Annotated in this window: 70 protein-coding genes, 1 tRNA gene and 3 pseudogenes (1 of these 74 only partly in view); 17 read left to right on the top strand and 57 right to left on the bottom strand. The window is 70.3% G+C overall.

Translation table 11 applies throughout. The features are described from left to right. Together B118_RS0111400 and B118_RS28185 are read left to right on the top strand one after the other, a co-directional pair. A pseudogene (locus B118_RS0111400) lies at positions 1 to 255 on the top strand (IS701 family transposase); the annotation flags it as partial. Between the two features lie 34 nt (positions 256 to 289). Continuing rightward, a pseudogene (locus B118_RS28185) lies at positions 290 to 604 on the top strand (hypothetical protein). Here B118_RS28185 and B118_RS0111390 read toward each other — a convergent pair. The 4 genes and pseudogenes from B118_RS0111390 to B118_RS0111370 all read right to left on the bottom strand — a co-directional run bounded on the left by B118_RS0111390 (position 578) and on the right by B118_RS0111370 (position 3,554). Next, positions 578 to 1,099, bottom strand: a complete 522-nt coding sequence (locus tag B118_RS0111390; RefSeq protein WP_018813196.1) for a hypothetical protein — start codon at positions 1,097 to 1,099, stop codon at positions 578 to 580. The pseudogene B118_RS28185 and the gene B118_RS0111390 overlap by 27 nt on opposite strands. Position 1,100: 1 nt before the next feature. Further along, positions 1,101 to 1,591: pseudogene (locus tag B118_RS28180) on the bottom strand (peptidoglycan-binding domain-containing protein); the annotation flags it as partial. A 386-nt stretch (positions 1,592 to 1,977) separates the two neighbouring features. Next, positions 1,978 to 2,871 (bottom strand): hypothetical protein, encoded by an 894-nt coding sequence (locus B118_RS31680; RefSeq protein WP_155253005.1) that lies wholly within the window; start codon positions 2,869 to 2,871, stop codon positions 1,978 to 1,980. Between the two features lie 227 nt (positions 2,872 to 3,098). Next, positions 3,099 to 3,554, bottom strand: a complete 456-nt coding sequence (locus B118_RS0111370) for a MarR family transcriptional regulator (RefSeq protein WP_018727556.1) — start codon at positions 3,552 to 3,554, stop codon at positions 3,099 to 3,101. A 91-nt stretch (positions 3,555 to 3,645) separates the two neighbouring features. Here B118_RS0111370 and B118_RS0111365 point away from each other — a divergent pair, with 91 nt between their 5' ends. Together B118_RS0111365 and B118_RS0111360 are read left to right on the top strand one after the other, a co-directional pair. After that, entirely contained in the window at positions 3,646 to 4,623 is a 978-nt protein-coding gene (locus B118_RS0111365) for an ATP-binding cassette domain-containing protein (protein ID WP_018813200.1), read from the top strand. Next, positions 4,620 to 5,375: an ABC transporter permease gene (locus B118_RS0111360; RefSeq protein WP_027646564.1), complete on the top strand. Its 756-nt coding sequence runs from the start codon at positions 4,620 to 4,622 to the stop codon at positions 5,373 to 5,375. The genes B118_RS0111365 and B118_RS0111360 overlap by 4 nt, the downstream gene beginning before the upstream one ends. Before the next feature lie 230 nt (positions 5,376 to 5,605). Here B118_RS0111360 and B118_RS0111355 read toward each other — a convergent pair. Then, positions 5,606 to 5,679 (bottom strand) — tRNA-Thr (locus B118_RS0111355). Between the two features lie 152 nt (positions 5,680 to 5,831). Here B118_RS0111355 and B118_RS0111350 point away from each other — a divergent pair. Continuing rightward, entirely contained in the window at positions 5,832 to 7,685 is a 1,854-nt protein-coding gene (locus B118_RS0111350) for a metallophosphoesterase family protein (protein WP_027648951.1), read from the top strand. Between the two features lie 56 nt (positions 7,686 to 7,741). Here the strand turns inward: B118_RS0111350 and B118_RS0111345 are convergent, their stop codons facing one another. The 6 genes from B118_RS0111345 to tmk all read right to left on the bottom strand — a co-directional run bounded on the left by B118_RS0111345 (position 7,742) and on the right by tmk (position 13,599). Further along, the gene (locus B118_RS0111345) at positions 7,742 to 8,575 is read right to left on the bottom strand and encodes a PSP1 domain-containing protein (protein ID WP_018811829.1); all 834 of its coding nucleotides are present in this window, start codon (positions 8,573 to 8,575) and stop codon (positions 7,742 to 7,744) included. 64 nt (positions 8,576 to 8,639) lie between these two features. Then, a complete protein-coding gene (locus tag B118_RS0111340) occupies positions 8,640 to 9,335 on the bottom strand; it encodes a hypothetical protein (protein ID WP_027658070.1) in 696 nt (231 codons plus the stop codon). Beyond that, on the bottom strand, positions 9,335 to 9,640 hold the full coding sequence (locus tag B118_RS0111335) for a hypothetical protein (RefSeq protein ID WP_027658069.1): 306 nt from the start codon (positions 9,638 to 9,640) through the stop codon (positions 9,335 to 9,337). The genes B118_RS0111340 and B118_RS0111335 overlap by 1 nt, the downstream gene beginning before the upstream one ends. Further along, complete coding sequence (locus B118_RS0111330) at positions 9,641 to 9,970, bottom strand: YbaB/EbfC family nucleoid-associated protein (RefSeq protein ID WP_018222500.1); 330 nt, start codon at positions 9,968 to 9,970, stop codon at positions 9,641 to 9,643. 129 nt (positions 9,971 to 10,099) lie between these two features. Continuing rightward, on the bottom strand, positions 10,100 to 11,455 hold the full coding sequence (locus B118_RS0111325) for a DNA polymerase III subunit delta' (protein WP_018222499.1): 1,356 nt from the start codon (positions 11,453 to 11,455) through the stop codon (positions 10,100 to 10,102). Then, positions 11,455 to 13,599 (bottom strand): dTMP kinase, encoded by a 2,145-nt coding sequence (gene tmk, locus B118_RS0111320; RefSeq protein WP_269744936.1) that lies wholly within the window; start codon positions 13,597 to 13,599, stop codon positions 11,455 to 11,457. The genes B118_RS0111325 and tmk overlap by 1 nt, the downstream gene beginning before the upstream one ends. 317 nt (positions 13,600 to 13,916) lie before the next feature. Between tmk and B118_RS0111315 the strand changes: the two genes are divergently transcribed. Further along, the gene (locus tag B118_RS0111315; RefSeq protein ID WP_018222497.1) at positions 13,917 to 15,134 is read left to right on the top strand and encodes an amino acid deaminase/aldolase; all 1,218 of its coding nucleotides are present in this window, start codon (positions 13,917 to 13,919) and stop codon (positions 15,132 to 15,134) included. Positions 15,135 to 15,200: 66 nt separating this feature from the next. On the opposite strand, the gene B118_RS0111310 is transcribed toward B118_RS0111315, so the two are convergent. Beyond that, positions 15,201 to 15,794 (bottom strand): TetR/AcrR family transcriptional regulator, encoded by a 594-nt coding sequence (locus B118_RS0111310; RefSeq protein WP_018811833.1) that lies wholly within the window; start codon positions 15,792 to 15,794, stop codon positions 15,201 to 15,203. 222 nt (positions 15,795 to 16,016) lie between these two features. Here B118_RS0111310 and B118_RS0111305 point away from each other — a divergent pair, with 222 nt between their 5' ends. Further along, on the top strand, positions 16,017 to 17,330 hold the full coding sequence (locus B118_RS0111305; RefSeq protein ID WP_028192778.1) for a D-arabinono-1,4-lactone oxidase: 1,314 nt from the start codon (positions 16,017 to 16,019) through the stop codon (positions 17,328 to 17,330). 81 nt (positions 17,331 to 17,411) lie between these two features. On the opposite strand, the gene topA is transcribed toward B118_RS0111305, so the two are convergent. The 6 genes from topA to B118_RS0111275 all read right to left on the bottom strand — a co-directional run bounded on the left by topA (position 17,412) and on the right by B118_RS0111275 (position 25,398). After that, positions 17,412 to 20,240 carry a type I DNA topoisomerase gene (gene topA, locus B118_RS0111300; RefSeq protein WP_028192777.1) on the bottom strand — a complete coding sequence of 943 codons (2,829 nt, stop codon included), beginning with the start codon at positions 20,238 to 20,240 and terminating at the stop codon, positions 17,412 to 17,414. Positions 20,241 to 20,534: 294 nt separating this feature from the next. Continuing rightward, complete coding sequence (locus B118_RS0111295; protein ID WP_027646568.1) at positions 20,535 to 21,266, bottom strand: hypothetical protein; 732 nt, start codon at positions 21,264 to 21,266, stop codon at positions 20,535 to 20,537. After that, a complete protein-coding gene (locus B118_RS0111290; protein WP_018811836.1) occupies positions 21,257 to 21,793 on the bottom strand; it encodes a hypothetical protein in 537 nt (178 codons plus the stop codon). The genes B118_RS0111295 and B118_RS0111290 overlap by 10 nt, the downstream gene beginning before the upstream one ends. 112 nt (positions 21,794 to 21,905) lie before the next feature. After that, positions 21,906 to 24,254, bottom strand: a complete 2,349-nt coding sequence (locus B118_RS0111285; protein WP_018222491.1) for a sodium-translocating pyrophosphatase — start codon at positions 24,252 to 24,254, stop codon at positions 21,906 to 21,908. Between the two features lie 374 nt (positions 24,255 to 24,628). Then, positions 24,629 to 25,063: an ATP-binding protein gene (locus B118_RS0111280; RefSeq protein ID WP_018811837.1), complete on the bottom strand. Its 435-nt coding sequence runs from the start codon at positions 25,061 to 25,063 to the stop codon at positions 24,629 to 24,631. Continuing rightward, on the bottom strand, positions 25,063 to 25,398 hold the full coding sequence (locus B118_RS0111275) for an STAS domain-containing protein (RefSeq protein ID WP_018222489.1): 336 nt from the start codon (positions 25,396 to 25,398) through the stop codon (positions 25,063 to 25,065). The genes B118_RS0111280 and B118_RS0111275 overlap by 1 nt, the downstream gene beginning before the upstream one ends. Positions 25,399 to 25,548: 150 nt before the next feature. On the opposite strand from B118_RS0111275, the gene B118_RS0111270 reads away from it, so the two are divergent. Both B118_RS0111270 and B118_RS0111265 read left to right on the top strand, forming a co-directional pair. Further along, a complete protein-coding gene (locus B118_RS0111270; RefSeq protein WP_027646569.1) occupies positions 25,549 to 27,957 on the top strand; it encodes a DEAD/DEAH box helicase in 2,409 nt (802 codons plus the stop codon). Positions 27,958 to 28,049: 92 nt separating this feature from the next. After that, complete coding sequence (locus tag B118_RS0111265) at positions 28,050 to 28,628, top strand: LURP-one-related family protein (RefSeq protein ID WP_018222487.1); 579 nt, start codon at positions 28,050 to 28,052, stop codon at positions 28,626 to 28,628. Positions 28,629 to 28,822: 194 nt separating this feature from the next. Here the strand turns inward: B118_RS0111265 and B118_RS0111260 are convergent, their stop codons facing one another. From B118_RS0111260 to ssd, 7 genes are read right to left on the bottom strand one after another with little or no spacing between them, the layout of a single operon-like run. After that, entirely contained in the window at positions 28,823 to 29,269 is a 447-nt protein-coding gene (locus B118_RS0111260) for an Rv3654c family TadE-like protein (protein WP_018222486.1), read from the bottom strand. Next, positions 29,266 to 29,670, bottom strand: coding sequence for a TadE family type IV pilus minor pilin (locus B118_RS0111255; RefSeq protein ID WP_018222485.1), 405 nt, complete (start codon positions 29,668 to 29,670; stop codon positions 29,266 to 29,268). Before B118_RS0111255 ends, B118_RS0111260 begins: the two co-directional genes overlap by 4 nt. Then, positions 29,667 to 29,834, bottom strand: a complete 168-nt coding sequence (locus B118_RS30235; RefSeq protein ID WP_018222484.1) for a DUF4244 domain-containing protein — start codon at positions 29,832 to 29,834, stop codon at positions 29,667 to 29,669. Before B118_RS30235 ends, B118_RS0111255 begins: the two co-directional genes overlap by 4 nt. A gap of 25 nt (positions 29,835 to 29,859) precedes the next feature. Then, complete coding sequence (locus B118_RS0111245; RefSeq protein ID WP_028184937.1) at positions 29,860 to 30,621, bottom strand: type II secretion system F family protein; 762 nt, start codon at positions 30,619 to 30,621, stop codon at positions 29,860 to 29,862. After that, on the bottom strand, positions 30,618 to 31,613 hold the full coding sequence (locus B118_RS0111240; protein ID WP_028192776.1) for a type II secretion system F family protein: 996 nt from the start codon (positions 31,611 to 31,613) through the stop codon (positions 30,618 to 30,620). The genes B118_RS0111245 and B118_RS0111240 overlap by 4 nt, the downstream gene beginning before the upstream one ends. Further along, on the bottom strand, positions 31,610 to 32,815 hold the full coding sequence (locus tag B118_RS0111235) for a TadA family conjugal transfer-associated ATPase (RefSeq protein WP_018222482.1): 1,206 nt from the start codon (positions 32,813 to 32,815) through the stop codon (positions 31,610 to 31,612). Before B118_RS0111235 ends, B118_RS0111240 begins: the two co-directional genes overlap by 4 nt. Further along, positions 32,812 to 33,864: a septum site-determining protein Ssd gene (ssd, locus tag B118_RS0111230; protein WP_018222481.1), complete on the bottom strand. Its 1,053-nt coding sequence runs from the start codon at positions 33,862 to 33,864 to the stop codon at positions 32,812 to 32,814. The genes B118_RS0111235 and ssd overlap by 4 nt, the downstream gene beginning before the upstream one ends. A gap of 588 nt (positions 33,865 to 34,452) precedes the next feature. Here ssd and B118_RS0111225 point away from each other — a divergent pair. After that, positions 34,453 to 35,256, top strand: coding sequence for an HAD family hydrolase (locus B118_RS0111225; protein ID WP_018222480.1), 804 nt, complete (start codon positions 34,453 to 34,455; stop codon positions 35,254 to 35,256). A gap of 55 nt (positions 35,257 to 35,311) precedes the next feature. On the opposite strand, the gene B118_RS0111220 is transcribed toward B118_RS0111225, so the two are convergent. Then, positions 35,312 to 36,061 carry a Fic family protein gene (locus B118_RS0111220; protein WP_018222479.1) on the bottom strand — a complete coding sequence of 250 codons (750 nt, stop codon included), beginning with the start codon at positions 36,059 to 36,061 and terminating at the stop codon, positions 35,312 to 35,314. A 198-nt stretch (positions 36,062 to 36,259) separates the two neighbouring features. On the opposite strand from B118_RS0111220, the gene acs reads away from it, so the two are divergent. From acs to B118_RS0111205, 3 genes are all read left to right on the top strand, one after another. After that, complete coding sequence (gene acs / locus B118_RS0111215; protein ID WP_018222478.1) at positions 36,260 to 38,245, top strand: acetate--CoA ligase; 1,986 nt, start codon at positions 36,260 to 36,262, stop codon at positions 38,243 to 38,245. A gap of 238 nt (positions 38,246 to 38,483) precedes the next feature. Next, positions 38,484 to 40,892, top strand: a complete 2,409-nt coding sequence (locus B118_RS0111210; protein WP_018811841.1) for an immune inhibitor A domain-containing protein — start codon at positions 38,484 to 38,486, stop codon at positions 40,890 to 40,892. A gap of 143 nt (positions 40,893 to 41,035) precedes the next feature. Beyond that, the gene (locus B118_RS0111205; RefSeq protein WP_018811842.1) at positions 41,036 to 41,968 is read left to right on the top strand and encodes an alpha/beta fold hydrolase; all 933 of its coding nucleotides are present in this window, start codon (positions 41,036 to 41,038) and stop codon (positions 41,966 to 41,968) included. Positions 41,969 to 41,978: 10 nt separating this feature from the next. Here B118_RS0111205 and B118_RS0111200 read toward each other — a convergent pair whose 3' ends face one another. Both B118_RS0111200 and B118_RS0111195 read right to left on the bottom strand, forming a co-directional pair. Continuing rightward, positions 41,979 to 42,344 carry a hypothetical protein gene (locus B118_RS0111200; RefSeq protein ID WP_026270776.1) on the bottom strand — a complete coding sequence of 122 codons (366 nt, stop codon included), beginning with the start codon at positions 42,342 to 42,344 and terminating at the stop codon, positions 41,979 to 41,981. Further along, positions 42,341 to 44,776, bottom strand: a complete 2,436-nt coding sequence (locus B118_RS0111195; protein ID WP_028192775.1) for an SseB family protein — start codon at positions 44,774 to 44,776, stop codon at positions 42,341 to 42,343. Before B118_RS0111195 ends, B118_RS0111200 begins: the two co-directional genes overlap by 4 nt. Before the next feature lie 306 nt (positions 44,777 to 45,082). Between B118_RS0111195 and B118_RS0111190 the strand changes: the two genes are divergently transcribed. Then, a complete protein-coding gene (locus B118_RS0111190; protein WP_018222473.1) occupies positions 45,083 to 45,469 on the top strand; it encodes a phage holin family protein in 387 nt (128 codons plus the stop codon). On the opposite strand, the gene B118_RS0111185 is transcribed toward B118_RS0111190, so the two are convergent. Beyond that, on the bottom strand, positions 45,450 to 46,487 hold the full coding sequence (locus tag B118_RS0111185; RefSeq protein WP_027658058.1) for an FAD-dependent monooxygenase: 1,038 nt from the start codon (positions 46,485 to 46,487) through the stop codon (positions 45,450 to 45,452). The genes B118_RS0111190 and B118_RS0111185 overlap by 20 nt on opposite strands. A 253-nt stretch (positions 46,488 to 46,740) precedes the next feature. Between B118_RS0111185 and B118_RS0111180 the strand changes: the two genes are divergently transcribed. Then, positions 46,741 to 48,855, top strand: coding sequence for a PhoX family protein (locus tag B118_RS0111180; RefSeq protein ID WP_028192774.1), 2,115 nt, complete (start codon positions 46,741 to 46,743; stop codon positions 48,853 to 48,855). Between the two features lie 99 nt (positions 48,856 to 48,954). Here B118_RS0111180 and B118_RS0111175 read toward each other — a convergent pair whose 3' ends face one another. The 24 genes from B118_RS0111175 to paaA all read right to left on the bottom strand — a co-directional run bounded on the left by B118_RS0111175 (position 48,955) and on the right by paaA (position 75,264). After that, positions 48,955 to 49,737, bottom strand: coding sequence for an IclR family transcriptional regulator (locus B118_RS0111175; protein WP_018222470.1), 783 nt, complete (start codon positions 49,735 to 49,737; stop codon positions 48,955 to 48,957). Positions 49,738 to 50,011: 274 nt separating this feature from the next. Beyond that, positions 50,012 to 51,097, bottom strand: a complete 1,086-nt coding sequence (locus B118_RS0111170) for a polyprenyl synthetase family protein (RefSeq protein ID WP_018222469.1) — start codon at positions 51,095 to 51,097, stop codon at positions 50,012 to 50,014. Positions 51,098 to 51,223: 126 nt separating this feature from the next. After that, the gene (gene nuoN, locus B118_RS0111165; protein ID WP_018811848.1) at positions 51,224 to 52,777 is read right to left on the bottom strand and encodes an NADH-quinone oxidoreductase subunit NuoN; all 1,554 of its coding nucleotides are present in this window, start codon (positions 52,775 to 52,777) and stop codon (positions 51,224 to 51,226) included. Then, a complete protein-coding gene (locus tag B118_RS0111160) occupies positions 52,774 to 54,306 on the bottom strand; it encodes an NADH-quinone oxidoreductase subunit M (protein WP_018821844.1) in 1,533 nt (510 codons plus the stop codon). The genes nuoN and B118_RS0111160 overlap by 4 nt, the downstream gene beginning before the upstream one ends. Positions 54,307 to 54,388: 82 nt before the next feature. Further along, the gene (gene nuoL, locus B118_RS0111155; RefSeq protein WP_018222466.1) at positions 54,389 to 56,347 is read right to left on the bottom strand and encodes an NADH-quinone oxidoreductase subunit L; all 1,959 of its coding nucleotides are present in this window, start codon (positions 56,345 to 56,347) and stop codon (positions 54,389 to 54,391) included. 13 nt (positions 56,348 to 56,360) lie between these two features. Beyond that, positions 56,361 to 56,678, bottom strand: a complete 318-nt coding sequence (nuoK, locus tag B118_RS0111150; protein WP_018222465.1) for an NADH-quinone oxidoreductase subunit NuoK — start codon at positions 56,676 to 56,678, stop codon at positions 56,361 to 56,363. Next, a complete protein-coding gene (locus B118_RS0111145; RefSeq protein ID WP_018222464.1) occupies positions 56,675 to 57,445 on the bottom strand; it encodes an NADH-quinone oxidoreductase subunit J in 771 nt (256 codons plus the stop codon). The genes nuoK and B118_RS0111145 overlap by 4 nt, the downstream gene beginning before the upstream one ends. After that, positions 57,442 to 58,077: an NADH-quinone oxidoreductase subunit NuoI gene (gene nuoI, locus B118_RS0111140; RefSeq protein WP_018222463.1), complete on the bottom strand. Its 636-nt coding sequence runs from the start codon at positions 58,075 to 58,077 to the stop codon at positions 57,442 to 57,444. Before nuoI ends, B118_RS0111145 begins: the two co-directional genes overlap by 4 nt. A 1-nt stretch (position 58,078) precedes the next feature. Next, entirely contained in the window at positions 58,079 to 59,425 is a 1,347-nt protein-coding gene (gene nuoH, locus B118_RS0111135; RefSeq protein WP_018222462.1) for an NADH-quinone oxidoreductase subunit NuoH, read from the bottom strand. A 61-nt stretch (positions 59,426 to 59,486) separates the two neighbouring features. Next, positions 59,487 to 62,006: an NADH-quinone oxidoreductase subunit G gene (locus B118_RS0111130; protein WP_028192773.1), complete on the bottom strand. Its 2,520-nt coding sequence runs from the start codon at positions 62,004 to 62,006 to the stop codon at positions 59,487 to 59,489. Continuing rightward, positions 62,006 to 63,337: an NADH-quinone oxidoreductase subunit NuoF gene (gene nuoF, locus B118_RS0111125; RefSeq protein WP_018222460.1), complete on the bottom strand. Its 1,332-nt coding sequence runs from the start codon at positions 63,335 to 63,337 to the stop codon at positions 62,006 to 62,008. The genes B118_RS0111130 and nuoF overlap by 1 nt, the downstream gene beginning before the upstream one ends. Then, a complete protein-coding gene (nuoE, locus tag B118_RS0111120) occupies positions 63,334 to 64,242 on the bottom strand; it encodes an NADH-quinone oxidoreductase subunit NuoE (protein WP_018222459.1) in 909 nt (302 codons plus the stop codon). The genes nuoF and nuoE overlap by 4 nt, the downstream gene beginning before the upstream one ends. Before the next feature lie 32 nt (positions 64,243 to 64,274). Then, complete coding sequence (locus B118_RS0111115; RefSeq protein ID WP_018222458.1) at positions 64,275 to 65,600, bottom strand: NADH-quinone oxidoreductase subunit D; 1,326 nt, start codon at positions 65,598 to 65,600, stop codon at positions 64,275 to 64,277. A gap of 96 nt (positions 65,601 to 65,696) precedes the next feature. Continuing rightward, positions 65,697 to 66,434, bottom strand: a complete 738-nt coding sequence (locus B118_RS0111110) for an NADH-quinone oxidoreductase subunit C (RefSeq protein WP_018222457.1) — start codon at positions 66,432 to 66,434, stop codon at positions 65,697 to 65,699. 43 nt (positions 66,435 to 66,477) lie between these two features. Next, positions 66,478 to 67,158: a NuoB/complex I 20 kDa subunit family protein gene (locus tag B118_RS0111105; RefSeq protein ID WP_018222456.1), complete on the bottom strand. Its 681-nt coding sequence runs from the start codon at positions 67,156 to 67,158 to the stop codon at positions 66,478 to 66,480. Positions 67,159 to 67,172: 14 nt separating this feature from the next. Continuing rightward, positions 67,173 to 67,538, bottom strand: a complete 366-nt coding sequence (locus tag B118_RS0111100) for an NADH-quinone oxidoreductase subunit A (RefSeq protein WP_018217175.1) — start codon at positions 67,536 to 67,538, stop codon at positions 67,173 to 67,175. Between the two features lie 111 nt (positions 67,539 to 67,649). Then, positions 67,650 to 68,921: a geranylgeranyl reductase family protein gene (locus tag B118_RS0111095; RefSeq protein ID WP_018222455.1), complete on the bottom strand. Its 1,272-nt coding sequence runs from the start codon at positions 68,919 to 68,921 to the stop codon at positions 67,650 to 67,652. 204 nt (positions 68,922 to 69,125) lie between these two features. Next, on the bottom strand, positions 69,126 to 69,833 hold the full coding sequence (locus B118_RS0111090; RefSeq protein WP_027646670.1) for a demethylmenaquinone methyltransferase: 708 nt from the start codon (positions 69,831 to 69,833) through the stop codon (positions 69,126 to 69,128). A 324-nt stretch (positions 69,834 to 70,157) separates the two neighbouring features. Further along, complete coding sequence (mqnC, locus tag B118_RS0111085; RefSeq protein WP_018821833.1) at positions 70,158 to 71,348, bottom strand: cyclic dehypoxanthinyl futalosine synthase; 1,191 nt, start codon at positions 71,346 to 71,348, stop codon at positions 70,158 to 70,160. A 128-nt stretch (positions 71,349 to 71,476) separates the two neighbouring features. After that, on the bottom strand, positions 71,477 to 72,586 hold the full coding sequence (gene paaE, locus B118_RS0111080) for a 1,2-phenylacetyl-CoA epoxidase subunit PaaE (protein ID WP_028192772.1): 1,110 nt from the start codon (positions 72,584 to 72,586) through the stop codon (positions 71,477 to 71,479). Next, a complete protein-coding gene (gene paaD / locus B118_RS0111075; RefSeq protein ID WP_018222451.1) occupies positions 72,583 to 73,059 on the bottom strand; it encodes a 1,2-phenylacetyl-CoA epoxidase subunit PaaD in 477 nt (158 codons plus the stop codon). The genes paaE and paaD overlap by 4 nt, the downstream gene beginning before the upstream one ends. Then, positions 73,056 to 73,880 (bottom strand): 1,2-phenylacetyl-CoA epoxidase subunit PaaC, encoded by an 825-nt coding sequence (paaC, locus tag B118_RS0111070; protein ID WP_028192771.1) that lies wholly within the window; start codon positions 73,878 to 73,880, stop codon positions 73,056 to 73,058. The genes paaD and paaC overlap by 4 nt, the downstream gene beginning before the upstream one ends. Beyond that, positions 73,877 to 74,197 carry a 1,2-phenylacetyl-CoA epoxidase subunit PaaB gene (gene paaB / locus B118_RS0111065; RefSeq protein WP_018222449.1) on the bottom strand — a complete coding sequence of 107 codons (321 nt, stop codon included), beginning with the start codon at positions 74,195 to 74,197 and terminating at the stop codon, positions 73,877 to 73,879. The genes paaC and paaB overlap by 4 nt, the downstream gene beginning before the upstream one ends. Next, positions 74,194 to 75,264: a 1,2-phenylacetyl-CoA epoxidase subunit PaaA gene (paaA, locus tag B118_RS0111060; protein ID WP_018811856.1), complete on the bottom strand. Its 1,071-nt coding sequence runs from the start codon at positions 75,262 to 75,264 to the stop codon at positions 74,194 to 74,196. Before paaA ends, paaB begins: the two co-directional genes overlap by 4 nt. A 348-nt stretch (positions 75,265 to 75,612) precedes the next feature. On the opposite strand from paaA, the gene B118_RS0111055 reads away from it, so the two are divergent. Further along, positions 75,613 to 76,548, top strand: coding sequence for a serine hydrolase (locus tag B118_RS0111055; RefSeq protein WP_026185663.1), 936 nt, complete (start codon positions 75,613 to 75,615; stop codon positions 76,546 to 76,548). Then, positions 76,548 to 77,480 carry a serine hydrolase gene (locus B118_RS0111050; RefSeq protein ID WP_018811857.1) on the top strand — a complete coding sequence of 311 codons (933 nt, stop codon included), beginning with the start codon at positions 76,548 to 76,550 and terminating at the stop codon, positions 77,478 to 77,480. Before B118_RS0111055 ends, B118_RS0111050 begins: the two co-directional genes overlap by 1 nt. Positions 77,481 to 77,592: 112 nt before the next feature. Here the strand turns inward: B118_RS0111050 and B118_RS0111045 are convergent, their stop codons facing one another. The 4 genes from B118_RS0111045 to B118_RS0111030 all read right to left on the bottom strand — a co-directional run. Then, entirely contained in the window at positions 77,593 to 78,444 is an 852-nt protein-coding gene (locus B118_RS0111045) for a menaquinone biosynthetic enzyme MqnA/MqnD family protein (protein ID WP_018811858.1), read from the bottom strand. 133 nt (positions 78,445 to 78,577) lie between these two features. Beyond that, positions 78,578 to 80,725 carry a HelD family protein gene (locus tag B118_RS0111040; RefSeq protein ID WP_027648935.1) on the bottom strand — a complete coding sequence of 716 codons (2,148 nt, stop codon included), beginning with the start codon at positions 80,723 to 80,725 and terminating at the stop codon, positions 78,578 to 78,580. A 179-nt stretch (positions 80,726 to 80,904) separates the two neighbouring features. Next, the gene (locus B118_RS0111035) at positions 80,905 to 82,155 is read right to left on the bottom strand and encodes a peptidoglycan DD-metalloendopeptidase family protein (protein WP_028192770.1); all 1,251 of its coding nucleotides are present in this window, start codon (positions 82,153 to 82,155) and stop codon (positions 80,905 to 80,907) included. 92 nt (positions 82,156 to 82,247) lie between these two features. Next, positions 82,248 to 82,511, bottom strand: partial view of a hypothetical protein gene (locus tag B118_RS0111030; protein WP_028192769.1) — the 3' portion only. The gene runs 90 nt beyond the window's last position; 264 of the gene's 354 nt are visible here — the last part of the coding sequence; its start codon lies off the right edge, out of view — the gene reads right to left on this strand; it ends in the stop codon at positions 82,248 to 82,250.

The following is an 82,511-nucleotide window of genomic DNA, read 5'->3' as shown; positions in this document are numbered from 1 at the left end:
TCCTGGCACCGCTGGACCACCCTGGCGATCCTCGCCCACGCCTTCCTCGCCGCCGCGACCGCGCACCGCAGCCGTCCCGATCCGGCCGGGCTGATCGCGCTGACCGTCAACGAACTACGTCACCTGTTCAACGTCCTGATCATCGAACCCGCCCGCCGCCGCTGCGACCCACTGCTCTGGTCCGTACGCCGACGCCGTCACCAAGCACGAGCCACGACCAGCCACTACGCCCGGCAAGCCCTCACCGAGCCGTGATCACAATCCCCGGCTGGAGTATTAGGGTCGGGGGATGGATGTGCCGTCACTGCCGCAGCGACAGCGGCTGCTCCTGGCCGAGCTGTCCGGTGTGGCACGCCGGTACGGCGTGGGAGACCGGCTGGACGTGCCCCGGACCCAGCGGTCGCCGTGGTTTGCGCAGTCACCACCGACCCGATGCTGCTGGGTATCCAAGCCGGGGTTGCCCTGGCAGACCCATACGGGGGCCAGCGGGCCGACGGCGGAACTACTGCAGGCGGCTGGCGCGGACATGACCATCGCGCGGGAGCACGCAGCCGAACTGCGAGCCCGGTACGAGTCGTCAGGAATCAGCTATCCCGAGGCGTGACGTCTCCGGCGTCACTTGCAGCCCTGCCAGCTGTGCCTCGAGGTCGTTGATCTGGCAGGTCAATGCACTGATCGTCGCCTCACCGTCGGCGGGTTGCCCACGTAGCTGGTCCCGCTCGGCTTGGGCAGCACGTAGCTCCGCTGACAGCTGCTGCTCAGTCAGCTCCAGCTGCGCAATACGTGACTCGAGCCCGACCACTCTCAGCCGGAGTCGCTCGGCCTCGGCTGACGTCGCCGCCAGCGACTTTCGGGCGTGACGCAGCGCCGAGCGAACCTGCTGCAGCTCGGATCGCAGGTCCATGGTGAGTTCCTGGTAGATGTCCTGTCGGATTTGGCCGGTCGTGGCCTGCGCCTGCTCGGCCTGCGCGTCGGCGAGGCGCTGCTGGGCGGCACGGGTCTGCCGGCCGAGGAAGTGCGCGACGACCGGGATGACGAGGCCGCCGCCACCGATCGCACTGCCCGCGCTGATCAACGCGACCTGGACGGCAGAGTCCATTTCAGGTGATTGGGTTGCGGTAGGCGGCGTCCCACGTCTTGCGGCCCAGCAGCCCATCGCGCTTGAGGCCCTGGTCGGTCTGGAACGCGCTGATCAGATCCCGGTACTCCGGCCCGTAGAGCCCGTCGGCGCCGGCCTTGCGCAGGTACCGGCGGCCCTTGCCCGCCGGCCAGCCACGGCGGACGAGCTGCCTGGTCCAGGTGGTGAGCCACTGTCGGTCAGCCTTGCCCCGGAACCGGCGGCGGTAGTGGCCCGACACCGACCTGTCTCCGTCCTGGCGTGGGCCGAAGTAGTGCCCGGTCGGGAGCGGGAACGCCACCACCGGGCCGGGAGCCGGCCAGGGCGGCACCGGTGCCGGCGTGCCGAGCTGGTCGAGTCGCCAGTCCGTCCCCCGCACCGTGTCTGCTGCCTGGGTGAAGTCAGAGTTCACGTGACATTGGTCCGATGCCGGTTCGACCCGGTGTAGGCGTGCGTGGCGAACTGGTGCCGGCGGAAAGAGCGCCGGATAGCTGTGTGTCCTCAGAATTGTCCTCAGATAGTGATCACACGATGCACTTGATCGCCATCCGCCGAACCCAGACATGGCGAAGGGCCTGGTCAGCGGTGTGACCAGGCCCTTCGTTGTCCCGAGCCGCCTGACGGAATCGAACCGTCGACCTACGCTCCTCGAACCCTGTGATCATGGCTTCGTCATCGGCTGTCAGTATCTAGCGCTGAGCTGCGCAAACGACCAGGCAAAGTGATCAACAGTTGTCGCCATTATTCAACCGCTGGCAGGGGTTTTCGGGGGGTAAACGGGGGGCGCAACCAGGCGCGGCGCATCGCTGTCGCCAACGCCTGATTTCGAGAAGCCGGCAGGTGAGCGCCGGCATCATCAATTATTGCGGGGCGACCGGATTGGCCGTGAGCCGCTCGCGCACCTGTTCAGGCAGCAGACCCTCTTGGCTGAAGTGGTTGGCGACCAGCGCCCGGAGTTGGTTGTCATCGAGACCAGGACGCTGAGCCATCAGGTCGCCCCATGCGCGTGCCGCTGCTTCCGCGAGTCCGAGTACGACGTCCGGGTGGACAACATGGACGTGGCCCTCAGCGCCTGCCGCACCGGTGGGGTCAACGGCCGGTTTGGGAGAGACGATCACGGTGGCGCTGTCCGGCGGGGTGTCGGGGACCGCACGATCGGACTTGAGCAGACGAAGTTGATCGCCGGCCTGACGAATGTCTTTCTGTGGCACGAGACCGGACGGCTCGTGGTCACTCTTCGCGTCGATAGCCAGCCAGAGGTGATGGTCCCAGCACCACGTGGAATCGCATCGACCGGAGCCCGGCGGCTTCTGCGCATCGGCCCCCAAGAGGTAGCCGAGCTTGGTCAGGGCAGGCTCGTACACGGTCGGCTTGCGTTCCTTGAGGGCAGCGAGCATCTCCTCGGCCACCGCCGCGACCTTGGGAATGGAGGTGCTTCTCAGTCGGGTTGCGACCGACGCAACTGCGGTTGCGGAAGGGGACGAGAGTGCGGACACCCCAACGGTCGGTATCGGAGCGAGTTCCCGGATCCACATCGAGGGTCTGGCTGCGGCTTCGGCCTGGGCGACAAGAGCGACCGCGTTCTGCCGAAGTGCCTGGTTGGCCGTGGTGACTCCGGCCTGGTCGGCCCAGGTAGCCGCCAGATAGAGCCAGAACGAGCGGTAGCCGCGTAGGGCGTCGCCGCCCTTGCCCAGTTCCAATGCGGCCTCGTTGGCGCGGGCGCTGGCCTCCTGCCATTCGCCCATGCCGGCCAACGACCACGCTTCGACCTCGCATTTGACCGCGGTCGCGGGCCTGCTGCCCCAGCCGGTGCGGGTCGTCGCCGACCGCGCGCAGCAACAGCGCGTACGGGTCGCCCTTCGTTCCGATGATCCATTGCAGGCCGCGCAGGGTCAGCAGGACCCGGCCCAGCTCGCTGTCGGTGAGGTTCTGCGTGGTCGCGGCGGTCATGGCCGCACCGTAGGCGGGGTGACTCGAACCGCTATCGAGCGCCGCCGGTAGGCAGCCACGCCTCGTCGTCGGTGGCGCGGGCGAGCACCCGGCGCAGCAGCAGCCGCAGCGCCTCCCGCTCGTGGTCGCCGAGGTCGGCGGTGAGCCGCCGCTCGACGCGGCCGACCGCGGCGCTCATCCGGGAGATGAGGTGCGGCGCGTTCGGAGTGAGGTCGATGCGGCGGCTGCGCCCGTCGACGCCGGCGGTGCGGCGCAGGTATCCGGCCTGTTCCAGCTGGCCGATCATCTCGTGCGTCGACTGCCGGCTGACGCCGAGCTGGCGGGCGATTTCGGAGGTGGACAGCTCGGGTTCGCGCTGGAGCTGGGTGAGCAGCCCGAACTGTCGGGTGGTCACCCCGTACGGGCGCAGCGCCTCGTCCGCCCACCGGCTGGCGACGGTGGCGGCGCCGGCGAGCAGGTAGGGCAGCAAGGTGCCGTCGTCGTCCACGTTCCCCCTTGTCAGGCTCCCTGACAGAGACGTATGAAACTCCCCTAGCCTGATTTAGTCAAGTGCACAATCCCGATTGGGAGCCGAATCGATGATCCAAACTCGTGCCCTCACCCGGAGCTTCCGGATCAAGAAAGGAGTCGTTGAAGCCGTACGCGGCCTCGATCTGTCCGTCTCCGAGGGGGAGCTGGTGGCTTTCCTCGGACCCAACGGCGCCGGCAAGTCGACCAGCCTGCGCATGCTCACCTCGCTGCTGTCGCCGACCTCGGGAACCGCCGTCGTCGCCGGGCACGACGTGGTCCGTGAACCCGCGCAGGTGCGCCGGCACATCGGTTATCTGGGACAGGGCAACAACGCCGGGCATCTGTACGAACCCCGCGACGAGCTCTACAACCAGGGCCGCTTCTACGGTATGGACCGGCGCGCGGCCCGCCGACGCGCCGACGAGCTGCTGACCGACTTCGACCTGGCGCCGATGGCGCGCCGGCGGGTCGGTTCGCTCTCCGGTGGTCAGCGCCGCCGCCTCGACATCGCGCTGGCGCTGGTACACCGGCCGAGGCTGCTCTTTCTCGACGAGCCCTCGACCGGCCTCGACCCGCAGAGCCGGGCCCACATCTGGCAGCACATCCGGCGCCTGCACGAGTTGCACGGCACCACCATCTCCTTCTCCACCCACTACCTGGAGGAGGCCGACCAGTACGCCGGACGCGTACTGATCATCGACAACGGCCGGGTGGTCGCCGACGACCGGCCGGAGCGGCTTAAGGAGCAACAAGCCAGCGACTGCATCACGGTCACGACGGGCGACGAGGAGTCGGCTCGGCACGCGGCCACGGTCGGCGAGCAGGTGCCGGGCGCACACGGCGCGACGGTGGACGGCAAGACCGTACGTCTGCGGTTGGGAGACGGCGCGGCCGGGCTGCCGGAGTACCTGCGTGCCCTGGAGGCCGCCGGGGTCAAGGCGCTCACCGCGGAGCTGAGCCGGCCCACCCTCGACGACGTCTTCCTCAATCTGACGGGTCGCCGGCTGCGCGAGACTGCCGCCGAGCAGGAGAGTGGCGAGGCATGAAGACGGTGACGGACACCGGGATCGCATTCGCCCGGGAGATGGTGCCCGAGCTGCGGGCCCCTATCGCGCTGGCGGTCAACGCAGTCCTGCCGCTGCTGTTCCTCGCCCTGTTCGGTCCGCTGCTGACCAGCACGCCGGGCATTGGCGAGGGCTCGCCGTGGCAGTGGTTCCTGCCCGGCATCCTGGTGCTGCTCGCCCTGTCCGGCACCGCCGGCGCTGGCGCGAACCTGCTCATGGAGATCAACTCTGGTTCGTTCGAGCGGATGCTGGTCACCCCGATGAACCGCACCGCGCTGCTGGCCGGTCGCACCCTCAAGGAGGTGTTGACCCTGGCGGCACAGGGTGTGCTGCTGATCCTGGTGCTGCTGCCCACCAGCTTCGAGCTGTTCCCGCTCGGCGCGCTGGCCGGGCTGGTGCTGCTGGCCACGTTCGGGGTGGGCCTGGGCGCGCTGTCGTTCACGCTCGCGGTGCTCGCCCGCAAGCAGGAGCAGGTGTTCTACCTCGTCCAGCAGGCGTGCTTCCTGCCGCTGATGCTGCTCTCCGGAGTGCTGCTGCCGATGAGCCTGGCGCCGTCGTGGCTCTACACGGTCAGCCGGTTCAATCCGGTGGCCCACATTGTGGAGGCCGAGCGTGCGCTGTTCGCCGGCCGGTTCGCCGAGCCAGCGGTGCTGTACGGCGGCGTGTGCGCCCTGGCCATCGCCGGTCTCGGCCTGTTCTTCGGTGCCCGGGTGATGCGCGACGTGCGCGTCTGACCCACCCGCGGCGGTGCTCAGCTGGCCGCCGCGAGGAAGCGCCCGGTGGGCCCTGCGGCCTGCCGTAGGCCGCGCGGACAGCCACCAGCGACCCAAAGCCGACACATCGCCCCGCTGGCGAACCTGGTCGCGCCCGCGCGTTTCTGGGGGTTTTCGGGGGGTGATTCAAAACTACATAGATAAACATGATGCCCTGACCCAGCATTCCTGCTGGTCAGGGCATCACTTCGAGCCGCCTGACGGAATCGAACCGTCGACCTACGCATTACGAGTGCGTCGCTCTAGCCGACTGAGCTAAGGCGGCAACGATCAGCAAGTGTACGCCACCCGCCCGGACCCGCCGATCGGGATCCCCACCGGGACCGCGCGGCCATGCGCGGCACCTTCCCGAACGGGATCGCCGAAACCGACGTTCTCCGGACAGCGCCGCCGAGCCGGCCGCACTACGCTGCGCAGATGACGGACGACCATGCTGCTGGTCCCCCAGACCAGCATCCCACTTCGCACGGGTCGGCCGGCAACGGTGACCAGGGCGAGACGGACCCGGGCCACCGGGCCGCTGGTCCGGGGCCGGCAGCTCCGACGCCCGGGTCACCGCCGAGTGGCCCACACGCCAGCGAGGCGGCCGGCGGCGAGCCGGCGCGCCGCCCCCGCAGCACCGACCCGCTCGAGCTGGGCTTCACCCCACGCAAGCCGGTGCCGTGGCTGGCGCCGCTCCTGCTGATCAGCACCGGTCTCCGGACGCTGCTCGCGCTGCTGTTCGGGGCCTACCTGGACAAGCGGGAGCTACAGCACACCTTCGACGCGACGGTGACCCGGCAGGTCGGGCCGGACGGTGGGCTCTGGCTGGACTACGTCGCCGACCTTGGTGATGGCTTCGACGCCACCTACTCGGTGGCGTACCTGCTGGCCCAGCGGGAGCTGACGGTGGACGGGCACCGGCTGCCCCGGGCGCGGGTGCTGGTGCTGGGGGGTGATCAGGTCTACCCGTCGGCGGCCTTCGACACATATGAGGACCGGTGCAAGGGCCCGTACCAGGCCGCGCTGCCGGTCACCCCGCCCGAACAGCCGACGCTCTTCGCGATTCCGGGCAACCACGACTGGTACGACGGCCTCACCGCGTTCCTGCGCCTCTTCGTCCGGTCCCGGGACCGGCACTTCGGCGGCTGGAGAACCGCGCAGACCCGGTCGTACTTCGCGGTGGAGTTGCCGGCGGACTGGTGGTTGTTCGGCCTGGATGACCAGTCCGGCTCATACCTGGACGACCCGCAGCTCAGCTACTTCGACTCGGTGGCGGAGCGGCTGGGGCCGCGGAGCCGGGTGATCCTGGCCGTCCCGATGCCGACCTGGGTCAAGGCCACCACGAAAGACCCCTCGGCGTACGACTCGATCGACTACTTCATCCGCACCATCGTCGCGCCGACCGGGGCCCAGGTACGCCTGCTCATCTCCGGCGACCACCACCACTACGCCCGTTACGTGGGGCCGGACCGTCAGCTGATCACCTGTGGTGGCGGCGGCGCGTACCTCTATCCGACGCACCTGTTGCCCCAGCGCATCGAGGTCCCGCCGAAGGAGACGCTGGCGCGGCGGGCGAGCGCCCCGCACTCCTACGAGCTGGCGGGACGCTATCCGGACGCGGCGCAGTCCCGACGGTACGCCTGGGGTATCTTCCCGCGGCTGCCGCGGCGCAACCCGGGCTTCGCCACGCTGCTCGGCGCCCTGTACACGCTGCTGATCCTGTCGATGGTCGGCGTCTACACGAACCACAACGGCACCCAGCTACGGCTGTTCAGCGTTCCGTTGGTGGCGATGCTGTTGGTGACCCTGACCGCGACGGTCCTCTTCGCCGAGGCACCCGGTGCCGTGCAGCGACGACTCCGGCACTGGCTGCTCGGCCTGGGGCACGGCCTGGCCCATCTGGGATTGGCGGCCGCCGGCACCTGGGTGTGGCTGGCGCTGCCGTTCCACGACTGGCCGTGGCCGTTGTCGGTGGTCGCCGCGGTTGTCTTCTTCGGCTCGGTGGGCGGGCTGGTGGCCAGCCAGTTGGTGGCGGCGTACCTCCTGGTCGCCAGCGCCTTCGGGGTCAACGGCAATGAGCTCTTCGCCGGGCAGGGGATCGAGGACTCAAAGGGTTTCGTCCGCATGCGCATCGCCCCGGAGGGGACGTTGACGATCTACCCGATCGTGGTGGATCGGGTGGGCCGCCACTGGCAGGTCAACCCCGACCAGTCGGCCGAAGCGTCGTGGCTGGTCCCGCGGACCCCACTGGAGCCCCGCCTGGCCGAATCCCCGGTGATCCTCCGCTGAACCACGGCCGCGCCGCGGCCGTGGTTGCCGCGGTCACCGGTCAGCCGCAGCCGCGCTCAGTCGCGGTCGCGCGACTCGTACGCCTGGCGCGATCCGCAGACGTCGGAGAGCGCGCACCGTCGAATCGATCCGTCGGCGATCTGCCGGACGGTGACCGTCTCGCTCGGTGGATGCCGGGACACGACCTTCGCTGTGCCCGCTGGTGTCTCGACCCGCTGACCCGAGGCGGGGTAGGCACCGCTGCCGGAGTACAGCGGATGCTCGAACTTGAGGCAGCACATCAGCCGACCGCACGCACCGGAGATGCGCAGCGGGTTGAGGGGCAGGTCCTGGTCCTTGGCCATCCGGATGGTCACCGGCTCGAAGTCGGTGAGGAAGGTGGCGCAACACAGGTCCCGCCCGCAGGAGCCGATGCCGCCCTGTACCCGGGCCGAGTCACGGGCGGAGAGCTGACGCAGCTCAACCCGGCAGCGCAGGGTCGCGCCGAGGTCCCGAACCAGCGCCCGGAAGTCCACCCGGTGCGGGGCGGTGAAGTAGATCGTGGTTCGCTCGCCGCCCTCCGTCGCACTGCGCACGTGGTCCACGGCGACCACCTTCATCGGCAGATCGTGCTCGCGGATCAGGCGTTTCGCCGCGACCTTCGCCTCGGCTCTGCGTCGGCGCAGCAGCTCGTCGCGGCGCAGATCCTCCGCCTGGGCCAGCCCGGCCAGACGGGGGAACCCCTCAGTGTCGTCGGAGGTCCACTGGGCGGCCCAGACGCACTCGGCCACCTCGGGCCCCTCGTCGGTGGGGACCAGTACCCTGTCGCCGACCTGGGGCCGAAACTCACCCGGATCGAAGTAGTACAGGCGCCCGTACCGGTGGAAACTGACCGCGCAGAGCATGCCCATACTCTCACCCTACGTCGCTGTCGGGCCCGTTCTGGGCCACTACTCTCGGCCGGCGCACGGGTGCTCACCATCCGACGTGGGTCGGGGTGTCGTAGCGGGGGGTTTCGATGACCGGCGACCGCCAGGGGGACTCGGCCAGGTTGGGCCCCCAGTGCCGCAGCAGTGTCTCCACCCCGTCGTAGGCGGCGGAGAGCACCGCCAGCACCCGCGCGGCGATCTCGGCCGCCTCGACCTCGGCCGCGGGATGTGGCACCGACACCGCGAACTGCGCCGAGGCCGCGGTGGGTGCCGACGTCGCGGCGACCACGGCCACCGCCTCGGTCGATCCCAACGCGCCGGCCAGGGTCCGGGCGAGGGTACGCCGGCTGCCCTCGATCCATTCGGCGATGGCGTCGGCGTAGCCGGCGGTCGACTCCAACCGCCCCACCAGGCTCTCCGGCCCCTCGTCGAAGTGGCGCAGCAGCGCGGCCCGATACTCCCCGAAGGCGGTCGCCGCGGCGCCGGACCAGAGCACCGGTTCGGTGAGCGCGGCGGAGGCCTCGTCATACCCCCGGGCCAGCTGACGCACCGATCGACCCGCATCGGAGAAGGCCGCGGCGGGTAGCTCCAGGAAGCTCCGCACCGCCGCACCGGGGAGCACCTGCATCCGGCGCAGCAACGGCCAGACCCGGTGCCCCTCCGGGGCACCGGTGGCGAGCAGGATGTCGACCCGACGCAGCAGGTCAAGGCCGGGCTCGGCGAGTCGGTCCAGTGGGTCCATCACGTCTCCCCCAGGAACTGCCAACGAGTGTCCTGGTCGGTCTCGACGTAGTTGTCGGCGGCGGACCGGACGGCGGCTGCCACCGCGGCCAGCCGCTGGGCGGCCAGGTGTGCCTCGCGGGCACGATCACCGGTGGCGGCCGTCCACTGCCGGTGCAGGGCCCGGCCGATCTCGCCGGGTCGTCCCACCGCATCGCCGCCGAAGGCGACCCCCGGCGGATCGGTGGCCGGCGCAGCGTAGGAGAGGTCGGTCAGCGTGTCGCTCGCCGCCTCCAGCCGACCGGCGAGGGAGCGCAACGTCTCCATTCACGCCCCCGTGAGCGGGCGGTAGGCGGCGAAGGTCTCGTTGTGTAGCTTTTCCCGCGCCCACTGCGCGGCGTCGGCCGCGGCGGCCACCGCCGCCTGCACGGAACCAGCGATGTCGCCGGGCCGACGGTTCTGCAGTGTGCCGAGGAACCGCACGCCGGTGATCCGCCCCGCCGCGGTGACCGCCACCTCCACCAACCCGTCCGGCGAACGGACCGTGACCTCGACCGTCGTCACCGCCTGGTCGAACTCGGACTGCAGGGACTCGATCCGGCGGTAGCGCCGCACCGCCTCCTCGATCCAGGTTTCGTCGATCTCCCCCCGCGGCATCGGCGTCCTCCCACACTGGAATAACTCAGCGTCACCCCCGCGTCACTTTGGCACCCGGACCGTACCGCACCGAAGTGGAGCGTGTCGATGCCGCGGAGCTGCCCAGCCCGCGGGGGCAACCGGCGCTGGTCAGCCCTTCCAGAGGGCGAGCATCATCGCCTCGACGGCGATCCGGGGCTTGACGTTCGCCTCGATCGCGGCCCGGCAGGCCAGGACCGCCTCCAGGCGACGCAGCACGCCGTCGGCGTCCCACTTGCGTGCCCCCGCCTCGGCGACCGAGGCGGTGTCGGTGTGTACCGGTTCGACCGGGGCGCCCAGCGCCATCGTGAGGGCGTCCCGGTAGAAGCCAGCGAGGTCCACCAGGGCCCGGTCCAGGGCATCCCGCTGCGCCCGGGTGGCCCGGGACTTCTGCCGCCGCTCCAGCTCCTTGACCTGCCCGGCGGCGCCCCGGAACGCGCTGGCCGCCCGACGGCCGGTGCCGCCCGCGCCGAGGGCCGTCTCCAACGCGGCCCGTTCGGCCGCGTCGGTGTCCGCCACCAACGCCGCGGCCTCCGCCTCGGCGGCTCCGATCAACGCGGCGGCAGCATCGATCGCCGCGCCCACCCCGGTGAGCTGACGGGGCACCGCGAGCACCGCTTCCCGGCGGGTACGCGCCTGCGGGTCACGGGCCAGCCGCCGGGCCCGCCCGACATGCCCCTGGGCCGCGGCAGCCGCCCAGCTCGCCACGTCGGGCTCGACGCCGTCCCGCCGAACGAGCACCTCGGCGACCGCCGCCGGTGCGGGCTGCCGCAGGGGTACGACCCGGCAGCGCGACCGGATGGTCACCGAGATGTCGTCGGGGTGGATCGACGGCGCGCAGAGCAGGAAGACCGTTCGGGGGGGTGGCTCCTCCACCGCCTTCAACAGGGCGTTGCCGGCAGCTTCGGTGAGGCGGTCCGCGTCCTCGATGACCACCACCTGCCACCGCCCACCGGAGGGGGTGCTGGCGGCGCGAAGCACCAGGGCGCGCATCTCGTTGACGCCGATGGAGAGCCCCTCCGGTACCACCAGCCGGACATCGGCGTGGGTACCGGCCATCGTGGTGTGGCAGCCGGGGCAGGTGCCGCATCCGCTGCCGTCCCCGCACTGGAGTGCCGCGGCGAAGGCTCGTGCGGCGACCGACCGGCCCGACCCGGGCGGCCCGGTGAAGATCCAGGCGTGCGTCATCCCCGCACCCGGTTCACGCTCCGCCGGCTCGGTCGCACCGACCTGCGCCGGGTCGCTCCCGAAGGCGGGAGCCGAATCGCCACCAGGGGCCGGATCCGGGTCGCCACCGGAGATCGGAGCCGGGTCACCACCAGAGGTGGGCGGCGGGTCAGTCGAGTCGGTCTGCGCCGCCAGGCCGGGCGGCCCGGCACGGAGCACGGCGGCGGCGTCCGCTGCCGCCCGCCGCAGCACGTCCACCGCCTCGTCCTGGCCGACCAGGTCGGCGAAGACGTCTGGCATCAGGTCCGACGCTCCATCGTCACCAGCTTCGGATCGGATAACTCGGAGTGGACCGCGGTGTCCGGCCCGCTCCCCGCCGGCGGGTTCGGTCCGCCCGCCGCGGGTGCGTTAGCCGCCGGCCCACTCGCCGCCGGCGGGTGCGGACCGCTGCCCTGAGCGCCGAGCAGCTCGCCGACCCGCCGAGCCACCTCGTCGGCGATCTCGTCGGTTGGCCGGGCGGCGTCCAGCACCAGGTAACGCCTCGGGTCGGCGGCGGCGAGGTCGAGGAACGCGTACCGGACCCGTTCGTGGAAGCTGACCGACTCGGCCTCCAGGTGGTCGGGGGCCCCGCTCCGGGCAGCCACCCGGGACAGCCCGGCACTCGGGTCAATGTCCAGGAGCACCACCAGGTCGGGCTTGAGCCCGCCGGTGGCCCAGGAGGAGAGCCAGGAGACCTCGTCAACGGGGAGCGTCCGCCCCGCACCCTGGTAGGCCAGGGATGAGTCGATGTAACGGTCGCTGGCCACGACGGCGCCCCGGCGCAGCGCCGGCCGCACCACGGTGGCCACGTGGTGGGCCCGGTCGGCGGCGTAGAGCAGCGCCTCGGCGCGGGGGGAGGGCACGTCGGAACCCGGCTGGCCGAGCAGCAGGGACCGGATTCGTTCGCCGACTCCGGTGGCGCCGGGCTCGCGGGTGACCACCACGTCCCGCCCCTGGTCCCGCAGTCGGTCGGCGAGCAGGGCGAGCTGGGTGGACTTGCCGGCTCCCTCGCCCCCCTCGAAGACCACGAACAGCCCGGCGGAGGCGAACGGCTCGGCTGGCGTCAGCGGTCGCCCGCGCATCGAGCCCCACAGGTCGGCTAGGACGGGAACGCCCTTCTTGTCGTCCATCTGCCTGAACGCGCTGATTCCAGCGAAGACGCCCGCCACCCCCGCGGCGAGCAGCAGCAGCCGGGTGGACGAGATCGAGAGGCCCAGGTTGGCGATTTCGAAGCGGCGGGAGCCACCAACCCCGGCGAGCAGGCTGCTCAACGCGATGGCCAGGATCAGCACCAGCCGGGTACCGATCTGCACCACCGCGAAGACCCGCCCCCGCACCTCGTCGGCGATCTCACCACCGAGCAGCGTGGTGCCGGCGAGGAAGGCCATGCCGGCGCCCGCGCCGACCAAGACCGCACCGACCATCGCCATGGAGAGGTGGATGGCGAAGGCCAGGGTCATCACCGCGGCGCTGGCGAGCACGATGCTCATGCCGAACCAGCGCCGCCGGGACATCTCCTTGACGATCATCGGGCCGAGCCCGATGCCGATCGACAGGCCGATGAAGATGGCCCCGAACAGTAGGTAGAAGGCGGCGTCACCGGCACCGAGCGAGTTGGCGAAGAAGCGGGCCGTGCCGATCACGATGCCACCACCGGCGAAGGCGCCGAAGATGCCCAGCACCAGACCCCGGACCAGCGGGGTCTGGCCGATGAACCGCCAGCCGTCCTTGAACTGACGCAGCATGCTCTGCTCGGTCTGGTCCCGCTTGGCGGCGGGGCCCTGGCTGATCTCCCGGATGCCGTACGCGACCACCACGGCGGTGGCCAGCCGGGAGAGCGCGTTGAACCAGAGCGCGAGCTGGGCCGGCTCGGCCCAGTCCGGAGCGGCACCACCGGTGGCGGCCCGGACCACGCCGTCCAGCGCGGCGAGGACGATCGCCGCGACGACCGGGGTAAGGCCGTACGTGGTGATCAGCGTGAGCTGGTTGGCCGCTTCGAGCCGGGCCCGCGGGATCAGGTTCGGGACCGCGGCCTCCTTGGCCGGAATCCAGAGCAGGGTGATCGACTCGATCAGGAACGTGGCGATTGTGGCCCACCCGACCACCACCGCGCCACTCGCGCCCAAGACGGCGACCAGCGGGATCGAGGCGAAGAGCAGGAACCGCAGCAGGTCGCAGATGACCATCGTCCAGCGGCGGTCGAACCGGTCGGCGAAGACGCCGGCGATCGGGCCGAGGACCAGCGCCGGCAGTAGCCGGATCGCGATGACCGTGCCGAACGCCGCACCCTTGGCGGTGTCCCCCTCCACCTGGGAGGCGGCGAAGACGGAGGTGGCGAGCAGGCCGAACCAGTCACCGAAGGAGGCGGCACCGAGCACGATCCAGAGCCGCCGGAACGGACGGATGCGCAGGACTGAGCGGATCGCGGCATAGCCCGAGTGGTCGGGCTGGCTGGCCGGCGCCGCGGTCCCGGACGGGCCCGTCGGTCCGGACTCGGCGGCGGGCGACGAACCGTTGGCCGACTCGCCGTTCTGCTGGCTTTCGATGGCCGTACCTCCACGTGGCGACCCGTTGCCGGGCGGTCTCGGTGCAACACTCTAGCCCCGGCCCGATGGCATCCCGCTATGACATTCCCCTGCTCGCCGAGCCTAGGCGGGGGTGTCCACCGCCCGCAGCCCCGCCCGAGGCGAGGTGCTTGGGCATCGACCCCGGTCCGGCTAGCGTGCACCACGTGGCCCCCGACACCGCGGAACTGCGCGCCCGACTCGACCACGCGACCGCTCACCTCGACCCGCCGTACGCGGTGGTTGACCTCCGGGCGTTCGACGCCAACGCCACCGCCCTCGCCGAGCGCGCCCGCGGTAAGCCGGTCCGCCTGGCCAGCAAGTCCGTACGCTGCCGGACGCTGATCTCCCGGGCCCTGGCCACCCCCGGCTGGGCGGGTGTGCTGGCGTTCACCCTCGCCGAGGCGCTCTGGCTGGTCCGCTGCGGGATCACCGACGACGTGGTGGTGGCGTACCCCGCGACCGACCGGGCCGCGCTCGCCGAACTGGCCGGTGATCCGACGCTCGCCGCGGCGGTGACCCTGATGATCGACGATCCCGCTCAGCTCGATCTGGTGGACGCCGTTCGCGCCCCGGGTCGCCGACCCGAGCTGCGGGTCTGCCTGGACCTGGATGCCTCCTGGCGACCGCTGGGCGGGCGGCTGCACCTCGGGGTGCGCCGCTCGCCGGTACATGATCCGCGGGCGGCCGGTGCGCTCGCCGCCGCCGTCGCCGCCCGACCCGGGTTCCGGCTGGTCGGACTGATGGCGTACGAGGCGCAGATCGCCGGAATGGGCGACGCGCCGCCGGGGCGGGCGCTGCTCGGCGCGGCGATCCGACTGGTTCAGCGCGGATCGTACCGGGAGTTGCTGGCCCGCCGGAGCGCGGCGGTGGCGGCGGTCCGCGAGCACGCCGAGCTGGAGTTCGTCAACGGTGGTGGCACCGGCAGCCTGGCCGCCACCAGCGCCGACCCAGCGGTTACCGAGGTCGCCGCGGGGTCCGGACTGTACGGGCCGACGCTGTTCGACACCTACCGGGCCTGGCGCCCCACCCCCGCCGCCTTCTTCGCCTGCGCAGTGGCGCGCCGGCCTGCGCCGGGCTACGCCACCGTGCTCGGCGGCGGCTGGATCGCCTCCGGGCCGGCCGAACGCAGTCGCCTCCCCCGCCCGGTCCTCCCGGCCGGCCTCCGGTTGGTCGGCGCGGAGGGCGCCGGTGAGGTGCAGACTCCGCTGACCGGCCGGGCCGCCGACACGCTTCGGATCGGCGACCGGGTCTGGTTCCGGCACGCCAAGGCCGGCGAACTCGCCGAGCATGTCAACGAGCTCCTCCTGGTGGAGACGGAGACCGTCGCAGCGGCCGCCGCCACGTACCGCGGTGAGGGGTGGGCCTTCCTCTGAAGACCCACCCCTCACCGGGGCCGGAGCCCGAACCGGTTTGACACGGTCCGGGCGGGTGGACACCGATCAGGCTGGCTGGCCGACGTCCACCGGCCGGTCCACGCCCCCCCGAGCGTCAACCTGGCGGTACAGGTACTCCCGAATCAACGCCTTCGCCTCGACCAGCACCCGGTCGTCGCCCTCCTGCCGCCGGCGGAAGGCCAGCTGGATGAGCGCATCAGCGCCCTCGACCGCGATCTCGAGATGGAACTGGAGCTCCGGGACGTCGGTGAGTCCGAAGCGCTCGGTGAGGACGCGGGCGAGTTGATCCGCGATCACCCCGTTGTTGTCCCGCTGCTCATCGAGCAGGTGCAGGTCGACCACGTCGCCGAAGTGCAGGGTACGGAACCCGGGAACGGTGCGGTGCATCGTGATGTACTCGTCGATTGCCGCGTCAACCCCATCCCACCAGTGGGTCAGGTCATTCGAGGCGAACCTCTCGTCGAGCCGCTGGAGATAGGACTCCATCGTGCGCAGGGTCAACGCCTGCACGATCGCCCGCTTGTCCGGGAAGAACTGGTAGACCGACCCAATCGCCACCTCGGCGCGCTCGGCGAGCAGCGTCGTGGTCAGCCCCTCGTACCCCACCTCGTCGACGAGCTCCGCACAGGCGTCCAACATTCGCTGGACCCGAGCGACACTTCGACCCTGCACCGGTACGCGGCGCAGCGGCCCGGTCGTGGCGGCTGGTGTGGACACTCGCCACCCCCCTTCGACGGATGAACATATCTGCACGTCACGAGTCCGTGACTACCGGTACAACGAGCGGAACTCGATTACGGTATTTACCAGGCACAACGTTCCTGATATGAAGTCACTTCATATTCATTTCGAGGAGCGTCCATGGCCGCTACCGCAAGCTCTGTCAGCACCTGGTCCAACTGGGCCGGCAATCAGCGTGACACCGCCACCAGCCTGCTCCGCCCCACCTCAAGCGCCGAAATCGCGGCGACGGTACGGGCCGCCGTAGCAGCCGGAGAGCGGATCCGCCCGGTCGGCAGTGGCCACTCCTTTACCCCGGTCGCCCGGACCGACGGTCATCGGATGGAGCTGACGGGCCTGGCCGACGACGTGCGGGTCGATCTCGATCGCCGGCTGGTCACGGTACCCGCCGGCACCACGCTGCGCGCCCTCAACCGGCTGCTCGCCGGCTACGGACTGGCCCTGCCCAATCTCGGTGACATCGACGCGCAGACGGTGGCCGGCGCGATCTCGACCGGCACCCACGGTACCGGCGCCCAGCACGGCTGTCTGTCCACCTTCGTCACCGCACTCACCCTGGTCACCGGCGTCGGCGAGGTGCTGCACTGCTCCGCCGACGAGCACCCGGATGTCTTCGCCGCCGCCCGGGTATCGCTCGGCGCGCTCGGCGTCCTGGTCGACGTCACCCTGAGCTGTGTGGACGCGTTCGTCCTGCACGCCCACGAGCGGCCCGCGCCGCTGGCCGCGGTGCTGGCCGAGTTGCCCGAGTTGGTCGAGCGACACGACCACGTCGAGTTCTACTGGTTCCCCTACACCGATCGGGTCCAGGTCAAGAGCAACGACCGGGTGCCCGTCAACGACCGCCCACTGCCGCGCTGGCACCGCTGGCTCAATGACGAGTTCCTGTCCAACACGGTTCTCGCCGGGGCCTGCCGGCTGGGCCGGGCCGTACCGGCACTCGCCCCCGGCATCAGCTCCGTCGCCGCGCGGGTGCTCACCGAACGCCACTACACCGGCCCCTCTGACACGGTCTTCTGTAGCCCACGTCGGGTCCGCTTCGTCGAGATGGAGTACGCGCTGCCCCGCGCGGCCCTCGCCCCGGCGCTGGCCGACCTTCGTCGGATCGTGGACCGGCTGCCGGTCAAAGTCCTCTTCCCGGTCGAGATCCGGTTCAGCGCCGCCGACGATATCTGGCTCTCGCACGGCTACGGCCGGGACTCCGCGTACCTCGCCGTCCACCAGTACGTGGGGATGCCGTACGAGCCGTACTTCCGTGCGGTCGAAGAGCTGGCCGAAGGGCTTGGTGGCCGGCCGCACTGGGGCAAGCTGCACTGGCGCGACGCGGCTTCCCTGGCCCCCGCCTACCCCAGGTGGGACAGCTTCCAGACCGTTCGCGACCGGCTCGACCCGCACCGGGTGTTCGCCAGCGAACACCTGTCCCGCGTCCTCGGCTGACCGCACCCGGCTCGTCCGGCCACGGTTGACGCCGCCCTGGCCCGTCCGGCCGCCTCGGCTGACCGTGGGCCGGCGGATTCGTTACTCCGCCGCGCTGCCCGCCCGCTTCGGCTTCGGCTTCGGCTGCTTGGCCGCGGCGCTCTTCGCCGTCGTCGTCTTGGCCGCCGCGGCGGTCTTCTTCGTCGCCGCCTTCTTCGTCGCTGTCGCCTTCTTGGCCGGCGTCGCCTTCTTCGCGGGCGCGGCCTTCTTGGCCGCCCTCTTCCGCGGCGCCGGGCCCTTCGCCCGCTTCTCGGCGAGCATCTCCGACGCCTGCTCCAGGCTCAGCGCCTCCGGCGTCTGCCCCCGCCGCAACGACGCGTTGGTCTCCCCGTCGGTCACGTACGGCCCGAACCGGCCATCCTTGATGACCAGCGGCTTCTCGGTCAGCGGGTCCACGCCCAACTCCCGCAGCGGAGGTGCGGGAGCCCGACGCTGCCGGGTCTTCGGGGCGGCCAGCAGCGCCAGCGCCTCGTCCAGCGTGACCGTGAACATCTGCTCTTCGGACTCCAGCGACCGGAACTCCTCACCCCGCTTCACGTACGGGCCGTAGCGGCCGTTGTTCGCGAGGACCTCGTTGCCCTCCGGGTCAACACCGACCAGCCGCGGCAGGGTCAGCAGCCGCAGCGCCTCGTCGAGGGTGAGGGCGTCCGGCGACTGGGAGCGCAGCAGGGACGACTTACGCTCCCCGCTGGCCACGTAGGGGCCGAACCGGCCCGACTTGAGCAGAATCGGCTCGCCGGTGGCCGGATCCTCCCCGAGCTTGCGCTCACCACCACCGCCGAGGAAGAGCTCGTGCACCTTCTCCGGGGTCAACTCGTCCGGGGCCAGCCCCTCCGGAATCGGAGCCCGGTCGCCCTGACCGGCGCCCTCCTCACCGTCGGCGGCGGCCGCCTCCCCGGGCAACTCCCGCTGCAGGTACGGCCCGTAACGGCCCACCCGGACCACGACCGGCCGCCCCTGGTCGTCGCTGAAGAGCGGAATCGAGTTGACGCTCCGCGCGTCGATCTCACTCAGGTTCTCGGTGACCAGCTTCTTCAGCCCACCGGACCGGGCGATGTCCTGGTCACCGGCGCCGTTCGTGGTGCCGAAATAGAACGCGGTGAGGAAATCCACCGCCGCGTGGTCGCCACCGGCGATCTCGTCCAGCTCGTTCTCCATGCTGGCGGTGAAGCCATAGTCGATCAGACGTGGGTAGTGCCGCTCCATCAGCCCGACCACGGCGAAGGCCAGGAACGACGGAATCATCGCCTGACCACGCTTGACGACATACCCCCGGTCCTGGATGGTCTGCATGATCGACGCGTAGGTGGAGGGGCGGCCGATGCCCAGCTCCTCCAACGCCTTGACCAGGGACGCCTCGGTGTAACGGGCCGGCGGCTGGGTGTGGTGCTCCTGCGCGGCGAGCTGCTCGGCGGTGAGCGGCTGGTCCTTCACCAACGTCGGTAGGCGCCGCTCGGCATCCTCCGCCTCGGCGTTCTCGTCGTCGCTGGACTCCACGTAGGCGCGGAGGAAGCCCGGGTCGGTGATGGTTTTGCCGGTGGCGCCGAAGTCCGCTTCCTCACCGGCCGCCGTGACGGCCCGGATCCGCACCGAGACGCTGGAGCCCACGGCATCGGTCATCTGGGAGGCGACGGTGCGCCGCCAGATCAGCTCGTAGAGTTTGTACTCCTCAACCGACAGCTCGTTGCGCAGCTCGCCCGGGGTGCGGAAGGTGTCGCCCGCGGGGCGGATCGCCTCATGCGCCTCCTGCGCGTTCTTCACCTTGCCGGTGTAGCGACGCGGCTCCGGCGGAACGCTCCGCTCCCCGTACAGCTCGGCGATCTGCTGACGGGCCGCGGCGATGGCGGTCTCCGACAGGTTCACCGAGTCGGTACGCATATAGGTGATGTAGCCGTTCTCATAGAGCCGCTGCGCGGTGCGCATCGTCTGCTGCGAGGAGAAACGCAGCTTACGAGCCGACTCCTGCTGCAGCGTCGAGGTGATGAAGGGCGCGTACGGGCGACGACGGTACGGCTTCTCCTCGACCCGGGTAACCGTGAACGGCCGATCCGCCAGCCGGGCGGCCAGCCCCTGGGCCCCACCCTCGTCCAGGTGCACCACACCGGCGCCGGGACGGACCCGCCCGGTGGTCGGCTCGAAGTCCTTGCCGGTGGCGATCCGGTCACCGTTGAGCGCGACCAGGGTGGCGGTGAAGGTGCGGGGCCCCTCGCCGGGCTGTTCGGCGGCGAGCGTGGCGAGGATGTCCCAGTACTCGGCGCTGCGGAACGCCATCCGCTGCCGCTCCCGCTCAACCACGATGCGGGTCGCCACCGACTGCACCCGGCCCGCCGAGAGCTTCGGCATGACCTTCTTCCACAGCACCGGGGACACCTCGTAGCCGTACAACCGGTCGAGGATGCGACGGGCCTCCTGGGCGTCAACCAGATCGCGGTCGATCTCCCGCGGATTCGCCACGGCGGCCCGGATCGCCGCTTTGGTGATCTCGTGGAAGACCATCCGCTTGACCGGAACCTTCGGCTTGAGGGTCTCCACCAGGTGCCAGGCGATCGCCTCGCCCTCCCGGTCCTCATCCGTGGCCAGGAGGATCTCGTCAACCTCCCGGGCCAGCTTGGTCAACTTGCTGATCTGCTGCCGGCGGTCGGCGGAGACGACGTAGAGGGCGTGGAAGCCGTTGTCGACATCGACGCCGAGCCGGGCCCACGCCTCGCCCTTGTACTTCGCCGGCACATCGGCGGCGTTCCGCGGTAGGTCGCGGACATGCCCGAAACTGGCCTCCACGACGTACCCCGGGCCGAGGTAGCCCGAGATCGTCTTGGCCTTCGCCGGGGACTCGACGATGACCAGACGGGTGGTTCCAGCATTGCTCGGCACGTCTCTCTCCGACCTCACTCCCGCATCGCGACCGCCGTGGTGTCCGGTACGGGGTGCATTGACCCCGCCGGTGCCCCAACAGTCCGGATGTCCAACGTAACGCGTCGTCCGGGATTCCGGTTTCGTGGGCAACAAACACCGGAGGGACCCGACCCGGCGTCACCGTACACTGCCCGTAGGCCTGACCACCGCTTCCCGTGACGAACGGGACCCAACGCACCCGGTCGGGGCGGGGTGCCGGCGGAGGAGCTGCCGCGCCGCCCGCGCCGGCGCCACGGCGTCGAGCGCCGCCGCTCAACCGCGGTACGGCCAGGCCACCCGGGGCACGGCGGGGGGCGGGTCGCCGACCAGTTCGGCGAAGCGGTTCAGCAGTCGACGTCCGGTGATCCGATAGGCCAGGCCGTCCGGGCCCGGCTCCGGCACCGCGGGCAACCCCACCGCGGCGAGCGCCGCCCCCACCCGCTGGTGGGCGGGCGGCCCGAGGCGGAGCAGGACATCGGAGTCCGCCATCGAACCGGCCGCGACGAACCACAGCCGCAGCCCTCTCCCATCCAGGTGGAAGGCGTCGGGGGGATGCTTCGTCGAGCCGCGCAGCCACGCCGCCACGAGCGGTTTCAGCACCCTCGTGTACGCCGTCCGCACGGTATGCCGTCCACCGTCCGCCGTCGCCCAGCTCGTGGGGAGGTGTCGCGCCTCCAACTCGGCGACCAGCACGTGCACCCGCCAGGCGGCGTCAACCACCACGGCCAGGCGGGCGGTGCCCCCCATCACGGACCCCTCGGCCGGTCCGGCGAGCAGGCCGGCCAGGTCGGTGACGGCGGGTTCGGTGGCCTCGACGCCGAAGAAGGCGAGCTGACGACCCGCGTCGTGACCTCGTCGCCAACGATCCGCCGAGTCAACCCGGGCCGCGGCCGTACCCGGACGCGCGGCCCGGTCGGTGCCGCCCCGGGTGGCGGGCAGGGCCAGCTCCGGCGCCGGGAAGAGCCCCGGCGCCGACTCCCCGTCCAACGGCCCGGTCAACGGCACTCGGGGACCTCGGCGAAGGCGCGGGTCAGCTCCTCCGATTTCAGGTTGCTGGCATCCAACACGCCGGCCTCGTACTCCTGATTCAGGGTCTGGACCGCATCCCGCACCCCGTCGTAGAAGGCGGTGGACTGGCTCGTGCTGAGGCTGTCGATGGTGTCGCGGGCCTTGGCGTACGCGTCCCGCATCTGCGCCAGCGACGTACGGACCCGCGCGGACACCTCGGCGCCCTGCTCCGCGTCGGGGACACCGGCCTGCTCCACCCGGAGCCGCGCCGTCTCGCTGGCCCGCGCCGCCCCGTCGAAGAGCCGCACGAGATTCTCCTTGGCCTGAGCCGGACTGGTCTGGGCAGTCATCTGCTGGTCGGTGCTACTGGTGAGCTTCCTGATCTCGGCTCGCCAGGGGGTCAGGGCGGAGCAGACCGAGGTCGCCCACGCCCCGGGGCTCGGCCCACCACCGCATCCGGCGGTCAGGACAACCGCAGCCAGCATCGCCGCCAGCCCTCCGGCTGTCGCCCGGGACACACGCATGCGTTGCAGCGTACGGTGTCGCGCCGTCCCGCACAGCGGTCAGGTTCGCCGGGCAGCCGCAGCGCCGCCCGCCCGACGCGGGCCGGGCGGGCGGCGCTGCGGTGTGCACAGATCAGGCTCGGGCCGCCTCCGGACGTTGTTCCGGGTTGCCCGTGCCCGCGCCGGGATCCGACATCGACACACCCTGACGCTTACTGAACAGCACGGCGGCCACAATGATCAAGGTCGCGACCACGGCGATCGAGATCCGCAGCCCGGTGTTGCGGTCGTCGCCCACGCTCCAGGCCACCACGGCCGGCGCGATCAGCAGCGAGACCAGGTTCATCACCTTGAGCAGTGGGTTGATCGCCGGGCCGGCGGTGTCCTTGAAGGGGTCGCCGACGGTGTCACCGATAACAGTCGCGGAGTGCGCCTCGGAGCCCTTGCCGCCGTACGCGCCGTCCTCGACCATCTTCTTGCTGTTGTCCCAGGCGCCGCCGGAATTGGCCAGGAAGACGGCCATCAGGGTGCCGGCGCCGATCGCCCCGGCCAGGTACGACGCGAGCGCGCCGGGCCCGAGCCCGAAGCCGACCGCGATCGGCGCCATGATCGCCAGCAGGCCGGGGGTCATCAGCTCCCGCTGGGCGTCCCGGGTGCAGATGTCGACGACCTTGCCGTACTCGGGGCGCTGGGTGCGATCCATGATTCCGGGTAGTTCCCGGAACTGCCGGCGAACCTCCATCACCACCGCCCCCGCCGAGCGGGACACGGCGTTGATGGCCAATCCGGAGAAGAGGAAGACCACCGCGGCGCCGATGATCAGACCGACCAGGTTCCGCGGGTTCGCCACGTTCAGCGAGTTCAGGATCTCGCCGCCGACATCGGTGATACCCGCGTCGGCGTACGCGATACGCAGCGTGTCGGTGTACGAGCCGAAGAGCGCGGTCGCGGCCAGTACCGCGGTGGCGATCGCGATGCCCTTGGTGATCGCCTTGGTGGTGTTACCGACCGCGTCCAGCTCGGTCAGCGTGCGGGCGCCGTCCGCATCGATGTCGCCGGACATCTCCGCCACGCCCTGGGCGTTGTCGGAGATCGGACCGAAGGTGTCCATCGCGACGATGACGCCGACCGTGGTGAGCAGGCCGGTACCGGCCAGCGCGACCGCGAACAGCGACAGCGTGATGGAGCTGCCGCCGAGCAGGAAGGCGCCGAAGACGCCCGCCCCGATCAGCAGCGCCGAGTAGACCGCGGACTCCAGACCAACGCCGATGCCGGCGAGGATGACGGTGGCCGGACCGGTCTGTGAGCTGCGGCCGATGTCCTGCACCGGGCGACGTTCGGTCTCGGTGAAGTAGCCGGTCAGCGCCTGGATCGCGGCGGCCAGCACGATACCGATGACGACCGCGCCGATGGCCACCACGCGCGGGTTCTGGTCCACGTCGGCCAGTCCCTGGGTCAACTCGGCGAAGCTGGCCGGCAGGTACGTCCAGGCGGCGATGGCCACCAGCACCGCGGAGATGAGCGCAGAGGCGTAGAAGGCCCGGTTGATAGCGGTCAGCCCGGAGCGGTCCGAGGTGCGCAGCCGGGTGATGAAGACGCCGATGATCGCGACGATCACACCGATGCCGGAGACGATCAGCGGGAAGACCAGCCCCTGCTCACCGAAGGCGGCCCGGCCGAGGATCAGCGCGGCGACCAGGGTCACCGCGTACGACTCGAACAGGTCGGCGGCCATGCCGGCGCAGTCGCCCACGTTGTCGCCCACGTTGTCGGCGATGGTGGCGGCGTTGCGCGGATCGTCCTCGGGGATTCCCTGTTCCACCTTGCCGACCAGGTCAGCGCCGACATCGGCGGCTTTGGTGAAGATGCCGCCGCCGACCCGCATGAACATGGCGAGCAGCGCGGCACCGAAGCCGAAGCCCTCCAGCACGGTCGGGGCGTCGCTCCGGTAGAAGAGGACGACCAGCGCCGCGCCGAGGAGACCAAGGCCGACAGTGAGGAAGCCGACGACGCCACCGGTGCGGAACGCGATCCGCATGGCGGCCTCCCGGCCACCCACCCGATCCCGGGCTGCGGCGGCGACCCGCAGGTTGGCCCGGGTCGCCAGCCACATGCCAGCGCCGCCGATGAACGCGCTGAAGAGTGCGCCGATGACGAAGAAGGCCGATCGGCCGATCTTCACCGCGGTTTCGCTGCCGTCGGTCTCGTGCACCGGCAGCAAAAAGAGCAGCAGCACGGCGACGACCACGAAGATCGCCAGGGTACGGAACTGCCGGAGCAGGTACGCCGAGGCACCCTCCTGCACCGCACCCGAGATTTCCTGCATATTGGTGGTGCCCCTGCCGGCGGCCAGCACGGTCCGCGTCAGCGCGGCGGCGAACGCCAGCGCCACGGCCGCGATCACGGCGGCGAGAACCACGTACGTGACATTGCTCCCGGTTAGGGAGATCCCGCCGCCCTCGGCGGCCAAGGTGTCGGACATCTGTGTCCTCCTGTACCGAACGCTCGCGCCGACCGTGGAGACGCAGGGCCGACGCCTGGATGCGGTGTCGCAAGCACGCGCCAACCCACCGAGCGGACCAGCGTTGGAGCACCGTCCCCGCTGGCTGCGGAAGGGTTCACTTGCTGACAACCCGGGTACTGTAGCCCTCCGCAGTGTCCGAGGTCACACCTGGTGGTCATCGTGTCGGAATGATCTTCGTCGCTGTGCTACGGGAGAAACTCTGATATGGCGCAACGCCGATCGAGATCAAGTGGACAGGCAGCCCGACCCCGGCCCGGGCCCAGAGCGGGATCAATCCCGGGCAGTAGCGGTACGTTCTGACAGAGGTGCAGCCGGGCTGCGCTCCAACGCGCTCAGTGCTCGAGCGGCCACACCATCTGCACCTCGGTGCCGATGCCCCCGTCCGCCGGACGCACCAGGAGGTCATCGACGAAGCCGGCGAGCAGCGCGAATCCGACGCCAGTGGTCAACACGTCCTCGCTGAGCTGCTCCCGGGCCAGTTCGTACGGCGGCAACGCCGCAAGATCGGCGCCGGCCTCGATCGGCGCCCGGTCCACCACCCGGACGGCATACGTCCCGTCATCGGACATCTCCACCCGCACCGGGTCGGAGAGGTTGTGCTGCTGGTGCAGCGCCACCGCCCGGGTGCACGCCTCACCGATCGCCAGCCGCACCTCGTCCAGCAGGCCCTGCCGGACCCCCGCGCGCCGCGCCACGGCGACACCAACCAGCCGCGCCGTGCGAACATGCACCGGCGCGGGTGAAAAGGAGAGACGGACCACGGCCATCACACGCCGGTCGCCGCGTCAACCGTCGGATACAGCGGGAAAACCTGGTCAAGCGCGGTGATCCGGAAGATCTTCAGCAGCGGCTCCCGGTCGCAGACCAACGCGAAGGAGCCACCGGCGGTCCGCAGCCGTTTGAGGACACCCACCAGCACGCCAAGCCCGGTGGAGTCGAGGAAGTCGACTCGGCCCAGGTCAACCACGACATGCTCAACCCCGGCATCGATCAACTCGAACAGGTTCTCCCGGAGCTGCGGGGCCGTGTAGACATCCACCTCACCGCCGACCACGACCACCGCAAACTCCCCCACGGTGCGCGTCGCCAGCGACAGCTCCATCAGACCCTCCTCGCAAGAGCCGTAAACTCTCCCCGGGCATTCAACCATCACCACCGGTAATACTGGCTACCAGCAGCGCCCCGGGCGGCAGACACCTCAGCCCCCGGACCAACGCTACCCATCCCCGAACACCCGTGCGAGTGTGTAGACGTGACCTCCGACAGCCCGGCGCCCAAGCCGCGGCGCCCCGGCCGGCCGGGGTCACCCGCGACTGCCCGGGCCGCAGCCCCCGGGCCGTCCCCGATAGAGCTGCTGGGTCAGCTCCGCGCCCGACACGACACCGACCCGGTAACCCACGTCGAACGGGTACCCGCCCGCGCCGGCGAGCCCGCGCCCTGGCCCAGCTGGGTCCCGACGGACCTGCAGGCGGCGTTGACCCGGCAGGGCGTGGCGGCACCCTGGCAGCACCAGGCCGAAGCCGCCAACCTCGCCCACACCGGCAACCACGTCGTCGTCGCCACCGGCACCGCGTCCGGCAAGTCCCTGGCCTACCAGCTACCGGCGCTGTCGACACTGCTCACCGACGCCCGCGCCACCGTGCTCTACCTCGCTCCCACCAAGGCACTCGCTGTTGACCAGCTCCGGGCCATCACCGAGCTGGAGCTGGACGGCGTGCGCCCCGCCTGCTACGACGGAGACACCCCCCGAGCCGAACGGGAGTGGATCCGGCAGCACGCGCGGTTCGTGCTGACCAACCCCGACATGCTGCACCACGGCATCCTGCCCGGTCACGCCCAGTGGCAGCGGTTCCTCCGCCGGCTCGCGTACGTGGTGGTGGACGAGTGCCACAGCTACCGGGGCGTCTTCGGCTCGCAGGTCGCACATGTGCTGCGCCGGCTGCGCCGGCAGTGCACCCGGATCGGCCGTACGCCGGTCTTCGTGCTGGCCTCCGCCACCTCGGGTGACCCCGCCGCGACAGCCGAACGGCTCACCGGCCTGCCCGTGGCGGCGGTCACCGCAGACACCTCGCCCCACGGCGGAGTGACCTTCGCGCTGTGGGAGCCGCCGACGCTGCCCGCCCCGACCAACTCCCCCGACGACACCGACCTCGCGCCGGTGCGACGATCCGCGCTGCGCGAAACCGCCGACCTACTCGCCGACGCGGTGGCCGCGGGGGTCCGCACGCTCGCCTTCGTCCGGTCCCGACGGGGGGCCGAGGCGGTGGCCGCCAACGCCCGGCGGGCCCTCGACGAGGCGTTCTCCGGGCTGGGTGACCAGGTGGCCGCCTACCGCGCCGGCTACCTCCGGGAGGAGCGACGCGAGCTGGAACGATCCCTCCTCAGCGGTGAACTGCGCGGACTGGCCTCGACCAACGCCCTCGAGCTCGGCGTCGACCTGGTCGGGCTGGACGCGGTGCTGATCTGCGGCTACCCCGGCACCCGCGCCTCGCTCTGGCAGCAGGCGGGACGGGCCGGTCGCTCCGGCCAGGAGGCGCTGGCGGTGCTGGTGGCCCGGGACGACCCGCTCGACAGCTACCTCGTCCACCACCCCGAGGCAGTCTTCGGGACCCCGGTCGAGGCGACCGTGCTCGACCCCACCAATCCGTACGTGCTCAGGCCGCAGCTCGCCTGCGCCGCAGCCGAGGCGCCACTCACCCCGGCCGACCTGGACCTGTTCGGGGAGGGTGCGAAAGAGGCGGTGGACGCCCTGGTCGAGGCGGGTGCGCTCCGGCAGCGCCCCACCGGGTGGTACTGGCGCCACCGAGAGCGCCCCCAGGTGGAGCTCCGTGGTGGAGACGGCGCCCCGATCTGCGTGGTGGAGACCGCGACCGGGCGACTCCTCGGCACGGTCGACGGCGGGTCGTCACACTTCCTGCTGCACCCCGGGGCGGTCTACCTGCATCAGGGCATCTCGTACGTGGTCGACACCCTCGACCTCGCCGACGGGTGCGCACTGGTGCACCCCGAGGAGCCGGACTGGTCCACCCACGCCCGTGATGTCACGTCGCTGTCGGTGGTGGCAGTCCGGTCGTACGTGGACGCCGGGCCGGTCGGGCTCTTCCTCGGTGAGGTCGACGTGACCAGCCAGGTCGTGTCCTACCAGCGGCGCCGGATCGCCACCGGCGAGATCATCGACACCCGCCCCCTGGACCTGCCGGCCCGGGAGCTGCGGACCGTGGCGGTCTGGTTCACGCTCTCGCCGGAATCCCTCACCGCGGGCGGAGTCGACCCGGCCGACGTGCCAGGCGCGCTGCACGCGGCCGAGCACGCCGCGATCGGGTTGCTGCCACTGACCGCCACCTGCGACCGGTGGGACATCGGCGGGTTGTCCACCGCGGCTCACCCCGACACCGGGGCGCCGACCGTCTTCGTCTACGACGGCCACTCCGGTGGGGCCGGCTTCGCCGAGCGGGCGTACGGGACGGCGGCGACGTGGCTGCGGGCGACCCGGGACGTGGTCGCGGAGTGCGGCTGCGAGTCCGGCTGCCCGTCCTGCGTCCAGTCCCCGAAGTGCGGTAATGGCAACAACCCGCTGTCCAAGGCGGGCGCGGTCCGGGTCCTCGACATCGTGCTGGCCAACCTGCCATCCGGAGTGGCTCAGGCCAGCCGGGCGTCCTGACTCGTCAACGGGCCCGCGCTCCGCGCACCGGCGACGCGCGGAGCGCCGACCACCCCTGCCCCGCTCCAGCCCGACTGAACCGAAAGGAATTCATGCACCCCGATGCCCTTCAGGCTCACCAGCAGTTCCACATCCGCCAGCGAATCCGGATGGTCGTCAACCAGTACCAGGTGCACGCCGTCGCACCGGACGGCTCAGAGGGGGGTCTGCTGGCGTTCGCCCAGCAGAAACGGCTCGCCTTCAAGGAGCAGGTGACCATCTACACCGACGACACACAGCAGCAGCCGTTACTCGGATTCAAGGCACGGCAGCGCCTCGACCTGGGCGCCACCTACGACGTCACCGATCCTGCCGGCAACCCGATCGGTCTGTTCCGCAAAGACTTCGCCCAGTCCCTGCTGCGCTCCACATGGCATCTTGAGCAGGGCGGTCTGCCCCAGCTCACCGGGGCGGAACGGTCCCTGCCGGTCGCTCTGCTCCGCCGTTTCGTCGATGCGCTGTCCTGGCTGCCCTACCACTTCGATTTCGGCGCCGACGGCCAGCCGGCCTTCTCGGTCGTGAAGAAGTGGGGGCTCCGCGACCGGTACGTCGTGCAGATCCACAACCCACAGCTCGATCGTCGGCTGGTCATCGCCATGGCGATCGGACTGGACGCACTCCAGTCCCGCTGATCCGTTGGCGCGACCAGTCCTCGACGGCCACGCTCACCTGCGGCTGGCGCCACCCGCACCGGCGGACAATCGGGCCGGCCCCCGGCGAGGGGCGACGGTCACCGACACCGGGACGTCGGCCCCGGCGACCTGGTGCTCCCCGGGCACGTTCACGTCCACTGCGGCCAGCGGGCCTGCCGGGGGTACGCGTGTGCTCAGCCACGTAGCGGGCCGGCTCGGGCCCGCCCCGTCGCGGCCCGGACCAGGCCCGGCAACACGGTGGCGGTCACCTCCACGGTGACCAGCAGGTCCAGCCCGTCGAGCCGGCAGTCGACGAGCCGGCCGCCATTTGCGGTCACGATCGCCCGGGCCGACCCACACGCGGTGGTGACCCCGAGCACGGCGTCTGCCGCCCCAGCGAGCGCACCCAGGTCCGCCGCGACACCTGCCTGCTGTCGGGCCACCCGAGCCACCCCAACCGCCATGCCCGCCACCCCGAAGATGACGAATGCGACGCCAACCGCGAGCAGCAGGACCGTGGCACCGCCCCGATCGCCACCAGCGCACAGCCGCCTCCATTTCTCGCCGGTCGCCCGCTGCCCCGACCAAGCCCTCCTGTCCCGACCGGCGGGGCGACGACCCCCGCTGCCAGCGCCGGTCACCCTCCTACTCCGGATCCACCGACGACAGCTTCGACCGGCGGGAACGGTTCAGGGCCGGGTTCGACCGCGGCCACGGTCGTCGCCGTGACCGTCAGTCGGGGAATCCGCGTCCCGAGGCCCCGGACCGGGGCGCGAACAGTGACGCGTACCCGCTGCCCGTCTTTGTCGATCGACACCCTGGCTCCGGGTGGGGCGAGCGCGCGGACCACGGCCCACCCATCTGCGCCCCGGGATACCGCGACCGCCGCCTCCCGTGCCGCATGCAAAGCGGTGCCCTTGGTGCCCACCGCGTCAACCGCCGTCAGCCCAACGAACAGGAGCAGGAGCAATGCCGGCAGGCCGGCCGCCAGTTCAGCGGTGAAGGATCCCCGGTCTCGGCCGGCCCACCGGCACCGCCTCACTGAAGTGCCCGGTCAATGACGGCGGTCAACGCGGTCTGCACACTGTCAGAGGTAAGCACCTTGAGTAGGAGCCCGGCGAAGGCGACTGCGGCGAGCGTGCCGACGGCGTACTCGGCGGTGTTCATCCCGGCGTCGCCTCGAAGTCGGGCGATGGTTCTGCGCATGTCCGTGGTCCTTTCCCGAGATTGGTCAGAGCACGTCACCGAGAACGGCGACGATCACCGGCACCAGGCCGGCGAGTATGAAGGCCGGTAGGAAGCAGAGCCCCAACGGCAGCACAATCAGCACCCCGGACCGGCGGGCTGTCGCCTCGGCCGCCGCAGCCCGGTCGGCTCGCAGATCCTCGGCGAGACGGGTCAACGCGCCCGCCAAGGAAGCCCCGCTGGTCGCCGAGCGGAGCGCGGCACCGACCAGACGCTCGGCGCCGGGCACCGCCGCAAGCGATGACCAGGCCTCCACGGGCTCCGCTCCGAGGCGAAGAAGGCGCCCGACCCGGGCGAGGCGCTCGGCGAGGGGCCCGTCGAGCGCCTCCGCCACCGCCAGTACCGAACGGTCGACCGGGGCGCCGGCGCGCATCGCCGACGCGAGCAGGTCAGCGGCGAGCGGCAGGGCCGCCTGCTCCCGTCGGCGCCGCTCCCGGACCGCCGGCGACTCGACCCGACGAAGCAGGCGGTCGAGCAGCACCGCGACGGGCGGGGCCCCGAGCAGGCCCGGCACTCCACCGGCCAGCACCGCGAGCGCCACAGCCGCGAGCACTGCGACGAGCCGAATCGCGCGTCGCCGGTGGCGGGACTCCCCCAGGGTCGCGTCCGCCGGTCTGATCAGCGGCGGGCCGGGCGGGATCCGGTCGAGGTCGCGCAACCGACGGACCGGACGACGCCCTCTCCATCCGAGTCTGCCCAGCAGGGCTGGCGCGGCCCACCGCTCGGCAGCCAGCACCGGCGGGGTCATCCGATCTCCCCGTCGCGGACCGTGGTGAGCCGCTCCGTCCAGAACAACCCGGCGACCTGGAGCATGACAGCGAGGACCGCGCAGCTACCGCCGACCGCCGAGTGGAGTAGCACCGCGACCGGGTCAACACCGATGCCGTACCCCAGGCCGATGCCACCGATCGGAAGCGCCGCGAGCAGCCAGGCGGTCGCCCGCGCCCCGGCCGCCTGCGCTGCTGCCGTGGCCCGGCCCCGGTCAGCGGCGCGGGCGTCCACGTCGATCCGATCCAGCAGGTCGGCGAGGGGCGCACCGGTACGATCAGCGAGCCGGACAGCCGCCCGGATCAGGGTGCCGCCCGAACCTCCGGCCGTCGACAGCGCCGTGGACTGGCCCACGGGCAGACCGGCGCGCAGGTCAGCGGCGAGATCACAGAGCTGGTCGAGGTGCCGGCGGCGAAGCTCGTCGGCCTGCCGGGTCGCCCGCCGTCGCAGCATCGCCCGGACTCCCAGCGTGCCGTACGCGCCGGTGACCACAGCGGCGACCGGACCGCCCAGCAGGGCACCCACGGCGGCAGCCAGGACGCCCGAGAGCAGCAGCATGGTTCGGGGTGTCGCCGCCAGGGGGTGATACCAGGCCGAACGTGGCGGGGAACCCGCGCTCCACGCACCGGAGACCGAGCCACCCTGGCGGGCACCAGGCATCGGGTGAGTCATCCTGCTCGGACGCCTCGAGTCACGCCGGGGTGGCGGCCCTGCCGAACGGTCCTGCCCGCGCTGCTGGGGCCGCGTCACGGCCGGCTTTGACCGCGCCACATCCCGTTCCACCCCGCGCCCAGGTCCGGGCGGCGGGCTGCGGTGCCGCAGGCTGGCCACCCAGGTCACCAGTGGGTCGTCAGCGGCACCCGAGTCGCTGCTGGTCTGGACCCGTTGCCGGGCGAGCCGGGTCAACAACCAAGCCGCGACCATCGTCAGGGCGACCAAGAGCAGCGGTAGCAGGAGTTGTGCCGGGGTCATCCCACACCTGCCGGACTCGGCTGGGGCTCCCGCAGGATCGGTGGCACCGCCACCTTCCGCTCGCCCAGCAGCTCGGCCAGCGCCCGGGCCGCTGGTCCGGGCCCACCAGCACGCCCCCAGGCCGGAACCGCCCTGACCAGCTGATCAGGGCCATCCGGCAGGAGCAGGCAGATGGAATCCAGCACCCGCCCCCGATCCGCGCGGCGTACATGCAGCACCACCTGGAGTGCCGCCGCAACCTGGGCGTGCAGTGCGGGCCGGGGCAATCCACCGAGGAGACCGAGTGCCTCGAGTCGAGCCGGCACATCCGCGGGGGCGTTGGCATGCAGCGTCCCGGCGCCTCCCTCGTGACCGGTATTCATCGCCACCAACAGGTCCACGACCTCCCGGCCCCGGCACTCGCCGACGACGAGGCGGTCCGGTCGCATCCGCAGCGCCTGCCGGACCAGGTCGGTCAGGCCCACCGCGCCGACTCCCTCCACATTCGCCGTGCGCGCCTGCAACCCGACGACGTGCGGATGTGCCGGATGCAGCTCAGCCGCGTCCTCCACCAGCACGATCCGTTCCGTGCCGGGAACGAGGCCGAGTAGCGTGTTGAGCAATGTGGTCTTGCCGGAACCGGTGCCGCCGATCACGAGGTACGCGAGCCGGGCCGCCACCACTGCGGCCAGCACCGGGGCGACTGCCTGCGGCACGGCCCCCTGACCGGCCAGTTCTTCGAGCGTGAACGGTCGCTGCCGGAAGGTCCGCAGGGATAGGTACGGACCGTCGGTGGCCACCGGTGGCAGGACCGCATGTAGCCGGGTGCCGTCGGCGAGCCGCGCGTCCACGTACGGTGAGCCGTCGTCCAGCCGCCTGCCCGCGCTCGCCGCGAGTCGCTGCGCGAGCCGGCGGACGTCGTCCACCGAGCCCACCGGCACCGCGACCGCTTTCAGGCCCTCCCCCCGGTCAACCCAGACGTGAATCTTGTTCACAAGAACATCGGTGACCCTCGGGTCGGCCAACAGCGGGGCCAGCGGGCCGGCGCCCACCAGGTCGTCGTGCACCCGGTCGGCGAGGCGAAGCAGCGTGGTGTCGCCGAGCACCGCGGCGGCCGGCTCGGCGCGTACGGCGGAGACGATCGCCGCCGGAGTGACCGGGGTTGAGAGGGATGCGATTCGCTGTCGGACTCGCGCGGCGAGGCCATCGTCCGCCGTGGTCATGCCGCACCCGGCGCCGTACCGGTCAGTTCGTTGAGGAGCCGTTGGCACAGGGCGGCCAGTGGGCCCCGCCCGTCCGCCGCCGGCGCTTCACCCCGTTCCAGGCCGCGGCCGAGCGCCGGCTCCAGACGCACCGTTCCGGCCAACGGCAACCCGAGCGTCCGCGCGAGTTCGGTGGCCTTGAGCCGGCCGGGGGCGGGGCCACGGACGATCAGGGAGAGGTCGGCGCAGTGCGGTGCTGCGACGCTGACCACCCGAGCAGCAGCAGCGGTGGCGCGGAGTTCGGCGGGTACCACGACGAAGGCCCGGTCGACCGACTGCAGGGCGGTTACCGCCGCGTCATCCAGGTGCCGGGGCAGGTCAACCACGACCACGTCACGAGCCCGCCGGGCCGCGTCGAGGGTCGCCGCCATCGCCACGGTCGGCAACGACCGTAGATCACCTCGATCCCACGAGAGGACCACCAGGTCGCCCCGGCTGGGCAGGGCCCGCACCAGCGACGCGGCGTCCACCCGGCCGTCGGCGTCGGTAAGCGCGGGCCAGCGCAATCCGCCCAGTTGTTCCCAGCCGAGCACCAGATCCAGCCCACCCCCGAGCGGGTCTGCGTCAACCAGCAGCGTCCGCAGGCGGGAGCGGGCCGCCGTGACAGCGAGCCCGCCTGCGAGGACGCTGGCGCCGGCACCGCCCCGTCCGCCGAGGACGGCGACGGCCCGGGCCGCTACCGGGTCAGGTTGTTCCGGGCCGCACTCGACGAACCGGTCGACCAGCCAGGGCTCGGCCGCGGGCAGGACGGCAACGAATTCGGCACCCATCAGGTCTGCCACATCCCGGCCGGGGTCAAGGTGCCCGGCGTGACCGACCAGTACCAACCGCCGCCGGTGCGGCAGCCGCGCCCGGAGGCATGGCTGTGCCTGGTCGCTGCCGACCAGGACCAACGGCGCGGGGGACCAGCGGGACCGGGCGGCCACCGGATCCGGTGCGAGGTCGACTTCAACGCCACCGGCCGCGGCGAGCCGCAGCAGGTCGTCGAGGAGCACGTTGTCGGAGGTCACGAGAAGGGGCAGGCGGCGCGGAGGTGGTACGGCGGGGCGAGGTGGCATCACGGCCTCCAGCAGTCGGCTCGGGCTTCGCTGATCCGGAAGCCTGCGCCGTCCGACTGACCCGAGGGCGACACCGGCTGCCGACCTGTGGATGAGCACGGCATCTGTGGACAGATTCCACCGAGATAGTTGATCTGCTATGCCCGCAGCGGCGGCCGACCCCGCGATCGCTGCTTGTGCCGGCGGTCCGGTGCGAGGCGCCATCACGCCCACAAAGGGACGACCCCCGTCGGGGGGAAGACGGGGGTCGTCGGGTCCGGCTCCGGGGGGGGCGAGCCGAACCGCTCAGCGGTCACGGGGGCGCAACCGCCGAGAGTTTGCCGGTTGTCCGAAAGATGAACACCTGTTGTGTCGACAGTCTGCCTGAGCGAACCTGGTTACGTCGAGTGGCGCCGCCTCCACTCCCCGCTGAAATTCTGCCCAGAGGTGTGAACGCGGTCACTCAAAACGGGGCTGGAATCGATCGCATCGCACCCGTCCGAGGGGTTGACGGACCCGGGCCCCCGCAGACGATAGACCATCGGGCTAGACTTGCGCGCCGTGGGCCGAAGCGCCGCTTTTTTCGATCTGGATAAGACCGTCATCGCCAAGTCAAGTGCACTGGCGTTCGGTCGGCCGTTCTACCGAGACGGGCTGATAACCCGACGAGACGTTGTCAAGTCGGCATACGCGCAGCTGATGTTCCGGCTGGGCGGCTCCGACGAGCAGACCATGGCCCGGACCCGGGACTACCTCGCCGAGCTGTGCAAGGGCTGGCAGGTGGAGCAGGTCCGCCAGCTCGTCGCGGAGACCCTCCACGAGCTGATCAACCCCTACGTGTACGCCGAAGCCGCTGCCCTGATCGAGGAGCACCAGGCGGCCGGCCGGGACGTCGTGCTCGTCTCGGCCTCCGGAGACGAGATGGTCCGGCCGATCGGGGCGCTGCTCGGGGTGACCGATGTGATCGCCACCCGGATGGCCGTGGTGGACGGCCACTACAGCGGGGAGATCGAGTTCTACGCGGCCGGCCCGGCCAAGGTGGACGCGGTGGGCGAACTGGCGCTCGCGCGGGGCTACGACCTCAGCGGCTCGTACGCCTATTCGGACTCGTACACGGACCGGCCGTTGTTGGAGTGCGTCGGCCATCCGACCGCGGTCAACCCGGACCGCCAGCTCCGCAAGCTCGCCGCGGAGAACTCCTGGCCGGTGCTGGAGTTCCGGCACCCGATTCCACTGGGGCGACGGTTGCGGGATCGCCCCGCCGTGCCGGTCGCCGCCGCCGCGCTCGGCGTCGGGGTTGGCGTGGCGATCGGCATCGCCTGGTACGGCCGGCACCGTCGGACCCGGACCGCCCCGACGACCTGACCACCGCAGCCGGCTGCGTGTCGGATCGGGGCAGGGTGAGTCGGGCGAGAAGGGGTTACGGCGTCGCGGCGAGCACCTCATCGCCGATCGCGGTGAGCTGGTCGGCGCCCACCTCGACGACGCTCAGGTAGTGCCGCAGCCACGAGCGAAGCCCGTCCGGGGTTCCGGTGGCGAAGGCCCCGGCCGAGCCGACGTACTCCGGCTCCCGCTCCCGATGCCCGACGTCCACGGCGAGCAGGCCCCGCGGGTCAACGCCCCGGGACATCAGCACCAGCCGGGCGGCACCGCGGGCGACCACCCCGGACGGGCCGGCGAAGGGCCGCAGGTTCAACAGCTCGCCGTGGACAACCGCGGCGAGCACCAGTGGCGGCGCCGCGCTTCCCCCGGCCACCAGGGCGGCCAGCCCGTCCAGCCGAGCCGCCACAACCGCGTCGGGCACCGGGCGCCCCAGGTCGGTCTCCGGCACCAGCTCCCGCGCGGCGAGCACGTGCAGCTTCGCGAGCGCCTGCCGGGGTGCCTTCGGCCAGAGGTCGGTCAGCCCGGGCAGCGCCCCGGCGACCCGCAGCGCGCCCTGCAGCACCGGCTCGGTGACGGTGCCGGCACGAACCTCCTCGCGATCATGGGTGTGCCCCTCGAGGGCGGCGCTGGCCACCGCGCAGCGGAGGCTGACCTCCGCGGCCACCCGACCGCCGTGCCGGCGCAGGGCGCGGTGCCGCTGGGCCTGGTCGAAGCGCTCGCGGGCCCGCTCCACGGCAGCGGCGACATCGGCGAGGGCGAGCAGTGGGGCGAGCGGGTCATCGGTCACCCCGCCACGTTATCGGGATCGCTCGTACCGCCCGCCGGGTGCCATGCCACCCGGCACGAAGCCCGCCGGCGCCCTGCCACCCGGCGCGGGGGAGGCTCCGTTCGGCGCGATCCGGTGCTCCCGCCGGTCGCCTGCGCCCGGCCGGCGGGCTAACCTCTGCACCGAGACGCAGGTCACCCAAGCAACGAGGGAGCAGGCATGAGCGAGGCGTTGGCCAACCTGTTGCACGAGACGCGCCAGTTCCCGCCACCGGCCGAGCTCGCCGCGAGCGCCAACGTCACCAGCGCGGCGTACGCCGCGGCGGACGCCGACCGGCTGGCCTTCTGGGAACGGCAGGCCCAGCGACTGACCTGGACGAAGCCGTGGGAGCGGGTGCTCGACTGGTCGAACCCGCCCTTCGCGAGGTGGTTTGTCGGCGGTCAGCTCAACGTGGCGTACAACTGCCTGGACCGGCACGTCGAGGCCGGTCGGGGTGACCGGGTCGCGATCCACTGGGAGGGCGAGCCGGGTGACACCCGGACGATCACCTACGCGGAGCTCAAGAAGCTGACCTGTCAGGCCGCGAACGTGCTGACCGAGCTCGGGGTGACGGCCGGCGACCGGGTGGCGATCTACCTGCCGATGGTGCCAGAGGCCGTGGTGGCGATGCTGGCCTGTGCCCGGATCGGCGCCACCCACAGTGTGGTCTTCGGCGGCTTCTCCGCCGACGCGTTGACAAACCGGATCCAGGACGCCGCGGCGAAGGTGGTGGTCACCGCCGACGGCGGCTACCGGCGGGGCCGGCCCTCCGCGCTCAAACCGACCGTTGACGAGGCGGTGTCGAACTGCCCTTCGGTGGAGCACGTGCTGGTGGTCCGCCGCACCGGCGAGGAGTGTGCCTGGTCGACGAAGGACCGTTGGTGGCACGAGACGGTCGGGCGGGCGTCGGTCGAGCACCAGGCCACCGCCTTCGACGCCGAGCACCCGCTGTTCATCCTGTACACCAGCGGCACCACCGCCCGTCCGAAGGGGATCCTGCACACCAGCGGCGGCTACCTGACCCAGGCCTCGTACACGATGCACGGGGTCTTCGACCTCAAACCGGAGAGCGATGTCTACTGGTGCACCGCCGACGTCGGCTGGGTCACCGGCCATTCGTACATCGTGTATGGCCCGCTCTCCAACGGCGCCACCCAGGTCATGTACGAGGGCACGCCGGACACCCCGCACCGGGGCCGGTTCTGGGAGCTGGTCGACAAGTACCGGGTGACGATCCTGTACACCGCCCCGACTCTCATTCGCACGATGATGAAGTGGGGTGAGGAGATCCCCGCCGGGTTCGAGTTGTCCTCCCTGCGCCTCCTGGGCAGCGTTGGCGAGCCGATCAACCCGGAGGCCTGGATGTGGTACCGGCAGCACGTCGGCGGGGGACAGCTACCTATTGTGGATACCTGGTGGCAGACCGAAACCGGCGCCATCATGATCTCTCCGCTGCCCGGCGTGACCCACGCCAAGCCGGGGTCGGCGATGACTCCGCTACCGGGGATCAACGGCGACGTGGTGGACGACCAGGGTCAGCCGGTGCCCAACGGCGGCGGTGGCTACCTCGTGCTTCGGGACCCGTGGCCGTCGATGCTGCGGACCATCTGGGGCGACGACAACCGGTTCGTGGAGACGTACTGGTCGCGCTTCGGCGCAGGTGCGGGTGCCGGCGGCGACTGGGTCTACTTCGCCGGGGACGGCGCCAAGAAGGACGACGACGGCCACATCTGGCTGCTCGGCCGAGTGGACGACGTGATGCTGGTGTCCGGGCACAACATCTCCACCACCGAGGTGGAGTCGGCCCTGGTGTCACACCCGTCGGTGGCCGAGGCGGCGGTGGTCGGCGCGACGGATCCGACCACGGGGCAGGCGATCGTCGCTTTCGCCATCCCCCGAGCCAACGCCGAGACCGAGGGGGCGGCGGGGGCTCAACTCATCGCGGACCTGCGTACCCACGTCGCGCGCACGTTGGGGCCGATCGCGAAGCCGCGGCAGATCATGCTCGTGCCGGAGCTTCCGAAAACCCGCTCCGGCAAGATCATGCGGCGGTTACTGCGGGATGTGGCGGAAAACCGGTCCCTGGGCGACGTGACCACGCTGCAGGACTCCTCGGTGATGGAGCTCATCGCCACCGGCATGGGCACTGGTGGGGGCGAGGACTGAGCCGGACCGCACCGGCAGTGCCGGCCAGCCGCGCGGGGCTTGACTGGCCGGCAGGTGTATGACGCCGGAACGCGTTACAAACAACTTCTTGCAACAAAGTGGCCGGACGGTCTTCCCCTCATCAACAACGATGTCTATCTTCACCAGTGGTCCCATCCGTGGGATCGTCGCACCGGCCCATGCCCCCCGCTGGGCCGGTTTCCTTCACACCCGGAGGTACCGCGTGCGCAAAGTCGCAGTGGGTCTACTCGGGCTCTCGCTGACGGCAACGGGACTGGCGGTCGGACCATCCGCCAGCGCCGCGCCGAAGCTCCAGCAGCCGACATCGGCTCCCTCAGCCGCAGAGCCTGCCCACGTTGACCACGATCTGCCCAACCCGCTCGAGGAGAAGCGACGGGCGCTGCGCCAGGAGGGCCTGAGCAGCGTCCTCTCCGGCGAGGCGACATCGCAGCGAGTCAACGGCAGCACTGTCGTCAAGGTCGGTGAGACGAACGGCGGTTCACCGACCGCCCGTGGTCACCGCGGCAAGAAGGACCAGTACGTCGAACTCTCCCGGGAGAGCACGGACCGGATCTTCGTGATCCTGGCCGAGTTCGGCAACGAGCGGCACCCGGCCTATCCCGACCAGGACACCGCCCCCACCTGGCCGGGGCCGGCGCGGTTCGACGGCCCGCTGCACAACGAGATCCCGGAGCCCGATCGGGCGCTGGACAACTCCACGAGTTGGCAGGCGGACTACAGCGCCGACTACTTCCGGACGTTGTACTTCGGCGAGGGAGACGGCGACGAGTCGGTAAAGCAGTACTTCGAGGCCCAGTCCTCGGGCCGGTACAGCGTGGAGGGCACGGTCACCGACTGGGTCAAGGTCCAGTACAACGCGGCCCGCTACGGCCGTTCCCTGGACGACCCGACCGACGCCAACGGTGACGACCCGGCGGTCTGTGGCGGCAGTGTCTGCACCAACGTCTGGTCCCTGGTGCGGGACGCCGCGAACCAGTGGGTCGCCGACCAGAAGGCCGCTGGCCGTACCGACGCGGAGATCGCCGCAGAGCTCAGGGCGATGGACCGGTGGGACCGGTACGACCACGACTCCGACGGCGACTTCAACGAGCCGGACGGCTACATCGACCACTTCCAGATCGTCCACTCCGGTGGCGACATGGCCAACAGCGACCCGCACCAGGGCGAGGACGCGATCTGGAGTCACCGGTGGTACGCGTTCGCCTCCGACCAGGGCCGCACCGGCCCGCCGAACTTCCCGGCGGGTGGCACCCAGATCGGCGACAGCGGCATCTGGATCGGTGACTACACGATCCAGCCGGAGAACGGCGGACGTAGCGTCTTCTACCACGAGTACGCCCACGACCTCGGCCTGCCGGACGACTACAACGTGGTCAGTGGGGGCGACAACAACAACGAGCACTGGACGCTGATGGCCCAGAGCCGGCTCGGCGCCAAGGGCGACGGTGGCATCGGTGAGCGCGGTGGCGATCTGGGTGCCTGGAACAAGCTCCAGCTCGGCTGGCTCGACTACGAGGTGGTCGTCGCGGGGCAGAAGCGCACCATGACGCTCGGGCCACAGGAGTACAACTCCAAGAAGCCGCAGGCCGCCGTGGTCGTGCTCCCGGAGCGCGAGTACGAGTTCGACAACGGTGCACCGTTCGCCGGCACGAAGCAGTTCTTCTCCGGCAACGAGGACGGCCTCAACAACACGATGACCCGGACGCTTGACCTCACCGGGAAGTCGTCTGCCGCGTTGACGATGAAGGGCCGCTACAGCATCGAGGCCGACTACGACTACCTCTTCTTCGAGGTGTCCGAGGATGGTGGGGACACCTGGACGCCGCTGCCCGGTACCGCTGACGGCACGCCGTTCAAGGAGATCTCCCCCGGTCGGTTCGCCCTCGACGGTAGTAGCAACGACGAGTGGGTCGACGTCAACCTTCCGATGGATGCCCAGGCTGGGAAGTCAGTCCAGTTCCGGCTGCGCTACCAGACCGACGGTGGGGTTTCCGAGGGCGGCTTCTTCGGCGACGAGATCACGGTCACCGCCGACGGCGAGACGATCCTCAACGACGGTGGGGAGGCCGGTGCCGGCGACTGGAACCTCGCCGGCTGGAGCATCGCTGGGGAGAAGTACACCCAGCTCTTCGACAACTACTACATCGCCGGCCACCGGTCGTACGTCTCGTACGACAAGTACCTGAAGACCGGGCCGTACTACTTCGGGTACGAGAACACCCGTCCGGACTGGGTGGACCACTACGCGTACCAGGAGGGTCTGCTGATTTCCTACTGGAACACCCGCTGGGCGGACAACGACACGTTCGCGCACCCGGGTGAGGGGCGCAACCTCTACATCGACTCGCGCCCGCGGCCGATCTACAACCTGACCGGCGAACCATGGCGGGCCCGGGTCCAGGTGTACGACGCGCCGTTCAGCCTCCAGAAGGCGGACTCGTTCACGCTGCACATCGACAGCCAGCCGCAGTACATCCGGGGCCAGGCCGCGCAGCCGCTCTTCGACGACACCAAGCAGTACTGGTACGAGGAGCTGCCCAACCACGGGGTGAAGCTCCCCGCAACCGGCACGAAGATCGAGGTACTGAAGCAGAAGGGCACCTCAATCAAGGTTCGGTTCAGGTAACGAGCACCACCCGAGGGCGATGCCCGGGCCGGCGACCGGCTCGGGCATCGCCCTTCCTGGCACCGGTACCGACACGGGCTCGGTTCCAGGCTCGTCCGCCACGCGTCCGGACCGGTTGTGACCCGGGCCTTAGGCTGTGGCACATGACCGAGCAGCGCGACGCGGCCCTTGACGAGTCCTGCGTCCTCGCCGAGGGGCCGTGGACGCACCGGTTCGTCGGCGCCAACGGCAGCCGGTTCCACGTGGTCGAGGCCGGGACCGGCCCGATGGTGCTCTTCCTGCACAGCTTTCCGGAGCACTGGTGGGCGTGGCACAACCTGCTACCGGCGGTCGCCGACGCCGGGTTCCGGGCAGTCGCGGTCGACCTACGCGGCTACGGCGCGAGTGACAAGCCACCCCGGGGGTACGACGGATACACCCTGGCCGGCGATGTCGCCGGCCTGATCCGGGCGCTGGGCGAGCGCTCCGCCACCGTGGTGGGCTCCGGTGCCGGCGGGCTACTGGGCTGGACAGCGGCGTCGTTCCACCCGACGCTGGTCCGCCGACTGGTGGTGCTCGGCGCCCCGCACCCACTCCGGCTACGGGCCGCGATCTTCGCTGATCCGCGCGGCCAGTTCGCCGCCTCCACTCCGACGCTGCTGTTCCAGCTGCCGCGCTACGAGCACGTGCTGACCCGCGACGACGGGGCGGCGGTAGCGGAGATCCTGCGCCGCTGGGGCGGGCCACGCTGGGTGCACAGCCCCGAGTTCGAACCGTACGCGGCTCGGTGCCAGACGGCGATGCGGATCCCGCAGGCGGCGTTCTGCGCCCTGGAGGGCTACCGGTGGGCCTTCCGGTCAGCGCTACGGCTGCACGGCTACCGCTTCGTTCGGCTCATGCAGAAGCCCCTCGTCACGCCGACCCTGCAGCTACACGGCGCCCTCGACCGGGCGATCCTGCCGCGTACCGCCCAGGGCTCCGGCCGGTACGTGGTGGCCCCATACGAGTGGCGCCTGCTCGACCAGGTCGGGCACTTCCCCCACCTGGAGGCCCCGGAGATCGTGCTCGGCGAGATCCTACGCTGGGCGAAGTCCTAGCTGACCTTCGCTAGACGCGGAGCTCCCGCAGGTCGCGGACCTCGGCGGCCGGTGCCCAGCCCTGGTAGACGCCGTAGTCGAACGCCTCAAGACCCATCGCCTCGGCGACCGGCCAGCGCCCACCCGTGTACTCGACCCGCAGCCAACCGTCGTGCTCGCCCAACACGATGAACGGCTGCCCCTGCCAGGTGCAGGTGGTACGGATGTACGTCAGCTCGTCAACCTCGGCGGCCGGCACGACGCGGAGGTGGCGGCCGGGGCGCACCTGGGTGAAGCCCGCACCCGGTTCGTGCTGATAGAGCCGGATGTCGTCACCGTCCGGGCTGGCCTGATATTCGCGGTCCTGCCAGCGAGCCACGTACCCGTCTCGTCTCACCCGTCACCCGCCTGTCGCCACCGCAGTGCGTCCACATCCAACGTGGCGACGAGCCGCTCGGCGCCGTCCGCGCCGATCCGCCACAGCTGCGTGCCGTGCGGCAGCCGGGCACTGTCGACCTTGAACTCCGCCACGACATCGCTACTCTCGCTCGGGGCGAAGCCGTTGCCACGAAACGGCGGCCGCTCGATCACCCAGCCCTCCATGGCTCGCATCGCGGCTTCGCTCTGCCCGCCGTACGGGATGCGGTAGAGGTTCGGCCGGAACGCCGGCCACCGCAGTACGTAGATCTTCTCGGCGCTCCGCTCGAAGGGAGAACCGGGGTAGCCCAGGCCGAGCGCGTCATAGAGCTGAGCCGGGGTGGTCAGGTGGGCCAGCTCGGCCGCCCGGTGCACGAAACCGGAGACGCGGTCGTACCCCCGGTCCAGATAGTAGGCGAGTTGGCTGGCAGCCACCGCCTTCTGCATCAGAACGGGACTCGTGGCATCGGGGCTCGGCGGCCGGTAACGCGGCCGCTCGACAGTTGCGGGTGAGTCGACCGGCGCCGACGCAGCCGACACCGCTGGCTCCGGCTCCAACCCTGGCTCTGACTCTGGCCGATCCGCGCCCAGGCCCACCTCCACCGCCCAGTTGGCGAGCCCGACGATCTGCTCACCGGGCATCGTCGTGCCGATCGGAGTTCCCGGGTTGACGGCAAACGACCACGACCGGTCCGGCCACCGCTGGATGAGCTGCACGAAACGGACTCGGATGGTCTCGACGGTCTCGGCGGTGTGGTCGGCGAGCCGCTCCGGGGAGGTGTAGACGACCACGGACACCTCCCCATCCTGCTCCTCGGTCCGCCAGACGAACCCCGTGCCGCCGGGCCGGCTGTCCGGCGCCGAGTCGGCTGCCACCGGAAGCAGCACCTGGGCAAGCAGCAGCGTCGACAGGAACGTGTCGGTGTTGCCGCTGATGGCCGCCGTGACGAGGTCCGCCTCGACCTCATTGGCCGGTTCGAATTCCGGGGGCACAGCTGCCAGGGGCGAGGACGTGGGCGTGGAAAGGTCATCCGCTCCCGCCACGCCGATCCGGAGCGTGGCCTCGGCCCAAACGTCGGTGTCGGACAGCGTCGGCTCGCCGGCGGCCGGGACCGCTGATTCTCCGCTGACGGGAGCCACGCCCGTCATCATCGATACGGTCGCCGAGACGTCGGCCGTACCGGTGGCGCTCCCATTCCGGGCATCGACGACTGTCCCCTCGATCACGGTCGGCGGGGGCGTTCGCCGGGGTAGCGGACCGGACACCGGCTCAGCGATCGGGCTCGGCTCCGACTCCGCCGAGGTGGGGCGCGGTTGGAGGGCTCTCTCCTCCTCGGCGTTGCGACGGGCGTACCGCCGAAGTGTCGCCGGGTCGGGCACCGGGAAACGGACGGTCCGGGCCTCCTCGGCCGACGTCTGCTGCGGAACCGGCCCGGGTGCTGTCTCGCCGGACGGGGCGGCGGCGTCCTGGTCAACCTGGGTCGTGGCGCGGGCCGAGAACATCGGCGACGCGGCCGGCGGCGGTTCACTGGCCGGCCGGCGGCGCGGGAACTGTTGCGCGCCCCGAGCAAGGCGTGACGGTCGGACGCTCTGCTCATCCCGGTCGCTGCGGCTCGCGGCCGGTTCGAAGAAGGACCGGCGGCTGGGCGGCGGTCCGGGGCGACCGCGGGGTTGCTCCGTCGGGGACGCGGATCCACTCCCGGGATGGTGGCCGAGGCCGGGCCCGGGTGGGCGAGCCCCGGGGGCCGTCGGCTCCCCGCCGGCGAGGCGACCAGCGTCCATCATCGGCCGCCGGAGGGTAGCCGCACGCAGGTCGGCTGGGGTACGCAGCGGCGCACCCGAGGACGACGCAGGTGGGGACGGACGCAGGGGGGCGACGCCCTCGGGCGCCTGGCCAGCGCGCGGAGCACGGTCCGGCCCGTTTGCCCCGGCGGCCGGCGCCCCGTCCCGGCGCCCGAAGGGACGGGGTCGGGAGGATGCCTCGTCGCGCTCCAGCCGGGCCCGCGTCCCCATCGTGCGACCGGGCAGGCGGACGTCACCACGGGAGAGCTGGGCGACATACCAGGCCGGCAGGTAGCCCTCGATGGGCAAGCCCGGGTTGACCGCCAGCCACCACTCGTGGTTGGGCCAATGTTCGGCAAGCTCAGCGTAGGGGGCTCGGCGGTTCGCGCCCGCGTGCTCACCGAGGCAGGCGCGTAGCGCGGCATCCGAGGTAAACGCCAGCACGTGGGTTCGACCACCGGTGGTCCACGTGCCCCAGTTCATCGGTGCCTGACCGGCCAGCGCCTGCGCGGAGACGGGTAGCAACAGCTCCGTGCGGGCCAGCACGCGGAAGTATCGTTGCTGGTCCTTGGCAAGCAACGCGTCACGAAGCGTCACCTCCGCCTCGGTGGCCGGCTCCCATTTGGTCAAGGCCAGCTCCTCCCGGCGTTACACACCCGTATCGGGTACAACCTACAAGGTGCCACAAGATCATGACGGCGTGACCGTACCGAATCGCGGCGGGCGATAACCCCTCGCTCCAGGGCAGATACGATACGGAGTCAATCGACGCAATGGAACCTGTCGCACCCCGCTCGCCGCTTCTTCGGCGCCCTACTCGCGACGCTCGCGCGGGAGGCGAGGGAGCCCCAGACCGGCCGGCTCCAGGCCGGGTCTCCACGGCGAACAGGACCCGAGCCTTCCCTGAAAGAACGGTCCGTGGCAGCATTCTCCGCCATGGGTTTCCTGAAAGGGCTCTTGATCCGGTTGGGCACCACCGCGGTTGCCTTCTGGCTGGCCACACTCCTGATCCCGGGCATCACACTAGATGCGGAATCGGCCACTGAGACGGTCACCACGTTGATCCTCGTCGCCGCGATCTTCGGCGTCGTCAACGCGGTGCTCCAGCCGATCATCAGAACCGTGGGCTGCGGCTTCTACCTCCTCACCCTCGGTCTGATCGCACTGGTCGTCAACGGCCTGCTGTTCCTGCTGACCAGCTGGATCGCCGGCGAGGCCGGCCTACCCTTCCAGGTAGACGGATTCTGGCCGGCCGCCGTCCTCGGCGCGCTCTTCGTCGGGGTGGTCACCTGGCTACTCGGAGCTATCTTCGACCGCGACTAGCCAGCTGGGCACTCGCGGCGACCGTCTCCTCGGTCGGTTCCCGGCGTAGCGACTCGTAGGCGTCGAAGGCGTTCCGCAGGTCACCATGCGCTGCCAGGCAGCGCGCCAGCGTGACGGCGTCCTCCAGCGCCATCGAGGCGCCCTGGGCGGCGGCTGGTGATGCCGCATGCGCGGCATCACCAGCCAACACCATCGATCCGTTGTGCCACTTCGGTGTGGTGGGGATGTCGTATGACGCACTACCCACGATGTCCTCACCGGTCGCCGCGACGATCTCCGCTGCCGGTCCGGAGTCGTCCCGAAACGCGTCCAGTACGCGGTGCCGCCAGTCCTCAGGCCGGATCCGTGGTGGCGACTCGGTGGCGGGGAGCCGGGCAAACCACCAGGTACATCTGTCCGCCGGTGTCGTGTACCCGAAGAAGGCCCGGCTGCCAAACACCATGTGGTAGGTGTCGGGCACGGTGTGGACCCGATCTCCCGCTGCGTACCCGTAGACCACGTGCTGGCCGGTGTGGCGTGGACCCGGCGCGTCGGGGTCGATGAGGCGACGGACCACTGAATGGAGCCCGTCCGCACCAACGAGGAGGTCGCCCCGGACGACACTCCCGTCGGCGAGGGAAGCCCGGACGCCGCCAGCTTCGACCGTGGCACTGACGAGCCGGCGACCACGGTCGATGCGAACTCCACGGCGAACCGCCTCCGCCTGCAGCACCCGGTAGAGCGTCGCTCGGGTGAGCGTTCGTCCGGGTGGATCAATTGACCGTTGTTCCAGCAGGCCCCCGCCGGCGTCGAAGAGCGACACACCTCTCGCCGGATAGGACCCGTCGATCACCGCCCGGCCGGCTTCAATCTCCTGAAGTGCAGCCATACCGTTGTGCATGACGGTGAGGAAGGCGCCAGCGTCCGCACCCCCGCTCGGATACGCCTCGTAGATGACGGAGCTGATACCGACGGTCCGCAGTGCGATGGCGGTGGCGGTGCCCGCGATGCCACCCCCGATGATGAGAGCAGTTGTCACCCGGAACACGCTACGAGTATCGGCGGTGCCGGACAATCGAATCAGTGGGTACTGCGCCGCGCGCACCGAAATGCACGGTGTCGCCGGTATCCTGGGACTCCCGAGGACGAGGGCCAGTCGTCCAACCGCGGGAGTTCAGCTTCGGTTCACACAGCTGCACACTGGCGGTAATTGTCTCCTCCTAGCCTCCGGCGGGTACGCATGCCATCCGCTGACCTCGGCGTGCGCCATCGAAACCAGGAGGCCCCTCCACATGAGCGACCGCCCTCGGCTGCTCCCGCTGCTCGGCTCCATCCGCCACGGCAGTCGTGATGCCATGACCTGTCTCTACCGGTGTGGTAACGCCTGTGACCACCCGGTCCCCAACACCTCGGACAACACCTACTTCGGCGACCTGGTGGACGCCGAGGTCTCCCGCCGCGGCGTGGTCCGCGCCGGTACTGTCGGTGCGCTGGTCCTGGGCTTCGGCGGCGCCGGGGCGCTCGCTGGCAGCGGTGCCGCCTCCGCCGCCACCTCCGCTCCGGTGACGCCGGAGGCGACCGAGTTCGCCGCCCCGGCCGGTGGCGTCGGCAACGGAAAGCTGACCTTCAAGCCGGTCCCACCGAACACCCTGGACAGCTTCATCGTCCCGAACGGCTACGACCACTCGGTGGTCATCCGCTGGGGCGACGAGGTGGTGCCGGGCGCACCCCCGTTCAACCTGCACAAGCAGACGGCCAGGGCACAGGCCCAGCAGTTCGGCTACAACAACGACTTCGTCGGCGTGCTGCCGCTGGGCCGGAAGAACGCGCTGCTCGTGGTCAACCACGAGTACACCGACGAGAACCTGATGTTCCCCGGCTTCACCGACGTGGACTCGCTCAGCGTCGAGCAGCTGAAGGTCGCGATGGCCGCGCACGGCATGTCCGTGGTGGAGCTGGAGCGAGTCCAGAGCACCGGCGAGTGGCGCCCGGTCAGGTCCGGCAAGCGGCCGTACAACCGCCGGGTGACCGCCTCGAAGACGAAGTTCGAGTTGACCGGCCCGGCCGCCGGCTCGGAGTGGCTCAAGACCGCGGCTGACCCGAAGGGGCGCACGGCCATCGGCACGTTGAACAACTGCGCCGGCGGGGTAACCCCCTGGGGTACGGTGCTCTCCGGCGAGGAGAACTTCAACCAGTACTTCATCGGCGGCGACGGCGCCCCGGAGGAGCTGAAGCCGAAGCTGGCCCGTTACGGCGTCAACATCACCGACCGCTACCCGAGCGGGAACCGGAAGTGGGACCGCGCCGACGAGCGCTTCGACCTGACCCAGCACCCGCACGAGGCGCACCGGTTCGGCTGGGTTGTCGAGATCGACCCGTACGACCCGGAGAGCCGGCCGCGCAAGCACACCGCGCTGGGCCGGTTCAAGCACGAGGGCGCGAACGTCATCGTGGCGAAGAGCGGACACGTGGTCGCGTACATGGGCGACGACGAGCGGTTCGACTACCTCTACAAGTTCGTGTCGGAGAAGAAGTTCAAGAAGGGCAGCTCCTGGCGTGACCGGGAGCACAACCTGACCCTGCTGGAGTCGGGCGCCCTCTACGTCGCCAAGCTGGACTACACCAGCGCCAACGAGATCGACGGCTCCGGTGAGCTACCCAGCGACGGTGCGTTCAACGGCGGTGGTCGGTGGATCAAGCTGGTCAGTGGCAACCGCTCGTACGTCGAGGGCATGACCGCCGCCGAGGTGCTCACCTTCACCCGGCTCGCCGCGGACCAGGTCGGCGCGACCAAGATGGACCGGCCCGAGGATGTCGAGGCGAGCCTGCACACCGGCAAGGTGTATGTGGCGCTCACCAACAACTCCCGGCGTGGGGTTGACAGCAACCCGAAAGCGGACGAGGCGAACCCGCGTAACGCCAACCGCCACGGCCACGTGCTGGAGCTGGTCGAGAAGCGCGGGAACAACTCCGCTGACACGTTCACCTGGTCGCTGCCGATCGTCGCCGGCGACCCGGCGGACTCCTCGACCTACTTCGCCGGGTACGACAAGACGAAGGTCTCGCCGATCTCCTGCCCGGACAACCTCGCCTTCGATGCCACCGGCAACCTCTGGATCTCCACCGACGGCAACGCGCTGGGCAGCAATGACGGCCTCTTCGCCACGCCGATCGAAGGCCCGGAGCGCGGCCACCTGAAGCAGTTCCTCACCGTACCCATCGGCGCGGAGACCTGCGGCCCGTTCATCACCGGCGACAACCGCTCGGTCTTCGTGGCCGTGCAGCACCCGGGGGAGATCTCCGGCGCCTCGATCGAGAACCCTGCCTCCACCTGGCCGGACGGCGACTACGCCAAGCCGGGCGTGGTGGTCACCTGGCGCCTGGACGGCGGCCCGATCGGTAGCTGACCGCCCAGCTCCCCTCGGCCCCTCCGGGCGCGAACGGGCCCTCCCCAGCGTGGGTGAGGGCCCGTTCCCCGTTGCACCGGGCCCGCACCTCGCATCCGGTCAGGTGTCGTCGACGAGGCAGTCGGCGATGCTCCGGGCGGTGGCGAGCAGCTTCGCCCGAACGACCCGGGCGGAGGCCATCATCTCGCCGGCCGGCAGGGCACAGGCGAGCGCCATCCGGCGCTCCACATCCTTGTCAGCGCTCACCATCACCGCCGCGCAGGCCACCCCCGGCCGGTACTGCCCCAGCTCCAGCTGCATCCCCCGCCGCTCGCCAGCCGCGAGGTCGGCCTCGAACGCCTCAGCGGTGGTCAGCGTCCCGGTGGTGAACGGGCGCATGCCGTTTTCCCGCAGGTAGCGCAGCCGCTGTTCGGTGGTGAGGGTCGCGAGCAGTGCCTTACCGAGTGCGGTGGCGTGCGCCCCCTCGTCGAAGCCGGGAACCAGGTCCTCCAGGTAGGGGGAGCGTGGGCCTTCGGTGGCGGCCGTGATGGCGACCTGGCCCCCGACGAACCGGCCCAGAAAGTGGCTGTAGCCGGTGTCGAGGACGGCCCGGCGCAGATACTCCCCGACCGTCGGCGGTCCGCGGAAGGCGCTGACCAGCTCACGGTAGCGATCGGCTATCTCCAGGCCCACGATGTACGTGCCGTCCTCGCGCCGGATCACGTAGCCCTCGTACGCCAGGGTGCGGACGAGGTGGTACGTGGTCGCCACGGTCAGCTCGCACCGTCGCGCGATCTGTTTGACAGTCAGCCCTTTCGGGGCACGACCGACTGACTCGAGCACTCGTAGCGCGCGGGACACGCTTCGGATGAGGTCCGAAGGCTCCGCCAGGGGGTCACGCACAACCACCTCCGCAGCCGGGGCTTACACCATATGAAATTTGGGACCGGTAGGAAACGCCTGTTCGGGTAGAGAGCACCAAATCATCATCCACTGCCAGTGATGACTTGATCACGTTATGGTGACGCGGAGGTACCCCGGGATACCGCGCAACCGTGATGTCCGCTGCCGGAGACACCACCGCCGGTTCGGTAGCTGCGTCAGCCGGTCCGGGAGATGCGACAGCCAGACCGAGGGATCCAGCAGCCAGCCCGCGATCTGGTCACCGAGAGATGCGTCAGCTGGTCCGGTCCGCGATCTGGTCGCAGAGGGATTCGAGCGCCTGCCGGGCCGGGCCCGGCGGCAGCGGCGCGAGCTGCGCGCGCGCCTTCTCGGCACGGCTCCGCACCGTCTCCCGGGCCCGCTTCAACGCGGGGCTCTCCCGGAGCAGGCCGAGCGCCTCGGCGTGTAGCTCATCATCGGTCAGCGGACCGACCGCCAGGATTTCCCGGAGCCGCACCGACGCGGCGTCAGCATCGTCCAAAGCAAGGGCATACAGCACCGGCAGGGTGGGGACACCCTCGCGGAGATCGGTCCCGGGCGTCTTGCCGGAGCGCTCCGCCTCGCTGGAGATGTCCAACAGGTCGTCCGAGAGCTGGAAGGCGACCCCGATGGTCTCACCGTAGCCAGCCAGCGCCTCGGTGTGCGTCGGGCTGGCCCCGCTGAACATCCCACCGAACCGGGCCGCGGTAGCGATCAACGAGCCGGTCTTCTCGGCGATCACGTGCAGGTGGTGCGCCACCGGGTCCACCCCGGGACGCGGCCCCACGGTCTCCGCGATCTGGCCGTGCACCAACCGGGCGAAGGTCCGCGCCTGCAGCCGGACAGCCTCGGTGCCCAGATCGGCGGAGATATCCGCCGCGCGGGCGAAGAGATAGTCACCGACCAGAATGGCCACCGAGTTCGTCCACCGCGAATTGGCGCTCGGGGCCCCCCGACGTACCGGCGCCTCGTCCATGACATCGTCGTGGTAGAGCGTCGCCAGGTGGGTGAGCTCCACCACCACGGCGGCCGGCACCACCTGTGCCCGAGTCGGATCCCCGAACTGGGCGCCGAGCGCCACCAGCAACGGGCGGAACCGCTTGCCACCGGCGTCGAGGAGGTGCCGGGCGGCCTCAGTGACGAACGGGTCGGCGCTGACGACGTCGGCCCGCAGCGCGGCCTCGACCCCCGCCAGCACCTGAAGCGCCGACTCCGGGAGCCCCGCGTCAGCCGGATGCAGCCCGACGGCACCCAACTGACCCACGCCGCCCCGGCCGGAATGACTGCCCACGCCGGTGGCACCCGAAAGCTTGTCAGCCGGATTCACCACGCCTCCCACCATGCCACACCAGTACCGTCGACCCCGGGGCGGGGATAGCCCAAAGGGCGCCCACGAATGTGTCCATGACCTCCGAGAACAGCCCCGGGGCCGGCACGGGGGTCACGTGCCGGCCCCGGATTGTCGGTGTCACCGCACGAACTCTGCGGCTCCGGCGGCGAGATCGAGCAGCGGCTGCGGAAAGACGCCGAGCACCAGGGTGGCGACCACACCGATGGTCAGCGCGGCCGAGGTCAGCCAGCCCGGCATGACGACGGCGGGAGTGGACTCACCGGGCTCGGAGAGCCACATCAGCACGACCACCCGCAGGTACGGGAAGGCGAGCACCATGCTGGTGAGCACACCGGCGATCACCAACCAGCCCTGACCGCCGTCGAACGCGGCGCTGAAGACCGCGAACTTGCTCGTGAAGCCACTGGTCAGTGGGATACCGGCGAAGGCGAGCAGGATGAAGGTGAACAGCCCGGCGTAGAAGGGCGACCGCTGGCCCAGACCCGCCCAGCGGGACAGGTGGGTGGCCTCACCATCGGCGTCCCGGACCAGGGTGACCACGGCGAACGCCGCCAACACCGAGAAGCCGTAGGCGACCAGGTAGAACATCGTCCCGGAGACCCCGTCGCTGGTCGGCGCGAGCACCCCGACCAGCAGGTACCCGGCATTGGCGATCGAGGAGTACGCGAGCAGCCGCTTGATGTCGGTCTGGGTGACCGCCAGCACCGCCCCGACGAGCATGGTCAGCACCGCCACCACGCCGAGGACCGGGGTGAAGTCCCAGCGGGCTCCCTCGAAAGCGACGTGGAAGACCCGCAGCAGGGCGCCGAACGCGGCGACCTTCGTGCAGGCGGCCATGAAGCCGGTAATCGGGGTGGGCGCCCCCTGGTAGACATCCGGCGTCCAGACGTGGAACGGCGCGGCGCCGGCCTTGAACAGCAGGCCGATCGCGATCAGCGCCATACCGCCGAAGAGCAGTACCGAGCTGGACGAACTCTCCCCGACCGCGGCGTGGATGGTGGCGAAGTCGACCCCCGCCGCCCGACCCGGGGTGCCGGCGGTGAAGCCGTACACCAACGCGACGCCGAAGAGGAAGAAGGCCGAGGCGTATGCGCCGAGCAGGAAGTACTTCATCGCCGCCTCCTGGCTCAGCAGCCGCCGGCGGCGAGCCAGGGCGCAGAGCAGGTAGAGCGGCAGGGAGAAGACCTCGAGCGCGATGAACATGGTCAGCAGGTCGTTCGCCGCCACGAAGATCAGCATGCCGCCGACCGCGAAGCTGGTCAGCGGGTACACCTCGGTCGCGCCCGGCGCCCCTTCGGCCTGCCGACGGTCGTCCGCCGACTCGGCGGTCACCGCCGCCTGCGCCACGAACGCACCGCCGCGCTCGACCGTACGCTCACCAATGAGCAGCAACGCCATCGCGGCCAACACCAGGATCGCGCCCTGCAGGAAGAGCGCCGGCCCGTCGATGGCGATCGCCCCACCGATGGTGATCAGACGATCATTGGCGTTCAACACCACCATGGTCAGCGCACCCAGCACCGCCAGCAGCGCTACCGCGAGTTGCACCACGTGCCGCAGCCGGCGCGGCACGAATGCCTCGACCAGGACACCGACCAGAGCGGCGCCCAACAAGATGAGCGTCGGCGCGAGCGCCGCGTAGTCGATCGACGGAAGCTTCAGCTCGCTCACCGGCTCGCCTCCTGTGGAGTTCCGGCCGACGGGGCCGGGTCAGTCTTGCCGATATCCTGCATGGTCGCCTGGACCGCAGGGTTGATGACATCCGTGACCGGCTTCGGGTAGAAGCCGAGCAGCACGATCAGCGCGACCAGCGGGGCCACCACGACCTTCTCGCGCAGGTTCAGGTCACGCTTCATCCCCTCGACCTCGGTCAGCGCCGGGTTGAGCGTGCCCTGGGTGGTGCGCTGCACCATCCACAGCACGTACGCGGCGGCCAGGATGATCCCGAGCGTGGCGATCACCGCCACCGGCTTGTTCACCGAGAAGGTGCCGATCAGCACCAGGAACTCGGAGATGAACGGTGCGGTGCCGGGCAGCGCCAGCGAGGCGAGACCAGCGAAGAAGAGCACCCCGGCCAGCAGCGGAACCAGCTTGCCGGCGCCGCCGAAGTCGCTGATCAGCGCGGAGCCCCGGCGGGCGACCAGCATCCCGACCACCAGGAAGAGCAGACCGGTGGCGAGCCCGTGATTGACCATGTAGAGCACCGCGCCGGTGGCCGCCTGGCTGGTGAACGCGAAGATGCCGACCCCGATGAAGCCGAAGTGCGCGATCGAGGTGTACGACACCAGCCGCTTCAGGTCGTTCTGACCGATCGCGAGGAGCGCCGCGTAGATGATGCCGATCACGCCCAGCGCCAGCGCCCACGGCGCGAACCACCTGGCCGCATCCGGGAACAGCGGCAGGCAGTAGCGCAGCAGACCGAACGTCCCGACCTTGTCGAGTACCCCGACCAGCAGCGCGGCAGCACCCGCAGGGGCAGCGCCACCGGCGTCCGGCAGCCAGGTGTGGAACGGGAAGAACGGGGCCTTGATGGCGAAGGCGATGAAGAAACCGAGGAAGAGCCAACGTTCGGCACCGGTGGAGATGTCCACCTGCGACAGCGCCACCCAGTCGAAGGTCTTTCCGCCGACCACCCAGAGGCCGATCACCGCGGCGAGCATGAACAAGCCGCCGACCAGCGAGTAGAGGAAGAACTTCACGGCCGCGTACTGCCGCTGGTGTCCGCCGTAACTGCCGATGAGGAAGTACATCGGCACGAGCATGACCTCGAAGAACACGTAGAAGAGGAAGACGTCGGCGGCGGCGAAGACGCCGATCATCGTGCACTCGAGCACCAGCAACAGGGCGAAGTAGACCGGCACCGACCGCTTGGACGACTCGGCGTCGTGCCAGGACGCCAGAATCACCAGCGGCACCAGCAGCGCGATCAGCATCAGCATGACCAGCGCGATGCCGTCGGCGGCGAAGGTGAAGTTGACGCCCCAGTTCGGAATCCACGGATAGGACTCGCGGAACTGGAACCGGTCACCGCCGGTCTGCCAGGTCACCCACATGACCACCGAGAGCGCCAGCACCAACAGCGACCAGCCGAGCGCCACCTGTTTGGCCAACTCCGGCCGGCGGCGGGGCAGGACGGCGACCACCAGGGCACCGACCAGCGGCGCCACGGTGAGCACCGAAAGAAACGGGAAGTCGGACATTACGCGGCCTTACCTCCGTCGTCACTGTGCGGTCCGCCGACGGCGGCCACCGCGGGGTTCCCCGACCGCCTCCTGAGGTCGATCACACCAGCCACCCCGCCTCGACGGCCAGGAAGGCCGCCACCACCAGCAGGGCACCAGCCAGGATCGAGGTGGCGTACGACCGGACGAAGCCGGTCTGCAGCCGCCGGAGCCGACCCGAGCCACCGCCGACGCCGGCGGCGAGGGCGTTGACCAGTCCGTCAATGCCCCGGTTGTCCAGGTAGACCAGCGCCCGGGTGAGGAAGATGCCCGGCTTCTCGAACACCGTCTCGTTGACGGCGTCGGTGTAGAGGTTCTTCCGGGCGGCGGTGACCAGCACCCCCGCCGGCTGCGGCTCGGTGGCCGTGCCGCGCCGGAACAGGAACCAGGCGAGCCCGGCGCCGATCACGGTTACCCCGATCGACAGGATCGTGATGGCGAGGTGCGAGAGCACCGTTTCGTGCGCGGCCTCCGAGCCACCGCCCAGTCCGGCGGTCGCCTCCAGCCACTCGGGGACCGGCCCGACCATCAGGGCACCGGCGCCGATCGAACCGACCGCGAGCAGGATCAGCGGGATCGTCATCAGCTTCGGCGACTCGTGCGGGTGGTCGATCTCCTCGGTCCAGCGAGCCGGGCCGTGGAAGGTGAGCACGAACAGCCGGGTCATGTAGAACGCGGTCAGGCCGGCACCGAGCAGGGCCGCCATGCCGAACAGCCAGGCCGTCCAGTCGTCCCGCTCGAACGCGGCCACGATGATCGGCTCTTTGGAGAAGAAGCCGGAGAAGGGCGGCAGGCCGATGATCGCCAGCCAGCCGGCCATGAAGGTCAACCAGGTGATCTTCATGTATTTCGCCAGCCCGCCGAAGCGCCGGATGTCGACCTGGTCTTTCATCCCGTGCATCACCGAGCCGGCGCCCAGGAACATGTTGGCCTTGAAGAAGCCGTGCGCCAGCAGGTGCACGATGGCCAGCGCGTACGCCGCGCCACCGAGGCCGACGCCGAGGAACATGTAGCCGATCTGGCTCACCGTCGACCAGGCGAGCACCCGCTTGATGTCGTCCTTGGCCATGCCGATGATGGCGCCGAGCAGCAGCGTCAGCGCGCCGACGCTCACCACGACCAGCTGCAGCGTCGAGTTCGCCGAGAAGATCGGGTTGGAGCGGGCGATCAGGTACACACCCGCGGTGACCATGGTGGCGGCGTGGATGAGCGCCGAGACCGGGGTCGGGCCCTCCATCGCGTCCGGGAGCCACGCCTGCAGTGGGAACTGACCCGACTTGCCGGCGGCACCGAGCAGCAGGAGCAGCCCGAGCAGCAGGACCGTGGTGGCGGTCAGCGAGCCGACACCGGAGAAGACCTCGTCGTACTGCGTGGTGCCCAGGGTGGCGAACATGATGAAGATGCCGATCAGCAGGCCGGCATCGCCGACCCGGTTCATCAGGAACGCCTTCTTACCGGCGGTGGCGGCGGCGGGCCGCACGTACCAGAAGGAGATCAGCAGGTACGACGCCAGCCCGACGCCCTCCCAGCCGAAGAAGAGCATCACGTAGTTGTTGCCGAGCACCAGCAGGAGCATGGCGGCGACGAACAGGTTGAAGTACGCGAAGAACCGCCGACGCCCCGGGTCGTGGGCCATGTACTCCACCGCGTACAGGTGGATCAGGAAGCCCACCCCGGTGATCAGCAGTACGAAGACCGCCGCCAACGGGTCGAAGAGCAGACCGAAGTCCACCCGGAGGTCACCGACCGCGATGAAATCCCAGAGGCTCAGCTCAACGGACCGGTTCTCCACGCCGCGGAGCTGGAAGAAGTAGGTCAGGCCAAGCAGGAACGCGACACCGACCGACGCGACACCCAGCCAGTGCCCCCACCGGTCCGCCCGCCGGCCGAGTAGCAGCAGGATCGCCGCGCTGACCAGCGGGATCGCCACCAGCAGCCAGACGCTGCCGAGCAACCCCTCGGCGGTCCCGTACGTGACGGCGCCCACCGGCTCGACGGGGGCTTTCGCCAGAATCTCCATCACCGCAGGCCCCTCAGTACTTCAGCAGGTTGGCGTCGTCGACGCTCGCCGAGCGTCGGGTCCGGTAGATCGCCATGATGATCGCGAGTCCGACCACGACCTCGGCCGCGGCCACCACCATCACGAAGAACGCAATGATCTGCCCGTTGAGGTCACCGTTGATCCGGCTGAAGGTGACCAGGGTCAGATTGGCCGCGTTGAGCATCAGCTCAACGCACATGAACAGCACGATCGCGTTCCGCCGGACGAGTACCCCGGCGGCGCCGATGGTGAACAGCACCGCGGCGAGGACCAGGTAGTAGTTCGGCTCGACCGAGAAGAACTCGCTCACTTTTCGGTCCCCTTCAACGTCGTGTCCTCGGCGGTCAGCTCACGGACCGGCAGGATCTCCGGGGTGCTCTGCTCGGCCAGCCGGCCGTCGGGCAGGCGGGCCGGCGTGGCGACCGACGAGGAGGTGGCGAAGACGCCGGGGCCCGGCTTCGGGCCGGGGTAGTTACCGGGACGGAACCGCGCCCTCATGGTGGCCGCCTGGTCCATCCGGTCCTCCCGGCGCCGCTCGATGTGCGCCAGCACCATCGCACCGACCGCCGCCGTGATCAGCAGCGCCGAGGTCAGCTCGAAGGCGAGGACGTACTTGGTGAACAGCAGCCGGGCGACGCCCTGCACGTTGCCCTCGGCGTTGGCCTGGGCGAGACCGGCGGCGGTGCTACCGGCCAGCGCCCGGTACATGCCGGTGCCGACGAGTCCAGCGAACCCGACGCCGAGCACCAGCGCCGCGACCCGCTGGCCGCGCAGCGTCTCGATCACCGAATCCGAGGCGCCGCGGCCCACCAGCATCAGCACGAAGAGGAACAACATCATGATCGCGCCGGTGTAGACGATGATCTGCACCAGGCCGATGAACGGCCCGGCCTGGACCACGTAGAAGACGCCCAGGCAGAGCATCGTCAGGACCAGCATCAGCGCCGAGTGCACCGCGTTGCGGGCGGCGACCATGCCGATCGCGCCGATCAGCGCCAGCGGGGCGAGGATCCAGAAGGTGACTGCCTCACCTCCGGGTACCGAACCCGCCGCGGCGAGCACCGTCTGCGTGGTCATGCTCCGTCTCCCTTGTCCGCCCGCTCTGCGGCCTGGTCGGCGCCGGGGAACTGCACACCGGGGTGCTCGCTGATCCGGTAGCGGCCGGGGCCCATCGGCGAGCGCTCCGCCCCGGCTGAGGTGCCCGGGTTCTCCAACGCGCCGACGTAGTAGTCCTTCTCGCTGTCACCCAACCGCATCGGGTGCGGCGGCTGCTCCATTCCGGACAGCAGCGGCGCCAGGAGCTGCTCCTTGGTGAAGATCAGGTCCTCGCGGTTGTCCCGGGCCAGCTCGTACTCGTTGCTCATGGTCAACGAGCGGGTCGGGCACGCCTCGATGCAGAGTCCGCAGAAGATGCAGCGGGCATAGTTGATCTGGTAGACGCTGGCGTACCGCTCGCCGGGGGAGAAACGCTCCTCCTCCGTGTTGTCGCCGCCCTCCACGTAGATCGCGTCCGCCGGGCAGGCCCAGGCACACAGCTCGCAGCCGATGCACTTCTCCAAGCCGTCCGGGTGCCGGTTGAGGATGTGCCGCCCGTGATAGCGCGGTGCCGCGACCGGCGGCTTGAACGGGTAGTCGGTGGTGACCACCTTCTTGAACATGTGCGAGAAAGTGACCCCGAAGCCCTTGAACGTTCCGGTGATCGCGCCCACGTCACACCTCCCTGGAGTCCGTGTCGGCGAGGTTGGCCGGCTCCCGCTCGGCGACAATGCGCTGGGTCCGCGGGCTCGGTGGTACCTGAAGGTCCAGCGGCGGCAGCGGGAAGCTGCCCGGCGGCCGGTTGTTGACCTCCTCGGCCAGCGTCGGCTTCGGCGCCGGCTGCCGGTTCGGCCAGAACAGGGTGACGATCAGCACCACACCGGCGATGGCCCCGTAGAGGATCAGCCGGTCCGCGCGCTCCCAGCCCTGGGTCTTCAGCCAACCCGCCAACACCAGGATCCACACCAGGTTGAGCGGAAGCAGGACCTTCCAGCCGAGGCGCATGAACTGGTCGTAGCGGAGCCGGGGCAGGGTGCCCCGCAGCCAGACGAAGACAAAGACGAGGAGGAGGACCTTGCCGAAGAACCACAGCATCGGCCACCAGCCGGAGTTCGCCCCATCCCAGAAGGAGGTGATCGGCCACGGCGCGCGCCAGCCGCCGAGGAAGAGTGTCACCGTGAACGCCGACATGGTCACCATGGCGACGTACTCGGAGAGCATGATCAGCGCGAACTTCAGCGAGCTGTACTCCGTCATGAAGCCGGCGACCAACTCGGACTCGGCCTCGGGCAGGTCGAACGGGGCCCGGTTGGTCTCCCCGACGATGGCGATGAAGAAGATGACGAAGCTCGGGAAGAGCAGGATCGCGTACCAGCCGGGCGCCGCGACATCCAAGCCGAAGAACTCAAGCTGGGGGCGTTCTCCCTGGGCCGCGACGATCCCGCTGGTCGACATCGTGCCGGAGAGCATGAAGACCGCCACGACGGAGAGGCCCAGCGCGACCTCGTACGAGATCAGCTGTGCGCTGGAGCGCAGGCCCCCCAGGAGCGGGTAGGTCGACCCGGAGGCCCAGCCCGCCAGCACCACGCCGTAGACCGCCATCGACGAGCAGGCCAGGACCAGCAGCACCGCCACCGAGACATCGGTGACCTGCAGCGGCGTCTGGTGCCCGAAGATGCTGACCATCGGGCCGAAGGGCATCACCGACAGCGCGGTGACCGCACAGACCACCGAGATGACCGGCGCGAAGAAGTAGACGACCTTGTCCGCGGAGCGCGGCAGGATGTCCTCCTTGAAGGCCATCTTCATGCCGTCCGCGAGCGTCTGGAGCAGGCCGAACGGGCCGAGCTGGTTGGGACCCGGCCGGACCGCCATCCGGCCGACGACCCGCCGCTCGAACCAGACGCCGAGCAGCGTGGCCAGCAGGCCGAACGCGAACGCGAAGACAATCTTGATCAGGACCAGCCACCAGGGGTCCCGGCCAAAATCGGCCAGCGTCGGTTCCTGGGCGAGGAAGGTCACTGTGCCCACCTTTCGGTCGCGACTGCGAGGCTGACTCGCCCCACTCGTGCTCTCCCCACCCTCACTGGACACCGCCGGAGTTGAGGAGCGGGCCCGGGCGGTCGGTCACGTCGGCCGCGACTTGCGCGTCGGACTGCGGGGGAACGGTCGAGCCGGTCGTACCGGCGGAGATCCGCACCACGGTGCCGGCCGCGACGCCAAGGCTGCGGCGGAGGGTCGATCCGGGCGAGTTGGTGGGCAGCCAGACCACGCCGTCCGGCATCTCCGTCACCACCACCGGCAGGGTCACGCCGCCGCGTTCGGTGCCGACGGTCACCGCGTCCGAGTCGGCGACGCCGATCGACTCCGCGGTGCTCCGGGCCAGCCGGATCACCGCTGGGCGGGCCGTACCACCGAGGTGCTCGTCCCCCTCGGTCAGCGTGCCCAGGTCGATCAGCTGGTGCCAGGTGGCCAGCACCGCCTCGCCGGCGCCCGGCTGCGGTACGGCCGCCGGGGCCACCGTCGGCGGGGCCGGCTTCGTGGTCCGGGTACGCGGCAGCTCGCCCAACTCGCGGCGGACAGCCGGCACGTCAGCGGTGCCGAGCCGTACGTCAAGCTGCGCGGCGAGCGCGTCCAGCACCCGGCCGTCGGTCATCGCGGCGGTGTTCAGCACCGCCTCGAAGGGGCGCAGCCGTCCCTCCCAGTCCAGGAAGCTTCCCGCCTTCTCCAGCACCGGGGCGACCGGGAGGACCACGTTCGCCCGCCGCGTCACCGCGCTGTTGCGCAGCTCAAGGCTGACCAGGAAGGGCACCGTGTCCAGCGCCTGCTCGGCCAGTCGGGGGTCGGCCAGGTCCGCCAGGTCGACGCCGGCGACGACCAGCGCGCCGAGTTCGCCGGCGCTCGCCGCGGCGAGGATGGCGTCCGTGTCCCGGCCCGCCTGACTCGGAATGGTTCCGGCCGGCACATCCCACGCCTCGCCCAGCTCGGCGCGGGCGGCGGGCTCGGTGACCAGACGGCCACCAGGGAGCAGGTTCGGCAGACAGCCCGCGTCCACCGCGCCCCGGTCACCGGCGCGCCGCGGCACCCAGGCCAGCTTGGCGCCGGTACGCCGGGCCACCTCCGCCGCAGCGGAGAGCCCACCCGGGGTCTCGCCCAGCCGCTCACCGACGAGCAGGACCGCCCCCGGCTGGCTGAGCGCCTCGGCGACCGTCGCGTGCTCGGCGAGCACGCTCGCCTCCTCACCCGGCACCACCCGGGCCAGCTTGGCACCGAGCTTCTCCAGACCACGGGTGGCGAACGGCGCGATGGCGTAGACCGTCAGATTCTTCTTCAGGTGCGCCTTGCGCAGCCGCAGGAAGAGGATTGGGCACTCCTCCTCCGGCTCCAGGCCGACCAGCACCACCGCGGGCGCCTGCTCGATGTCGGCGTAGCTGACATCGGTGGCTCCGGCGACCGAGCTGGCCAGGAAGTCGGCCTCCTCGCGGGAGACCGGCCGGGCCCGGAAGTCGAGGTCGTTGGTCTGCAGCGCGATCCGGGCGAACTTCGCGTACGCGTAGGCGTCCTCGACGGTCAGCCGACCGCCGGTGAGCACCGCCGTACCCGATCCACCGTCGCGGGCGGCCCGCAGCCCGTCGGCGGCGACCGTCAACGCCTCGCTCCAGGAGGCCTCGCGTAGCTCGCCGGTGCGCTCGTCCCGGACCAGCGGCGTGGTCAGCCGGTCGGTGGCGCGGGCGTACTGGAAGCCCCAGCGCCCCTTGTCACAGTTCCACTCCTCGTTAACCGCCGGGTCGTCGCCGGCCAGCCGCCGCAGCACCTTGCCCCGCCGCCAGTCGGTGCGCTGGGCGCAGCCGGCCGAGCAGTGCTCGCAGATGCTGGGGCTGGAGACCAGGTCGAACGGGCGGGCGCGGAAGCGGTACTGCGCGCCGGTCAGCGCCCCCACCGGGCAGATCTGGATGGTGTTACCGGAGAAGTACGAGTTGAACGGCACGTCGCCGTCCTCGCTCTCCGAGTCGCCATACGCCTCGTCCCGGTAGATGTTGATCTCTTCTGCCGACGAGCGGTTCATCAGGTCGATGAACTTGTCGCCGGCGATCTCCTCGGAGAACCGGGTGCACCGCTGGCAGAGCACGCACCGCTCGCGGTCGAGCAGCACCTGCGTGCTGATCTCCAGCGGCTTCTCGTACTCGCGCTTGTGCTCGTGGAACCGGGAGTCGGTGCGGCCGGTCGACATCGCCTGGTTCTGCAGCGGACACTCGCCGCCCTTGTCGCACATCGGGCAGTCGAGCGGGTGATTGACGAGCAGCAGCTCCATCATCCCCTCCTGCGCCTTCTTGGCGACCGGGGAGGAGAGCTGCGTCTTTACCACCATGCCGTCCGCGACGGTCTGGGTGCAGGAGGCGACCGGCTTGCGCTGCCCCTCCACCTCGACCAGGCACTGCCGGCAGGCCCCCACCGGGGCCAGCAGTGGATGGTCGCAGAACCGAGGGATCTCAACGCCCATCTGCTCGGCCACCCGGATCACCAGCTCCCCCTTGGGCGCGGTGACCTCAATACCGTCGATGGTGAGCGTGACCGTCTCGGTCTGCTTGGCTACGTCCGTCATCAGTGGGCTCCCACCAACTGCTTGTCGGAAAGCTTCGGTGCGGTCCGGCCCTCGACATAGTCGAGGTAGTCCTGCTTGAAGTACTTCAGCGAGGAGGTCACCGGGCTGGTGGCACCGTCACCGAGGCCGCAGAACGAGCGGCCGAGGATGTTGTCGCAGGTGTCCAGGAGCGTGTCCAGGTCCTCCTGGGTGCCCTGGCCGGAGAGGATCCGGCGGTAGACCCGGACCATCCAGTAGTTGCCCTCCCGGCACGGGGTGCACTTGCCGCACGACTCGTGGTGGTAGAACTCCAGCCACCGGTACGTCGCGTAGACCGGGCAGTCCTGGTCGGAGAAGATCTGCGTCGCCGTGGTGCCGAGAATCGACCCCGCCGCCGCCACCCCCTCGAAGTCCAGCGGCACGTCCAGGTGGTCGGCGGTCAGCAGCGGCGTTGACGAGCCGCCCGGCGTCCAGAACCGCAGCGAGTGCCCCGGCTGCATGCCACCGGCCAGCTCGATCAGCTCGCGGAGCGTGACCCCCATCGAGCACTCGTACTGGCCCGGGTTCACAACCCGACCGGAGAGCGAGTAGATCATCGGCCCGGAGGACTTCTCCGTGCCCATGCTCCGCCACCAGGCGGCGCCCCCCAGCACGAGATACGGAACCGAGGCGATGGTGCCGACGTTGTTCACCACCGTCGGGCTGGCGTACAGACCGTGGGTCGCCGGGAACGGCGGGCGCAGCCGGGGCTGGCCGCGGAACCCCTCCAGCGAGTCCAGGAGCGCGGTCTCCTCACCGCAGATGTACGCCCCGGCCCCCGAGTGCACCACCAGCTCCAGATCGAAGCCGCTGCCGAGGATGTTCTTCCCGAGGTAGTTCCGGGCGTACGCCTCCTGCACCGCGTGGCGCAGCCGGCGGGCGGCGTGCACCGCCTCGCCGCGGATGTAGATGTAGGCACGGTTGGCCCGGATCGCGTACGACGCGATGATCACACCCTCGATCAGGGAGTGCGGGTCGTGCGTCATCAGCGGCAGGTCCTTGCAGGTGCCCGGCTCACCCTCGTCCGCGTTGACCACCAGGTAGTGCGGTCGGGTCGGGGCCCGACCGTCCGGCTCCTGCGGGATGAACCCCCACTTGAGGCCGGTCGGGAAGCCCGCGCCGCCCCGACCGCGCAGCCCGGAGTCCTTGACCAGCTGGATCAGGTCGTCCGGGTGGGCACCCAACGCCTTGCGTAGCGCGGCATAACCATCCAGCCGCTCATAGGTGCCGATCCGCCAGGCGTCCGGCGACAGCCACCGCTTGGTGAGCACCGGCGTGAGCTTGGCCAGCGTCTCCGGCCGAGGAGTGGTCACTGGTCTGCGCCCCTTTCGTTCCCGGCCGCATCTCCCATGCCCGCCGCTGCGTCCTTCAACGAGCGCTCCTTCACCGGCGCGTCGTCCCCCGCGGGCTTGGCGTCGCTGGCGGGTTTGGCGTAACCGGCCGGCCGGCTCTCCTGGGCCGCGCCAGTCGAACCGGCGGCGGGCTTGGCGGCCTCGGCCTTCGCCTTCGCCTCGGCGGCGGCCTGCTCGGCCTCGGCCTTGCTGCGGATCGGCGTGTTCGGGTCGAACCCAGTGACCGCGATGCCGTGCTCCTGCGCCAGCCGCAGCCCACGCACGGTCGGCTCGCCGGGGCCCCCATCGGCGACCGCGCCCTCCCGCTCGTCGGCGAAGCCGGCGAGCTGCACCGACATCTCCTTCAGCCGGCAGAGCCGGGCCCCGCGACTCGGGGTCGGCTGGTTACCGGCCCGCAGCTCGTCGACCACCCCGACCGCCGTCTTCGGGTCCACGTTGTCAAAGAAGTCGTAGTTGACCGTCATCACCGGTCCGTAGTCGCACGCCGCCAGGCACTCGGCGTGCTCCAGGGTGATCGTGCCGTCGGCCGTGGTCTCCTCGTGCCCGACACCGAGGTGCTCGACCAGGGCGTCGTACACCTCCTGGCCGCCCAGCACGTTGCACATCGTGTTGGTGCAGACGCTGACCAGCCAGTCGCCGGTCGGCCGCCGCTTGTACATCGTGTAGAACGAGGCGACCGCACCGACCTGGGCCTTGTTCAGCCCCAGCACCTCGGCGCAGAACGCGATGCCGGCCGGGGAGACATACCCCTCCTCCGACTGCACCAGGTGCAGCAGCGGCAGCAACGCCGAGCGGGACCGATCGGCCGGATACCGAGCGATGATCTCCCGGGCCCGCGCCCGGGTCTCCTCGGAAAACACGGTCATCGGTGCCCCCTTTCCGTTCGCGACTGCGTCACTCACCGGTCACACCCACCCATCACCGGGTCCAGCGAGGCGCCACCGGCGATCACGTCCGCGATCAGGCCGCCCTCGGCCATCGCCGGCAGGGCCTGAAGGTTGACGAAGCTCGGCTCCCGGTAGTGCACCCGGTACGGCCGGGTCCCCCCGTCGGAGACCGCGTGCACCCCCAACTCGCCCCGGGGCGCCTCAATGCCCACGTACACCTGGCCGGGCGGGACCCGGAAGCCCTCGGTGACGAGCTTGAAGTGATGGATCAGCGACTCCATCGACTGCCCCATGATCTTTGCCACGTGCTCCAGCGAGTTACCCATGCCGTCGACCCCGATGGCGAGCTGCGCCGGCCAGGCGATCTTGCGATCCGCCACCATCACCGGGCCCGGCCGGAGCCGGTCCACCGCCTGCTCGACGAGCTTCAACGACTCCCGAATCTCGGCCAGCCGGACCAGGTACCGGCCCCAGACGTCACCGTCGGTGTGGGTCGGCACGTCGAACTCGTACGTCTCGTAGCCGCAGTACGGCATCGTCTTGCGCAGGTCCCAGGCGAGGCCGGCGGAGCGCAGCACCGGGCCGGTCACGCCCAGCGCGAGGCAGCCGGTCGCGTCGAGCACCCCGACGTTCTGCGTCCGCTCCAGCCAGATCGGCTGACCGGAGAGCATCTTCTCGTACTCCGCGAGCTTCTTCGGCATCAGCTTCAAGAAGTCACGGATCTTGGCGATCGCCTCGTCCGGCACGTCCTGCGCCACCCCACCCGGGCGGACGTAGGCGTGGTTCATCCGCAGCCCGGTGATCAGCTCGAAGATCTCCAGGACGTACTCCCGCTCCCGGAAGCCGTAGAGCATCATGTTGATCGCGCCCAGCTCCATGGCCGTGGTGGCCACCCAGACCAGGTGCGAGGAGATCCGGTTGAGCTCCATCATCAGGACCCGGATGGTGGTCGCCCGCTCGGTGATCTGCTCCTCGATGCCGAGCAGCTTCTCCACCGCCAGCGCGTACGCCGTCTCGTTGAACAGCGGGGCGAGGTAGTCCATCCGGGTCACGAAGGCCGAACCCTGGACCCAGTTCCGGAACTCCATGTTCTTCTCGATGCCGGTGTGCAGGTAACCGACGACCGAGCGGAGCTCACGGACCGTCTCGCCCTCCAGCTCCAGCACCAGCCGGAGCACCCCGTGCGTGGACGGGTGCTGCGGACCCATGTTGACGACGATCCGCTCGTCGTTGATCGGATCGGTACCGGAGAGGACGACATCCCAGTCCCCGCCGGTGACGGTAAAGACCTTGCCCTCGGCGGTCTCCCGCTCGGTGGCGTAGTTGGACGCGCTCACTCTGCCTGCCCTCCATTCGCGACTGCGGGGCTCGCAAGCTCACTCCTCGCGCTCACCGTCCCTGCCCTCCATTCGCGACCGGGCTCGCAAGCTCACTCACTGGTACGACCTCCGGCGGTCCGGTGGCGGGATCTCGGCGCCCTTGTACTCGACCGGCACGCCACCCAGCGGGTAGTCCTTGCGCTGCGGGTGGCCCTCCCAGTCGTCCGGCATGAGGATCCGGGTCAGGCCGGGGTGACCGTCGAAGACGACGCCGAACATGTCGTACGTCTCCCGCTCCTGCCAGTCGGCGGTCGGGTAGACGCTGGTCACGCTGGGCAGGTGCGGCTCCTCGACGGAGACCGCCGTCTCCAGCCGGACCTGACGCCGGTAGGTCATCGAGGTCAGCTGGTAGACCACGTGCAGCCGGCGGGCGTCGGCGCCGAGGTAGTCCACCCCGGATACCGACGAGAGGAGCTCGAACCGGAGCGAGAGGTCGTCCCGCATCACCTGGCAGACCTCGGCGATCCGCTCCGGACGGATGTGCAGGGTCAGCTCACCCCGGTCAACCACGACCTTCTCGATCGCCTCGCCGAAGGCCGGGTACGCCTCCTCCAGCGCGTCGGTGACCTCGTCGAAGTAGCCGCCGTACGGCCGCGTGGCCGCCTCGATCGACCGTTGCGGGCGGACCAGCCCGCCGTAGCCGGAGACATCACCGGTGCCCTGGTCGCCGAACATCCCCCGCCCGGCGGGGCTCGACGGGGGTAGCTCGGCCGGAGCGCCGCCGGTGGCCCCGGCCGGGGTCACCGGTACCGGCACGCCGCCGTCGTCCGTCCTGTCCTGGGGTGCGCTCATGTCACCGGCCCTCCGTTCACGACCGCGGGGCTCGCAAGCTCAGTCACTTCTTCAACCCCTCGTACTGCTGCAGGTGGGGCTGGGCCTTCATCCAGTTCTCAATCCGCAGCTGCTCCTCGCGGCCCTCGCGGACAGCCTTCGTCCACTCGGCGCGGCGGGCCTTGTCGCTGCGGTACGACGACGGCATCGACCCGTAGGGCACGACCGGCACGTCACCGCGCGCCTTGCGGGCCTCCATCATCTTGCGGCCGTTCGGACCGAGGGGCTCGTGCATGATCTTCTCGCGGAGCTTGAGGACCGCGTCGATGAGCATCTCCGGCCGGGGCGGGCAGCCGGGCAGATACATGTCCACCGGCACGACGTGGTCAACGCCCTGGACGATCGCGTAGTTGTTGAACATGCCGCCGCTGCTGGCGCAGACGCCCATCGACAGCACCCAGCGGGGCTCGGCCATCTGGTCGTAGATCTGCCGGAGCACCGGGGCCATCTTCTGGCTCACCCGTCCGGCAACGATCATCAGGTCCGCCTGCCGGGGTGAGGCCCGGAAGACCTCCATGCCCCAACGGCCCATGTCGTAGTGCGGTCCGCCGGCCGCCATCATCTCGATGGCGCAGCAGGCGAGGCCGAAGGTGGCCCCCCAGACCGACGACTTACGCGACCAGTTGACGAACTTCTCCACCGAGGTGAGCAGGACACCGGCGGGGAGCTTCTCCTCGATACCCATCTACGGTTCCTTCCTCAGTCCCAGTCCAGGCCGCCGCGCCGCCACACGAAGGCGTACGCGACGAAGACCGCGACGATGAACAGGACCATCTCCACAAGGCCGAAGATCGGCAGGGCATCGAACGAGACAGCCCAGGGAAAGAGGAAGATGATCTCGATGTCGAAGACGATAAATAGCATCGCCGTCAGGTAGAACTTGATCGGAAACCGGCCGCCACCGACCGGCTGCGGGCTCGGCTCGATTCCACACTCGTACGCCTCGAGCTTGGCCCGGTTATAGCGGCGCGGGCCGGCGAGGCGGGCGGCTGCCACGGAGAACAGCGCGAACGCCGCGGCGAGGGCGAACAACCCGATGATCGGTATGTAAGGCGAGAGCGACATCGTTTCTCCTGCTCGTCCTTCCCTGCCCTCGATGCTGGACAAATATCACACTATTCACATCCCGATCGGCGATTGCCGGCGGGGTCAAAACACACCGCGATCCAGACCGCGTCACACAGCTGGCGCCGCCTTCGTCATCGCGTTGATGACCCGGTCCATCGCATCCCCGTCGCGCGGGTCGGTCAGGTTGGCCAACAACTTGAGCACGAAGCGCATCAACATCGGGTGCGGCAGGCCGTACTTCGTGGCCGCCCGCATGATTTCGGGGCGACCGATCAGCTTCACGAAGATGCCGCCGAGCCGGTAGTAGCCGCCGAACCGGGCCTTCAGCTCCGCCGGGTACGCCATCAGCGCGCGCTCCCGCTCGGAGCCGGCCGGACGGGCGAGCGCCTGTACCGCGACCTCCGCGGCCAGCTCCCCCGACTCCATCGCGTACGCGATGCCCTCGCCGTTGAACGGGTTGACCATGCCGCCGGAGTCGCCGACGAGCAGCGTTCCCCGCGAGTAGTGCGGCACCCGGTTGAAGCCCATCGGCAGCGCCGCGCCGAGAATCGACCCCTCGGCGTTGGCCTCGTCGGCGATCCCCCACTCCTCGGGGGTGTTGGCGAGCCAGTCGGTGAGCAACCGCCGGTAGTTCGTCTTACCGAAGGCGGCGGAGGAGTTCAGGACACCGAGCCCGACGTTCACCCGGCCGTCGCCCAGCCCGAAGATCCAGCCGTAGCCGGGCAGTAGCGCGTCGCTGCCCTTGCGGCGCAGCTCCAGCCAGGACTCGAGGTAGTTGTCGTCGTGTTTGGCCGGGCAGCGGTAGTACCGCCGGACCGCCACGCCGAGCGGTCGGTCATCCCGCTTGGCCAGCCCGAGGGCGAGCGGGAAGCGACCGGACACACCGTCCGCGGCGACCACGAGGGGCGCCCGGAAGGTAGCCGGTGCCTGCTCCGAGCCGACCGCCGCCTCTACCCCGACCACCCGGCCGGCACGGTCGAAGATCGGGGCGGTGACCTCCACCGCGGTGCGCAACTCGGCGCCGGCGGCGACGGCGCGCCGGGCGAGCAGTTCGTCGAAGTCCAGCCGGGGACGCACCAGGCCGTAGTTGGGGAAGCTGGCCAGGTCGGGCCAGTCCAGTTCGAGGCGGAGGCCACCGCCGACGACCCGCAGGCCCCGGTTGCGCACCCAGCCCGCCTCGACCGAGGTGTCCACGCCCATCCGCACCAGCTGGCGCACCGCGCGCGGGGTCAACCCGTCGCCGCAGACCTTCTCCCGGGGGAACTCGGTCTTCTCCAGCAGCAACACTCGGACGCCGTGCTGGGCCAGGTGGTACGCGGTCGCCGAACCACCTGGGCCCGCGCCCACGACAATCACCTCGGCGTCGTTCTCCGTGGTCATCCGCACCTCCCCTCCCGCACGCTCGTGAAAACGTTCACAAGCCAGACGGTACGGAGTCTATGACCGGCCAGCTGCCGGCCGCATATTAGGGGCACCTAACTTGCCGCGGAACCTGCCGGTCAGCGCGGCAGGGGCGAGGTGTCGGCTCGCTTCGGCACGAATCGCCGTTCTGCGGCCGGCCTGCCCGAGGCACGGACGCCGCCGTCACGGCCGGAAGGCACGGTGCAGCGCGACGATGCCGCCGGTCAGATTGCGCCAGCCCACCCGCTGCCAGCCCGCCGACCCGATCAGCTCCGCCAGCGCCGCCTGATCCGGCCACGCGCGGATCGACTCCGCCAGATAGACGTACGCGTCCGGGCTGCTCGCCACCGACCGCGCCACCGCCGGCAGCGACCGCATCAGATATGACAGGTAGATCGTGCGGAAGGCGGGGTTGACCGGGGTGCTGAACTCACAGACCACCAGCCGGCCGCCGGGCTTCGTGACCCGGGCCAACTCGCGCAGCGCCGCCGCGGTGTCCTGCACGTTGCGCAGCGCGAAGGAGATGGTCACCGCGTCGAAGCTGGCGTCGGCGAAGGGCAACCGCAGCGCGTCCCCGGCCAACAGGGGCACCTCGGGGCGGGCCCGCCGACCCGCGGCCAACATACCCAGGGAGAGGTCGGCGCCGACCGCGTACGCCCCCGAACGGGCGAGCTCCCCGGTCGAGACGCCGGTGCCGGCACCCACGTCCAACACCCGCTCGCCAGGCCGCAGGCCCAGCGCGGCCCGGGTCGCCCGCCGCCAGGACCGGTCCCGCCCGAAGGAGAGAACGGTATTCGCCAGGTCGTAGCGGGCGGCCACCCCGTCGAACATCGCGGCGACCTCATGCGGCTGCTTGTCCAGGCTGGCGCGCTGGCCCTGAGACGTACTCACCCCTCCACTGTGCCAGCCGTCGCACCTCCCGCCGGGAGGCCCCCCTACCAGGACATCCGCGCCGCAGCTCACGGACGGAGCGGGCCGACGGCCCGCCTCGTCGCCGCTGACTGGTCAATCACCCTGGATAGCCCACTGTGCGGGCAGGCTGACGTGGCCCCCCGCAGCCACGCCGGGGGATGTCCGGACCAACGGCGGTTGTCAACCTCAACGTGGACCATCACCCAGCAACAGGTCACCGAGGTCGATACCTTCGGCCCACAGCCGCTGAGCCGTCCGGCCCACCCGTGGAACCTCATCCGCGGGTGGCGCCAGCCGGCCATCTCAGCCGGCGTCAACCAGTGGCAGCGTCTTCCCGGCACCGCCGCCGGGCAGGGCGATCGACGAGAAGTGCGACACCACCCGGTCATCCCGCGGGTCCTCGGCGGGGGTGCGGTGCACGGCGAGTCGCCGGTAGTGGGTGTCCCGCTGAGCGGGGATCCGGTCCGCCGACCGGATCATCCCGATCAGGTCGTGCAGGTTCGAACGGTGCCGCGCTCCGGCCGAGGAGATGACGTTCTCCTCCAACATGATCGAGCCCAGATCGTCAACCCCCATGTGCAGCGCGAGCTGACCGACATCCTTGCCGGTGGTGAGCCACGACGCCTGGAGGTGCGGCACGGTCTCGAAGAAGAGCCGGGACACCGCCACCAGCCGCAGGTACTCCAGGGTGGTGGCCTGGGTCCGCCCCTTGAGGTGGTTGTTCTCCGGCTGGTAGGTCCACGGGATGAACGCCCGGAAACCCCGCGTCCGATCCTGCACGTCGCGGATCATCCGGAGGTGCTCGATCCGCTCGCTGGCGGTCTCCCCGGTGCCCATCATCATCGTCGCGGTCGACTCGACGCCCTGCTGGTGGGCGAGCTCCATCACCTCGAGCCAGCGCTCACCGGACTCCTTCAACGGCGCGATCGCCTTCCGCGGCCGGGCCGGCAGCATCTCGGCGCCGGCGCCCGCGATCGAGTCCAGGCCGGCCGCCTTGATCCGGGTGATGGCCTCGGTCAGCCCCACGCCGGACACCTTCGCCATGTGCAGGATCTCGCTCGGGCCGATCGAGTGGATGGCGAGCTGCGGGTAGGCCCGCTTCACCGAGGAGAAGAGCTCCTCGTAGTACTCCACCCCGTAGTCGGGATGGTGCCCACCCTGCAGCATTACCTGGGTGGCGCCCAGCTCGACCGCCTCACCGCAGCGGCGCAGGATCTCCTCCGTCGGGTGGGTCCAGCCCTCCCGGTGCTTGGGCGCACGGTAGAAGGCACAGAACCGGCACGCCGTCACGCAGACGTTCGTGTAGTTGATGTTGCGGTCGATCAGATACGTGACGATGTTGTCCGGGTACCACCGCCGGCGTACCGCATCGGCCGCCTCACCCAGCGCGTGCAGGGGCGCTTCGGTGTAGAGCAGCAGGGCCTCCTCAGGCGTGATCCGCCCGCCGTCCGCGCCGCGCTGCAGGATGTCGTTGATCTCCCGGCTCACCGTCACGCTCCCGAGCCTACGTCGCCCCGGCCCAACCCGTGACGAGCGGCCACCGGCGGTGTGAGCTCTCCGGCCCCTCAACCCCGCCGCCGCCGGGAAGGCCGGCCGTCCGCGGCCGGCCCCATCCGGTGGCGTCAGGCATCGTAGTCAACGGTGAGCCGATCAGTGGTCGGGCTCGACTGGCAGGTCAGGACGTAACCAGCCGCCAGCTCGTCCGGCTCCAGCGCGTAGTTGCGGGCCATCGTCACCTCGCCGGCCACGACCTTCGCCCGGCAGGTCGAGCAGACGCCCCCCTTACACGCGTACGGCAGCTCCGCGCGGACCCGCAGCGCCGCGTCCAGCACCCGATCCGCCCGCCCCATGGTCACCGTGGACGAACGCCCGTCCAGGACGATCGTGACCTCGGTACCCGCCGTCGGCTGGTGCTCGGGGCGGTGGACCGGCTCCGGCGGCGCGTCCACGTGGAAGAGCTCGGCGTGCACCGCGGCGTCCGGGACACCCCGGGCGGCCAGCACTCGCTGGGCGTCCGTCACCAGCCCGTACGGGCCGCAGAGGAACCACTCCTCGATCGCCGCGCCCGGCACGATGGTGTCCAGCAGCCGGCCCAGCCGCTCGGCGTCGACACGGCCGGAGAGCAGGGGCGACTCGCCCTGTTCGCGGGAGAGCACGTGGACCAGGTGCAGCCGGGTCGGGTACCGGTCCTTCAGGTCGGCGAGTTCCTCGGCGAACATCACGGTGTTCGCCGCGCGGTTGCCGTACACCAGGGTGAAGGTGCTGGCGGGCTCGACGGCCAGGGCCGTGGTGACCAGGGATAGCACCGGGGTGATGCCGGAGCCGGCGGCCACCGCCGCGTAGGCGCGTACCCGGTCCGGGTGCAGCGCGGTGGTGAAGTGACCGAGCGGCGGCAGCACCTCGACGGTGTCCCCGCCCCGTAGCGCCCCACAGGCGTACCCGGAGAAGGCGCCGCCGGGGATCTCCCGGACCCCGATCCGCAGCACGCCCCGCTGGCCCAGATCCTGGGGCGTCGAACAGATCGAGTACGAGCGCCGTACCTCCTCGCCCTGCTCCGTCGTCCGGCGCACGGTGAGGTGCTGGCCGGGGTCGAACGCGAAGCTCGCGCGCAGCTCGTCCGGTACGGCGAAGGTGACCGCCACCGCGTCGGCGGTGAGCCGGTCGACGGTGGCCACGGGCAGCGGGTGGAAGACCGGCCGACGACGGGTCGGCCGGGTGATCGTGACAGTCACAGTGCCTTCAGGTGGTCGAAGGGTTCAGTACAGGATCGGCAGCGTCGTAAAGCCTTACACGCGGTCGAGCCGAAGCGGCTGATCTGCTCGGTCTCCGGGGATCCGCACCACGGGCAGCGGACGGTCAGGGTCAGCGGTACCGGGCCGGTGGGGCGGACCGGACCCGGTGGGGCGATGCCGGCCCGGGCGAGCTTGGCCCGCCCCGCCTCGGTGATCCAGTCGGTGCTCCACGCCGGCGTGTAGACCGTACGGACCTCGGCCGGCGGGTGGCCGGCGGCGACGAGCGCCCGACGGATGTCGGCCCGGATCACATCCATCGCCGGGCAACCGGTGTAGGTGGGGGTGATGGTGACCACCACCCGACCGGTGGCCGGCTCCTCGGCAACCGACCGCAGAATGCCGAGTTCTTCGATGGTGATCACCCGAAGCTCGGGATCCACCACCGCGGCCACCGCGGCCCGGGCGGTCGTCACCAGGACGCTCCGGGATGCGCGCGGTGTAGCACCTGCAGCTCGGCGAGCAGGTAGGACAGGTGCTCGGTGTGCACGCCGTTCCGGCCGCCGGCCGGCGTCCAGGAGGTCTCGGGCACCGTCAACGTGGCCTCGGTGAGCACACTGGAGACGACCGAGTCGAAGTCGGCGCGCAGGGTGGCCGGGTCGACCGGCGCGGTCGGGTCCGGGGTGAGGAGTTCGTGCGGGTACGGCCACACCTCGTCCACCGCCGCCTGCATCCGGCGGTGTGACTCGTCGGTGCCGTCGCCGAGCCGCCGTACCCACAACGAGGCATGATCCAGGTGGTAGGCCGACTCCTTGCGCGCCTTCGCCCCGATCGCGGCCAGCCGCTCGTCGCCGCAGCCGGCCAGCGCGGTGTAGAGCGGCACCTGGTACGCCGCCAGGAAGAGCAGCTTCGCCATGGTCACCGCGAAGTCACCGTTGGGCAGCTCGACCAGGAGGCAGTTGCGGAACTCCCGGTCGTCGCGCCGGTACGCCAACGCGTCCTCGTCCCGCCCAGCTCCCTCCAACTCGCCCGCGTAGGTCAACAGCAGGCGTGCCGCCCCAAGCTGGTCGAGGGCGATGTTGGACAGGGCGATGTCCTCTTCCATCTCCGGCCCGCGGGTGCACCACTCGGCGAGCCGCTGGGCCGCGACGAGCGCGTCGTCGGCGAGGCCCAGGACGAACTCGAAGCGCTTGGTGACCGGCTCCGGCGCGGCCGGCGTCAGCTCCGGCGCGGCCGACGTCGTCCCCGAGGCGGTCGGCACGGCCCTCGGTCCGGTCTGTTCGACATACGCGGTCACAGGTGAGCAGCCCCCTCCGGCACCTCGTAGAAGGTCGGGTGCCGATAGACCTTGTCCGCCGCCGGGTCGAAGAAGGCGTCCTTCTCGTCCGGGCTCGACGCGGTGATGGCGGCGGCCGGCAGCACCCAGATCGACACCCCCTCCTGTCGCCGGGTGTAGAGGTCCCGGGCGTTGTGCAGGGCCAACTCGGCGTCGGCTGCGTGCAGGCTGCCAACGTGGGTGTGGGCCAGTCCGCGCCGGGCCCGGACGAAGACCTCCCAGAGGGGCGCCGGCGAAGCCCCACCCGGCTGGCTGGTCGGCTCGCTGTACTCGCTCACGCCACCCTCTCCTTCCTGCTCGCCTGCTCCTTCTTGCTCGCCTGCTTGGCCGCGTACGCGGCGGCGGCGCTCCGGACCCAGGCGCCCTCCCGGTGTGACCGACGACGGTGCTCCATCCGCTGCCGGTTACACGGACCCGCCCCCTTGATCACCCGCATCAACTCCGCGTAGTCGGGCTGGGTGAAGTCGTAGGCGCCGCGCTCGTCGTTCCAGCACAGCGCCGGGTCGGGAAGCGTGAGGCCGAGCACCTCGGCCTGGCCCACGCACATGTCCACGAACCGCTGGCGCAGCTCGTCGTTGGAGAAGCGCTTGATCTTCCAGGCCATCGACTGGGCGGAGTGGGTGGAGTCGGTGTCCGGCGGGCCGAACATCGCCAGCGACGGGTACCACCAGCGGTTCACCGAGTCCTGCGCCATCTCCCGCTGGGCCGGGGTGCCGTGGGCGAGGGTGTGGAGGATCTCGTACCCCTGCCGCTGGTGAAACGACTCCTCCTTGCAGATCCGGATCATCGCCCGCGCATACGGCCCGTACGAGCAGCGGCAGAGGGGCACCTGGTTGACGATCGCCGCGCCGTCCACCAGCCATCCGATCGTGCCCATGTCGGCCCAGCTGAGGGTCGGGTAGTTGAAGATCGAACTGTACTTCTGCCGGCCGGCCAGCAGCAGGTCAACCAGCTCGTCCCGGCTGACCCCGAGGGTCTCCGCGGCGGCGTAGAGGTAGAGGCCGTGGCCGGCCTCGTCCTGCACCTTGGCGAGCAGGATCGCCTTGCGTTTGAGGGAGGGAGCACGAGTGATCCAGTTGCCCTCCGGCTGCATTCCGATGATCTCGGAGTGGGCGTGCTGGGCGATCTGCCGGATCAGGGTCGCGCGGTACGACTCCGGCATCCAGTCCCGGGGCTCGACCTTCTGGTCGGCGGCGATGACCTCGGTGAAGTAGGCGGCCGGATCCGCGCCGGCGGCACCGTGCCGCCCACGCTCGGCCGCCTCCCGCAGCGCCATCTCGGCCGCCTCGACCTCGCCCAGCAGGCCGCTGGAGGTGTCGTCGGCGGGGAAGTCATTCCCATACATACCTCAAGTGTTACAGCTCGACACACCAATCTCTAGGGGATGTAACAGGTTTCCGGCCGCGGGCGGAGTACCCCGCACCCACCAGCCCGTTATGAGCCGAGTCACAAATAACCCCTAAAAAGGGCAGAAAGTATGCACTGTCTGCAACTCCCGCCACTTATGACACGCCTCCGCCGCGAGCGAGCCTCGGCACGGCGCAGATCCAGACGTAGACTTCCCCGCGGTCACACCGACCTGCTGCCGGCGATCGTTTACGTAGCTGAGGCCGCCCCCGCCTCGACCGCGCCGATCCCTCCCCCGGCCCTGCGAGCCGGCCCCCTGACCCCGACACCTGGAGTTCACCCAGTTATGCGTCCCCGGTTGCTAGCCGTCATGGCGGTCGTCCTCGGAATTGCTTTGATCATTCCCGCTGCGTACACCCGCCTCGACGACGGCGGCACCGACTCCGAGGCGAGCGTCCCCACGCCCGCACCCTCCGCGCCCCCGCCGCCGACCCTGGCCGACGCGCCGGTTTCCGTACCCTTCGAGGGCGAGTTCTTCTCCTGGGCGCTGATGGACCGCCAGACCGACACGATCTCCGGCGCGGAGAACCTCACCGACACCAGCTCCACCGAATCGATGATCAAGGTGTGGTTCGCCGCCGACTACCTGAACCAACTCGGTGACGAGTCGCTCTCGAAGACGATGCGCGATGCCATCACCACCGCGATCCGGGACAGCAACGACGACGCGGCGAACCTGCTCTACCGGGAGGTCGGCAGATCGGCCACCATCGACCGGATGATCAGCACCTGCGGCCTCACCGACACCAAACCCGGCACCGTGCCGGGCTACGTCGGGTGGTGGAGCTTCACCCAGATGTCCCCCCGGGACGCGGTCCGGCTCGGCGACTGCATCGCCGACGGCACGGCCGCCGGGCCGACGTGGACCGAGTTCCTGCTGGACGAGATGAGTCAGGTTCGCGGTACGACCGCCGCCGACGACCAGAACGCGCGCTCCGGAGGCGGCCGCTGGGGGATCATCGACGGCCTACCCGAGTCGATCACCAGCCAGGGCCCGGTCGGCATGAAGAACGGGTGGACGGCGCTGAACTACGACGGCAACTGGCACGTCAACTGCCTCGCGGTGAACGACCAGTGGAGTCTCGCCGTGATGATGCGGTACCCGCAGCAGAGTGGGCTCGACTACGGCGCCCAGACCTGCGCGAGCGTCGCCACCCAGCTCGTCACCCCGCAGCCCGGCGCCGCCCTGAAGGTGCCGCAGCAGCCGACCGAGGACCTCTGATGGCCAGCCAGCCCGACGCACAGCAGGGCGGCACCTCACTGCTCAAGGTGGCCGCGATCACGGCCATCCTGATCGGTTTCGTGCTGGTCTCCCTCCGCCTGCTACCCGGGTCGCCCTTCGAATCGACGGCCACGGCGCTGTGGGGCGAAGGCCCAGCACAGGAGCAGTCCGATGGCCGTGAAGGGCAGGCCCAGCCCACGCCATCGCCGAGCCCGACCCTCGAACCGCTACCCTTCGCAGCGAACGATCTCACCAACCTGGGCATCGACGGCTGGTACGCCTGGAGTGTGCTGGACCGCCGTACCGGTGAGATCATCGGCTCGGAGAACATGACCGAGACCAGCACCACGGCTTCGATGATCAAATCCTGGATCGTCGCCGACTATCTGCGCCGCACGGTGGAGGCCGGCCGGACCCCGACCGACACCGAGCTCGCCGACGCCACCAAGATCATCCGGGACAGTGACAACGCCCTTACCCAGGAGTTCTACAACAACCTCGGCGGATCCGTCACCATCGAGCGCCTGCTGTCCCTATGCGAGCTGACCGACAGCAACGTCGCGGAGGACGGCGGCTGGAGCCGGACCGAGCTGTCCCCACGGGACACCGCACGGCTCGGTGAGTGCATCGCCGACGGCAGGGCCGCCGGCCCGGAATGGACGGACTGGCTCCTTGAGGAGATGCGGCTGGTCCGGGGCGCCGGCGACTTCGGTATCCGCAAGGCGTTCCCGTCAGCTGTCAGCGAGACCATCGCCATCAAGAACGGCTGGGTTGACCGCACCCGCGAGCAGGAGAACCACGTCAACTGCCTGGCGATCGGCGACACCTGGACGATGGGGGTGATGCTGCGCTACCCGGTCGCGCAGGGCTACCAGTACGGCATGGACAACTGCCAGAAAGTCACCGAGGCCCTGCTGGCCGAACCGCTCTGACCGGCGACCCCGCGCCACGAGTTGGTCCGCCGACAAGGCGTGCGGGCCAACGTCGTCACCGCGAGCCGCAGCGGTAGACGCAGGCCGTAACGGTCAACGCGAGCCGTAGCGGTCAGCCGACGAAGCGGGCCGGACCGCCGGCGGGAAGCGCAGGGACGGCGCCGGCGGCAGCGGCCCGCCGGGCGAACTCGCGCAGCCCGGCGATCTGGCGATCCCCCAGGCTGAAGTCCAGCATCCGAAAGTACGTCGCCAGCGTCTCCGCGTCGAAGCTCTCCCAGCGGGCAGCCGCCGTCGCCACCTGGTCCAACTCGGCCAGGCAGAGGTCCCGGGACCGCAGAAACGCCTCGTGCACCTCCTTGACCAGGCCCGGATGCGCGGCGGCGAAATCTCGGCGGACCGCCCAGACGGCGAAAACCATCGGCAGCCCGGTCCACTCTTTCCACGCCTGACCGAGGTCGGTGACGGTGAGGCCGCGAGACGGCGCGTCCAGGAGAGCACGCAGCGCCACATCGCCGATCAGCACCCCGGCGTCCGCCTCCAGCAGCATCTGGGTGAGGTCCGGCGGGCAGCGGAAGTAGTCGGGCCGCACCCCGTACCGCTCGGCGAGCAGCAGCTGAGCCAGCAGCACGCCGGTCCGCGAGGTCGACCCGAGCGCGACCCGACACCCGTCGAGGTCGGCCAGCGGGCGGGTCGAGACGACGTTGACCGAGAGCACCGGTCCGTCACTACCCACCGCGAGATCGGGCAGCAGCAACAGGTCGTCGGCGTTCCGCAGGTACTCCACCAGGGTGATCGGGCCGATGTCCAGATCACCGGCGACCAGCGCGGCGCTCAACCGATCCGGCGAATCCTTGTGCAGGTCAACATCGATCAGGGCGCCCGAGCGCATCAGCCCCCAGTAGATCGGTAGGCAGTTCAGGAACTGGATGTGCCCGACCCGAGGGCGTGCGACCGGCTCTACCATGCCCCGACCGTATCGCCGCCACCACCTATCGCGACGCCGGGTCAGGGCCGAAGTGGCCAACACCGCAGCCAACGCCGGACCCGGACGTCATGCGCTGTCTGGGCCCGCCGCCAAGGGGGCCCGGCGGCGTCAGTCACGCCGGAGCGGGCACCACAGCACCGGCGGCCCGGTCGAGGGCATCGGTGGCGAGCGCTCCGGGCAACGGGCGGGCATGCAGCACCGTCAGCCGGGTCACCGCGCGGGTGAGCACGACGTAGAGCCGGTGCAGTCCGCGCGGTTCCGCGTCCACGATCTCGGCCGGTTCGACGACGATCACGTGGTCGTACTCCAGGCCCTTGGCCAGCGTCGCCGGGACGACGGTGACGCGCCCGTTCTCCGGGGCGTCGAGTTCCCCGGGCTCTTCGCCGGCCGCGACGAGCGCGGCCCGCAGTTCGTCCAGGCGCCGGTCAGCGGCGATCACCCCGACCGACCCCGGTAGCGAGCGGGTCGCGGCCAGCTCCGCGACCACCTCGGCATCCAGGTCGTCCACCCGGCGCAGGACGAGGCTGCCGTCCGAACGCAGCGACACCGCTGGGGGGACGTTCACCTCCAACGCGGGCAGGAGTCGGTTGGCCAGCGCAACGACCGCCTCCGGTACACGGAACCCGGTGGTCAACGGCACGACCGCCGCGTCCGGCCTGCCCAGGTGCCGCAGCGACTCCGCCCAGTCGGTCGCCGCCCACGGTGCCGTGCCCTGGGCGAGGTCACCGAGGAGTGTGATCGACCCGTGCGTGGTGCGCCGGGCGATGGCCCGACACTGCATCGGGGAGAGGTCCTGCGCCTCGTCGATGATGATGTGGTGAAGGCTCGGCTCCCGCTCCAGGAGCCCGGCGGCCTCGTCGAGCAGCACCAGATCGGCGCTGCTCCACCGGACGCTCTTGACGCTCCGGAAGGGCCGGGGCCAGCGCAGCGCCTGACACTCGGCCTCGGTGAGGATGCCCTCGGCGGCGCGGGCCAGCCGCTCCGCGTCGCTGAGCAACTCGAAGACGAGCGACTGCGGCGTCACCGCCGGCCAGCAGGCGTCGAGGAACTCGACCACCGGTGTGGCCTTCCCCATCCGCCGTTGCCACGGCTCCCCCGGTGACTCGCCGGAGCGCGTCTCGGCCTGGCGTTGCAGCAGACCGACGACCCGGGCGCGGACCCGCTCCCGGCCGAGCAGGTACGCGGGATCCTCCCGCCGGGTGTCGTCCACCAGGCGGGTGAGCGCCCCCGGATCGATGCGCCACCGGTAGGCGCCGTCAGATACCTGGATCGCGGAGTCAGCTCGACCGAGCCGGGACCAGAGCGCCCGCCGCAGCACCGTCGCCATCCGAGGGTCGTGCTTGACGACCTCGGCCTCAACCGGATCAACACCGGAGACCGGCACCCGTCCGATGAGCCCCTCCAGGGTGGCCTGCCGCACCTCCAGCTCACCGAGCGCGGGCAGGACCGCCGAGATGTAGCCGAGGAACGCCGGGTTCGGCCCGAGTATCAAGACGCCGGTGCGCCGGAGCCGTTCGCGGTGCAGGTAAAGCAGGTACGCGGCCCGGTGCAGACCGACGGCGGTCTTACCGGTTCCGGGTGCCCCCTGTACGCAGATCGAGGTGTCGAGGTCGGCACGAACCAGCTCATCCTGCTCGGGCTGGATCGTCGCGACGATGTCGCGCATCGGCCCGACCCGGGGGCGTTCGATCTCCTCGATCAGGATCTTGCTGGTGGTGCCGAACTCCTCCCCCTGGTCCAGGTGTTCGTCTTCGAAGCTGGTCAGATCGCCGCCAGCGAAGCCGAACCGACGACGGGTCCGTACGCCCTGCGGGTCACGGGCGCTGGCCTGGTAGAAGGCGCGACTGGCCGGCGCTCGCCAGTCCAGTACCAGCGGCTCACCGAGCTGGTCGGAAACGTGCCGCCGTCCGATGTGGTACCGGCCGGTCACCGGGCCCGCTCCCGGCTCGGGGGCGGCACCGGACGCAGGGGCGTCTCCCGACTCGGCGGCGCCGTCGAGGTCGAGGCGGCCGAAGAACAGCGGCGTACGGGGGTCGTCGGCGAGTTCGGCCACCCGCCGGGCCAACGCCACCCCGAGGGTCTCGGCGGAGAAGGGGTCCCCGGCGATCTTCGCGCCGACGGCGTACATGGCTTCGGCGTGCTGCCGCATCGCGTGCAGGGCCGCCCGCGACGCAGCCATGTGCGCACGCTCGGCGTCGAGCTCAACAGTGAGGTCAGCGGTGCGGTCGGCAGTGCGCTCAGCGGCGTGATCGGCGGGCATGACGGCGGTTCCTCCGGGTCGACAGGGTGACCTGGCCGCCCGGCCACCCGCGTCGGGTACCGGCTGTGCCTCGGCGTGGCGCGAGAGCGCACGGATCGACCAGCCTAGCCCCTCCGACCACTCCCATCGACGGATTTTCGCCGGTGGTCGAACCCCGCGGAAGCCGCCGATGCGCAGTCCTAGAAGCCGAAGGGTTGGGCGGAGAGCAGGACCTCGGTCCAGCCGGAATCGGTCACCCTGCCCTGCCCGTACAGGTCGCTGCCGTTGTTGTCGTACGGGTTTCGGTCGCCGTATCGGTGCAGCGTGCCATCGCTGGTACGGCCGTAGTAGATACCGGTGCCGGGAGACAGCAGGTGGGTGATGTCCTGCCAGGTGCTCGACAACTCGCCGGACTCCCAGCGCCCCACTGCATTAATCTTGTACGACATCAATCGGCCATCCGAAACCGTACCGAGGATCCAGTCCGGCCCAGTCGTGGTCAGCGTCTTGAGGGTGAAACCGCTGTCGATCGTCACCCAATTGACGATCTCACTGCCGGACGGCTTCGTCGCGGTCACCTGGTGGCGCTGCAACACCCCCGCCGAGGTGAGCCCATACAGACCCCCGGCACCGTCATAGGAAAGATGAGTGTGCGTCCATCCGCCGCCAACAATCTTCACCGGCGGATCGAACGCCAACGACGCATCGTTCGTGACCACATCAACCCGATACAGGTCGCCCTCGGTCGAGGTCAACAGAATCGTGTTGAAGTTCAGCGTCGCCATCGCCCTCGGCGTGAACCCCAACGTCGCATCCGACGTCACAGCCTTCAAGAGCCGACCTGAACCCGACTCGACCAACGAATAGGTCAGCCTACCATCCGGCAGGATCCCGTAGATAGAAATATTGCCACAATTAGCACTAACGGCATTGACCGGTGGCGACAGCGGCTCCCCCGGGGGAAAACCGTCCGTCGTAATCTCCGAACGGACGCCGTTGAAGTAGGCCTCCACCTTGGCGCCTTCGTGCCGCTGCTCGTGATGCAGGTGAGGGGCGCCTGAGTTGCCGGTGCTGCCCACCCTGCCGAGCAGTTGCCCCTGCCGGACCCATTGTCCGGCGTAGACCACCGGGGGTGACTCCATGTGCAGGTAGAGCGAATCCCAGCCCTCGCCGTGGTTGAGCTGGACGTGCCAGCCGCCGCCACTGTCCCAACCAGCATACGAGACAGCGCCGGCGGCGGCGGCGAGAATAGGTCGGCCGGCCGTGTTGCCGCTGTTCGCGAACATGTCAACGTCGTAGTCATCATGACCGCGATAAGTGGAGATCTGCCAGGAATCACCGCACGGGAATGGAAGCTGGAAGGAAGGCCGCACACCGGCGGCCCGAGCCTCGGCCGGACGCGCTGTATCGACCACCACCGCACCGTTGCCGGCGAGGGCCAGTGCGGCCAATGCCGCCGGGAGGGAGCGACGTATTCCAGCTTTCGGGGACGTGGGTCTCCTCGGGGGTTCGCTGAGACGTGCTGGGATTGAAACGGCCACGGTCAGACACCCCCCGCCGAAGTGAGTCCACACAGACTCCCGGCATCGTCATGGGAAAGATGAGTGTGCGTCCATCCGCCACCAATAATTGTCACCGGCGGATCGAAAACCAACGACGCATCGTTCGTGACCGCATCAATCCGACACAGGTCATCCTCTGTCGAGGTCAACAGAATCGTGTTGAAGTTCAGCGTCGCCATCGCCCGCGGCGTGAACCCCAACGTCACACCCGACGTCACAACCTCCGAAAACTGGCCCGAGTCACC

This window comes from Salinispora pacifica CNR114, from assembly GCF_000514775.1.
Lineage (GTDB): Bacteria > Actinomycetota > Actinomycetes > Mycobacteriales > Micromonosporaceae > Micromonospora > Micromonospora pacifica.
This window is presented reverse-complemented; position numbering and strand designations above follow the sequence as displayed.

Bases quoted from the DNA above. Each gene is read 5' to 3' on its own strand.
- B118_RS0111390 (WP_018813196.1), bottom strand. From the start codon at position 1,099: ATGGACTCTGCCGTCCAGGTCGCGTTGATCAGCGCGGGCAGTGCGATC.
- B118_RS0111365 (WP_018813200.1), top strand. From the start codon at position 3,646: ATGATCCAAACTCGTGCCCTCACCCGGAGCTTCCGGATCAAGAAAGGA.
- B118_RS0111360 (WP_027646564.1), top strand. From the start codon at position 4,620: ATGAAGACGGTGACGGACACCGGGATCGCATTCGCCCGGGAGATGGTG.
- B118_RS0111350 (WP_027648951.1), top strand. From the start codon at position 5,832: ATGACGGACGACCATGCTGCTGGTCCCCCAGACCAGCATCCCACTTCG.
- B118_RS0111345 (WP_018811829.1), bottom strand. From the start codon at position 8,575: ATGGGCATGCTCTGCGCGGTCAGTTTCCACCGGTACGGGCGCCTGTAC.
- B118_RS0111340 (WP_027658070.1), bottom strand. From the start codon at position 9,335: ATGGACCCACTGGACCGACTCGCCGAGCCCGGCCTTGACCTGCTGCGT.
- B118_RS0111335 (WP_027658069.1), bottom strand. From the start codon at position 9,640: ATGGAGACGTTGCGCTCCCTCGCCGGTCGGCTGGAGGCGGCGAGCGAC.
- B118_RS0111330 (WP_018222500.1), bottom strand. From the start codon at position 9,970: ATGCCGCGGGGGGAGATCGACGAAACCTGGATCGAGGAGGCGGTGCGG.
- B118_RS0111325 (WP_018222499.1), bottom strand. From the start codon at position 11,455: ATGCCAGACGTCTTCGCCGACCTGGTCGGCCAGGACGAGGCGGTGGAC.
- B118_RS0111310 (WP_018811833.1), bottom strand. From the start codon at position 15,794: ATGTTGGACGCCTGTGCGGAGCTCGTCGACGAGGTGGGGTACGAGGGG.
- B118_RS0111305 (WP_028192778.1), top strand. From the start codon at position 16,017: ATGGCCGCTACCGCAAGCTCTGTCAGCACCTGGTCCAACTGGGCCGGC.
- B118_RS0111290 (WP_018811836.1), bottom strand. From the start codon at position 21,793: ATGCGTGTGTCCCGGGCGACAGCCGGAGGGCTGGCGGCGATGCTGGCT.
- B118_RS0111285 (WP_018222491.1), bottom strand. From the start codon at position 24,254: ATGTCCGACACCTTGGCCGCCGAGGGCGGCGGGATCTCCCTAACCGGG.
- B118_RS0111280 (WP_018811837.1), bottom strand. From the start codon at position 25,063: ATGGCCGTGGTCCGTCTCTCCTTTTCACCCGCGCCGGTGCATGTTCGC.
- B118_RS0111275 (WP_018222489.1), bottom strand. From the start codon at position 25,398: ATGGAGCTGTCGCTGGCGACGCGCACCGTGGGGGAGTTTGCGGTGGTC.
- B118_RS0111265 (WP_018222487.1), top strand. From the start codon at position 28,050: ATGCACCCCGATGCCCTTCAGGCTCACCAGCAGTTCCACATCCGCCAG.
- B118_RS30235 (WP_018222484.1), bottom strand. From the start codon at position 29,834: ATGCGCAGAACCATCGCCCGACTTCGAGGCGACGCCGGGATGAACACC.
- B118_RS0111245 (WP_028184937.1), bottom strand. From the start codon at position 30,621: ATGACCCCGCCGGTGCTGGCTGCCGAGCGGTGGGCCGCGCCAGCCCTG.
- B118_RS0111240 (WP_028192776.1), bottom strand. From the start codon at position 31,613: ATGACCCCGGCACAACTCCTGCTACCGCTGCTCTTGGTCGCCCTGACG.
- B118_RS0111235 (WP_018222482.1), bottom strand. From the start codon at position 32,815: ATGACCACGGCGGACGATGGCCTCGCCGCGCGAGTCCGACAGCGAATC.
- acs (WP_018222478.1), top strand. From the start codon at position 36,260: ATGAGCGAGGCGTTGGCCAACCTGTTGCACGAGACGCGCCAGTTCCCG.
- B118_RS0111205 (WP_018811842.1), top strand. From the start codon at position 41,036: ATGACCGAGCAGCGCGACGCGGCCCTTGACGAGTCCTGCGTCCTCGCC.
- B118_RS0111190 (WP_018222473.1), top strand. From the start codon at position 45,083: ATGGGTTTCCTGAAAGGGCTCTTGATCCGGTTGGGCACCACCGCGGTT.
- B118_RS0111180 (WP_028192774.1), top strand. From the start codon at position 46,741: ATGAGCGACCGCCCTCGGCTGCTCCCGCTGCTCGGCTCCATCCGCCAC.
- B118_RS0111170 (WP_018222469.1), bottom strand. From the start codon at position 51,097: ATGGTGGGAGGCGTGGTGAATCCGGCTGACAAGCTTTCGGGTGCCACC.
- B118_RS0111160 (WP_018821844.1), bottom strand. From the start codon at position 54,306: ATGTCCGACTTCCCGTTTCTTTCGGTGCTCACCGTGGCGCCGCTGGTC.
- nuoL (WP_018222466.1), bottom strand. From the start codon at position 56,347: ATGGAGATTCTGGCGAAAGCCCCCGTCGAGCCGGTGGGCGCCGTCACG.
- B118_RS0111145 (WP_018222464.1), bottom strand. From the start codon at position 57,445: ATGACCACGCAGACGGTGCTCGCCGCGGCGGGTTCGGTACCCGGAGGT.
- B118_RS0111130 (WP_028192773.1), bottom strand. From the start codon at position 62,006: ATGACGGACGTAGCCAAGCAGACCGAGACGGTCACGCTCACCATCGAC.
- nuoE (WP_018222459.1), bottom strand. From the start codon at position 64,242: ATGACCGTGTTTTCCGAGGAGACCCGGGCGCGGGCCCGGGAGATCATC.
- B118_RS0111110 (WP_018222457.1), bottom strand. From the start codon at position 66,434: ATGAGCGCACCCCAGGACAGGACGGACGACGGCGGCGTGCCGGTACCG.
- B118_RS0111105 (WP_018222456.1), bottom strand. From the start codon at position 67,158: ATGGGTATCGAGGAGAAGCTCCCCGCCGGTGTCCTGCTCACCTCGGTG.
- B118_RS0111100 (WP_018217175.1), bottom strand. From the start codon at position 67,538: ATGTCGCTCTCGCCTTACATACCGATCATCGGGTTGTTCGCCCTCGCC.
- B118_RS0111095 (WP_018222455.1), bottom strand. From the start codon at position 68,921: ATGACCACGGAGAACGACGCCGAGGTGATTGTCGTGGGCGCGGGCCCA.
- paaA (WP_018811856.1), bottom strand. From the start codon at position 75,264: ATGTATGGGAATGACTTCCCCGCCGACGACACCTCCAGCGGCCTGCTG.
- B118_RS0111055 (WP_026185663.1), top strand. From the start codon at position 75,613: ATGCGTCCCCGGTTGCTAGCCGTCATGGCGGTCGTCCTCGGAATTGCT.
- B118_RS0111050 (WP_018811857.1), top strand. From the start codon at position 76,548: ATGGCCAGCCAGCCCGACGCACAGCAGGGCGGCACCTCACTGCTCAAG.
- B118_RS0111045 (WP_018811858.1), bottom strand. From the start codon at position 78,444: ATGGTAGAGCCGGTCGCACGCCCTCGGGTCGGGCACATCCAGTTCCTG.
- B118_RS0111040 (WP_027648935.1), bottom strand. From the start codon at position 80,725: ATGCCCGCCGATCACGCCGCTGAGCGCACTGCCGACCGCACCGCTGAC.